102 protein-coding genes and 1 riboswitch (2 of these 103 cut by a window edge) are annotated in these 115,343 nt (G+C 42.1%); of the genes, 55 read left to right on the top strand and 47 right to left on the bottom strand.

What is annotated here, in order from left to right:
- A protein-coding gene (locus DMB45_RS01835) for a golvesin C-terminal-like domain-containing protein (RefSeq protein WP_041503757.1) crosses the window boundary here: on the bottom strand, nt 1-1,904 show its 5' portion. It extends 1,408 nt beyond the left edge of the window; only the first 1,904 of its 3,312 coding nucleotides appear in the window; its start codon is at nt 1,902-1,904; its stop codon lies beyond the left edge, outside the window.
- Nucleotides 1,905-2,152: 248 nt separating this feature from the next.
- Here DMB45_RS01835 and DMB45_RS01830 point away from each other — a divergent pair, with 248 nt between their 5' ends.
- The 3 genes from DMB45_RS01830 (at nt 2,153) to uvrB (ending at nt 6,463) form a co-directional block, all read left to right on the top strand.
- Nucleotides 2,153-3,730, top strand: a complete 1,578-nt coding sequence (locus DMB45_RS01830) for a peptide chain release factor 3 (RefSeq protein WP_041503758.1) — start codon at nt 2,153-2,155, stop codon at nt 3,728-3,730.
- A gap of 330 nt (nt 3,731-4,060) precedes the next feature.
- Nucleotides 4,061-4,438: a thioesterase family protein gene (locus DMB45_RS01820; protein WP_041504061.1), complete on the top strand. Its 378-nt coding sequence runs from the start codon at nt 4,061-4,063 to the stop codon at nt 4,436-4,438.
- An 18-nt stretch (nt 4,439-4,456) separates the two neighbouring features.
- Nucleotides 4,457-6,463 carry an excinuclease ABC subunit UvrB gene (gene uvrB / locus DMB45_RS01815; protein ID WP_041503760.1) on the top strand — a complete coding sequence of 669 codons (2,007 nt, stop codon included), beginning with the start codon at nt 4,457-4,459 and terminating at the stop codon, nt 6,461-6,463.
- A 109-nt stretch (nt 6,464-6,572) separates the two neighbouring features.
- Here the strand turns inward: uvrB and DMB45_RS01810 are convergent, their stop codons facing one another.
- From DMB45_RS01810 to DMB45_RS01795, 4 genes are all read right to left on the bottom strand, one after another.
- Nucleotides 6,573-7,031 (bottom strand): GNAT family N-acetyltransferase, encoded by a 459-nt coding sequence (locus DMB45_RS01810; RefSeq protein WP_041503761.1) that lies wholly within the window; start codon nt 7,029-7,031, stop codon nt 6,573-6,575.
- Nucleotides 7,032-7,045: 14 nt separating this feature from the next.
- Nucleotides 7,046-9,787 (bottom strand): DEAD/DEAH box helicase family protein, encoded by a 2,742-nt coding sequence (locus tag DMB45_RS01805; protein ID WP_052634680.1) that lies wholly within the window; start codon nt 9,785-9,787, stop codon nt 7,046-7,048.
- Between the two features lie 3 nt (nt 9,788-9,790).
- Complete coding sequence (locus DMB45_RS01800) at nt 9,791-11,566, bottom strand: DNA methyltransferase (protein ID WP_052634682.1); 1,776 nt, start codon at nt 11,564-11,566, stop codon at nt 9,791-9,793.
- Nucleotides 11,567-11,826: 260 nt separating this feature from the next.
- Nucleotides 11,827-13,413: an ABC-F family ATP-binding cassette domain-containing protein gene (locus tag DMB45_RS01795; RefSeq protein WP_110688386.1), complete on the bottom strand. Its 1,587-nt coding sequence runs from the start codon at nt 13,411-13,413 to the stop codon at nt 11,827-11,829.
- Nucleotides 13,414-13,869: 456 nt separating this feature from the next.
- Between DMB45_RS01795 and DMB45_RS01790 the strand changes: the two genes are divergently transcribed.
- A complete protein-coding gene (locus DMB45_RS01790; protein ID WP_110688385.1) occupies nt 13,870-16,551 on the top strand; it encodes a MutS-related protein in 2,682 nt (893 codons plus the stop codon).
- A gap of 1 nt (nt 16,552) precedes the next feature.
- On the opposite strand, the gene DMB45_RS01785 is transcribed toward DMB45_RS01790, so the two are convergent.
- The 5 genes from DMB45_RS01785 to DMB45_RS01765 are packed head-to-tail and all read right to left on the bottom strand — an operon-like array spanning nt 16,553 to nt 19,264.
- Nucleotides 16,553-16,861, bottom strand: coding sequence for a nitrous oxide-stimulated promoter family protein (locus tag DMB45_RS01785; protein WP_041503763.1), 309 nt, complete (start codon nt 16,859-16,861; stop codon nt 16,553-16,555).
- Nucleotides 16,862-16,867: 6 nt separating this feature from the next.
- A complete protein-coding gene (locus tag DMB45_RS01780) occupies nt 16,868-17,461 on the bottom strand; it encodes a hypothetical protein (protein WP_110688384.1) in 594 nt (197 codons plus the stop codon).
- A gap of 11 nt (nt 17,462-17,472) precedes the next feature.
- Entirely contained in the window at nt 17,473-18,522 is a 1,050-nt protein-coding gene (locus tag DMB45_RS01775; RefSeq protein WP_041503765.1) for a winged helix DNA-binding domain-containing protein, read from the bottom strand.
- Nucleotides 18,522-18,938, bottom strand: coding sequence for a PaaI family thioesterase (locus DMB45_RS01770; RefSeq protein ID WP_041503766.1), 417 nt, complete (start codon nt 18,936-18,938; stop codon nt 18,522-18,524). Before DMB45_RS01770 ends, DMB45_RS01775 begins: the two co-directional genes overlap by 1 nt.
- Nucleotides 18,939-18,952: 14 nt before the next feature.
- Nucleotides 18,953-19,264: a DUF4491 family protein gene (locus DMB45_RS01765; protein WP_041503767.1), complete on the bottom strand. Its 312-nt coding sequence runs from the start codon at nt 19,262-19,264 to the stop codon at nt 18,953-18,955.
- Nucleotides 19,265-19,525: 261 nt separating this feature from the next.
- Here DMB45_RS01765 and bcp point away from each other — a divergent pair, with 261 nt between their 5' ends.
- The 4 genes from bcp (at nt 19,526) to DMB45_RS01745 (ending at nt 23,858) form a co-directional block, all read left to right on the top strand.
- Nucleotides 19,526-19,996 (top strand): thioredoxin-dependent thiol peroxidase, encoded by a 471-nt coding sequence (gene bcp, locus DMB45_RS01760; RefSeq protein WP_041503768.1) that lies wholly within the window; start codon nt 19,526-19,528, stop codon nt 19,994-19,996.
- Nucleotides 19,997-20,038: 42 nt separating this feature from the next.
- Nucleotides 20,039-21,058: a recombinase RecA gene (recA, locus tag DMB45_RS01755; RefSeq protein ID WP_052634685.1), complete on the top strand. Its 1,020-nt coding sequence runs from the start codon at nt 20,039-20,041 to the stop codon at nt 21,056-21,058.
- 64 nt (nt 21,059-21,122) lie between these two features.
- The gene (locus DMB45_RS01750) at nt 21,123-23,201 is read left to right on the top strand and encodes a S9 family peptidase (protein ID WP_041503770.1); all 2,079 of its coding nucleotides are present in this window, start codon (nt 21,123-21,125) and stop codon (nt 23,199-23,201) included.
- A gap of 108 nt (nt 23,202-23,309) precedes the next feature.
- On the top strand, nt 23,310-23,858 hold the full coding sequence (locus DMB45_RS01745) for an HdeD family acid-resistance protein (RefSeq protein WP_041503771.1): 549 nt from the start codon (nt 23,310-23,312) through the stop codon (nt 23,856-23,858).
- Nucleotides 23,859-23,940: 82 nt separating this feature from the next.
- On the opposite strand, the gene ispE is transcribed toward DMB45_RS01745, so the two are convergent.
- Complete coding sequence (gene ispE, locus DMB45_RS01740; protein WP_110688383.1) at nt 23,941-24,756, bottom strand: 4-(cytidine 5'-diphospho)-2-C-methyl-D-erythritol kinase; 816 nt, start codon at nt 24,754-24,756, stop codon at nt 23,941-23,943.
- Between the two features lie 149 nt (nt 24,757-24,905).
- Between ispE and DMB45_RS01735 the strand changes: the two genes are divergently transcribed.
- A complete protein-coding gene (locus DMB45_RS01735; RefSeq protein ID WP_052634687.1) occupies nt 24,906-25,352 on the top strand; it encodes a thioredoxin family protein in 447 nt (148 codons plus the stop codon).
- 62 nt (nt 25,353-25,414) lie between these two features.
- On the top strand, nt 25,415-26,110 hold the full coding sequence (locus DMB45_RS01730) for a phosphatase PAP2 family protein (RefSeq protein WP_041504066.1): 696 nt from the start codon (nt 25,415-25,417) through the stop codon (nt 26,108-26,110).
- Here DMB45_RS01730 and cas6 read toward each other — a convergent pair whose 3' ends face one another.
- The gene (gene cas6 / locus DMB45_RS01725) at nt 26,111-26,890 is read right to left on the bottom strand and encodes a CRISPR-associated endoribonuclease Cas6 (RefSeq protein WP_041503773.1); all 780 of its coding nucleotides are present in this window, start codon (nt 26,888-26,890) and stop codon (nt 26,111-26,113) included.
- Nucleotides 26,891-27,040: 150 nt separating this feature from the next.
- Between cas6 and DMB45_RS01720 the strand changes: the two genes are divergently transcribed.
- Nucleotides 27,041-28,309, top strand: a complete 1,269-nt coding sequence (locus DMB45_RS01720) for a uracil-xanthine permease family protein (RefSeq protein ID WP_041503774.1) — start codon at nt 27,041-27,043, stop codon at nt 28,307-28,309.
- A 1-nt stretch (nt 28,310) separates the two neighbouring features.
- On the opposite strand, the gene DMB45_RS01715 is transcribed toward DMB45_RS01720, so the two are convergent.
- Entirely contained in the window at nt 28,311-28,883 is a 573-nt protein-coding gene (locus DMB45_RS01715) for a flavin reductase family protein (protein WP_041503775.1), read from the bottom strand.
- 171 nt (nt 28,884-29,054) lie between these two features.
- Complete coding sequence (locus tag DMB45_RS01710) at nt 29,055-30,122, bottom strand: NAD(P)H-dependent flavin oxidoreductase (protein WP_041503776.1); 1,068 nt, start codon at nt 30,120-30,122, stop codon at nt 29,055-29,057.
- Between the two features lie 364 nt (nt 30,123-30,486).
- Here DMB45_RS01710 and DMB45_RS01705 point away from each other — a divergent pair, with 364 nt between their 5' ends.
- Complete coding sequence (locus tag DMB45_RS01705; RefSeq protein WP_041503777.1) at nt 30,487-31,485, top strand: PCMD domain-containing protein; 999 nt, start codon at nt 30,487-30,489, stop codon at nt 31,483-31,485.
- On the opposite strand, the gene lgt is transcribed toward DMB45_RS01705, so the two are convergent.
- A complete protein-coding gene (gene lgt, locus DMB45_RS01700) occupies nt 31,482-32,315 on the bottom strand; it encodes a prolipoprotein diacylglyceryl transferase (RefSeq protein ID WP_041503778.1) in 834 nt (277 codons plus the stop codon). The genes DMB45_RS01705 and lgt overlap by 4 nt on opposite strands.
- Nucleotides 32,316-32,483: 168 nt before the next feature.
- Between lgt and DMB45_RS01695 the strand changes: the two genes are divergently transcribed.
- From DMB45_RS01695 to DMB45_RS01670, 6 genes are all read left to right on the top strand, one after another.
- Nucleotides 32,484-33,980 carry an IMP dehydrogenase gene (locus tag DMB45_RS01695; RefSeq protein WP_041503779.1) on the top strand — a complete coding sequence of 499 codons (1,497 nt, stop codon included), beginning with the start codon at nt 32,484-32,486 and terminating at the stop codon, nt 33,978-33,980.
- 148 nt (nt 33,981-34,128) lie between these two features.
- Entirely contained in the window at nt 34,129-34,617 is a 489-nt protein-coding gene (locus DMB45_RS01690; RefSeq protein ID WP_041503780.1) for a YbhB/YbcL family Raf kinase inhibitor-like protein, read from the top strand.
- Nucleotides 34,618-34,694: 77 nt separating this feature from the next.
- Nucleotides 34,695-35,066 (top strand): hypothetical protein, encoded by a 372-nt coding sequence (locus DMB45_RS01685; protein ID WP_110688382.1) that lies wholly within the window; start codon nt 34,695-34,697, stop codon nt 35,064-35,066.
- A gap of 85 nt (nt 35,067-35,151) precedes the next feature.
- Nucleotides 35,152-35,466: a hypothetical protein gene (locus DMB45_RS01680; RefSeq protein WP_052634689.1), complete on the top strand. Its 315-nt coding sequence runs from the start codon at nt 35,152-35,154 to the stop codon at nt 35,464-35,466.
- 189 nt (nt 35,467-35,655) lie between these two features.
- Nucleotides 35,656-36,363 carry a hemerythrin domain-containing protein gene (locus DMB45_RS01675; protein ID WP_041503782.1) on the top strand — a complete coding sequence of 236 codons (708 nt, stop codon included), beginning with the start codon at nt 35,656-35,658 and terminating at the stop codon, nt 36,361-36,363.
- A complete protein-coding gene (locus DMB45_RS01670; RefSeq protein ID WP_041503783.1) occupies nt 36,344-36,946 on the top strand; it encodes a response regulator transcription factor in 603 nt (200 codons plus the stop codon). Before DMB45_RS01675 ends, DMB45_RS01670 begins: the two co-directional genes overlap by 20 nt.
- A gap of 185 nt (nt 36,947-37,131) precedes the next feature.
- Here DMB45_RS01670 and DMB45_RS01665 read toward each other — a convergent pair whose 3' ends face one another.
- Nucleotides 37,132-38,487 (bottom strand): MATE family efflux transporter, encoded by a 1,356-nt coding sequence (locus DMB45_RS01665; RefSeq protein ID WP_041503784.1) that lies wholly within the window; start codon nt 38,485-38,487, stop codon nt 37,132-37,134.
- Nucleotides 38,488-38,641: 154 nt separating this feature from the next.
- On the opposite strand from DMB45_RS01665, the gene DMB45_RS01660 reads away from it, so the two are divergent.
- Nucleotides 38,642-41,839, top strand: a complete 3,198-nt coding sequence (locus DMB45_RS01660) for an ATP-binding protein (protein ID WP_041503785.1) — start codon at nt 38,642-38,644, stop codon at nt 41,837-41,839.
- A gap of 13 nt (nt 41,840-41,852) precedes the next feature.
- On the opposite strand, the gene DMB45_RS01655 is transcribed toward DMB45_RS01660, so the two are convergent.
- The 3 genes from DMB45_RS01655 to DMB45_RS01645 are packed head-to-tail and all read right to left on the bottom strand — an operon-like array spanning nt 41,853 to nt 42,807.
- On the bottom strand, nt 41,853-42,167 hold the full coding sequence (locus tag DMB45_RS01655; RefSeq protein WP_146216406.1) for a hypothetical protein: 315 nt from the start codon (nt 42,165-42,167) through the stop codon (nt 41,853-41,855).
- Entirely contained in the window at nt 42,124-42,519 is a 396-nt protein-coding gene (locus DMB45_RS01650) for a phage holin family protein (protein WP_041503787.1), read from the bottom strand. The genes DMB45_RS01655 and DMB45_RS01650 overlap by 44 nt, the downstream gene beginning before the upstream one ends.
- A gap of 6 nt (nt 42,520-42,525) precedes the next feature.
- Nucleotides 42,526-42,807: a YtxH domain-containing protein gene (locus tag DMB45_RS01645; RefSeq protein WP_041503788.1), complete on the bottom strand. Its 282-nt coding sequence runs from the start codon at nt 42,805-42,807 to the stop codon at nt 42,526-42,528.
- 181 nt (nt 42,808-42,988) lie between these two features.
- On the opposite strand from DMB45_RS01645, the gene DMB45_RS01640 reads away from it, so the two are divergent.
- The 8 genes from DMB45_RS01640 (at nt 42,989) to DMB45_RS01605 (ending at nt 50,469) form a co-directional block, all read left to right on the top strand.
- Nucleotides 42,989-43,675, top strand: a complete 687-nt coding sequence (locus DMB45_RS01640) for a superoxide dismutase (RefSeq protein ID WP_082027483.1) — start codon at nt 42,989-42,991, stop codon at nt 43,673-43,675.
- A gap of 53 nt (nt 43,676-43,728) precedes the next feature.
- Nucleotides 43,729-44,271, top strand: a complete 543-nt coding sequence (locus DMB45_RS01635; protein WP_041504950.1) for an HDIG domain-containing metalloprotein — start codon at nt 43,729-43,731, stop codon at nt 44,269-44,271.
- A 91-nt stretch (nt 44,272-44,362) separates the two neighbouring features.
- Nucleotides 44,363-45,763, top strand: a complete 1,401-nt coding sequence (locus DMB45_RS01630) for an alanine/glycine:cation symporter family protein (RefSeq protein WP_041504951.1) — start codon at nt 44,363-44,365, stop codon at nt 45,761-45,763.
- 148 nt (nt 45,764-45,911) lie between these two features.
- Complete coding sequence (locus DMB45_RS01625; RefSeq protein ID WP_041503791.1) at nt 45,912-47,183, top strand: DEAD/DEAH box helicase; 1,272 nt, start codon at nt 45,912-45,914, stop codon at nt 47,181-47,183.
- A 12-nt stretch (nt 47,184-47,195) separates the two neighbouring features.
- A complete protein-coding gene (locus DMB45_RS01620; RefSeq protein WP_110688381.1) occupies nt 47,196-48,698 on the top strand; it encodes a potassium/proton antiporter in 1,503 nt (500 codons plus the stop codon).
- A 193-nt stretch (nt 48,699-48,891) separates the two neighbouring features.
- A complete protein-coding gene (gene rbr / locus DMB45_RS01615; protein ID WP_041503793.1) occupies nt 48,892-49,464 on the top strand; it encodes a rubrerythrin in 573 nt (190 codons plus the stop codon).
- A gap of 121 nt (nt 49,465-49,585) precedes the next feature.
- Nucleotides 49,586-49,963, top strand: coding sequence for a RidA family protein (locus DMB45_RS01610; protein ID WP_041503794.1), 378 nt, complete (start codon nt 49,586-49,588; stop codon nt 49,961-49,963).
- Nucleotides 49,964-50,079: 116 nt separating this feature from the next.
- Entirely contained in the window at nt 50,080-50,469 is a 390-nt protein-coding gene (locus DMB45_RS01605) for a DUF6146 family protein (RefSeq protein WP_052649366.1), read from the top strand.
- Here the strand turns inward: DMB45_RS01605 and DMB45_RS01600 are convergent.
- From DMB45_RS01600 to tamL, 4 genes are read right to left on the bottom strand one after another with little or no spacing between them, the layout of a single operon-like run.
- Complete coding sequence (locus DMB45_RS01600) at nt 50,443-51,174, bottom strand: nucleotidyltransferase family protein (RefSeq protein WP_041503795.1); 732 nt, start codon at nt 51,172-51,174, stop codon at nt 50,443-50,445. The genes DMB45_RS01605 and DMB45_RS01600 overlap by 27 nt on opposite strands.
- Nucleotides 51,175-51,210: 36 nt before the next feature.
- Nucleotides 51,211-51,861 carry a response regulator transcription factor gene (locus tag DMB45_RS01595; RefSeq protein WP_041504070.1) on the bottom strand — a complete coding sequence of 217 codons (651 nt, stop codon included), beginning with the start codon at nt 51,859-51,861 and terminating at the stop codon, nt 51,211-51,213.
- 4 nt (nt 51,862-51,865) lie between these two features.
- Nucleotides 51,866-52,813 (bottom strand): sensor histidine kinase, encoded by a 948-nt coding sequence (locus tag DMB45_RS01590; protein WP_041503796.1) that lies wholly within the window; start codon nt 52,811-52,813, stop codon nt 51,866-51,868.
- Between the two features lie 37 nt (nt 52,814-52,850).
- Entirely contained in the window at nt 52,851-55,172 is a 2,322-nt protein-coding gene (gene tamL / locus DMB45_RS01585) for a translocation and assembly module lipoprotein TamL (protein ID WP_041503797.1), read from the bottom strand.
- Between the two features lie 56 nt (nt 55,173-55,228).
- On the opposite strand from tamL, the gene DMB45_RS01580 reads away from it, so the two are divergent.
- The 11 genes from DMB45_RS01580 (at nt 55,229) to DMB45_RS01535 (ending at nt 67,186) form a co-directional block, all read left to right on the top strand.
- Nucleotides 55,229-55,993, top strand: coding sequence for an RNA methyltransferase (locus tag DMB45_RS01580; RefSeq protein ID WP_041503798.1), 765 nt, complete (start codon nt 55,229-55,231; stop codon nt 55,991-55,993).
- 50 nt (nt 55,994-56,043) lie between these two features.
- Nucleotides 56,044-56,613 (top strand): porin family protein, encoded by a 570-nt coding sequence (locus DMB45_RS01575; protein ID WP_041504071.1) that lies wholly within the window; start codon nt 56,044-56,046, stop codon nt 56,611-56,613.
- Nucleotides 56,614-56,870: 257 nt separating this feature from the next.
- Nucleotides 56,871-56,973: riboswitch (SAM riboswitch) on the top strand.
- Nucleotides 56,974-57,291: 318 nt separating this feature from the next.
- On the top strand, nt 57,292-58,434 hold the full coding sequence (locus DMB45_RS01570; RefSeq protein ID WP_041503799.1) for a homocysteine biosynthesis protein: 1,143 nt from the start codon (nt 57,292-57,294) through the stop codon (nt 58,432-58,434).
- A 28-nt stretch (nt 58,435-58,462) separates the two neighbouring features.
- Nucleotides 58,463-58,879, top strand: a complete 417-nt coding sequence (locus DMB45_RS01565) for an NIL domain-containing protein (RefSeq protein ID WP_041503800.1) — start codon at nt 58,463-58,465, stop codon at nt 58,877-58,879.
- Between the two features lie 2 nt (nt 58,880-58,881).
- Entirely contained in the window at nt 58,882-59,640 is a 759-nt protein-coding gene (locus tag DMB45_RS01560) for a UPF0280 family protein (protein ID WP_041504072.1), read from the top strand.
- Between the two features lie 182 nt (nt 59,641-59,822).
- A complete protein-coding gene (metH, locus tag DMB45_RS01555; protein ID WP_041503801.1) occupies nt 59,823-63,344 on the top strand; it encodes a methionine synthase in 3,522 nt (1,173 codons plus the stop codon).
- A 120-nt stretch (nt 63,345-63,464) separates the two neighbouring features.
- Entirely contained in the window at nt 63,465-64,418 is a 954-nt protein-coding gene (metF, locus tag DMB45_RS01550) for a methylenetetrahydrofolate reductase [NAD(P)H] (RefSeq protein ID WP_041503802.1), read from the top strand.
- Between the two features lie 99 nt (nt 64,419-64,517).
- Entirely contained in the window at nt 64,518-65,285 is a 768-nt protein-coding gene (locus tag DMB45_RS01545; protein WP_235375080.1) for a sulfite exporter TauE/SafE family protein, read from the top strand.
- A 16-nt stretch (nt 65,286-65,301) separates the two neighbouring features.
- Nucleotides 65,302-65,946: a SagB/ThcOx family dehydrogenase gene (locus tag DMB45_RS01540; RefSeq protein WP_041503803.1), complete on the top strand. Its 645-nt coding sequence runs from the start codon at nt 65,302-65,304 to the stop codon at nt 65,944-65,946.
- A gap of 581 nt (nt 65,947-66,527) precedes the next feature.
- On the top strand, nt 66,528-66,653 hold the full coding sequence (locus tag DMB45_RS14980) for a hypothetical protein (RefSeq protein WP_262509235.1): 126 nt from the start codon (nt 66,528-66,530) through the stop codon (nt 66,651-66,653).
- Nucleotides 66,654-66,805: 152 nt separating this feature from the next.
- Complete coding sequence (locus tag DMB45_RS01535) at nt 66,806-67,186, top strand: fibronectin type III domain-containing protein (protein ID WP_041504952.1); 381 nt, start codon at nt 66,806-66,808, stop codon at nt 67,184-67,186.
- Between the two features lie 78 nt (nt 67,187-67,264).
- On the opposite strand, the gene DMB45_RS01530 is transcribed toward DMB45_RS01535, so the two are convergent.
- A complete protein-coding gene (locus DMB45_RS01530; protein WP_237143268.1) occupies nt 67,265-70,495 on the bottom strand; it encodes a golvesin C-terminal-like domain-containing protein in 3,231 nt (1,076 codons plus the stop codon).
- Nucleotides 70,496-71,226: 731 nt separating this feature from the next.
- Between DMB45_RS01530 and DMB45_RS01525 the strand changes: the two genes are divergently transcribed.
- Complete coding sequence (locus tag DMB45_RS01525) at nt 71,227-72,486, top strand: putative DNA modification/repair radical SAM protein (RefSeq protein ID WP_110688379.1); 1,260 nt, start codon at nt 71,227-71,229, stop codon at nt 72,484-72,486.
- 2 nt (nt 72,487-72,488) lie between these two features.
- Nucleotides 72,489-73,256: a TIGR03915 family putative DNA repair protein gene (locus tag DMB45_RS01520; protein ID WP_041503807.1), complete on the top strand. Its 768-nt coding sequence runs from the start codon at nt 72,489-72,491 to the stop codon at nt 73,254-73,256.
- Nucleotides 73,257-73,292: 36 nt separating this feature from the next.
- Here the strand turns inward: DMB45_RS01520 and DMB45_RS01515 are convergent, their stop codons facing one another.
- Together DMB45_RS01515 and DMB45_RS01510 are read right to left on the bottom strand one after the other, a co-directional pair.
- Nucleotides 73,293-73,805 carry a GNAT family N-acetyltransferase gene (locus DMB45_RS01515; protein ID WP_041503808.1) on the bottom strand — a complete coding sequence of 171 codons (513 nt, stop codon included), beginning with the start codon at nt 73,803-73,805 and terminating at the stop codon, nt 73,293-73,295.
- An 83-nt stretch (nt 73,806-73,888) separates the two neighbouring features.
- Entirely contained in the window at nt 73,889-74,113 is a 225-nt protein-coding gene (locus DMB45_RS01510) for a hypothetical protein (protein ID WP_041503809.1), read from the bottom strand.
- A 48-nt stretch (nt 74,114-74,161) separates the two neighbouring features.
- Here DMB45_RS01510 and DMB45_RS01505 point away from each other — a divergent pair, with 48 nt between their 5' ends.
- A complete protein-coding gene (locus DMB45_RS01505; RefSeq protein ID WP_041503810.1) occupies nt 74,162-74,422 on the top strand; it encodes a hypothetical protein in 261 nt (86 codons plus the stop codon).
- Nucleotides 74,423-74,533: 111 nt separating this feature from the next.
- On the opposite strand, the gene uvrA is transcribed toward DMB45_RS01505, so the two are convergent.
- The 5 genes from uvrA to DMB45_RS01480 all read right to left on the bottom strand — a co-directional run bounded on the left by uvrA (nt 74,534) and on the right by DMB45_RS01480 (nt 80,032).
- Nucleotides 74,534-77,374, bottom strand: a complete 2,841-nt coding sequence (gene uvrA / locus DMB45_RS01500; RefSeq protein ID WP_041505016.1) for an excinuclease ABC subunit UvrA — start codon at nt 77,372-77,374, stop codon at nt 74,534-74,536.
- Nucleotides 77,375-78,073: 699 nt separating this feature from the next.
- A complete protein-coding gene (locus DMB45_RS01495; RefSeq protein ID WP_082027486.1) occupies nt 78,074-78,226 on the bottom strand; it encodes a DUF4295 domain-containing protein in 153 nt (50 codons plus the stop codon).
- Between the two features lie 6 nt (nt 78,227-78,232).
- Nucleotides 78,233-78,421 carry a 50S ribosomal protein L33 gene (gene rpmG / locus DMB45_RS01490; protein ID WP_041503811.1) on the bottom strand — a complete coding sequence of 63 codons (189 nt, stop codon included), beginning with the start codon at nt 78,419-78,421 and terminating at the stop codon, nt 78,233-78,235.
- 11 nt (nt 78,422-78,432) lie between these two features.
- A complete protein-coding gene (rpmB, locus tag DMB45_RS01485) occupies nt 78,433-78,675 on the bottom strand; it encodes a 50S ribosomal protein L28 (RefSeq protein ID WP_041503812.1) in 243 nt (80 codons plus the stop codon).
- Nucleotides 78,676-78,775: 100 nt separating this feature from the next.
- On the bottom strand, nt 78,776-80,032 hold the full coding sequence (locus DMB45_RS01480) for a 4Fe-4S binding protein (RefSeq protein ID WP_110688378.1): 1,257 nt from the start codon (nt 80,030-80,032) through the stop codon (nt 78,776-78,778).
- A 167-nt stretch (nt 80,033-80,199) separates the two neighbouring features.
- Between DMB45_RS01480 and DMB45_RS01475 the strand changes: the two genes are divergently transcribed.
- A complete protein-coding gene (locus tag DMB45_RS01475; RefSeq protein ID WP_041503814.1) occupies nt 80,200-80,637 on the top strand; it encodes a peptidylprolyl isomerase in 438 nt (145 codons plus the stop codon).
- Nucleotides 80,638-80,716: 79 nt separating this feature from the next.
- Here the strand turns inward: DMB45_RS01475 and DMB45_RS01470 are convergent, their stop codons facing one another.
- Nucleotides 80,717-81,625: a phosphate acyltransferase gene (locus DMB45_RS01470; RefSeq protein WP_041503815.1), complete on the bottom strand. Its 909-nt coding sequence runs from the start codon at nt 81,623-81,625 to the stop codon at nt 80,717-80,719.
- 291 nt (nt 81,626-81,916) lie between these two features.
- Here DMB45_RS01470 and DMB45_RS01465 point away from each other — a divergent pair, with 291 nt between their 5' ends.
- Nucleotides 81,917-83,014 carry an MFS transporter gene (locus tag DMB45_RS01465; RefSeq protein WP_052634696.1) on the top strand — a complete coding sequence of 366 codons (1,098 nt, stop codon included), beginning with the start codon at nt 81,917-81,919 and terminating at the stop codon, nt 83,012-83,014.
- Nucleotides 83,015-83,071: 57 nt separating this feature from the next.
- Here DMB45_RS01465 and DMB45_RS01460 read toward each other — a convergent pair whose 3' ends face one another.
- Together DMB45_RS01460 and DMB45_RS01455 are read right to left on the bottom strand one after the other, a co-directional pair.
- Nucleotides 83,072-84,109: a hypothetical protein gene (locus tag DMB45_RS01460; protein ID WP_052634698.1), complete on the bottom strand. Its 1,038-nt coding sequence runs from the start codon at nt 84,107-84,109 to the stop codon at nt 83,072-83,074.
- A 269-nt stretch (nt 84,110-84,378) separates the two neighbouring features.
- Nucleotides 84,379-84,951, bottom strand: a complete 573-nt coding sequence (locus DMB45_RS01455; protein WP_041503818.1) for an adenylate kinase — start codon at nt 84,949-84,951, stop codon at nt 84,379-84,381.
- Between the two features lie 306 nt (nt 84,952-85,257).
- On the opposite strand from DMB45_RS01455, the gene DMB45_RS01450 reads away from it, so the two are divergent.
- The gene (locus DMB45_RS01450) at nt 85,258-87,501 is read left to right on the top strand and encodes a transglycosylase domain-containing protein (protein ID WP_235375081.1); all 2,244 of its coding nucleotides are present in this window, start codon (nt 85,258-85,260) and stop codon (nt 87,499-87,501) included.
- 11 nt (nt 87,502-87,512) lie between these two features.
- Nucleotides 87,513-87,782 (top strand): hypothetical protein, encoded by a 270-nt coding sequence (locus tag DMB45_RS01445; RefSeq protein WP_041503820.1) that lies wholly within the window; start codon nt 87,513-87,515, stop codon nt 87,780-87,782.
- On the opposite strand, the gene DMB45_RS01440 is transcribed toward DMB45_RS01445, so the two are convergent.
- Both DMB45_RS01440 and DMB45_RS01435 read right to left on the bottom strand, forming a co-directional pair.
- Nucleotides 87,776-88,471, bottom strand: coding sequence for a response regulator transcription factor (locus tag DMB45_RS01440; protein WP_041503821.1), 696 nt, complete (start codon nt 88,469-88,471; stop codon nt 87,776-87,778). The genes DMB45_RS01445 and DMB45_RS01440 overlap by 7 nt on opposite strands.
- 91 nt (nt 88,472-88,562) lie before the next feature.
- Nucleotides 88,563-89,801, bottom strand: a complete 1,239-nt coding sequence (locus DMB45_RS01435; RefSeq protein WP_052649367.1) for a sensor histidine kinase — start codon at nt 89,799-89,801, stop codon at nt 88,563-88,565.
- Nucleotides 89,802-89,945: 144 nt separating this feature from the next.
- Here DMB45_RS01435 and DMB45_RS01430 point away from each other — a divergent pair, with 144 nt between their 5' ends.
- The 5 genes from DMB45_RS01430 to DMB45_RS01410 are packed head-to-tail and all read left to right on the top strand — an operon-like array spanning nt 89,946 to nt 95,728.
- The gene (locus DMB45_RS01430; RefSeq protein WP_041504075.1) at nt 89,946-90,608 is read left to right on the top strand and encodes an ABC transporter ATP-binding protein; all 663 of its coding nucleotides are present in this window, start codon (nt 89,946-89,948) and stop codon (nt 90,606-90,608) included.
- Nucleotides 90,605-91,831, top strand: coding sequence for an ABC transporter permease (locus DMB45_RS01425; protein WP_041503823.1), 1,227 nt, complete (start codon nt 90,605-90,607; stop codon nt 91,829-91,831). The genes DMB45_RS01430 and DMB45_RS01425 overlap by 4 nt, the downstream gene beginning before the upstream one ends.
- Nucleotides 91,828-92,988, top strand: a complete 1,161-nt coding sequence (locus DMB45_RS01420) for an ABC transporter permease (RefSeq protein ID WP_041503824.1) — start codon at nt 91,828-91,830, stop codon at nt 92,986-92,988. Before DMB45_RS01425 ends, DMB45_RS01420 begins: the two co-directional genes overlap by 4 nt.
- Nucleotides 92,989-93,002: 14 nt before the next feature.
- Nucleotides 93,003-94,478, top strand: coding sequence for a TolC family protein (locus DMB45_RS01415; RefSeq protein ID WP_041503825.1), 1,476 nt, complete (start codon nt 93,003-93,005; stop codon nt 94,476-94,478).
- A 2-nt stretch (nt 94,479-94,480) separates the two neighbouring features.
- Nucleotides 94,481-95,728: an efflux RND transporter periplasmic adaptor subunit gene (locus DMB45_RS01410; RefSeq protein ID WP_041503826.1), complete on the top strand. Its 1,248-nt coding sequence runs from the start codon at nt 94,481-94,483 to the stop codon at nt 95,726-95,728.
- A gap of 297 nt (nt 95,729-96,025) precedes the next feature.
- On the opposite strand, the gene DMB45_RS01405 is transcribed toward DMB45_RS01410, so the two are convergent.
- The 4 genes from DMB45_RS01405 to DMB45_RS01390 all read right to left on the bottom strand — a co-directional run bounded on the left by DMB45_RS01405 (nt 96,026) and on the right by DMB45_RS01390 (nt 102,395).
- Entirely contained in the window at nt 96,026-97,159 is a 1,134-nt protein-coding gene (locus DMB45_RS01405) for a cation:proton antiporter domain-containing protein (protein WP_041503827.1), read from the bottom strand.
- Between the two features lie 130 nt (nt 97,160-97,289).
- Nucleotides 97,290-99,185 (bottom strand): BamA/TamA family outer membrane protein, encoded by a 1,896-nt coding sequence (locus tag DMB45_RS01400; protein ID WP_041503828.1) that lies wholly within the window; start codon nt 99,183-99,185, stop codon nt 97,290-97,292.
- 21 nt (nt 99,186-99,206) lie between these two features.
- On the bottom strand, nt 99,207-100,196 hold the full coding sequence (locus tag DMB45_RS01395) for an FAD:protein FMN transferase (protein WP_041503829.1): 990 nt from the start codon (nt 100,194-100,196) through the stop codon (nt 99,207-99,209).
- A 9-nt stretch (nt 100,197-100,205) separates the two neighbouring features.
- The gene (locus tag DMB45_RS01390) at nt 100,206-102,395 is read right to left on the bottom strand and encodes a patatin-like phospholipase family protein (RefSeq protein WP_041503830.1); all 2,190 of its coding nucleotides are present in this window, start codon (nt 102,393-102,395) and stop codon (nt 100,206-100,208) included.
- A 232-nt stretch (nt 102,396-102,627) separates the two neighbouring features.
- Here DMB45_RS01390 and DMB45_RS01385 point away from each other — a divergent pair, with 232 nt between their 5' ends.
- Nucleotides 102,628-103,779: a sigma-54-dependent transcriptional regulator gene (locus DMB45_RS01385; protein WP_041503831.1), complete on the top strand. Its 1,152-nt coding sequence runs from the start codon at nt 102,628-102,630 to the stop codon at nt 103,777-103,779.
- 6 nt (nt 103,780-103,785) lie between these two features.
- Nucleotides 103,786-104,991 (top strand): [FeFe] hydrogenase H-cluster maturation GTPase HydF, encoded by a 1,206-nt coding sequence (gene hydF, locus DMB45_RS01380; RefSeq protein WP_235375082.1) that lies wholly within the window; start codon nt 103,786-103,788, stop codon nt 104,989-104,991.
- Between the two features lie 38 nt (nt 104,992-105,029).
- On the opposite strand, the gene DMB45_RS01375 is transcribed toward hydF, so the two are convergent.
- From DMB45_RS01375 to DMB45_RS01355, 5 genes are all read right to left on the bottom strand, one after another.
- Nucleotides 105,030-105,920: an outer membrane beta-barrel protein gene (locus DMB45_RS01375; protein WP_041503833.1), complete on the bottom strand. Its 891-nt coding sequence runs from the start codon at nt 105,918-105,920 to the stop codon at nt 105,030-105,032.
- Nucleotides 105,921-105,955: 35 nt separating this feature from the next.
- Entirely contained in the window at nt 105,956-106,885 is a 930-nt protein-coding gene (locus tag DMB45_RS01370) for a hypothetical protein (RefSeq protein WP_041503834.1), read from the bottom strand.
- A gap of 10 nt (nt 106,886-106,895) precedes the next feature.
- Nucleotides 106,896-107,381 (bottom strand): RNA polymerase sigma factor, encoded by a 486-nt coding sequence (locus DMB45_RS01365; RefSeq protein ID WP_041503835.1) that lies wholly within the window; start codon nt 107,379-107,381, stop codon nt 106,896-106,898.
- Complete coding sequence (locus tag DMB45_RS01360) at nt 107,378-108,592, bottom strand: hypothetical protein (protein WP_041503836.1); 1,215 nt, start codon at nt 108,590-108,592, stop codon at nt 107,378-107,380. The genes DMB45_RS01365 and DMB45_RS01360 overlap by 4 nt, the downstream gene beginning before the upstream one ends.
- A gap of 234 nt (nt 108,593-108,826) precedes the next feature.
- Nucleotides 108,827-109,756: a YitT family protein gene (locus DMB45_RS01355; protein ID WP_041503837.1), complete on the bottom strand. Its 930-nt coding sequence runs from the start codon at nt 109,754-109,756 to the stop codon at nt 108,827-108,829.
- Between the two features lie 269 nt (nt 109,757-110,025).
- On the opposite strand from DMB45_RS01355, the gene DMB45_RS01350 reads away from it, so the two are divergent.
- Both DMB45_RS01350 and DMB45_RS01345 read left to right on the top strand, forming a co-directional pair.
- Nucleotides 110,026-110,568: a TetR/AcrR family transcriptional regulator gene (locus tag DMB45_RS01350; RefSeq protein WP_160289147.1), complete on the top strand. Its 543-nt coding sequence runs from the start codon at nt 110,026-110,028 to the stop codon at nt 110,566-110,568.
- A gap of 9 nt (nt 110,569-110,577) precedes the next feature.
- Nucleotides 110,578-111,528, top strand: coding sequence for a 3-oxoacyl-ACP synthase III family protein (locus DMB45_RS01345; protein ID WP_041503839.1), 951 nt, complete (start codon nt 110,578-110,580; stop codon nt 111,526-111,528).
- 346 nt (nt 111,529-111,874) lie between these two features.
- On the opposite strand, the gene DMB45_RS01340 is transcribed toward DMB45_RS01345, so the two are convergent.
- Both DMB45_RS01340 and DMB45_RS01335 read right to left on the bottom strand, forming a co-directional pair.
- Complete coding sequence (locus DMB45_RS01340) at nt 111,875-113,263, bottom strand: NfeD family protein (protein WP_236684954.1); 1,389 nt, start codon at nt 113,261-113,263, stop codon at nt 111,875-111,877.
- 25 nt (nt 113,264-113,288) lie between these two features.
- Entirely contained in the window at nt 113,289-114,083 is a 795-nt protein-coding gene (locus DMB45_RS01335) for an EI24 domain-containing protein (RefSeq protein ID WP_041503840.1), read from the bottom strand.
- 155 nt (nt 114,084-114,238) lie between these two features.
- Between DMB45_RS01335 and purB the strand changes: the two genes are divergently transcribed.
- A protein-coding gene (gene purB / locus DMB45_RS01330; RefSeq protein ID WP_041503841.1) for an adenylosuccinate lyase crosses the window boundary here: on the top strand, nt 114,239-115,343 show its 5' portion. It continues 233 nt past the right edge of the window; the window shows 1,105 of its 1,338 coding nt (coding positions 1-1,105); its start codon is at nt 114,239-114,241; its stop codon lies beyond the right edge, outside the window.

The raw sequence follows: 115,343 nt of genomic DNA, 5'->3' as shown, positions 1-115,343 counted from the left end.
TAATATATAAAAAAAGCTAAAAATTCCTCCTCGAAAGAACGATTACTCACTATACCCATAGTTAACTGTCTTTGGTAATTCTCTTCAAAACTCCGAAACGAATTCTTCACGTTCATCCATCTTACAGGATACCATCTCTCCGGAAATAAGACAAGCTCTGGCTGTACACATTCACCGACGGATTTCCATGACCTGGAATTTACCGCAAAAGATACCGGGGTCTCTAACATCACAAGCTTTCGAAACGGGTAGTCTTTCAATTTCAATCTACCCATGGATCTTTTTAACACGTTTTGGAACTCTTCCGTCGTCATGTTTTTAAACAAAGGCGACAGTTGGTCGTGTCCTTTAAAACTGTATAATTCAAACATGACGGAATCCACCCTGACGGAACGGCTCTCGAAATTTCCCATGCACAATGTCACCCCCTGTAAACGTTGCCAATTATAAAATCGTACCGAATCTCCCTCACGTATTCTTTCTCCCTGTGATACCACACTCCGTCGGCTCGGATCAAAAACCCGAAGTCGAAAATCCGTGAAATCTTTTCCCGTTGCATGAAGGAAAGAGAGATTCACCGGGGATACCGCCACCGGATACCAAAGACATTCCGGAGTTAACAACGTGTATTTATCCCCCACAAAGGCATAACGTTTTCCGAAGCGCATCGGACAATTATACCATTGCATATGCCAATAATCTGCCGAGGGAACCTCGAGATAACACACCCGTTCATCGATCTTCCCCTTGTAAGTCAGGCTAAAAGTACAGGTATCCCCACCTTTTAACGGTCGCTTTACCACAACGATTTGATTCTCCCGATCATACTCCACCGACTGTCCGGAAGACTCGTTAAAAGAAATAATTTGTAAACCGGGATTCAAATACAGAACCCATTGTTCCACGGGCGATTTATCCCGGTTAATAATTTCCAACCGACTCTTTCCCAAAATTTGATTTCCCTTTTGTTCTACCTCCAGATCATGACGATTGACCCGAATAAAGGGAGAGGGAGTATGTTGTAAAGCGAATTTCAAGTAAATTTTACGGGTAGTCTCATCCTGCCAGTAACGAACCGAATGGAAAATACCCGTGCCCGAACCCAGCATCACAAGAACCGCACCCATCAAATACCCGTACCGAATCTCCTTCCTTCCGTTCGGCAAACGACACTCTCCTCCTATCGACCATAACAACAAGCCTACGCCAAGTGTCAAATAAATGAAACGATATGAGATATAAGCTATTATCCCCATGCAGTCTGTCACGTCCGAGAATACATTGGGTATATCTGTCGATGTGAAGTCCCAAATACCATGTCCTAAATCGGTTAAATAATATAGCGTTCCCAAGAAAAAAGTAAATAAAACGACAAGACCAAGACCCGTATTCCGAATCCACCCCGTCACAAAAATCGATAATCCTGTCATAAAAATCAATGCCGGAAAAGAGAGTGTCGACCAATAGAAAGGATAATCCCAGAAACAAAAGGGAGACTCACTCGCGAACAGGTTTATTCCCATGGCCAACAGTAAAGAGAATAATTGAAATATAGAAAGCAACACAATAATTCCCAATCCTTTACCCCACAAGTATTCCGTATTACCGACTGACCTTACCCGCCCGGATTCCAACGTGTCCCTGCTCTTCTCCCTTCGACGCCATTCTACAACGGCCAAAATCACCAGTATCGATTGAAGTAGAGTGAAAAGATAGGTATTCACGTAAGGTATTGCGCCCGGTAGGGCAATCATAAACCGATTGACGTCCTGATCTCCTTGAAGCAAGTATTGTTCCCCGATAATGGCAATTATTCCCCATACCAGTAAAATTCGAACTATCCAATTACGTCCTAATAATCGTCTTTCGTAACGAGCTACAGTAATAACTCTTTTTAGTTGCATAATTTTCCTTTTTATATAGACACCACCAAATCAATCAAAGGATGAATGTGAATTGTAGTAAATATAAAAAATATTTTTATTCCGGTTATACTTTACGAAAAAAACAAGCGATAACGTTTTAAACGTAATGGAAAATAGACTCGATATTTTTACGTCCGCAATTTTTCTGCCTTAAACCTTAAATTAAATACTCAAATCATTATCTTTGCAGCCGCAAAAAATAGTCGTATATATTCACACGGAAATACATGGGTTTTACTGAAGAGATATTAAGAAGACGTACTTTTGGCATTGTCAGCCACCCGGATGCGGGTAAAACGACCTTAACGGAAAAATTACTCCTTTTCGGGGGAGCCATTCATATTGCCGGAGCGGTTAAATCGAACAAGATTAAAAAAACGGCTACCTCGGACTTTATGGAAATCGAAAGACAAAGAGGTATTTCAGTGGCCACCTCCGTGATGGGGTTCGAATACAAAGACGTCAAAATTAATATCTTGGATACCCCCGGTCACCAGGACTTCGCCGAAGACACTTTCCGGGTATTGACGGCCTGCGACAGCGTGATTATCGTGATCGACGCCGCCAAGGGTGTGGAAACCCAAACCCGCAAACTGATGCAGGTATGCCGGATGCGCAAAACTCCCGTTATTGTTTTTATCAATAAACTGGACCGGCCGGCAAACGATCCTTTCGATATACTGGACGACATCGAAAAGGAGTTGCAAATCAAGGTAAATCCTTTAAGTTGGCCTATCGGCAGCGGTGATACCTTTAAAGGTATTTACAACCTCCACAAACAGAATTTATGCCTCTATTCGGCCAGCGTACAAACCATACAGGACGGTATCGAACTGAACGATATCGATAGCCCGGAACTGGACGAGTACATCGGAGAACGGAGTGCCCAACAATTGCGGGACGATTTAGAGTTGGTTCGGGAAGTATATCCGGGTATAAACCGCAAGGAGTACTTGGATGCCACGGTGGCTCCCGTCTTTTTCGGTTCGGCTTTAAATAATTTCGGTATCCGGGAGATGCTGGATTGTTTTATCGAAATAGCCCCCTCGCCGCTTCCCCGGGAGACGGAAGAACGAATAGTCCGCCCGGAAGAGGATAAATTTACCGGATTTATCTTTAAGATCCACGCCAACATGGACCCAAACCACCGGGACCGCATTGCTTTCGTGAAGGTATGCTCCGGCATATTCAAGCGGAACACCAATTACCTGCACGTGGGATTGGGAAAAAATTTAAAATTCTCTACCCCTACCGCTTTTATGGCTTCTAAAAAATCCATCATCGACGAAGCCTATCCCGGTGATATCGTCGGCTTGCATGACACGGGTAATTTTAAGATCGGAGACACCCTGACGGAAGGAGAAAAACTGCATTTCAAAGGAATTCCCAGCTTCTCGCCCGAACTCTTCAAATACATCGAGAATGCCGATCCGATGAAATCCAAACAGTTAGCCAAAGGAATCGATCAATTAATGGACGAAGGTGTCGCCCAATTATTTGTCAACCAATTTAATAACCGAAAAATCATCGGGACGGTGGGAGCCTTACAATTCGAGGTAATAGAATACCGCTTACTCCACGAGTACGGTGCCGCCTGTCGCTGGGAAAACATCAACCTTTACAAAGCGTGCTGGATCGAAGCGTTAGATTACAAAGAGTTAGAAGACTTTAAGCTCCATAAAGCCCAGTATTTGGCTAAAGACAAGTGGGGACGGGACGTATTCTTAGCCGAATCGCAATACATGCTTCAAATGGCACAGAATAACTATAAAAAGTTGCTCTTCCACTTTACCTCGGAGTTTTAATCCGAGGTAAAAATTCTTTATAACCTCGTCAAAAGAGTCAGGAAATTTTCAAAGAAGAAAACGTGTTCGATTTTTCCGGCATAAACGAGCATACGGACGATATACGCAATTAATACGAACTTCTCATTCATCCCCAAGCAAGCCGAAAACCATTGGAAAAGATTTACAGCACGGATCAAATACCACACTGTAAAGAAGAAAAATAACCGGAATAGAAACAAAGGGTCCGTCTCCATTCGATAAAAGCAGAGATCAACCGTCAAAAATCCTCAAAAACATGGTATGGGCCAGATAATTCAGTAACTTTGTATGTCAAATACAAATAAAGTTATGGAAATAAAGATAGGATTCTCTTTTACTCAGGAGATTATCGTGAGACATGAAGATACCGCAGCCGTGTACGGATCGGGTAAATTAGAGGTGTTCGCAACCCCTGCCATGGTCGGTTTAATGGAAAATACCGCTATCAAATGTTTAGAAGGCATGTTGGAAGCCGAAAACGACACGGTCGGTATAGAAATCAACGTGAAGCACGTGAAAGCCACTCCCGTCGGTAAAAAAGTAGGATGTAAGGCAACCATTACGGAAACAGAAGGACGTCGCATTCGCTTTGAAATCGAGGCATGGGATGAAACCGCAACAATCGGTACGGCTGTTCATGATCGTTTTATCATCAATCCCGTGAAATTTTTGAGTAAACTCGGTTAACATCAATCGCACAGATCCATGTTCAAGTTAACGTCACAGTATACGCCGACCGGAGACCAACCGGAGGCCATAGAGCAACTCGTGAAAGGCATCGAGGGGAGTGATCCGTGTCAGGTCTTACTCGGGGTAACCGGATCGGGAAAAACATTTACCGTTGCCAATGTAATCCAAAAAATACAACGCCCGACCCTGATTCTAAGCCATAATAAGACGTTAGCGGCCCAGTTATACGGGGAATTCAAGGCATTTTTTCCGGAAAATGCCGTAGAATATTTCGTTTCCTACTACGATTACTATCAACCGGAGGCCTATTTACCCGTTACCAACACGTATATCGAGAAAGATCTTGCTATCAACGATGAAATAGATAAGCTCCGTCTACGGGCTACCGCTTCCCTGCTATCCGGACGTCGGGATGTCATTGTCGTATCTTCCGTCTCCTGTTTATATGGAATGGCAGATCCGACCGCTTTCGGGGCCAACACGATCAGGTTGCGAACCGGGATGAAGATTGCAAGAAACCAACTACTTCGCAGGTTGGTGGATGCTCTATATGCCAATAACGAATTGGAATTCAAAAGAGGCTCATTCCGTGCCAAAGGGGAAACGGTAGACATATTCCCTTCGATTGAAACTTTCGACGGCATAGCTTACCGACTCGAATTTTGGGGGGATGAGATCGACCGGATCTCCTCTTTCAGTCCCCAAACCGGAAAAATAATAGATACTTTAGAAACCTTAAACATCTATCCCGCCAATCTTTTCGTGACGGACAAGGCCACCGTTGCCAAAGCCATACACGATATAGAGCAAGATTTGATCGTACAGGTCGATTTTCTAAAATCCATCGGAAAACATTTTGAAGCCAAACGATTGGAAGAACGGGTAAAATACGATGTGGAGATGATACGCGAGTTAGGGTATTGTGCCGGAATAGAAAATTATTCCCGTTATTTCGACGGAAGAGCCGCAGGCATACGTCCGTTTTGCCTGCTGGATTACTTTCCCCGGGATTTTTTACTCGTGGTCGACGAATCCCATGTTACTCTTCCCCAGGTGAGGGCCATGTACGGGGGAGATCACTCCCGCAAGCAGACTCTGGTGGAATACGGATTCCGTCTCCCGGCCGCCTTCGACAACCGGCCGCTCACGTTCGAAGAGTTCGAGGCCAACACGGGACAAACCATATACGTCAGTGCCACACCCGCCGATTACGAACTGGAAAAATGCAACGGGGTCGTCGTGGAGCAAATCATCCGCCCGACGGGCATCCTGGATCCGGAAATAGAGGTTGTACCCAGTAAGAATCAAATAGATCATCTCATAAACGAAATACAGAAACGAATAGAGCTTAACGAGAAGGTATTGGTCACGACCCTCACCAAACGCATGGCGGAGGAGCTGAGCAAATACCTCGACCGTATCAGCATCAAATGTCAATACATTCATTCGGACGTAGATACGCTCGAACGGGTACAAATCATCGAAAACCTTCGGAAAGGAGTCATCGATGTCATCGTCGGCGTAAACCTGTTACGGGAAGGACTGGATATGCCGGAAGTCTCTTTAGTCGCCATTTTGGATGCCGATAAAGAGGGTTTCCTGCGGTCTACCCGTTCGCTGATCCAGACTTCAGGCAGGGCTGCCCGTAATCTGAACGGAAAGGTCATCATGTATGCCGATACCGTTACCCGCTCCATGCAAGAGACCATCGACGAAACAAGATACCGCCGGGAGAAGCAAACGGAATACAATCGCCAGCACGGTATTACGCCGACTCAAGTTCATAAAACCACCGAATCGGTCTTAAAAGAGACTTCTCGCGCCTATGTCGAAGAAGAGCACGTAAATACGGCTGCCGACCCAGTCGTCGCCTACATGAGCAAACCGGAAATAGAAAAAATGCTACAAAAAACCAAAGCCGCCATGCAAAAAGCGGCTAAAGAAACAGATTTTCTGGAAGCCGCTCGTCTACGGGACGAAATGTTTAAATTGGAGGAACATCTAAGGAAATTAACGAATTAACCATTGAGGGATTCTAAGATTGAGGGGTTGGCGATTTAAAGAGGGTAAGATCAGCACTCAATCGTAAATTAAAATATTCACCAATCTCTAAATATGGGCGAAATTACCCCTATTCTCTCGAAGAGCCTTCGCTTTTCAAGCTCATATGCAGAATAGGGAACGGTTTTCCAAAAGCATCCGTTGCATTCCTCCCGGTTACTTCAAAGCCCATCCGCTCGTAAAAACAGAGCGCATTTTCATTCTGTTCGTTTACGTCAACCTTAGAAATTCCTCTGCATTGCACGGCATAATGCAATAAACGTCGCCCCAATCCCGTTCTTTGTACTCCGGGATGGACAAACAACATTTCAAGCATATCTTCCCGAATTCCCATAAAAGCCAGAATTCGCCCCTCATTCCCCCGAATGACAAAGAGCGATACGGCATCAAGATATTGATTCCGCACCAAAGGCTTAAAAAAACGAATATCCTCCTCCGCAAGAAAATCATGAGTAGCCCGAACCGAGGCTTCCCAGAGGTCGGTCAATTCATCGTAATCACAAACTGAAGGTCGTACAATCTCACTCATTTTCAATTATTTATTTAAGACAAAAGATGGCGGACGAAACAAGTCTCCACCTCTTTCTTTGTATTAGTCGAATTATAAAGAGGTATACCTATCAACCGATAACTTTTATTCCCTTGCTGCATCAAAGATCGATCTATATAATTTTGATCCTCTGTCGTTATGGCTTGCAAAAAATCATTCTTCCATTGATCCGTTTTCAGGCGGTCACTCCCTTTGGGTTCCACAAATACCTGAAAATAGTCATCTCCCTTTCTCAGGAACAACAGAAAATCAGGCATAAACCCTCGTCCCTCGCGATCATATATTTTATATATCTCTTCGTTACGCAACAGGTATACCTCATCGTAACGACTTTTCAAATTACCGATGTATCCTTTTATGAATTCCAAAAGATCACGTTCTTCATCCGTCCCCACAAACGCATCCAACACATACCAATCGTTCGCAACCATACTCTTTTCGTACTCTTTATCATAATTCGCCTCAACCAGCTTTTCTTTAGATTTTTCAAATACATCCGCCAAAGCAACCGATTTAAAGCAGGTGGCGGTATAAGGTCGCGAATACTTTTTTATCTCCTGTTCCAGCTGTTCGAAGAAACGGATTGCAATCTTCAGATAGTCGTTATGGGTCAATGCCCGATTCGTCGTTACGGAGAGAGGAAGTCCCGCCAATAGGCCGCTATCATACAGTTCATCGATAGATTCGACCTTCAATTCCTTAGACAAATTTCCTATCCGATAGACAGAATCCACCTGCTTAGACAATCGATTGATCGCCTTCATAACGATATGACGTTCCATATCCCTAATCGTTATCAGTAGCGTCTTGGATTCAGCATGATCGACATATTTATCCTCATCGTCCCGGTTATCATCAAAAAGAATTTTAGCCTCTTTCTGTTCTTCTATAATTGTACAGGCAAAATACCACTCCTTTTCGATCTGATCCAGACTTTTCTTCTGCCTGAAAGGATTGACGATCCGTTCGTTCTTAAACAGCTTCGCCTTCCGGTAAAATTCGCAGGCACGGAACGCTTCTTTCAGTCCAAATACCTTACGTATCTTCCTGTCCTCTATCAAATTTTTCCGTTTCAACTCCTGAATCAGGTCCCCTATATAGCGCTCATCGTTATCGCTATGAAAATAAAATTCCTCCAATACCCTCAATTCATGGGTCAGATCATCGTCAAATTTCCGTCTTCCTCTCTCCTTATCTCCATAAGAAAACGGATAATACCTTATTCCTCTGCCTATCAACTGTACCTCCTGGGTCGTCGCCCGACTGGTTGCCGATTTCTTTACATTGCTGCCCCCCGTATTCTGTCCTTCATACAATCGTACGATATCATACAGGTTTAGAACATCCCATCCCTCCGTCAATCTTTGCACGGAAAATACAGCCCGGATGATATTATTTCTATCTTCCAGATTGTTCAATAAACGATCCTGGCTTTCCGTCGTTTTCTCTTCTCCTTTCCCTTTCCCCTTAGCCGTTCTATCGGAAGAATTGGTTATAATGCAATTTTGAACCTTAAAGTGGGTCTGCAAAAATTCGATTATACTTTGAACTTCAACACGGTTGTCCGCAATATAACGCCTGATATCCACAATCCGGCTTTGTCCTCTTCGGTAAACCTCCTTCATCCTATCCAGCTCCTCTTCCTTAACCGTCCCGATAAAATCGAAATCGGAAATACTCAAATTATCTATCAACTCTCTAAAAAAGGCAAAATCCGTCTGGGAAGCTTCAATAGTTTTACTCCGGAAAAGGATAACCGACTTAAAATCATATAAATGGAACTTAATAGCAATTTCCTGTCTATACCAGTTAAACAATAATGCTTGCAATATTCGCAACCGTTTATCGAAAGAAGAGCTGACTAAATGAATCTCTTTCGTGTATCCGGCCCGAAGGAAATCTTCAATCTGAAATTTATAAACCGTCTTATCCGCGTACTTTTGCAACACGCTCCTTACCTCCGGGATAGTAGCCGTAAATTCCAAAAGTATATTTTTGTTCGGCCTGTCACCCCTATAACCGTATTTATTCAACAGCAACTGTATGGCCGTATTTTCCCATCCCCTTTCGATATCTTCCTCTTTCGCGTTTGTTTCCGATATGCCCGTGTTAAAATCCGGACCATACAATACTCCCGTTTCGTTTTTCGTGTTGGCATTCAGATGATGCGCTTCATCCGCTATCATGATGATATCCCGCTCCTGCAACTCCTGCAAGGTCGTGGTATTCTCTTTTATATTATAGACGTCGTTATGCAATTTTTGTATGCTGCAAAACTTTATCTCCAATACATCATCCCGATCCGAAAACACCTCCACCTTCTTTATATTCACGGTCTCCTGATCAATCGTGATGATCGGCTGAAACAGGTATTTGTTATGTCCGGGATTGGAGAGATTATCTTCCGTTTTGCCTACAATGTTGTTCTGATTAACAAAAAAGATCACCTTACGATACCCCTGCTTATAGTAATAGAGTAATAAAGCCGCCATCAACAAGGTCTTACCCGTACCGGTAGCCATATTAAACATCAGGTGGTTCCCTCTCTCCTTATTCCTCTCGTTCAGTAAAAAATTTTCCAGGGCCTCCCGTTGCCAGTAAAACAGGTCGAATTTCAGATTCCGGGTGATGTATTCAGGTATAACAATAGGGTTCTCGACATATTTCTTACTCTTTTCCAACTCTTCATACAAATAATCGATCTTCGCCGGATTCCCTAAACTCGTATGGGTCATATCTTATTTTTTATAAAATTCATTAGCGGCAAAAACATCCTCCTCCTTCACGGTATACCGGATATCCCCCAACTCCGCGTAGTTGATATAAAGCTGATTCAAGTCGAGCATTTTACAGAAAATCTCTTTTTGCCTCCATAGAGGCAAAGCCATGAAAGTTTCTTCCCGGCTGACCTTTTCCCTAAACTCTCTTACCTTCAAGTTGTAATCCAAAAAATAGCGCTCGCACATCCGTTCAAAAAAAGCCAGCAACTCATCGTAATTTTTACATGTATTGATTTTCTCTATAGCTCTCTGGTTATTTCTGGCCAACTCGAAATAGACGTATTCCGTATGTTTCAGACGGGTCTTGATTTTCTCCTGCGTCTCTTCCAATTGTTCCACGGCAATATACCGACGGTTGAGATAGTCGGCGACATAAGCCGTTGTAGCACTTCCGGCAAAGAAATCAAGAACGATATCCCCCTCGTTCGTGGTCATTTTAATCAACCGTTCCATTAACTTATAGGGTTTTTCCGTGATATATCCAGTCCTCTTCTCTCCGTCCACCCTTATTCGGGCCGCTACCGCCGCCTTCAGCCAATCGGCATCGGAATTCAATTTATATTCGGCAAATATCCGTTTCATCTCCTCCACGAAATCCTCCTCCGTGTGGAACAATTCCCACCAATCTTCCGGAATTTTTCCCTTCTCCGTGTACCCCTCACTCACGTCACTGTTCATCTCCCCGTTAAAACCTCCCACGTGCACTTCGGATTTCATCCTAACATCGTCCCCGTTAAAAATCCAGTTGCCGGTTTTACTATACCACAATATATTATCATGTTTCCGGTTCAATTGTTTCATCTTAGGTGAACCCGGGCCATTGTAACACCAGATAATTTCATTCCGGAAATTCTCTCTTCCGAATACCTCATCCATCAGGATTTTCATATAATGTACCTCATTCCAATCCAATTGAACCAAAATGCTCCCGTCATCAGCCAACAACTCCTTGGCGACCTCCAATCGATTACGCATAAAAGCAAGCCAGGTCGAATGGTTGAAATTGTCATTATAACCAAAACTATCGTTTCCCGTGTTGTACGGGGGATCAATATAAATCAACCTGACCTTTCCCAAAAAACGTTCCTTCAAACTGTACAGAGCCAACAGGTTATTTCCCTTTATGACCAGATTATCCTTGATCACTCCTCGTTCATCGTATTGAAATCCTGCAAATCGCTTCTCTCCGTTTCCGGTATTACGCCTTACGTTTTCAAAAGCCTTAGGTTCCAACAACCGATCTATCTCCTCACTACCTATGACCGCATTGAAAAACACCTCTTTCCTCTTCGCCTTTTTCTCCACGTAATCGGATGTATCGGCATTCGCTTCAAAATAAATGTCCACTCCCTCTTCCGTGCTTTGTCCTCCTTCGAGTACACAATCTTTAAACGGAAAGTACAAAACCACCTCTCCGTAATCTTTCAATAGTTTACCTCTTCCGGTAGCCAATCCGATTTTATTCTCAAATTTCGTATAACTGTGATCCAGCATATCCTGCTCCAGAAAAAAAACGAAATCTCTCTGCTTAAATACATAAACCGCACCGCATCGAATAAAAAAACGTTTCCGGCATATCTCATTCTCCAACAAAGAAGAGATCAACCACTCCTCTTGTTCACCTACCGCTCTCTTAAGCGCATTCATATCCACTTCACCGCTATCCGTCAAACACTTGTTTTTTGTTCTCAATATATCAAAAACCACATCCGTGCAACCGATCAATTTCTTCATTCTATTATACGTATTATCCTCTGTTATTATTAGGAAGTGTTCCCCATCCTTTCTCTAACCTCTCCATTATCAATCGCATTCGATTGATTCAGGTTCAATATCATTCCTTTACAAATATAAATTAAGATACGACGACATCGAAGAAAACAAGAGAAATAATTTCTTCCGCTCTTTTCCGGTTACAAAATTAAACTTCGTATTTTAAATTCAAAATGATAATACACATGTTACCCGGAGTTAAAGAGCCATTATACTTTTCATTAAAGGTTTATCGTGTAGTCTACTCCGATTTGTTCAACAAAATAAGGATCGTGTGAAATCACCAACACGGTTCCCCGAAAATCCTTTACGGTAGCGGTCAGAATTTCAACATTCTGCATATCGATATTATTGGTCGGTTCGTCCAAAATAAAAACATCCGGGGTATCGGCACTGACCATCAGACAGCAAAGAGCCAACTTCATCTTCTCTCCCCCGCTCAACTTTCTGCAACTTTTCTCCCACACCGGCATGGGAAACAAAAAACGATTCAAAATCGTTTTGATTTCATGTTCCTGTCGCACGGCGGTAAACCGTCGTACCTGCTCAAACACGGACAAATCATTTTTAACGATCGAATACTCCTGATCCAAATAAACATACTTAAAATCCTCAAGGGTCAATGCCCCTCTGGAAGGATTCAACTCTCCGGTCATCAGCCGCAGTAAGGTTGTTTTCCCTGAACCGTTTTTTCCCCGGATAAGTACCCGATCGCCGCTCTTTATCAGGAAATCCAAATCCTTTTCCCATAAAGGGACAGACGAATAAGCGAAATTAATATGCCGAGCCGTGATTAAAATTTTTCCCGTATGTAACGACGAGGTTTTAAAATCTACTTTCATGGACTTTATATCCGGCAGGCAGGCCCGAACCTCCGTCAACTTCTCTGTAATACCCCTCTGCCTCTCCTCGTGAACTCCCTTCAAAGCTGAAGTACTCTTTTCTGCCCTGTCCTTTAAAGTGTTCATCGCCATACGGCTTACCCCTTTTTTAGCACTTCTTTTTTCTCCCCGGGCATCTAATTTCAGCTTGCGCTCGACAGTTTCCCGAGCGACCTTACGGGCCAGACGCAATTCTTTTTCTTTTTCGTCCAGTTGAGAATAAAGCGCATGAATAAGAGTCTCTTTCTGAGTCTTATAAAAATCATAATTCCCATTGTAGTAAGTTATTCCCCTTCTATCCAATTCGTAAATCGATGACATCAGATTCAATAATACCCTGTCATGGCTAATCACGACAATGGTCGCTTTAGCGTTTAGTATAAGCCCATACAACCGTTCACGGCACTCGCTATCCAAGTGATTGGTGGGCTCATCCAACAAAATTATCTCAGGCGAATGCAGATGAATACCCGCAAGCAACACCCGGGTCTTCTCTCCTCCGCTAAGACTTGCCAACGGCCGGAAGAGCGAAACATACTCCAAATCCCAAATTTCCAAAGCCGTCCGAGCCCTCTCTTCTATATCCCAATCCTCTCCGAGCACCGTAAAATGTTCTTCCGAAACATCGCCTCCCGTAATGGCCCGTAAGGCCGTCAGTTTTTTATCGATCCGCAAAACCTCCGCTATCGTCAGATGATCGTATTGACCGAAATGCTGCGGCACATGATACGTTGTTCCGTTACATATAATCTCCCCGGACACGGCGGAAAGCTCCCCGTTTATAACACGCATTAAAGTCGACTTTCCGGTTCCGTTATTCCCGACAAAAGCCACTTTTTGGCCTCGTTTTACAGCAAAAGAAAGATCCTGAAAAAGCATCTCTTTGTCGGCATGTCGATAAGTAAGTCGTCGTACAACTATGCTCATTCTATATAAATTACTCAATTAATACTCAAATAGTTGAAATCACGGGGCAAAAGTGATAATAAAGAATCAAATTCACGAATAGCAACTTTCTAAACGAAAAACCTGCCCGGTTTCTTATTTAAAACCGTTTACTGGCATAGGTATAACCCCGATTTTGAAAAGAAGTAATTAAATATTCATTCGAGTAAAGATATAATTTGGAACAAAAGTAATACATTTTACTGTATATCCAAAACGAAAACAGGTCATACCCTGTTTCAACAATATTTTTGTCACCATGAAGAATATAAACAAACAAAATTAGAAGCAAATCATGGTAAAACACTCGTGATTAAATATAATAGTTACAAATAATTAAAAATAACGAAATATATTCCTTTTATCCATTTAACATCATAACTTTAAAAAATCTTTAATATACGAACTAATACCAATCAATAACCATAAACACGACTTATGACTTTTTATACAGATAACCAAACCTTAAACGATCTGAGTATATTCGGAAAAAACAAAAATAGCAGCATATACGGTTTATTCAACAAAACCTGTACAAACGCGGGAGCCAGACTGCTGGAAAGCATGTTTAAACAACCGATATCCGATCTGGAGGAAATCCGAAAACGCTTAGCCGTAATACGTTATTTCCATGATAAAAAAAGCAGTTTCCCTTTTATGGGCAGCTTGATCAATAACGTGGAAAATTACCTGGGGGAACAAAGCGAAAAAAGCAGAATAGACCCGAATAGCACAAGCATACAAGGAAATTTAAAACGAAGATCCGGCATGGATTTGGATTACAAGAGAAATCAGGAAGGAATCATGCTGACAATCAGATTGATCAACTCCGTCCGTAACTTCGTATCGGAAGAAAGAGATTCGACAGAAGAAACTCCTTTGAAAACGATGATAGAGGAGATGAAAGAAATCGTCGACGACGAACGTTTGGCTTGGACTCTTAAAGAGAACGGGCAAAAGACATTCGATTATGAAAAAACAGCTGCTTGCGATACTATATTTCGTTTCAGGGCCCGGGATATACTGTCCCGATTAATGACTCATCTTTCTATTCTCGATGCCTACATCGCTGTCGCTCAAACCGCCATCGCACGCAACTTTACCTTTCCGATTCCCCTACCGGAGCAAGAGCAGCTGATAGATATAAAAGGACTTTACCACCCTTTCGTGGAAAATGCCGTGACGAACGACCTGACCATTGACCCCTCCCAGCAGATCATCTTTTTAACCGGGGCTAATATGGCCGGAAAATCTACTTTTATGAAAGCCTTCGGCGTTATTCTATACCTGGCACATATGGGATTTCCGGTTCCCGCCCGGTCTATGGAATTTTCTCTCCGAGGAGGATTATATACCACCATCAACCTTCCCGACCAATTAAAACGGGGTTACAGCCATTTTTACACGGAAGTTCAACGGGTAAAAAAAGTAGCAGAACTTTTAGACCGTCAACACGACTTGGTTATTATTTTCGATGAACTTTTCCGGGGAACGAACGTGAAAGACGCCTACGACGGGACTTATGCCGTAACGGAAGCATTTGCCAAGTACCAAAAAGCGATCTTCATGATATCCACTCATATTACGGAAGCCGGAGTCGCCCTAAAAGGACATTATGACAACATCTTGTTCACTTACTTCTCCACGTTAATGAAGGGAGAAAAACCCGTCTTTCCGCACACCTTGCAACCGGGTATAACGGAAGACCGTTTCGGAATGAGAATCATCAACAATGAACGGATCATCGAGATTATTCAAGGCAAGGTGAAGGTTCCTCCTTCTCCGAAAGAAGAAGGACGTTTTTTTGTCGATAAACAGACGATAAACGATTTAGAGTTATTCGGCAAGTTTAAAGACGAATCCGTTTTCAACACGTTTAACCGAACGGTAACTCAGGGAGGCAGCCAGACACTCGAACTTCTGTTTATGAATCCCACTACCGATGCAAAGGAGATCGAGAGGAGAAGGGAGATCATCCGTTATTTTCAACGTATCGACAAAAAACTCCCGGTAGGTAGTTTTATCATGAAGGAGGTCAATACCTATTTTAACGTCCCGATTCCCCGTTTCAAACTTCTCTCCTTTTACAGGATAATAAAATGGAGAATCTTAAAATTTTTCATGGACGATGCCCAATTCGATTTTGTCAAAGACGGTATTCTTTCCTCTGTAAAAATGTTAGACTCTCTGAATAGCTTCCTGCAAACGCTTGACGACAATACTCCCGTTTATCAAGAAGAGAGATCCGTATTCAGAACGATTCTGGAAAGTAAAAACATACGTTGGTGGAAAAAAGAAAAGGACAAAAAACGTCTCTCCTATTTTAAAATGGCCCATTTGGATTATCGGTTACGACGAACCGTCTTTATGGAAATGAAAACATTGGAGCGGATGATTTACGAAATGGATGCTTACCTGTCCGTGGCAAACGTGGCAAACGAAAAACATTTCACCCACGCGCTTCTCTGCGAGAAAAAAAAGAATTTCGTTCGAATGGAAGGGCTTTACCATCCCCACGTAGAGTCTCCGGTAGCCAATTCCATTCAAATAGATACGGAACAAAACGTTTTCTTCCTGACCGGAGCCAATATGGCCGGAAAATCCACCTTTATGAAAGCCTTCGGCATCGCTATATACCTGGCTCATTTAGGCTTTCCCGTACCCGCACGGGAGATGGAGTTTAGCCTCCAGGAAGGCATGTACACCTCCATTAACTTATCCGATAACCTGCTGGTAGGATACAGCCATTTCTACTCGGAAGTCTTACGGGTAAAGACTGTCGCCGAAGAGTTGAACCGGGGAAAAAGGCTGGTACTGATAATGGACGAACTGTTTAAAGGAACCAACGTGAAAGACGCTTTCGACGCAACCGTTGCCGTATCCATGGGCTTCGCGGAGAGTCGGGACAGTCTTTTCCTCCTATCTACCCATATCATAGAAGCAGCTAACGATTTAAAGGAGCATTACCGGAATGTCCAATTTTTCTATTTTCCCACGAGAATCGAGGAATCCCGTCCGGTCTATCCTTATCTGTTAGAAAAGGGGATAACTTCCGATCGTCACGGAATGCGTATTATCAACAATGAAGAGATTATAGAAACCATCAACAACAGCCGTTAGATTATTTCCGAAACAAATGTTCCAACGCCGCCCGAGGCGAGTACAACAACATGCGTGGTCCGGAGAAACGCATCACTCTCCGGATCCGTTCTCTCATTTTCGCAGAATAACAATGAACGGGACAATGTTTACAAGAAGTCTTATCCTCCCCGAAAGGACAATGTTCCAATCTCGCTCGGGCATATTCCAATAACTCCGCACAAGTCGGGCACAAGGTCTTATTTCCCTCCTTTTTCCTGCAATAGAGGCGAATCATCCTCTCTACAATTTTCTTTTCCCGTTCCACGCGGAAAACTTTACTTTTGTCCATTATCTGTTATCTCGTAATACGATAGCATCTGCTCCCCAGCACACTCGCCAACCGGTCCATATCGTTCAATGCTGCGATCGTCACGTCCCACTTCGCGTAATGAACCGGTTTGCCCCGTAATATCGTTCCGGGTGCTCTGAAAACGGCTTTTTGCAAAAAATCTTTTTTGAATATCCACCCTAACACCAACAACACCCGCTCGTGACCGCGAGTATATAATTTGGAAAACACATAGATATCCACCACTCTTTTGACCTGTTCGTCCGTAACCTCACACCTCCAGTCATCGTGAGGAAAATAAAATACCTCTTGTGTTTTAACGTCGATTATCTCGTTCCGAGCACCCAAAAAATCACCATGATCGGGCGTATCCCCAATCTTTTCTCCCAAATAAACAACCGGGAGTTTTTTCAACCGACACCACTCATCAAAAGCAAACTCCCCGATATATCCGATAGCGATCTTCTCTATCCGTTGCGGAACGTCCAGCCGGACATCCCGCCTATATTCGGACCTGATACGTATACCGGCCCTACGGTTCGCCTCCGCCCAACTTGCGGAAGAACAATGCCATTCAAACGCCTTTTTTACCGAAGCCATCTCTCTTTCGTTTATGTCATAATAAACTCCTTATACCTCTTCTCCGCCGCTTTTAACAGGCCACGATCCAACTCCATCCGTTCAAAAAAAGAGGTTTCAACGGAAACCTGTCCCCTTGAGGCCACCTTGTTCCAATTCCCGACAATTTTTCCATTATAGAGAATAACCGGATAAAAGGTTCCCCAACGATTAAAAGCCTTGAAATAATATTCCCGGTTCAAGATCGTCTCTCTCTCCTTGTAACTGATCAGGTATTCGTCGAAAGCAGGTAGAAAATGCAATATCCTATCGATATTCATGTTTTTATCACATGAACTGTGCACGAATAATCGGGACGAGGAAAAACGATCCGAAGTCAGTTCCGAGCGGATCAAATCCATGGCATGCCGGGCATCGCCGATCGATAACCCAGACCACCATACAAAATCCTGTAAACTGGCTGGCGAATGGCTTCTGAAATAGCTGACCGCCAACTTTGCCAAGGCCTCTTCCCTATGCAACTCTTTCACAGGCGGCACCCGTTCTTCCAACAAAGCATAAGTCGACTTTTTATCCTTATCGACACCACTGCATACGATTCCTTCCGCCTCCGCACGCGTCAGGTAATGGGTCAACCGAGCAAAATCGACTACCAATCCCGCCTTCATCAGTTCCGTCGCGATCTCCTCCTTAGTCAAACTTCTATTCCCTTCCAATATCCTTTCAAACAATCGGTTACAGCGAAAATACGACTTTTCCGTTATACCTAAATTTTTACTCTTCGCAAACGATTCATTGGCGGACTTTATCCGCGAAAAAGATAACTTCAACATCCAACGAATATCTTCGGCAGCCACGAAATGCCAGGTAGGACGCATCACATGGGTACGCAATATCTCACCTCTTCTCAATGCCTCTTCCACCGTTTGCAAAGTGGCGGACTTTAGGCGGAGACCAACAGCCCATTTGGCCATCTGATAATGTTGGGCTTGTACGGCCCCCATCCAATGAACAAGCTCCCCGGGCTTATCAAATACGGCTTCTGACAATTGTTGGCTATATACGCGAACCTCTTCTATCATCATGATTTGGGAAGAATGACATTTGTAATCCGACATACGGAAGCCAAGTTCCCAAATTCATCCGTCACGTTGATACTCACTACATGAGTACGTTTTCCTTTATGAATAAATTCGGCACGCCCCGTAACATAACTCCCTTGAGCCTTCCGGATATGGTTTCCGTTTATCTCGATACCGAACACGTGAAATCCCTCCCGAGGAACCGAAACGTACGTAATACCACTACCTACTGTCTCCGCCAAAGCCATAATGGCTCCACCATGCAGCAAATTTCCCGGACGCATCGTACGTTCATCTATCGGCATCCGGGCTTCCAGCCAATCTTCCCCGATTCCGGTAAACTCTATTCCCAAGTGTTCCACCAAGGTTCCCCGGCATTCCCGGTTCATTTGTATCAATACCTCTTCAATTTTCATCTCTGTTGTTTAATCTAAAAATTATATTTCCGCTTCGGATTCTTAGGAAACCATCCCTTTCTTACCCGCTCTTCCTGTTCAAAAACCTCTTTGATCGTCCAAAAAGAAGAGAATGCAAAGACTCCTAACAGGGAAGACCACATGACTTCCCTTACCAATAATGCCGCAACAACTCCCGCTATCCCCAAGAGCAAAAATATCCACCAACATCTCGTTCCCCAATAGTACTCCGCTTTTACGACAACCGGATGAAACAGGCCGATGATCAAAAACGTACATATCCCGATAATCAAACCCGTCAAATTATAGGTCTCTATAAATTCCATAGTAATTCATTTTTATTGACCGCAAAACTACGGATAAAAAGCGTTTTATCAAAGAATAAAAAAACGTCCGAGAATTCGGTCGGCTCCTTCTATCCGCCCCGACTTTTGTCATATCATCGTGCCGGATCAAAAAGAAATCTTTTCCGCCGTAACAACTCTGTTTCCGGAATCTTTAATTTCCTCAAACTTTCTCTTTCGACTTCCTCTGAAATCTCCAAAATATTCCTACTTTTGTAGAAATATCATAGTACTCGAAAAACGATGACACAGTTAAATGAAGGAGAAAAAGCCCCCTATTTCAAAGGGCAGAATCAGGACGGCAAGGAGATAACCCTTGATGATTTTAAAGGTAAAAGACTCATACTTTATTTTTACCCGAAAGATAACACGTCCGGTTGTACGGCGGAAGCATGCAGTTTAAACGAAGGATACGCATCACTTACTTCTCAAGGTTTTGAAGTGATCGGAGTAAGTCCGGACCCGGCATCCTCCCACCAGAAATTTATCGCAAAATACAATTTATCGTTCAACCTGATTGCCGATACGGACAAAACAATCATGGAAACATACGGCGTATGGGGCGAGAAAAAAATGTATGGGAGAAGTTATATGGGGGTTGTCCGTACCACCTTCGTTATCGGACAGAACGGCAGTATCGAGAAGATAATCACCAAGGTTAACACGAAGGACCATGCTAACCAGATATTGAAAGAGTTGGATATAAAAGGTTAACCAGAAATATTGTATTGAAAATTCAAATTTTAAATCAATCATATGGCAACAAATGAAACCAATCAAGACAAGTTAAAAGCACTACAACTTACCCTCGATAAGATCGAGAAGAATTTCGGCAAGGGAAGTGTCATGAAACTTGGCGAAAATGTCGTGGAAAATATCCCGGCAATTCCGACCGGCTCCATTGCCTTAGACAAGGCTTTAGGCGTCGGAGGATACCCCAGAGGAAGGGTTATTGAAATCTTCGGACCGGAATCCTCCGGTAAGACGACTTTAGCCATCCACGCTATTGCTGAAGCACAAAAATTAGGAGGTATTGCAGCTATCATCGATGCAGAACATGCCTTTGATCGCACCTATGCCGAAAAACTGGGTGTAGATGTAAATAATCTATTTATATCTCAACCGGATAACGGAGAACAGGCCCTGGAGATCGCCGAGCAATTGATCCGATCTGCAGCTATCGATATCATTGTTATCGACTCCGTCGCCGCCCTTACTCCCAAAGCCGAAATCGAGGGAGAGATGGGTGATAGCGTGATGGGATTGCAAGCCCGCCTCATGTCGCAAGCTTTACGGAAATTAACCGGAACAATAAGCAAGACAAACACTTGCTGTATTTTTATCAATCAGTTAAGGGACAAAATAGGTATCATGTTCGGTAACCCCGAAACGACAACCGGTGGTAACGCCTTAAAATTCTATGCCTCCGTACGTCTGGATATCCGTCGCATCGGGCAGATCAAAGACGGAGAAGAGGTGTTCGGAAATCATACCCGCGTGAAGGTAGTGAAGAACAAAGTCGCTCCTCCATTTAAAAAGGCTGAATTCGATATCATGTACGGCGAGGGAATTTCTCAATCGGGCGAAATCGTAGACTTGGGCGTGGAATACAACGTCATCAAGAAAAGCGGTAGCTGGTTCTCCTACGGAGAAAGCAAATTAGGCCAGGGACGCGAAACCGTGAAACAATTGGTGATGGACAATCCCGAGTTAGCCGAAGAGTTAAAGCAAAAGATCGTCGTAGCCATGGATGAAGTTCAAAACAAACAGGCATAAGAGCGAATGAAAGGGATGGTGTGCGTATCCCTTTCTTTTATTTAATAACATAACAGCTAAAAGAATGAAAAGATATTTTTATTCTATCTTAATTTTGTTGTCCGTTACCGCATGCGACAGCAAGAAAGAAATCGTAAAACCCAGTTATAAAACTCCGGATATGAAACTTACTTCCGATGTTATGACCCCGGAAATATTATGGTCCTTCGGAAGACTCGGAAGTTTCCAGGTCTCTCCGGATCAAAAATCCGTCGTGTACGACGTAACTTATTTCAATAAGGAAGAAGATCGTTCTTATTCCGATTTGTATCTACTGAATCTGGCGGATGGAAAAAGTAGGCAATTAACCGATACCGATTACAAAGAGTTCGGAGAAACATGGACCCCGGACGGAAAGATTGCTTTCATGTCGAGCAGATCGGGTTCCGTCCAATTATGGGAAATGGAAGCGGACGGTAGCAATCTAAAGCAGATTACCGACGTGGAAGGCGGTATAGGAGGTTATATCTATTCTCCGGATAAATCGAAATTACTCTTTTTAAAAGAGGTGAAATTAGAGCAAGACGTACACGACCTGCATCCGGATCTTCCCAAAGCCAATGCCCGGTTGATCAACGACCAGATGTATCGTCACTGGAACCAATGGGTGGAGACCTATACACACCCGTTCGTGACAGAGTATACCCCTGGCAAACCGATCACGACCGGAAAAGACATCATGGAAGGCGAAAAATGGGAGTCTCCCGTACGTCCTTGGGGCGGTACGGAACAAATCGCATGGACCAAAGACAACAAAGGCATCATCTACACGGCTCGTAAAAAAGAGGGAGTAGCTTACGCCTCGTCCACGAATACGGATCTATACCTTTATGATTTAAGCAGCGGTAAAACACGCAACTTAACCGAAGGCATGATGGGATATGACAATAACCCGGTACTCTCCCCCGACGGTAAGCTAATGGCTTGGGAAAGTATGGAGCGCGACGGCTATGAAGCCGACAAGATCCGGCTTTTCGTCATGAACCTGCAAACGGGAGAGAAAAAAGAGTATACGCGAAACTTCGACCAGAACGTGGGAGGATTGAATTGGGCCGACAACAATACCATCTATTTTATCTCCGATTATCATGCTACCGACGAAATCTACAAATTGACTCTCGACGACGGAGTCATCAAGAAATTGACGGAAGGAGTCCATAACTATACTTCCGTGACCCCGGTAGGCGACTTCTTGTTGGCCGGTAAGGTTTCCATGAGTAAGCCGGCAGAACTATACAAAGTAGATCCGGTAAGCGGCAAAGACCAAGAACTCACCTTTATCAATAAAAAAATATTGGATCAACTGACGATGGGTAAGGTAGAGGCGCGTTGGATCAAAACGACGGACAACAAGCAGATGCTAACCTGGATCATCTATCCGCCCCATTTCGATCCGAATAAAAAATACCCCGCTATCCTTTATTGCGAAGGAGGACCGCAAAGTACGGTCAGCCAATTTTGGAGCTACCGCTGGAATTTCCAGATGATGGCAGCCAACGATTACATCATCGTGGCACCGAACCGCCGGGGATTGCCCGGTTTCGGACAGGAGTGGCTGGAACAAATCAGCGGCGACTACACGGGACAAAACATGAAAGACTACCTGTCCGCCATCGACGAAATGAAGAAAGAGCCCTACATCGATGAAAACCGTCTGGGTTGTGTCGGAGCTTCCTACGGCGGTTTCTCGGTATATTACCTGGCGGGACACCACGACAAACGTTTTAAGGCATTTATTGCCCATTGCGGTATTTTCAATATGGAGATGCAGTACTACAACACCGAAGAGATGTGGTTTGCCAATTGGGATATGGGAGGAGCACCTTGGGAAAAAAACAACAAGATAGCTCAGCGTACATTCGACAACTCTCCGCATAAATTCGTCGGAGAGTGGGATACTCCCATTTTAGTCATCCACGGACAACAGGATTTCCGTATAGATGCCTCTCAAGGCATGGGAGCCTTCAATGCCGCCCGCATGCGGGGTATTCCGGCTCAATACCTCTATTTCCCGGAAGAGTGCCATTGGGTTTTAGGCTGCCAGAACGGCATCCTATGGCAACGCACGTTTGCCGCTTGGTTAGACCGATGGTTAAAACAATAAATAAAAAAGTCGTCCTACCGGACGACTTTTTTATTACATTTTTACTTAAAAGCCATAACTTTTTCGTTCCGTATCGTATATAAACAAAATATTAATACGAAAACAGTTATGACAACATCTACAATTTCAACTTCAACACGTTCCAAAGGATTCCGGTGGCTATACATTATTTTAGGAATCGTACTCTTTGTCTTTGGGATCGGTATTTTACGCCATCCGGTAATTTCCTATTTAGGACTTGCCCTTTATTTCAGTATCATTATCATGATTATCGGTATCGGAGAGATTCTGAACGCTTTTTCCGGCAAACATGCCAGACATTGGGGATGGGGTTTTACGCTCGGTATCATCGATTTAATCATCGGTTTCGTATTACTTACCAATCCCGGCATAACGGAAGATATCCTGCCATACATCGTGGGCTTCATCCTACTGTTTAAAAGCATTGATTTTATCAGTGATTCGCTACAAATGTCTTCGCTGAAAATCGGAGGATGGGGTTGGATACTGACCGGGGGAATACTCACGTTGATTTTCTCCTTTATGATTATTTTCTATCCGGTTTGGGGAGCATTGAATATCATTATCTGGACGGGACTTTGTTTTATTTTCGCGGGTATCTCGTCATTCATTTATGCTTTTATAGACAAACGGTAAGATTCATCTTCTATCGTATTTTAGTCATCAAAGATCGAACAGGCTGTCATGCCTCTTCGATCTTTTTGTCACTTATCCACGACTATTCGCTTTGCCAAGTAAAATAATCCGGAAAATACTCCTTTACCTCAACTTTACGGTCAAACAAGGCATATACGGCAGAACCGCTTCCCGTCATCGAAACGTACAAAGCCCCAGCCTCGTCCAGCCGTTCTTTGATCCTGTTTATCTCGGGCAGTTTCTTATTTACCGTGTTCTCAAAATCATTACGTACCCGTTCTTTCCAATCCGCTATCGGACAACAAGGTACTTCCCGCAAATCGAATGTCGCAGCACACGGGGTAATTCCGGCATACGCTTCCGGAGTCGCCACTCCGCCATCCGGCTTTACCAATACAAGGTAATAATCATTCAAATCCAGATCTATTGAGCTCATCATCTCTCCCTTTCCCCGGGCATAAACGGGTCTATTTCGAATAAAAAACGCACAATCGCTTCCTAAACGAACGGCGTAATCTTCCAAACGGGAGTCGGACAATCCCAAAACAAAAAGTTCGTTTAATCCTTTCAGCATATAAGCGGCATCGGCAGATCCCCCGCCCAAACCGGCACCGAAAGGAATAATTTTATGCAGATGTACTCGTACCGAAGGCAAATCGAACTCTTTAGCCAATAACCGGTAAGCCTTTATAACTAAATTTTTTTCCGGCTCGCAATCAATCGGTATCCCCGAGGTATGAAAAATACACTCCCCCGCCCCGCTCTCTTCTTTATGTAATTCCAATATATCGCATAAACCTATCGGATAAAAAATCGTCTCTATATTATGAAAACCATCCGGCCGCTTTTCCGTGATAAAAAGCCCTATATTTATTTTTGCATTTGGAAACAGTACCATAAATTACCTATTTAATGGCTCAAAATTAATTAATTTACGGGGAATCTCTTTATGTTTTCCAAACATCCATAAAATAAATTATTTTCATCCATAAGGTAATCAATCCCGTACAAAACACGTACATTTGCAATTACCTAACGACTAAAAACATGAGAGTACTATTTTTCTTCTCGATCATCCTGCTTTCAACAACAAGTTCAACGCCCAAAGAACCGAGGGTAAAATCCATTACCACGAAAGAGTTCAAGGAGTTGATATGGAACTACACGAAGGATAAAGAATGGCGTTACAAAGGAGATAAACCGGTCATCGTGGATTTTTATGCCGATTGGTGTCCCCCCTGTCACCGATTGTCACCGATCCTGACAAAGATTCAAAAAGAGTACGGCGATTCGCTACAAATTTATAAAGTGAACATCGAAAAAGAGAAAGACCTGGCAAAGTTACTGGAGATTAAAAATATTCCATTGATGCTTTTTATCCCTAAAAACGAAAACCCGGTAAAAGTATTAGGTGTGCATTCCAAAAATGACTTGGAAAAAATGATTTTGAAGGTTCTCAAAGTAAATAAAGTAAGCTTACATCGTAAAAAATGATTTGTAAATTATAAATTTGCTTGATTTATTACTTTAAAGTTTACGGAATTAAATTTGAAAACATGCTGGAAACGCTTCAAGAACTGGACAAAGAACTATTTTTAAACCTCAACTCCATACATTCTCCTTATTGGGACACTTTCATGTCTATATATACGGGGAAATTAATATGGATTCCCATGTATGCTTCCATTCTTTACGTTTTATGGAGGAATTTCAACTGGCGCACGGTCATTTTGACGACAATAGCCTTTGCTTTGGTCATTACCTTGGCGGATCAAACCTGTAGTTCCATCCTCCGTCCCCTATTCGAACGTCCCCGTCCCTCACATAATCAAGAGATAGCAGACATCGTACACCTGATAAACGGAAGAAGAGGAGGAATGTACGGATTTCCCTCCTGTCACGCTTCCAATACCTTTGCCTTGACTTTTTTTATCCTATGGTTTTTCAGGAATAAAGCCCTCTCCGTCTTTTTCATTTTATGGGCCGTTATTACCTGTTACTCGAGAATTTACGTGGGAGTACATTATCCCGGAGACCTTCTTTTCGGTACGGTTGTCGGTATAACGGCGGGTAGTATCGTTTACCTACTCTACCGATTCGCCTTGCATTGTACGCGTGTAAGAGAATTTGTCCGCAACGAACGCGATTGCTACCTAATAGAACATCCGGGCGGTATAAAATACACGCTTACCATCATTTACACGGGCCTTATTACGATTTTCGCTTTCGGAATATACGCTCTTTTCGTCTGATCATGTCCAGACCTCGATACACCCGAACCCCTGACTGCCCAACCTACCGGCTCCGCTGTCATACATCAATTTCAACAATTCCGGATTTCCCGTGATCTCGAACCCGAACAGGTAACTTTTTAATTGGGTTCTCTGAGAAGTCCCCTCCTTTATAGTAATCGTCTTTGCCTTAGGGGGCGACAATACCTGCAAACGATCCAAATGCCATTCTGGCAATGGTTCCTGACGATAGAACGCACGATACTTCTCGAGTAGGTTATACTCCAGCAACCTCAAAAAAACAGGTTCATCGGGAGATACATGACGGGTAGTACCTCCTCCTTCCCGCTTCTCATCTATAAAAACCGGCGAAATCGTCCGAAACCTCATCGTTTCGCTAAAAGAAGGCTCCGGCAGACGTTCGACAGAAACCACATCGAAAGAAACCCGGGTTCGCTTATCCCCGATAACGATATGACGATTATTAAACAACCCGACAACAAAAGCTTCGATGGCATCGATCGGATAAAAAGAGACAATCAGGCATACCTCTTCCGACAAGATATTCATTCGGTCTCCAAAAATCTGAAAACGGGGTATATATAAATTCGAAAAGGTAAAAAGCTTAAACTGTTTACGCTCCCCCGTTATATACCCGTGATCATGCAACCAAGCGGCAAATTCGGAATTACCTTCGTTCAATATTTTATAAATGGTGGAGCTCAGGGGATATAAATAATTGCAAGGCAATATCGTACCCCACACATTTTTATCGACTCTCAAAATCAACCTAAACCTCATATTTCTTATTTTAATCCGTTTTAAAGATAAAAATAATTTTACATATTACCAGTCATGCCCCTTTTTTACCAACATTTTAATAAACTTTCCGTACCATTTGTTTGACCCGCATTTATATCGTAAGTTTGTTTGTTCTTAAAACAAAAAGCCATGAAATACGCGTTGAATGACAAACCCTCTCTGCTACCTTTGCTTATGTATGGACTCCAATGGTTTGTCGTATCCATTCCTTCCATCGTCATTCTGGGAGTTATCGTATCGCAAATTCATTATAGCGATGCGATCGCCCAAACTCTTTATATGCAAAAAATTTTCGGAATAATGGGCATTGCCTTAATTATACAGGTATTATGGGGACACCGTTTACCTCTTATCATAGGACCTGCTTCCGTTCTGCTCATCGGTGTCCTGGCATCCGCATCGGCCTCCGTTTCCGCCGTGTACACGGCTATTCTGATCGGAGGAATCTTTCTATCCCTACTCGCTTATAGCGGATTACTCTCTAAGTTACAATTTATATTCACTCCCAGAATTATCACGGTTATTCTCATCCTGATAGCCATTACGCTCTCCCCAGTTATTCTGAAACTTCTGTTCGGCGAAGCGGAACATACCTTGTTTCATCTCTCGTTCGCCATCTTGCTTACCCTTGCCATGATCATTGGAAATCAAGTATTTCGAGGCATATGGAAATCCACCGTTGTCCTCTGGGCTCTTCTTATAGGCAGTTTACTGTATTACGGAGTACAAGGATTCCCGAAATCCTCATTTCCCTCCTCTGCCTTTTCAAAAGCAGGACTCTCTTTTTTCAATTTTCCTTTGGAATTCGATGCAGGTGTCATTCTCTCCTTTATTTTTTGTTTCATTGCACTTATCGTAAACGAATTAGGTTCTATTCAGGCCGTGGGGAAACTCATAGGTGCAAACAAAATGGAAAAACGAACGACCCAAGGAGTCGGCGTTGTAGGAATCACCAACATACTTTCCGGCTTGGTCGGTATTGTAGGCCCTATCGATTACTCCATGAGTCCGGGTATCATCTCTGCCACCGGATGTGCTTCCCGTTATACCCTGATCCCGGCAGGCATAGGCCTTGTAATAAGTGCTTTTTTCCCCGAATTGATAATCGTAATGGGACATATTCCCCATGTCGTAATGGGAGCGGTTCTACTCTACCTGATGGCAGCACAACTTTCTGCCGGTTTGCAAATGACGGTCCATGAAACCGCCGTGAAAAACTTTAATAACGGTATCGTAATCGGCTTTCCGCTCATGGTAGCATTGCTGCTCTCTTTTGCCCCGGATAGCGCACTAAACTCCATTCCTCCCCTTATCCGACCCATCATCGGTAACGGGTTTGTCATGGGGGGCATTTCGGTCTTAATATTGGAACACCTTATTTTCAGAAAAGAAAAATAGGTTATTTCTTCTTTTTTTTCCGAACCGACCAACCGAAATGACCGATCTTCTCACCGATACCAAAATACTCCCCGTGTACATAAACCAACGGGTTGGAATCTGACAATTCGAACTTACCGGTCTCTTTATCCAGGTAATTATCGTCGGCCAACACGTTCACCACCTCTGCTATAAACATATCATGGGATCCTAAAGGAATAATTTCTTTCACCCGGCATTCGATACAAACGGGAGACTCTTCCACCGTGGGAGCCTGAACGATTGTAGCCTGTCCGGGTGTCAACTTCATCTCTTCAAACTTATTATAGTCTTTGCCCGAACGTACCCCGCACCAATCGGTCGCGTAAGCCATATTCGCCGTAGTCAAATTAATGACAAACTCCCGGTTTTTCTTCAAAATCGGGTACGAATGGCGTTCCGGACGCACGGAAATATAACACATGGGCGGATTCGTACAAAGAGTTCCTGTCCAAGCAACCGTAAAAATGTTGTACTCTTCCGGCGCATTTCCGCAACTCACTAATACGGCCGGCAACGGGTATATCATCGTCCCCGGTTTCCAATTATGTTTCATATTTACAGACTTTACTATTTTCCGGCAAAGATAGAGAAAGTTTACATAGCATAAAACAGACATTATTACCGGCATTAAGACAAGAAAAACGTATCTTTCATATTAAAATTTTCCCCGAAAAAAAAGACAGGTATATGACATATACCTATCTCCCTTCTATTTCTCAAGCAGTTACTTAGTCTTATTAAACTCCTCTATCAAAGCTTTAAAAGTCTCTTTTACCGAAGTAATGCAAGTCGCCCGAAAAGCATTGGCTCCCGCGAAGGCGTAACCGTTATCCATATTTCCACGAAAAGCATTATACAAAGCCGAAATAATACAGTAAGGGCTCTTACTGATATCACAGGTCTTAATACACTTACACATGCAAGTTTTAGGTTGTTTTTGTCCCTCTTTCACCTTTTGAATAAACTTACTGAATATCGCTCTTCCCGGCATTCCTACAGGACTTTTTATAATCTGAATATCATCCTGTTTCGCATCAATATAAGTTTGTTTGAAAGCATCCGAAGCATCACACTCTTTCGTGGTCACAAAACGTGTCCCCATCTGAACCCCCGCGGCTCCCATATCCATAAAATGCCGGATATCCTCTCCGGTATATATTCCCCCGGCAACGATAACCGGAATCTCCTGATGATAACGCTTCTCTATCTCCTTTATTTCTCCGATCACTTCCGGAAGAATATGTTCCAAATCGTAATGCTCATCGTTAATCTGCTCGTCTTTGAATCCCAAATGCCCTCCCGCTTTCGGGCCTTCCACGACAAAGGCGTCCGGCAAATAATCATATAAACTTTTCCATTTTTCGGCAATTACCCGGGCTGCCCGAGCCGAAGAAACGATAGGAACCAATTTCGTGGTACTCCCCTTCGGTAAGAAACTCGGCAAATTCAAAGGCAAACCTGCCCCGGAGAAAATAATATCGGCTTTCTCGGCAACAGCCGTTTTCACCATATCCGCAAAATTAGACATGGCGACCATCACGTTTACCCCGATTACTCCTTTCGTTTTCTCCTTTGCCTTACGCAATTCTTCTTTTAATCCCAATATGCTTGCTTCAATATAATCCTTCGATAAATTCCGATACAACAACCCCAACCCGGCACTCGAAATAACCCCGACTCCTCCTTCATTTGCAACAGCAGACGCCAATCCAGAAAGCGAAATTCCAACGCCCATTCCACCTTGTATGATAGGTATTGAAATGGATAAATTTCCAATTTTTAATGTTCGCATTTTACTAAAAAATTAAATAATATTTGACGAATGTACAATAAAATCTCGCTTAATTGCATTTTCTCGCTCACTTATAACATATTATTAACTATGTTTATACTCTCTTGCATTTATTCTCCATCGAAACGTATATTCAAAGACTCTTTAATTCACCCCAAAATTATGATTCAACCTCTATAAACATTACTATTTATCCCCACGTTTCAATCGACCTGTCAGAAACAGATACGATAAAGGCAATCTATCCGGAAAAAATAAAATGGATATTATTGTTTACTTGTGTTAATACGGCACGAATATTGCTCAAGTAACAAGCAATTTCATTTTTTCGTAGACCAAAAGGAGACATTAATTAGGGACCATTATGAGAAGAATTAAAGGCTGTTTTACGAGCCGTGTACTAAAAGGTATTTTGTGTTTAAATTTCGTTCTTTGGGGAGTTGCCGTCGGGAAGGCCCAAGACAGTTCTCATATAAAATCAATTCCGTTCGGAGACATGGACAACTGGTTAGTAAGGGTTATCGAAGAATCATTCGTTATCGGAGGAAAAACCAAAACTCTTCACGAAATAGCCCCTGCCGATACGATCAGGGGAGCCATCGCCTACCGTCACTCTTCACAGTCACCGTGGAGGACCTCCAATGTTATGGCCCACGTGAGCGGAATCACGAAATGCAGCAATACGGTTTTTCCCGAAAAAAGAGGAGAAGGGCAATGTGCCCGATTAGAAACCCGTATGGAAAATTGCAAGGTATTCGGCATCGTGAACATTACGGTATTGGCTTCAGGAACCATATTTTTAGGAGAAATGCTGGAACCCATAAAAGATACGAAAAATCCCCAGGCTAAATTAAACATGGGTATTCCGTTCACCGAACGTCCTTTGACGATGGTATTCGATTACAAAATGAAAACCAACGGTGATCCGGACCGAATTAAAGCTCCCGGCTTCGGAAGAACGACAAAAGTTCCGGGAAAAGATTGCGCCGAAGTGTTTATTATCCTGCAAAAGCGATGGGAAGACGAAAAAGGAAACGTGCATGCCAAACGAATAGCCACGGGTGTAGAGCGTTTCTCCGAAACGACCCCGGATTGGGTTAATAATCACTCGATCAAACTGATTTACGGGGATGCTTCCAAGGATTCCGGATTCCAACCTTATATGGATCTGATTCCGGCAGACAATTACCAATACTGCCTAAACAGCAAAGGGAAATCGGTTCCCATCATAGAGGAAGGTTGGGGAGATCCCGACGACACCCCTACACACCTTATATTGAAAATCTCTTCCAGTCACGGAGAAGCCTACGTGGGATCCTTAGGAAACACGTTTTGGGTAGACAATGTCAGATTCGCTTATTAAGCGGTCCGACCGGAAAGCGGTCTTTTCTTAAAGGCATAAATTAAAAAAACGATTCCGATAAGAATAAAAGGAATACTCAGCACCTGTCCGAGATCCAAAATCATCCCCTCTTCGAGCGGTACCTGCTTCTCTTTGACGAACTCGATACCAAAACGGGCGATAAATACTAAGGACAGCATCATACCCCAGTATAATCCGGGATATTTTCCTATGCCTGTTTTCCGGTAAAGTCCTATATTCAGAAAAAAAACAACCAAGTAAGCCAGGGCCTCATAAAGTTGGGCCGGATGACGAGGTATGGCATCCACCCGTTCGAACACAAAAGCCCCCGCCATCCCCGTCGGGATTCCGATCATTTCGGAGTTCATTAAATTCCCGATCCGGATGAAAGCCGCAGCCAAAGGCAATACGATAGCGATATGATCCAAGGTGCGAATGACCGGTTGGTGCCGACACACGGAATAAAGAATTAAGGCCACGACCAATCCCAATGCACCCCCATGACTGGCCATCCCCTGATACCCGGTAAACAGGTATCCGCCATCCGCTTTCGCCGTTATCGGCAAAAAAATCTCTAAGGGATGGGATAAAAAATAATCCGGTTCGTAAAATAAACAATGTCCCAAACGAGCCCCGACAAATAAACTTACCGTACTCCATACGACCAACAATTGTAAATTTACCCACGAAATACCGTTCTCCTGAAAAAGCTTTTTTAAAATCCACACGGACAACACCGTTCCGGCAATAAACGACAAACTATAATAATAGATAGGAATAGCCCCTATACGGATAAAAACCGGGTCTGCATCCCAATGTATATAACTCATCCCTTTTAAAATTTCATTTCAAAAATCGAATATAAGAAATTTCCAATCTATTCCCCTATATCTAAAAAAAATCCTCACCACTTAAAAACATTTCATGCAAAATGCTGAAAAATCCCTTGTATTGACTATCTTTGCACAATTTTTAATCATTTCGTAAAAGAGAATCATATGGCAATCTATTTAGACGATGTATCAAGAACTTTTGGAGAGTATTTACTTATTCCCGGTTTAACTACGAAACAGTGTATTCCCACCAATGTTTCCTTGAAGACACCTTTGGTGAAATTCAAAAAAGGCGAAAAGTCTGCGATTGAACTAAACATACCTTTTGTATCGGCCATCATGCAGGCCGTTTCCGATTCGGGATTAGCCATCGCGTTAGCCCGCCACGGGGGATTATCGTTTATTTTCGGTTCTCAGACCATAGAGTCCCAGGCGGAAATGGTTAGAAAAGTAAAAAAATTCAAAGCCGGCTTCGTTACCAGCGATTCCAACCTGACCCCGGAAAACACGTTGGCTGATGTTATTGCACTAACGAAAAAAACCGGACACACGACCATGGGTGTTACCGACGACGGTACTCCTAACGGAAAATTATTAGGATTAATTACCAGCCGGGATTATAGGGCTGAAAAAGATCCTGCCGACAGAAAAGTAAAAGAGTTCATGACTCCTTTTTCTAAATTAACCGTAGGTGAAGTCGGCATGACGCTTTCCGAAGCCAATCAAATTATCTGGGAACATAAACTGAATACCTTGCCGATTATAGATAAAGATCAGCATCTGGCCTATTTTGTTTTCCGGAAAGACTACGACAGCCATAAGGATAATCCGAACGAACTTCTAAACACCCGGGATAAAAAATTACTGGTTGGCGCCGGAATAAACACCCGAGATTACATGGACCGGGTTCCTGCCCTGATTGAAGCCGGAGTGGATGTTTTATGTATCGACTCTTCAGACGGTTTTTCCGAATGGCAGTCGGATACCATCAGATGGATCAAGGAGAAATACAACGGAGAAGTATTGGTAGGTGCCGGAAATGTAGTCGATGAAGAGGGTTTCCGTTATTTGGTAGATGCCGGAGCCGATTTCGTAAAAGTAGGTATCGGGGGAGGTTCGATCTGTATCACCCGCGAACAAAAAGGTATCGGTCGCGGACAGGCCACGGCCATTATCGACGTAGCCGCGGCACGGGACCGTTATTTCCAAGAAACCGGTATATATGTTCCCATATGCAGCGACGGGGGATTGGTACACGATTATCACATGGTACTCGCGTTGGCCATGGGAGCCGATTTCCTTATGATGGGACGCTATTTTGCCCGTTTCGACGAATCCCCCACCAAAAAGCTGAAAATCGGTAATAACTACGTAAAAGAATATTGGGGAGAAGGTTCAAACCGCGCCCACAACTGGCAACGTTACGACATGGGAGGCAGCGAATCGTTGAAATTCGAAGAGGGAGTAGACAGCTACGTTCCATATGCCGGTAAAATGAAAGACAACTTAAACGTAACATTGGGAAAAATCAAAGCCACCATGTGCAGTTGCGGGTCCGTCACTATACCGGAACTACAACGGACAGCCAAAATAACCCTGGTCTCTTCCACCAGTATCGTGGAAGGCGGAGCCCACGACGTGATCTTAAAAGAACACAATTGATAAAATCAATTATACGATAAAAACAGCTTTGGAAACAGAGCTGTTTTTTTTTATATCATTTTATAACTATCTCTCGGCTTCTTCTTACCCATACGTAACATTTTCACTCCCGATAAGTATCTATATACGGAATCATAAAAAGAATCATATGAAAAATGGAACATTTACATTAAGAAGCAATGACTTGGGAGGTATAGGCGTACTGGAACAAGCCCATCCCCGATGCGGAGGAGAAAATAAATCCCCTCAACTGTATTGGACCAATCCACCGGAAGGAGTGAAAAGTTTTGCCGTTACCATGTACGACAAAGATGCTCCCAGCGGAAGCGGATTCTGGCACTGGCTCCTGTTCGATCTTCCCCCCACGACCCGGGAATTACCGACTGATGCGGGAAACACATCCAAGCATATAGCTCCCGGCGATGCCATACAAAGCCGGAATGACGGCGGAAGTTACGGTTATAGCGGACCATGCCCTCCTCCGGGAGATAATTGGCACGCCTACGTGATTACGGTGTACGCTCTCGACATCCAGAAACTCCAATCGGATAAAGAGGCCCTTCCGGCACAGGTCGGCTTAGAACTATGGAAACATACGTTAGAAAAAGCATCTGTTATTTTTTATTACAAGATTTAATATATAATAACACAAAACCGATCTAAATCATTGGTTTTGTGTTATTTATTTTTTATATTTGGAACAAATACAAAATTATGGTCAGATTTATACTACATACGATTCTGATCCTGGTGGTTTCCCAATTAACCAACGTAGTCATGGGATTGGTGATGACTGAATCCGAGCAAGAGCATTTTCAGCAAATACTCATTCAGGCTGAGAGATACGTTCATGACCAAGAACATTATCAAAACCATTATAGCGACTGTATTCTTCCGCAACAAAACGGGATGTCTTTACGCCGTTCACAATTACCATCTCAGATTCGTATTCTTTTGGAAGGAATTCCCTTGGAATACGCATGTATAAATAATAATGATCATAATTTCTCTTACAATTACATTAAAACATCACAAGTTCGTGATTACAAACACCATTTTCACGAATTATGCAAACTACTGATTTGAAGGTTTTTATTCTGTTCGTATTACCCTTTTTCTTTTAGGAGAAAAAGATTCATTTTTATTAACAACACACACTATAAAAGCCGACATGAAAACAAATCTATTTTCAAAAAGCCGGAAAGAACAAAATTATGCCTTGTTCTTCGAACCGGACGAATTACCTCGTTTGCAATACCTTCTGGAGACCAAACAATTCATTAATCTTTCCAGACTGAGCCAATACGCGGAAGACAACACGGGAATAAAACTTGAGATTTCCCTGACGAATAGAGGGAAACGCGCTACCGTACAACTCTTCGAATACATCGTACTCTCGTATGTAGCCGTATCACCCGTCATGACTTTCCGAAACAAGGAAGCTATCGCTCTCTCCGGTGCTGTCATTCCGGAAACCGATAAATAATAAAATAGGGAAAGGTCTGAAAAATTTCACCCATAACTTTGAACAGGGCCTAAACTGGACATGCTCATGAAACGTTTTCAGACCTTTCCCGTCCATAAAACAAAATCGCTCTCCATTTCGACTAAAATCGAATATTTTTCTTTTTATTTATTCTAAATAAATACTTATATTTGTCTCAAATTTTAACGTATGAAACATTTATTATTTTCTGAAAAGCAGAAACTGGCCGACTTGATCCATATCAATTTCAAATTGTTGTTAGTATTGCCCAGATTCGATATAAAATTAGGCTTCGGGGATAAAAATGTAGCGGAAGTATGCAAACAAGAGGGAACATCGACGGAACTATTCTTATTGGTATGCAATATCTATACTTTTGATGAATACTTTCCGAACCAAGGAGAGTTAAGTCAGATTCATATCGATGATCTGACCTGTTATCTACAAAAATCACACGATCATTACATAAAAGACCAAATCCCCGCTATTCAGGCTCAACTCGCAGAACTCGTTCGTTGTTACGATCCCAAGCAGGGAGCCCTGTTGACTCGCTTTTTCGAAGATTACCGGGCCGAAGTGGCCAATCACCTGAGTTACGAAGAAAATACGGTCTTTCCCTATATCTTGGATTTATTAAAAGGCAAATCCTCGGGCAATTATTCCATTGAACAATTTGAAGCAAATCACAGTAATATCGAAGATAAATTGAATGACCTAAAAAACATCATTATCAAATACTTACCGGGTAATTGTCAGCCCGATCTCCGAAATAAGATTCTTTTCAATCTTTTTTTATTGGAAGAAGATTTGAACAAACACTCGTTATTTGAAGATAAGATATTGGTCCCGTTTGTCCAACGATTAGAAAACCACAACAATGAACAGGAAAAAATATAAAATAACCCTTATAGAGCCCTCACCTATCGTCACGGAAGGTTTAAAAAAGATTTTTCAAACCCTTCCTGAATTTGAGATTCTCCATTGCTCTGAAGATTTATTTCATTTTTCCGAACATCCGACTGCTTCACTCCCGGATATCGTTATACTCAACCCGATCGTCATGGATTTTCATCGCCAACACGCCATAAAATCCATATTCTCTCAATATTCTCAAACTTTATTCATCGCCCTTTTGTATCATTATGTTTATGCTGACAATCTAAAACAATACGACGGAATGATCTCCATATATGATGACGGAACGAAGATCAATAAGAAATTACAACAAGCGATAGAGCATCAGGAAGCAACCCCCGGAAGTAGCAATAACTACGAACTATCCGACCGGGAAACGGAAATACTCATTTCAGTCGTTAAAGGTTTACAAAACAAAGAAATAGCCGACCAGCATCACATTTCAATACATACGGTTATTTCCCACCGAAAAAACATTTCCCGCAAAACGGGTATAAAATCAATCGCCGGTCTTACGGTCTATGCTCTCTTGCACAATCTCCTGGATCAAAACGAAATCGAATAACCCCCACAATCGGGGATAGTCCTAATAAATTTTCCCCACAAATAGGGATAGCATCGCAACGGGAATTCTCCCATCTTTGTCCGCAGAAAATAACACGATATCTCGGATTTTAGTAAGCCCTCTATATTTTGGAAGAGATAACACTCTCAAGCGAACCGGTTTAGCTCATTTCCGGTTCGTTCCTTTTATACCTCTTTCAGAAAAATCGCATGCCTCTTAAAATAAATCAACGTTCCTACAGCCGTCACGAAAGCGACAAAATCCGAGATGGGCATACTTCCCCAAACGCCGGTAATTCCCCAGTAACGGGGTAAGATCAACAAACAGGGTAATAGATACAATAATTGACGGGAAAGGGAAAGGAAAATAGAAACTTTAGCCTTTCCGATAGACTGGAAAAAATTCGTAATAACGATTTGAGCTCCCACGAAGGGAAACATAAGACAAGTAATTCTCAATCCCGCATTAGCCAGTTCGATCAACTGTTCATGACCGGTAAACATCCCCACGATCGCATGAGGAAAAATTTCGCTCATCAGGAATCCGAAGGTCATAATGGAAACTCCGGCATACAAAGCGATTCTCAACGTCTTTTTCACCCGATCGCCGTGCTTCGCTCCATAATTGTACCCCACGATAGGTTGCATTCCTTGTGTCAAGCCCAACTCGATCATCACGAAAAGAGTCAATACCCGATTTACAATACCGTAAGCCCCGATTGCTAAATCCCCCCCGTACGTCTTAAAACTATTATTCAAAATAATGACCACGGTACTCGCGCAAACATTCATCAGGAAAGGAGACATTCCGATAGAAAAAATACTCATGACAATCCGTTTCTGCAACTTAAAATAACCGGACTTAAAATGAATAAAACTCGATTTATTCAGGAAATGGCTTAAAATCCAGATTAATCCCAAACATTGCGAAAGGATCGTGGCTGTCGCCGCCCCACGAATTCCCCAATCGAAATGGAATATAAATACGGGTGCCAGAATGATATTGGCAAATACCGTCACCAGAGACGAGAGCATGGCTTTCTTTGGATATCCCGTCGCCCGCATGATATTATTCAAACCGATAAAAACGAAAGATATAGGATTTCCAAGCAAAATCACCTGCATGAAATCCCTGGCATAAGGAAGCGTATCCTGACTCGCCCCGAAAAAATGCAAAATAGGTTCTAAAAGCCACAAGGTAATTCCCCCGAAACAAAATCCGTTGATGGTACAAAGCAACAATACGTTAGTCAAGACACGAGTTGCTTTATCTACATCTTTTTGTCCCAAATAAATCGAGGTGATCGTAGCTCCCCCGACCCCGACCAAAGTAGAAAAAGCAATGACAAGATTCATCAACGGAAAGGTAATCGCCAATCCGGAAATAGCCAAAGGGCCTACCCCATGCCCGATAAATATACTGTCTATAATATTATATAAAGACGTGACCGTCATTCCGATAATTGCCGGAATTGAATATTGTAATAGTAGCTTACCAATCGGTTTGGTCTCCAATATGTGAGGAGTACTTGTCACTGACATATGTTCATTTTTATATTTCGAATCTGAAAAGTATTTGGATATTCAAGAAACGATCATCCAAAAGAGCATGTAAAGGTAATGAAAATAACAGGAAAACTGACTCATTATTTCCCGAATATTACCTATTTTAGTCGGGAAATTATATAAAGGTGATATGAAAGAAAACGAAATTGTACCGGATAAGCTGAAAGCTCTTTTAAATATGGCAAAATGGGGATGGTGGAAAGCCGATTTTCATGACAAAACATATACCTGTTCCAATTTCATCATAGATTTACTGGACCTAAAAGCCGATATCCTCCCTTTCTATGATTTCAAGGAGTTTATACGAGAAGATTATCAAGCACGTATCACCAATGAATTTGCTTTCATTTTGGCCCAAGACGTGTACGAACAAATATTTCCCATTCATACCAAATACGGTATACGATGGGTTCACTCCCAATTAGGTTTAAAAGAGAGAGACGAGAGAGGGCATCTCGTCGCATGGGGATTTCTGCAATGTATTGAAGACCAAGAAAAAGACACAGACAGAAAAGCATTAAACAAGGTCAATCACCTATTATACCAACAAAACAGTATTTCCCGTTCCTTACTCACATTTTTACAAACCGAAGAAATTTCAAGTGTCATTCTAAAAATACTATACGACATCCAGGAACAATTTAACGGGGATCGGGTATACATTATCGAATACGACCAGAAAGACATGACCCAACATTGTTTGTATGAAGTCTTAAACGATCGACTACCGCAAAATCAACAGGCCGACCTCTCTCTGCATATTGACGAAACTCCTTGGAAGAACCGGCAATTGATGAATTCCATTCCCATTATATTATCTAACCTGGATGAAATTCCACAACAAGGTTCAAAAGAGAAAATGCGCTGGGATGCCCAGCATATAAAATCCATGATGATGGTCCCCATGCTGTCCAAAGACCGGGTATGGGGCTATTTGGGCATCAATATAATGAAGGAGTACCGTTCCTGGAGCAATGAAGATTATCAATGGTTTGCTTCCATGGGGAATATCATCAGCATTTGTATACAATTATATCGTTCCGAGCAAATCGCACATAAGGAAAGAGAATATTTTGAAAATCTCTATCAATACATGCCCATAGGCTACATACGCATGAAATTGATATACGACGGCGAAGGAACTCCTATAGACTACATTTACCTTGATGCCAATCCGGCTTTTGAAGAAATCACGGGTAAAAATCGTCATCATATTATCGGTAAAAACGCCAGTTCTTTAAACTTTCCGATAAGTTCCCGCCCCTCTTTAAAAGAATTAACCGATATTCTTTCCGTAAAAAATTATTACGAGGCCAATTATTCTGTAAATAACGGTAATAAATATTGCCGCACCATCATCTATTCTCCCGGTAAAGAAGAGATCGTCGCTCTATTCTCCGATACCACAGAAACCGTAAATGCCCACGAAGCGCTGGATCGGAGCGAAAAAATGTTACGAAACATATATAAAAACATTCCCGTGGGCATAGAGATCTATGATAAAAACGGGATTGCCATCGATATCAACAACAAAGATCTGGAGATATTCGGATTAACCCGTAAAGAGGATGTTCTGGGGGTCAATTTCCTCGATAATCCGAACTTCACGGAAGAGGTCAAAGCCCAGGTTCTGGCCAGGCAAGAAGTGAATTATGTTGTCAGGTATGATTTCTCTAAAGTCAACCTTCACAAATATTACAAGACCAACTATCAAAACGCGATAAAGAATTTATTGATCAGAATAACTCCTCTATACGATAATAACGATCACTTTCAGAATTATCTCTTTATCGTTATCGATAACACGGAAATCTTGACAGCCCACAATAAAATTAAAGAGTTTGAAAATTTCTTTTCCATCATCGCCGACTATGCAAAAATCGGTTATTGCCGTTGGAATCAAGAAGAACAAAAAGGATTTGCCATCAGTCAATGGTTTAAGAACTGGGGGGCTTCCGAAGATTCTCAATTCGAAAATATCATCGGGGTATATCCGCACGTCCATCCCGAAGACAGACCGGAAATAAAAAAATTATACCGGGATCTCCTGAGCGGAAAGATAAACCGGATGCACAAAGAGGTACGGGTAAAAGACGATAACGGTAAATGGAAATGGATCAGAAGCGACATTGCTTCGAGAGCGTTGGAAAACAAACGTTATCTTGAATTGACCGGTATCAATTTCGACATCACCGAGATGAAAGAAATTGAAGCCAAATTAACGGAAGCCAAAATTAAGGCAGAAACATTAGACAAGTTAAAATCCGCTTTTTTGGCCAATATGAGCCACGAGATCCGGACACCTTTAAATGCCATCGTCGGCTTTTCCAATCTTCTTCTGGATACCTCCGAACAAGCCGAGAAACAACAATACATAAATATCATACAAGAAAATACGGATCTCTTATTACAACTTATTTCTGACATTCTCGACCTCTCTAAAATAGAAGCCGGCACATTTGAAGTCGTAAACGGTGATGTAGACGTGAATCTGTTGTGTCAGGAAATCATTCGTTCGTCACGACTGAAAACACCGGAAAACATCCAACTCGTTTTCGGGGATCATCAACCGGGATGCCATCTATTCAGTGACAGGAATCGTTTACATCAAGTCATATCCAATTTCATCAACAACGCTATAAAATTCACCTCTCGGGGAAGCATCACGTTAGGTTATCGTTTTACTCGCGACCAAATAGAATTTTATGTACAGGACACAGGTATCGGTATAGACCAAGAACACATCCACTCTATTTTCGACCGCTTCGTGCAATTAGACACGTTCATCCACGGGACCGGATTAGGATTAGCCATATGCAAAAGCATCGTGGAACAAATGGGAGGCACTATCGGCGTCGACTCCGAAAAAGGAGTCGGGTCGCGTTTCTGGTTTACCATACCTTACATTCCGTCACAAGCGACCGAAACGGAAGTCACGCTAACCAATACAATACAACCGGAAAAGAATTTGAATAAACCTACTATTTTAGTAGCAGAAGACACGGATAGCAATTATATATTGATCTCAACTATCCTCAAGAAAGAATACGCCGTACTCAGGGCATTGAACGGTCTGGAAGCAATAAAGATGGTGGAAGAGAGACATCCCGATCTGGTTCTTATGGACATAAAAATGCCGGATATGGACGGTCTGACGGCTACCAGACGGATACGGAAAAAACATATACACGTACCGATTATCGCCTTAACAGCTTTCGCTTACGACAAGGATCGGACAAAAGCTTTAGAAGCCGGATGTAACGAATACATCACCAAACCCATACAGGCTTCTCTTTTGAAAGGGATGATAAAAAGCTTTATTAATTAGAAGTAGCACCGGATCATTTTCGAAAGAGAGAAACTATTTTTTTTACAAACCAACGGATAAGTATCGGTAAGGTCACGTCCCAAATAAAAGGCATAACCGACTTTAAAGCCGAAAAATAACCATTGAAAGGAGAGTCGCTTTTCTTCGTATCATCGGATGAAGAAGGAAAAAACAGCAGGGAAAGCCCGGACAAGAACAAACTTCCAGCATGTCGTCGAACATAAGAAAAATCCTCACCCAATTTCTTTTCCTGAAGCCGAATCCGGGAACGCACGTCCTTTTTCTCAGCTATCAGTTCTTCCAGAGGTGTCAACTTCGTCATCTTCATCTTTATCGTCTTTAGCCATCATTGATATTAATATCTCATTCACCACCTTCATTCGAATCCTTTCTTTAAAAAAGGCGATGATCACAAAAAAAATCAGGTATATTCCTGCCACCACAATGAATCCAAGCGCCGTACTATTTAAAAGTTCTCCCAAATAAAAACCTAATCCCAAGAATAAAAACAATACGGTAAAAAAAGCGAGCAAAATCAATACGATACCGTACGAAAGAATCGCTATCACTTTAGAGACTCTCTCGTAGGTATGTAATTTCAAAAGTTCCAGCTTCAACTCCGCATAAGTTAAAAGATCTTCCTTCAACCTCGCGAATATCTTTTCAGCAGCTTTTTCCATGAATGACTATTGTTTTTTAGCCGTTCCCTCTTCCTTCACGTTTTCTACCTTGTCTGCTACCTTGCGGGAAACTTCATTAGCCTTGTCCGTCATCTCTTCCCGGATGTTTTCAGCTTTCGTTTTGACTTTTGAATAAGCGGATTTGACCCCCTCTTTCACTTCATCTACCGCATGACGAACATCTTCTTTTAATTTACCCTTATCCGATGCCATATAATATCCTATGGCAGCTCCTACCGCGGCTCCGATTCCCAGACCCAACAGTAATTTTACATTTGCGTGTTTCATTTCTTCTATTTTTAGTTTTGTTCATAAGAAACGAATCACCTCATTAAAAAGTTTAGTTCTTTAACAATATTTTATAAAATCGATTCAATCGATAGAGATATTCTTACTCCGGCAACCAATTCCGCGGCTCATCCGTAAACAAAAGAGAATAATATTTAATCCATAACCAAAAGTTTACAAAATGAAAGCTACACATTATTACCGCTTTGCTCTTTTTCTGATTTTCACCGTATTACTGAACGAAAATCCGTATATACAGGCACAAACACAGAAAAAAGAGACGTCAGAACGTTTTACACTACCTCCGCTTCCCTACAAAGCAAACGCTCTATCCCCCGTCATCAGTGAAGAGACCATGAACCTTCACCACGGAAAACATTTGAAGGGGTATATTACGAACCTGAATAAATTAATCATCGGAACCCCATTTGAAAACAGCGATCTGGAAACCATTGTCAAAAACTCAAACGGAGCTATTTTTAACAATGCGGCACAAACACTGAATCACATCATCTATTTCAATACCTTTTCGCCACATGCAACCCTATATCCTTCCGGAGCACTTTTAATTGCTATCGAAAAAGAGTGGGGATCTTTCGACAATTTTAAAAAGGCATTTTCAACGGCAGCAACATCCTTATTCGGTTCCGGCTGGGTTTGGTTAGCCAAAGACAAAAACGGGAAACTGCTCATTCTTCAGGAAAACAATGCCGGAAATCCGATTACCAAAGGGTATACGCCACTATTAGGCATCGACGTATGGGAACACGCCTACTATCTCGATTACCAAAACAAACGGGCAGACCATATCGAAAAAATCTGGACCATTATAGATTGGAATACCGTCAAAAGCAGATACGATAAATAATCTGTAATAATTATCGATGGATTTTATATTTTTGTCAAAACAAAAAGCAGATCATGAATCCCATCGAATTACTTCATAAATATTACGATCCGAATTCCAAGGCTTACTCTATTTTGTACTCTCACAGTAAAGCCGTTATGGAAAAAGCCTTGGAACTCGCCGGATTCCACCCAGAAATGGAGTTGGATACGTCATTTATTAAAGAGGCTTCCCTGCTGCATGATATCGGCATCTTTCTCACATATGCTCCGGAGATCGGTTGCCACGGTGATAAACCTTACATATGCCACGGTTATTTAGGAGCCGAATTGCTACGCCAGGAAGGATTTCCCCGGCACGCTTTAGTGTGCGAACGCCACACCGGATCCGGAATAAGCTCGAAAATGATTCGGGAACGACATCTTCCGCTTCCGGAAAGGGAGATGCTCCCTTTAAGTAAAGAAGAAAAATTAATATGTTTAGCGGACAAATTCTTTTCTAAAAGTAAAGACTTAACCCGGGAAAAATCCGTTCAACAAATCAGCAAGGAGATAGAGGCTTTCGGATCGGAAGCATCTTCCCGTTTGCAAGAGTTGTACGACCTCTTTTTGGAATGAACCCGTACGGGAATGGATAATCCATAAAAATAAGACTACTTTACAACCGATCTACACTTGTTTACGTATATCCGTAAGAAAAATAATGATTATGGATAAACTTAACAATTGGATTATCTTTTCGAACGATTTTATTTGGACCTATTTTTTGATCGTTCCCTTAATCGCCATCGGGCTTTATTTCACATTTCTCAGTCGGTTCGTGCAGTTCCGGAATTTCCGGGAGATGTTTCGACTCTTGGGAGAAGGCATAACAAGCGGAAAAAGTAAAAATTCGGTATCTTCATTTCAAGCATTCTGCATCGCCACCGCATCCCGGGTCGGAACCGGAAATTTAGCCGGCGTCGCAACGGCTTTAGCCTTAGGGGGTCCGGGAGCTGTCTTTTGGATGTGGCTGATAGCCCTTATCGGCTCTGCCTCGGCATTTATAGAATCGACATTAGCCCAGATATACAAAACCAAAGGAGAACGTACCTTCATCGGGGGACCCGCCTTCTACATGGAGAAAGGATTGAAAAAAAGGGGTATGGGTATTTTATTTGCCGTTATTATCTCCATCACATTCGGACTTGTATTTAATTCCGTACAAGCCAACACGGTTACACTTGCCTTTCACGAGGTTTTTGGTATAGACCGTACCTGGTTAGGCATTTTATTAACGATATTCACTCTATTAGTCATTTTCGGAGGAATCCACCGGATTGCCGTCATATCGGGTATACTTGTTCCCCTAATGGCCATTGCTTACATATTGGTTGCGCTTTTTATCCTATTCATGAACGCCGGGAGTATACCTCATCTTATTACCACCATATTCGCCGATGCTTTCGGTTTCGAACAATTCGCCGGAGGAGGTTTAGGAGTCGTGATCATGCAGGGAATCCGACGCGGTCTGTTTTCCAATGAGGCCGGTATGGGTTCCGCCCCGAACGCCGCAGCCACCGCCGATGTCTCCCATCCGGTCAAACAAGGATTAATTCAATCCTTAAGCGTATTCACGGATACCATCATTATCTGCAGTTGTACGGCTTTCATCATCCTCCTCTCGGACATTCCCTTGGACGGTACGACCAAGGGAATTCAATTGACACAAATGGCCCTCTCCCATCAAATAGGTCCCGCGGGGGGACAATTTATCGCCATCAGTATTCTACTATTCGCCTTCAGCTCCATTGTCGGTAATTACTCCTACTGTGAAACGAACATGATATTTATCTCTCCCAAACGGATCTACCTGCAATTGTACCGGGTAGCCGTCGGACTCATGATACTCTTCGGTTCTTGGGCCGCTTTGGATCTGGTCTGGAATTTGGCGGATTTGGCGATGGCTGTCATGACAATTATTAACCTGATTGCAATCGTGTTACTCGGCAAAATAGCCCTTAAAGCTTTAAAGGATTATCACCAGCAAAAGAAATCCGGCATACATAGCCCCGCGTTCAAATCAAAGAGTATTCCGGAATTAAAAGATTCTACGAGTGAATGGCAATGATATTACATTAATAAATAATCAAAAAAATAATTTTTTTATTAACTTTGCTTAGAAATTTAAGGTGTTTAATATTAACTATTAACCAATTATCGGTTAGCACTTAATTTAATGCAAGAAAGCATATAAAAACAAAAGAAACTATTGGAAGATGAGATTTGATGAGCTCGAACTGGCATCCCCTGTATTAGAGGGACTTGATGCAATGAATTTTCAAGAGACAACGCCTATACAAGAATTAACCATACCCGTCATACTGGAAGGGAAAGATCTGATTGCCTGTGCACAAACCGGAACCGGAAAAACAGCGGCTTATATTCTACCGATATTGAATCGGTTGGCCGAAAAAGACCACCCCGAAGATGTAGTGAAAGCACTCATTATGGCTCCGACGAGAGAGTTGGCACAACAAATCGACATTCAATTCGAAGGATTTTCCTATTTTCTACCCGTATCCACGGTGGTCGTCTACGGCGGAGGCGACGGAGCCTTGTGGGAACAACAAAAGAAAGGACTCCGGTTAGGAGCAGACATAGCCATTGCGACTCCCGGGCGCTTAATCTCACATATTCAACATAGTGATATCGACCTCTCCAAAGTGGAATATTTCGTGTTGGACGAGGCCGACCGGATGTTGGATATGGGATTTTTTGACGATATCATGCAAATCGTCGAAAAGCTTCCCAAAGAAAGGCAAACAGTCTTGTTTTCAGCGACCATGCCACCGAAGATCAGACAATTGGCACAAAAGGTATTACGGAATCCGGAAGAGATCAATGTTGCCATTTCAAAACCGAACGAAGCCATCATACAGGCTGCCTATATTTGTCACGAAGGACAAAAAATGGGGATTATCGAAGAGTTATTCAATAAACCCACGAAAAACAAAACAATCATCTTCGCCTCTTCCAAACAAAAAGTAAAAGACTTGGCATATACCCTTAAACGCAAACGATTTAACGTGGCGGCCATGCATTCGGATTTAGAACAGCCCGAAAGGGAATCGGTTATGTTGAACTTTAAAAACGGTAAAACAGACGTGCTGGTTGCCACCGATATCGTCGCCAGGGGTATCGATATCGATGAAATCGGTCTGGTCATCAATTTCGATGTACCCCACGATCCGGAGGATTATATTCATCGAATAGGCCGTACGGCAAGAGCCAGTGCAGATGGTGTGGCCATTACTTTTGTCTCCGATTCAGAGCAGGGCAAATTCCACCGAATCGAAGAATTCATAGAAGAAGAAGTATACAAGATTCCGCTCCCCTCCGAATTGGGTGAAGCACCTACCTACAACCCGCAGGCGTTTGAAGGCAAACCTAAAAAACAATTCAACCGTAAATCCCAGAAACCTTCTTTCGTAAAAAAGAAAAATTTCTCGAAACGCAAAGATAACCCGAACTCGATCACTAATCCTTAAAAATACTACCTTATGATTCTCAATGCAGGAAATATCTTACTTATCGGATCCATTTTATTATTTACAAGTATAATCGCCGGGAAAGCCGGATTCAAGTTCGGAGTACCTGCACTGTTACTTTTCTTAGGAGTCGGAATGTTATTCGGTAATGATGGACTCGGTATCCAGTTCAACAACCCGGAAATCGCTCAATTTATCGGAGTTATCGCCTTAAGTATCATTCTATTTTCGGGTGGTATGGACACCAAAATGTCCGAAATAAAACCCGTGGTAGGACAAGGCATAGTGTTGGCCACTTTTGGAGTGATGATAACTGCACTTATAACAGGTTATTTTATATACCAGATTACAGGACTTACGAACGACTTTATCTCTCTGACATTTACCGAATCTCTTTTATTGGCCGCAGTCATGTCCTCTACCGATTCGGCATCCGTTTTCTCGATTCTAAGATCCAAACGGCAAGGACTAAAAGAGAATCTTCGCCCCCTTTTAGAGTTGGAAAGTGGTAGTAACGACCCCATGGCCTACATGCTTACGATATTGTTGATACAGGTCATTCAATCCGGGGAATCCAGTATAAGCGGTACGGTCTTGCAATTTATTATGCAAATGAGCATCGGTGCCGTTTCCGGTTATCTATTAGGGCATTTAGCTCGTTTCACGATCAATAAGATCAATATCAACCAGTCGTTATATTCCGTATTGCTGTTAGCATTTGTATTTTTTATATTCTCATTTACAGATTTATTAAAGGGAAACGGTTATTTAGCCGTATACATTGCCGGATTAATGGTCGGAAATCACAAGATGGTACACAAAAAGAGTTTAATGACCTTTTTTGACGGTTTTACCTGGCTTTTCCAGATCGTAATGTTCCTCACGTTGGGTCTACTGGTAAATCCCGCCGATTTGATACCGATAGCCGGATTAGGTATATTGGTCGGTATTTTCATGATTATCATGGCTCGCCCTTTAACGGTATTCCTTTGCCTGCTTCCTTTCCGGAAGATGAGCACCAAGTCCAGGGTATACGTTTCATGGGTCGGTCTAAGAGGGGCCGTTCCCATCATTTTCGCGACCTATCCGCTAATCGCTAATATTCAACACGCCTCTTTAATATTCAATGTCGTGTTCTTTATCACCATCCTCTCTTTAGTTATTCAAGGAACTACCGTCAGCTATATGGCAAAATTCTTAGGATTATCGACTCCCGAGCCGGAGCAAGCGGCATTCAATCTGGAACTTCCCGAAGATATCAAAACGGCCATGTCTGAAATCGAAGTCACCCCTTCGATGCTTGCCAAAGGAGAACTCCTCATGGACCTTGTCTTACCTGATAATACGTTAATCGTGATGGTCAAACGGGTAGAGGGATCTTTCTGCGTTCCCAAAGGCAAAACAAAGCTCCACGAAGGAGATAAACTCCTCGTGATCACGGACAATGACGAGGAGCTCAAGAAAACCTATGAGAGTTTGGGTATAGAAAACTATTCCATGCAAAAAAACAGTTGACGAATATATCCGATATTATTCAGATACGCGGAGAGTGCGTACCTTTCGGGACATTGCTTTTGCCTCCGAAAAGAGTTTCATGTTTATAGATTTTATTTATTCATTTATAAAAAATAAAGATTTGTTTTTCATTGTATTTTATTGTACAATTGTATCATCAAAATAGAATCAAAAACACCAAAACAAAAAATTTATGAGTATTAAAGGAACTAAAACAGAACAAAACCTATTGAAATCATTTGCAGGAGAATCACAGGCGAGAAATCGCTATACCTTTTTCGCAAGTGTAGCTAAAAAAGAGGGTTTTGAACAGATTGCTGCCGTATTTACAGAGACAGCCGAGCAGGAAAAAGAACACGCGAAACGTTTCTTCAAATTTTTAGAGGGCGGAATGCTTGAAATCACAGCCTCCTATCCCGCCGGAAAAATCGGAACGACAGCAGAAAATCTGAAAGCTGCCGCAGAAGGGGAAAACGAAGAGTGGGCCGAGTTGTATCCTGAATTCGCAAAAGTAGCCGAAGAGGAAGGATTCAACGCTATCGCCGCTGTTTTCCGTAATATCGCTGCTGTAGAAGCCGAACACGAAACCCGTTACCGGAAACTATTGGAAAGGGTTGAAGCCGGAAAAGTATTTGAAAGAGAGGAAGAGATCTTATGGCAATGCCGGAACTGCGGTTATGTCCACAAAGGCAAAACAGCTCCCAAGGCTTGTCCCGCCTGTGCCCATCCACAAGCCTATTTTGAAGAGAAAAAGAATAACTATTGATATTCCTTTATCATTAAAAAACGAAGCTGTCGGAGGGTTTTCCGATAGCTTCGTTTTCTTTTAAACAAATTATGTATATTCGCGTATATTACAGTAATTTATAAACATGGATATAATCATTATGAAAAAAGTAATTAATTCGGCCCAGGCTCCCAAAGCCATCGGTCCATACAGTCAGGCTATTGAAGCAAACGGAACACTCTATATCAGCGGGCAACTTCCCATTGATGTAAACACGGGAAAGTTCGTGGAAGGAGGAGTTAAGGAACAAACAGAACAATGTTTAAAAAACATCGGCTATATTCTCGAAGAGGCTGGATATACTTTTGAAAACGTGGTCAAATCCACTTGTTTATTAGGAGATATGTCCTATTTTGCGGATATGAATGAAATATACGCTAAATATTACAAGACAGATTGTCCCGCACGAGCCGCATTTGCCGTAAAAGCCCTTCCGATGGGAGCCATGGTTGAAATTGAAACCATCGCGGTCAAATAATTCTATCGGAACAGGAAAAAAAGGGGAACAAAATATTTTGTTCCCCTTTTTTATGGTTATATTACATAAAATTCGTAACTTAGGAGATCATAATTTATAAATTAAATCTTTATCCGATGAAAACGTTAGGTATTCTTGTATTAACAGTACTCTTTTTCTCTTGTGCATCACGACAGCATATGACGAATAAAACGGGACGTCTCGGAATCAAAGATTCTACACGTTACGAACTTATTGTATTCGACCCCGGTTTCGATTATTGGATGGCCACCCATAAAAGCATCGTAAATCAGTACAGCAACGAATACTATCAATTCACCAATTATCGTTACGCCCAGGAATGGAATCGCAGGTACGCAAGCGGAGATCCTCGCGTGAATAGTTACATCGATTACAGTATGAGGATTGATTACGGCTTCGATTTCAATTACAAGCTTTACATGTATTTCAAATTCTTCGAAGATACCAATAAGATCAAGTTAATTCCGGGAAGCGGAAAGCTCTGACAAAGAAGCCTGCCGGATAGCCTCGGGCGTTCCCAGATCCAAACATCGCCCCTCGTATAAAAACATTTGGAGCGAATATGATCTCGCTTGTTCCAGATGTTCGTCTATAATAGAAAATACGCCCGTATGAATCATACGATCCAAATACTCCGGACTTAATATTTGTATACCGCAATAATTATACTCTTGGGAACAATAGAAATCATCGTCAACAATCTTTTGTTCTCCGGTTTTCTTGTTTTCCCATCCTTTGAGTATTCCTTCCCGATTGAATTTCAACACCCGGTCGGCTTCACTTTTTTGTACCACTAAAGACGCATACGCTTTCCGGTCTTCATGTTGAGCGATCAATTCCAAAAGATCCACATCCGTCTGGATATCCACATTATGAATCAATACCGCTTTTTCCGGAATAAACAGTTCACGGGCTTTCCTAACCCCTCCTCCCGTATCTAACAATAACTCCCGCTCGTCCGACAAGCGGATATCCATGTCAAAACAATTATGTATCCTCAGATAAGTTTCAATCTGATCCGCATAATGATGAATATTAATGACCAAACGCTCCACTCCTGCCGACCTCATTTTCCCGATAACCCGTTCCAATAGAGTCCTTCCGTTAATCTCCACCAACGCTTTAGGCCGATCATTAGTCAAAGGTCGCAAACGAGTTCCCAAGCCTGCCGCAAATATCATTCCATTCATTATAATCGCCATTTAAAGAACCGTTATCCTGTATATTCACACCTGAATCAATTTATTTTTAATCGCGTACATGACTAAAGCCGCGGTATTCCGACATCCCGTTTTACTCAATAAATTAGCCCGATGCTTATCCACCGTTCGTTTACTGATAAACAGCTTGTCTGCAATCTCCTGATTAGATAATCCTCGACATACCTGGTAAAGAATTTCCAATTCCCGTTCGGATATGTCATTATCAACCACGTCGTGACTGTCCGCTTTATTATCACGCATATTATTCAGAATATTCACAAGAAGTTCCTCGGAAAAGAAACTCTCCCCTTCGGAAACCTTTTGGATAGCGGTTACGACCTTATCGATACCGGAATTTTTAAGCATAAACCCCTTAGCTCCGGCATCAATCATTTTATAGTAATATTGCTCGTCTCCGTACATGGAAAGTACAATAATTTTCAGCTCCGGCTTCATTTTCATGGCTTGAATCGTAGCTTCGATCCCATTCATCTCCGGCATTTCAATATCCATCAATACCACGTCGCAATCCACAAACGACAAGTTTTCTATAAATTCCCTACCGTTAGAGGCTTCATAAATATGATGTACGAAATCCTGATTGGAAAGCAATAATTTCAACCCTTCCCGAAATAATTTATGATCGTCGACCAAATATATTCTTAATTTATCCATAGTCTTACACATTACATTTAATAAAAGCAGTAGCTTTCATCCCTTTTCCCTGACAGCTGAATATCTCTATATCTCCATTTCCCGAATTCAAGCGATAACGCATATTGCTTAACCCCATTCCTCCTTCATTCTCGATCTGTTGCATATCAAATCCCAAGCCATTATCCTCGTATTCCAAATAAAGCATATCATTTCTATATCGAAGATCGATTCGAACCTTAGTAGCTTCCGCATGACGTAACGTGTTATTTATCAATTCACAAATCACCCGATACATGATCACTTCCACGTTATAGGTAAATCGTCTTCCGGCAATATTGGTCTTAAATTGAATATCGATTCCTTCTGCAGGACGCAATTTACGAATAAAAGAGTCCGTTGCATCCTTCAATCCGAAATTATTCAATATGTGAGGACTGATATTGGCCGATATCTCCCGAACACTCACGATTGCCTCGTCAACTGCCTGCTTCAGGTTATTTTTTATCCGTTCGTTTACCTCTTCCTTATTCTGGGTATTAAACCCGGATAACAACATTTTAATGACACTCAATAAAGGTCCCAATCCATCATGCAACTCCTTGGCAAAGCGTTGTCTCTCCTGTTCTTCCGTACGAATGATCGCCGAAACCACCCGCTTTTCTGATTCGTCCCGGATCTCGTCCAAACGACGTAAAAACTGAAAAACCTTACGGATATAAAATACACCGATAGCAAAGGCTAAAGAGATTATAAACGACAACCATACTTTCGTCAAATAAAGCTCCTCGTATTCGCCTCGTCTCATGGAAGGGAACAATTCGATCACCCGATAAATCGTCATCAGAAAAAAACCGGTAGAAATAAGAATCCAGGCTGCATTGAATTTAGTCCGTTTGAACAAACTAATGGCAAAACCCATAGCCACGACCTGAAACAACAGAGAGAGATAAACCACAATTTGAGAAACCATTACCTTTTATATTTCAATTAATAATCTACACTTTCCATCAGAAAGGATAACCGATAGCGATATTAAACACGGAACGCCTGAACCCTCCTTTCGAATTAAACATCACAAAACGATTCCCGGCAGGCAACGCCGGGTCTTTCACTTTAATACCCAAATCAAAACGCAAGAGGAAAAAATTGGCATTGATCCTCAACCCCGCACCCGTGCCGATGGCAACCTGATTAAAAAATTCCGTGTTCAATTGCGCCCCTGGCCTGTCTTCTTTAGGATTTATATTCCAGATATTGCCCGCATCCACAAACAATGCCCCTTCCAACAACCAAATTAACTTAAAACGATACTCTATATTGGCCTCCAACTTAAAATCTCCCACGCTGTTGGGATATTTATTCCCTAAATCGTAAGAGCCCGGTCCTAACGTCCGGGTTTGCCACGCCCGGATATCACTTGCCCCCCCGCAATAATAGGACTCTTCGAAAGGCAATACCTTCATATTTCCGTACGGATAGCCACAACCTATAAACAACCGTGTAACGATCGAGTTGGCCCGATTAATATACCAGTGGTAACGGTATTCGGCATCCGCCTTTACAAATTGGGCATAACGTACACCCAGCCATTTGTAATATTTATCATCCAGATTCTCTCCCTTTCTCCTCTCCCCGAACAATCGGTCGATACCCCATAACAAATTACCCGAAGACTCTAAATTAGCCCGGAAATAATTGTAACTCATCTCCTTTGAATTAACGATCTGATCCGTGTAGGTCGCTGAAAAAACAGCTGAAAAAATCATATGGTCGGTATACGTATTTTTAATGTATTCGTTTTTCAAACTATCGACAAAACTCCGGTTTACATTCTTCATTAACACGTAATTCAAATCGATTAAATCGAAATTATACCTCCATCTTTTATTGGAAAGCCTCCAGAGATAACCAAAACGGGCATTCACGACGGAACGGGTATAATAAGGCGTATATTCATATCCGTATGAAAAAGAGATAGAAGTTTTCGGGGCAAAATTACGCCTGAAATCCTTCATTTTGAAAAAAGGCATCCAAAACTGGGGAGTAACGAACTTGATCTCCGCCCCGATCTCCTTCGTATTAAAAATCTTTCCTTTTTCGTCAATTTGTTCCTTTTTCAATGTTCCCCATACGCTTACGGAAAAATTTTCTCCTGCTTTGAAAAGATTACGATGATTATAGGTGAAATTTCCCCCGATACCCAAATTACCGGAACTATTGGTACCCTCCAAAAAAACATTATAGGATTGCCGTTTGACCGGTGACAATTGAATATAACAATCCAAGGTTTTTACCTCGTCGTCCGTCTCGACCTCCTTGAAATCTATATTAATAAATTTGAATAAGTTCAACGCTTGCAAGCGGGAATAAGTCTCCAACACCCGTTGCACATTATACAATTCCATGCGTTCCATCTGAATGGTCTCCGTAATGACCTTAGGTTTTATCTTCAGCCGATCCCGGTAGGTAATTTTGTATCCGTCGTATTCCATATGCCTGACAGAGGAGTCTCTCCCACCCACGTTCAACAAAGGATCGTAATCGAAATCCAAATGAATATCTCTCAGGAAATAACGTTGAAAGGCAGCACTATCCGCAACCGTTTGAATGATATGGACAAACAATTTTGCAGTCTCGGCCCGACTGACCGAAGAGGTATCGGCAAAAAACTGAATAAAATTTTTGGAGAAATTGAAATATCCCTTTTCCCGCAACATACGCGTTATTCGCTCCCTTTCATTATCCAGCACATCCATATCCAAAGGCATCTCTTTATGCAATAAGGTTTTCAGCGTATCCTGATAATACATTTCCACCAGATTGCTCTCCCCTGTCAGTTCCTTATTGTTCCTTTCCTCTTTTTGCAAAAAAGAGACATCGTCTATTTTCGTCTGCGGACCCGTGTTTATCCGATACTCTACAATGGCTTTTTTCTTTTTATAGTACACGGTATCTTTCACCTGATTTTTGTAAAAACCTTTATTACGGAGATATAAACTAATTTGTTCGTTACTTCTGGTCGTCAAAAAAGGATTATAAATTACGGGAGCTTCTCCTATACGACGCAATAACCTGTTAAGCCATCTCTTCTCGTTTCGTCCGCTTAAATTATATAACCCCAAATGGAAACGACTTGCCCCTAATATACGGGTGTTCGGTTTCTGACGTATATTCCGCTTAATATCACTCCTGTTCGCCCGGTGACCGCTCACTTTTACCCGTACCCGATCCAACAAATACTCATCTTTTCCCACATACTTGGTCGGAGAACAAGAATAGAAAAAACAAAATATAGACAAAATAATACCTATCTTACACACCGCACCCATGCTCAAATCTCAAAAAAATATTATGTTTGTATTTTATTAACCAGCAAGCCTAAAATATGCTTAGCAAACATCTAACAAATGTAATCCAAAACCTCGAAAAAAAGAAATTCAGGGATAAATATAATCTCTTTAAAATAGAAGGTGAAAAATTAGTAGGTGAATTACTTTTGTCCGATCTGAAAATCGATACCATTGTCGCTTATCCGGAATGGATAGATCGTCATCCCCGAATCCCAAGACAATGCCGGACTATAGAAGTAAACGAGATTGAAATGAAGCCTCTATCCAATTTCAAATCTTTACCGGAAGTGATTGCTTTGGCTGAAATTCCCGATAAAACGTATCAACCGGAAAAAATCAGCAACACACTTTCTCTGATATTAAACGGTATACAAGATCCGGGTAACATGGGAACCATCCTAAGGGTATGTGACTGGTTCGGCATCCATTCCGTATTTTGCGATTACGATTGTGCAAACATTTTTAATCCCAAATGCGTTCAAGCCAGTATGGGAGCTATTTTTCGCGTAAACGTTTATTACGTGGATTTGCTTTCCTTTATCCCTCAGTTCGTGAAAGATGATTTCAAATGTTACGGTACTTTCCTCAACGGTGAAAACATCTACCACTCCCATTTGGAAGAGCGAGGGTTTATCGTGATGGGAAACGAAGGTAAAGGCATATCCCCCGAAATAGAACAATTCGTAAGCCGGAAATTGACCATACCCAGTTTTGCTGATGGCACTTATTCGACAGAATCCCTAAACGTAGGTGTTGCCACCGGTATTATTCTATCTGAATTTAAACGTAAACAGATTTAAAAATTAAAAATTATTCATATTTTTACACCGGAACTAAAATGAAATGCAATATGAAAAAATTGGTAGTATTATCTTTATTTTGTCTCTTCAGTGTAGTGACAATGGCACAATCGCTTCCTATCAGTATCGGAATTCATGGAGGTTGGAACGACACGAAAATTAAAGTAAAAGACTTAAAAGTTGAATCTCATGGTGGCTATATGTTTGGAGCCTTTGTAAGAGTCAATTTCGGAAAAATCTACTTGGAACCGGCTTTAAATTTTGCACACAAGGAAACGCAGGCAAAGGACAAGGCAACGAATGAGAAACGGAATTTAAAATACTCATCCATAGATATTCCTGTCATGGTCGGTTATTATCTTCTAAAGTTGCCCGTCGTGAAGTTACGTGGATTTGTAGGTCCGGTCGCTTCATTCATAACCAAAGACGTGAAGATTAAAGGACTTTCTAAAGATTATTTCGATACCGATAAGATGATGTGGAACGGAAAGGTCGGAGCCGGAGTCGATGTATGGAAAGTGACCTTCGATGTGGATTACGAATTCGGTTTAAAAAAATTCGGTGACGGAGTAAAAGCTCCGAGTACGGTTAATCTGACTCTCGGTTTCAAAATCATATAATGAAAAAGAAAAAGAACACACTGCCTGAAATAATAACAGGCAGTGTGTTTTCTAATAAAAAAACATCATTAAAAATTCTACGTTCATTTTACTAATCACCCAATCACAGAATCTCTAAATCGCTGAATCTCTAAATCACAGAATCTCTAAATCACAGAATCATTTAATTCCTTCCATTAAAAACCACGAAAAGATTTGCTTTATTCTTTTTTTATCTTTTCCTTTGTCACATCAATTCAATCTTCAAAAGATTATTTGAATTATAAAGAGGAGTAGAGAGAACGGGCTCATAGAAACTCCGGCAACCTGCGAAAATTCGAAAGGTGCCAAAACCCGACCTGAAAGCAGGAGTTATAATTTAAAACCAAAAACATGAAAGCAGAAAAGAAAAATCAGTATCGAAACGGAATCGCTCCTAACAGTAAAAGTTCCTTCTCTCCTCTTTTCGTCATGTCTATGCGTATGCGCTGCATGCGCTAATATTCTTTTACCCCAGACTTTTTTTTGATTTTTGATTTCAAGGTAGTATTGAAAAGTTTTTCAACAGGAAGTTAAACGACAACTTCCCGTTAGGATTCCCTACCGCAAACTATTCGTTACCACCTGTAATCATGGTAATTGCAAGGCATTTACCCGGAAATCTTTGTTTCATTCTAACAATTCATAAAAGAATCCATCATGACAAAAACATATACGGAAATAAACGAAAAAATCAAAAACGGAACTGCCGTTGTACTGACTGCAAAAGAAGTTTCAGAATTGGCAAAAACCTGTTCGCCTAAAGAAATTGCGGAACGAGTAGATGTAGTAACCACGGCAACATTCGGTGCGATGTGTTCTTCCGGCGCATTCCTGAATTTCGGACACGCCGATCCTCCCATTCGTATGGAAAAAATAGAACTGAACGGCATACGGGTCTGCGGAGGACTGGCCGCGGTAGATACCTATATCGGGGCAACAGATTGCAATCCGGAGAATCCTACTTACGGAGGAGCACATCTGATAGAAGATCTTATTGCCGGAAAAGAAATTACATTGGAAGCGTGGGGAAAAGGTACGGATTGTTACCCTCGAAAACACATCAAAACCAAGGTAACAAAGGACACCGTTAACGAAGCATATCTCTATAACCCGAGAAATGCTTATCAAAATTATAATGTAGCCACAAACTCAACGGATCAAATCAAATATACCTATATGGGTACGTTACTACCCAAGTTACGTAATGCAGCCTATAGTACGGCCGGAGAGCTCTCTCCCCTGATAAACGATCCGGAATGTCGTACCATCGGCTTGGGAACCCGTATTTTTCTTTGCGGAACAGAAGGCTATGTTGCCTGGAATGGTACACAATTTCATTCCACGAAAGAAGTGAATGATTACGGAATACCGACAAGTAACGCTCGAACCTTAGCCGTTATCGGAGACCTGAAAAACATGAGTACCGAATTTCTACGAGGTGTTTATTACGAGAAATACGGGGTAAGCCTTTTCGTGGGAATCGGCATTCCCATACCGATTTTGGACGAAGATATGGCCCGGCGGGTTTCCATCCGAAACGAACAAATCGAAACCACTATCGTTGATTATGGAAACGGTAATAAAATACTGGGAAAAACGAATTATGCAGCCTTACAATCCGGAGAGATCGAAATCGATGGACAGAAAATTCGAACAGCCCCCGTCTCGAGTCTCTCCAAGGCTATTGAGATCGCTAACATACTAAAAGAATGGATTCGAAAAGGCGATTTTCTATTGACAGAACCGGTTCGTCCGATGCCTGTCGGCACTTCATTAAAAAGCCTGAAAGAACAAGAATAGCAAGTATGAACAGACAAAAAAACAAATTATGGCCCAAAAATTAATACTATCGTTTCCGGTTGATGCCACAGACAGACCGTTGGTATACGATCTTATTCGCATCTATGATATAAAAATCAACCTATTGAAAGCTGAAATCCACCCCGGGAAAACGGGAATCTTGTTGGCTGAATTCGATGCCGACACATTAAAAATCGATCAGGCCATCGCCTATTTGAACCAAAACGGGGTCACGGTAAACCCGGTTTCCAGCAAAGTTTCACACGACGAAAATCGTTGTTTGAACTGCGGAAATTGTGTTTCCGCCTGTTTCTCTCACGCGTTGACAATCGGAGCTCCGGACTGGAAACTCCGATTTAATCCTGAAAAGTGCATTGCCTGTAAACTATGTCTGAAGGCTTGTCCTTTGAAGCTCTTTAAAATTGAATTTTCCGAAATCCAATGACCATGAACAACAGGGAATACACGAATCGTACCTACCGACAACATCTGAGACAAGAGCGTTGGTGTACGTTCACGATCGTCCATAAGGAAACCGATTTATGGATCGGCATCGATAAGGCTTCCTACCGGGAGGAGATACGAGCCTACGCCCTCTCCCGTGTCATACGATTGCGACAAGAGATGGATACTTATCTAAACCAAGATCCCGAGTACCGAAAAGCTTTGATCCCTTACACGCCCAGAACCGAAGCTCCCGCCATTATCCGAAAGATGGCGGAGGTTTCCGACGTTTCAGGGATCGGCCCGATGAGTGCCGTTGCAGGAGCCGTTGCCGGACAAATTGCAGCAGAACTGAAGACGGCTTTTCCCATCCGGGAAATCATCATCGAAAACGGCGGCGATATCTATGCAGATATTCACGAGGATATCGATATCGCCGTATTCGCAGGATCTTCTCCGCTATCCGAGAAAGTAGGATTCACGATTCGTGCCGACCGTTCTCCCTTGGGAATTTGTACTTCATCGGGAACGGTAGGGCCTTCCCTAAGTTTTGGTCAAGCGGATGCCGTCATGATCGTTTGTCAGGATTGCGCTTTGGCTGACACCTATGCCACAGCGTTTGCCAATCAAATTCAAACGACAGCCGATATAGAACCTTGCATTGAAAAAATCGGAGATATACCGAAGATTTTGGCAGCAATCTGCATCAAGGATACACAGATCGGTATCTCGGGAAAATTCGATTTCAAAATTTGGAAATAAAACAAATGAGGTTCGCTAAGTCTATAAGTCTAAACAGAACAGCCTTATTGGCTTTACAGACATCATAAACCAATAAATTTATGTAAATTTGAAGACAGGAAGAACAAAATTTAAAAAGCTAAGGCCATGTTCGACCATACTGACCGTTTCTTTGGCTTCATGCAAATAAACCATTCTTTATCATGGATATAAGAACAGAACTACATAAAAGAATACTGATACTGGACGGAGCAACCGGAACTGCCCTACAGCAATACCGTTTGAGTGAAAAAGATTTTCGGGGAGAGCTATTCACCGATCATCCGCTTCCATTAAAAGGCAACAATGACATCCTAAACCTTACCCGCCCGGATATTATTCGAGAAATACACGAGAGTTACATAGAGGCTGGAGCCGATATTATTGAAACCAATACCTTTAATGCGAACGCCATATCGCAGGAAGATTACGGGTGCTCGGACCGGGTATATCAACTCAACGCGGAGGGAGCACGTATTGCGGTCGAGGTGGCAAGGAACCACACGGAACGGAAAATTTACGTTGCCGGAAGTATCGGTCCTACTTCAAAATCCTTAACGCTATCGCCTGATCCCGAACAACCCGAATTCCGGAGTATCGATTTTGATACCTTAGCAGCCGCTTATGAGATCCAGGTACGAGGACTCGTTGACGGTGGTGTGCATTTGTTATTGGTCGAAACCATATACGACGGATTAAATGCCAAAGCAGCACTTTATGCCATCAAGAAAGTACAAGAAGAAAAAGGGAGTAAACTTCCGGTCATGCTTTCAGCTACCGTAAACGATCGCAGTGGACGAACCTTAACCGGACAAACCATAGAAGCTCTCTTCATCGCCCTCTCCCACTACCCGATCCTAAGCTTCGGATTGAATTGCTCTTTCGGGGCAAAAGACCTGCATCTTTTTTTAAAGGAAATGGCCAACAAGATTCCCTGTTTCCTGAGTGTTTATCCGAATGCAGGCCTACCGAACGAAACGGGTGAGTATGACGAATCGCCGGACTATACAGCCAAGCAACTCCGAAAAATGGCAGAAGAAGGGCTAATCAATATTGCAGGTGGATGTTGCGGAACCACCCCGCAGCATATCCGGGCTATCGCCACTGCACTGAGAACAGTTCCTCCCAGAAAACCGCCATTAGTACATCCCCTCCTTAAGGTTAGCGGGTTGGATTCCGTCACGATCGATGTATCCAAAACTAATTTTACCAATATCGGCGAACGTACGAATGTGGCCGGATCGGCCCGGTTTGCCCGCCTTATCCGGGAGAAAAAATACCAGGAAGCCGCTTCTATCGCCCGTGAGCAAATCGCCGACGGAGCCTCCGTGATCGATATCAACATGGATGATGCTCTACTCGACAGTGTTACCGAGATGGAACGTTTCGTTCGAATCATCGGTAACGAACCGGATGTCGCCAAAGCTGCTTTTATGATTGACTCTTCGGATTGGTATACTCTTCTGGCCGGATTAAAGAATGCTCAAGGGAAATGCATTGTCAATTCCATCAGTCTGAAAGAGGGAGAAACCGAGTTTTTAACCAAAGCACGGGAAATACACCGCTTGGGTGCGGCAGTCGTTGTTATGGCTTTCGATGAGGCCGGACAGGCCACCACCTTCGAACGGAAAATTACTATCGCAGACCGAGCATTTCGTTTATTAACACGACAACTACAATTTCCTCCTGAAGATATTATCTTTGATGTCAATGTTTTAGCTATCGGAACCGGAGTAGAGGAACACAACAACTACGCGGTGGATTTCATCCGAGCGGTACGATGGATAAAAGATCATCTAAGAGGAGCTCATACTTCCGGAGGAATATCCAATCTCTCTTTCTCCTTTCGTGGAAACAATCCGATCCGGGAAGCCATGCATTCGGTCTTCCTTTACCATGCCGTTCAAGCAGGATTGGATATGGCGATTGTCAATCCCTCGTTGTTACGGGTATACGACGAGATCGAGCCGGAACTTTTAAACGCAGTAGAAGACGTGGTACTAAACCGGAAACCGGAAGCCACAGAAAACCTGATTTCCATTGCGGAGAAGTACAAAATGTCAGACACGACAATCAAACAGCACGAAGCAAAAGAGTGGCGTTCCCATTCATTAGAAGATCGCTTGGCCTATGCCTTAAGTAAAGGAATTACCGACTATTTACAAGAAGACCTTCAAGAGGCTATCGGTTGCTATACTTCTCCGATAGAAATTATAGAGAAACCCTTGATGAACGGAATGGAACGGGTAGGCCAATTATTCGGGGAAGGTAAAATGTTTTTACCCCAAGTCGTAAAATCCGCCAAAGTTATGAAAGAGGCCGTCGCCCGTTTGCAACCGGAAATCGAGCGTTACAACACGAATAATACCCGGGTATCCGCGAGGAAACCTAAGATTATACTCGCGACAGTGAAAGGAGACGTACACGATATCGGTAAAAATATTGTACATACCGTACTCTCCTGCAACAACATCGATGTGATCGATCTGGGAGTTATGATCGATCACCCTACCATCGTGGAAGCTGCCAAACGAGAAAAAGCCGACTTTATCGGGGTTAGCGGATTGATCACGCCTTCCCTTGGAGAGATGGAAGAGTTATGCAAGCTATTGCAAAAAGAGCAATTGGAAATACCGCTAATCGTCGGGGGAGCAACTACCTCATCGGTACACACGGCGGTGAAATTAGCACCTTTATACGATTATTGCGTTACGGAAGGCGGAGACGCCTCCCGCACGGTAACCATCCTAAAACAACTCCTAAAAGATAAGGAGAAAACAATAGCAAAAATTAAAGAAAAGCAGGAAGAGATACGACAGCACTATAATTCGAAATCCGCCCCGTTACTATCTTTGCAGGAGGCCAGAGGAAAAGCTCCGCTCTTTGACAGGAACTCTTATCCTCCACCGGAATTCGGAGAACACCATTTGACCGGAAAACACATAAACGTGGAAAATTTCGTCAACCGCATCGATTGGACCCCTTTCTTTCATTTCTGGGGGTTCAAAGGGAAATATCCCGAAATCCTATTTACCAATGAAGAGGCTGAAAAAACCTACGAGGCAGCCATGAAGATGTTGGAAGAAATTATCGTTAAAAAAGAGTTTGATGTCTCCCTAATCGCACGCTTTTACGATGCTTATTCGGAAAACGACGACATTGTTTTAGACGGTGGACATCGTCTCCCGATGCTACGCCAACAGGCCCCGCGAAGCGAATGCATCTCCCTTGCCGATTTTATTACGCCTAAAGCCGAGGGGAAAAACAGTATCGGACTCTTCTGTTTGAAGGTGGCCGATTTACATCCCTCCTGTTCGTGTCGCGAGTTCGAGCAATTGCTGCGGGAAAGTCTGGCCGCACGAATCGCGGAAGCCTGCGCGGAATGGATGCAGGAACAACTTAACGAAGGATTACATGTGATTCGCCCCGCGTTCGGTTACCCGGCTTGCCCCGACCACTCGCTAAAAAAAGATGTGTTCGAACTACTGAATGCAACCGAAGAGATCGGAGTTCACCTGACCTCTTCGTATGCCATAAACCCTACGACAAGTCTGTGCGGATTACTGATCGCCCATCCCGAAGCCCGTTATTTCAGTATCGGTAAAATCGGAGACGATCAGTTCGCGGACTATTGCCGACGTAGAGGGATCTCACTCGAAGAAGGCAAAAAATTACTGAACAGATAAACGTATAAAAAGAAAGAAACGTAACGTAATCTATTTTGAATTCTTTTGAGAAGCGATCTTACGAATGATAAATGTAAGATTACTTCCAAAGGGACATCTCAACCCTTAAATAATACGACCATGAAAGTCATTGATATACTCAGGAAATCGGACCGCCCGATATTTTCTTTTGAACTGGTACCTCCTCTCAGAGGCGGAGACATACACCGAATATACGAAGCCATTGAACCATTGATAAAATTCGCTCCACCTTTTATCAACATAACCTTTCACCGGGACGAGCAAGAATACCGGGAACGAGCCGACGGTTCCATCGTGAAGGTAACAGTCACCAAACGCCCGGGATCAGTTGCTTTATCCGCGGCCATTATGAAACGCTATCCCGTGGAAGTCGTCCCTCATATCGTATGCGGGGGAGCTACCCGTCATTCGATCGAGAACGATTTGATCGATTTAAATTTTCTCGATATTGAAAATGTTATGGCTCTACGGGGAGATCCTGTTTCCGGACAACGCTATTTTACTCCCGAAGAAGACGGACATAAATACAGTTGCGAACTGGTAGAACAAATCGCAAGGATGAATCAAGGGAAATACTTGGACGACACGCTTACCGATGCCGTCCCCACCAATTTTTGCATCGGTGTGGCAGGCTATCCTGAAAAACATTACGAAGCACCTAATCCGGTCAGTGATATCGAAAACCTCAAGCGAAAAGTAGACGCTGGAGCGGATTACATTGTTACGCAAATGTTTTTCGATAACGACAACTATTTCTCTTTTGTCGAAAAATGCCGGGCTATCGGCATCTCGGTGCCCATTATCCCGGGACTAAAGCCGATCTCCTCCTTTAAACACTTGGAAAACCTCCCCCGCTCTTTCAATCTCGATATTCCGGAAGAGTTAGAACGAGCCATCCGGCGATGTCGTTCGAATAAAGAGGTCTACCGGGTAGGTATCGAATGGTGTATTGCCCAAAGCCAGGAACTGATCCGACAAGGAGCACCGGCGGTACACTACTATACCATGGGAAAATCGGACAATATTCAAGAAATTGTCAAACGGGTCTTTTAATACCGTTCGAATAAAACTTTCGATTTCTCTTTAGATTCAAACCTATCTGATAATACCCTCGAATTATTAATTCTTTTCCCCGGAAAATCCTAACTTTGTATGGTAAATACTATGATCATGAGTCTGACGGAAGCTTTGATTACTATTTTACTCGGTACGGCAGCAGGATTTATCAACACCTTCGCCGGGGGAGGTTCCATGTTAGTGGTTCCCTTCTTAATTTTCATCGGACTGCCGGCCAATGTGGCCAACGCGACAAACCGTGTCGCTATTTTATTTCAAAACATAGTATCCGTGGGTAGCTTCAAACAAAAAAAAATTCTCGACTTTAAAACCGATTCCAAACTTTTATTGCCCGTGGCTCTCGGTAGCATTGTAGGAGCTTTCATTGCCGTGGATATCAACGAGGAGATATTCCGCAAAGTAATTGCCGGGCTATTGATCGTTATGTTTTTTATGCTATGGTTGGATCCCAACTCTTGGGTAAAAGCCAACGCGGAGCGGGCGAAAGTAAAAAATCCCTGGCTACGCCATATCGTGTTCTTCATCATTGGAATATACGGAGGCTTTATTCAAATAGGAATAGGCTTTTTTCTATTGGCAGGATTGGTATTAGGATGCGGTTATGATCTGTTAAAAGCCAACGCGATCAAATTATTCATCGTTCTTTTTTATACCATCATTGCTTTGGGTATTTTTTTCTATTACGGATTGGTCGATCTGAAAACAGGACTGATACTCGCTTGTGGAAATATGCTCGGAGCTTGGATCGGAATTCGTTTCAGCATAAAATGGGGAGCGAAATACATTCGATATTTTCTACTTGTGATTCTACTTATCGTAGCCGTCCGGCTTTATTTTACCTAACTAAAAACCCTAAAATATGAAACATTATCTTTTTTTTATCGGTATTTTATTCATGACTAACACGCTAAACGCCCAAAACATGAAAGAGATTAAACTAAATGCCCCGAATAAAACAAGGGGAGCAAGCCTAATGCAAGCTTTGAACGATCGGGAATCCGTCAGGGAATTTTCTAATAAGTCGTTAAGCACTCAGGATTTAAGCGATCTTTTATGGGCCGCTAACGGCATCAACAGACCGGATTCAAAAAAACGTACCGCCCCATCGGCTCTTAATAAACAAGATGTCGATATCTATGTTTGCCTTCCCGAGGGAATTTATCTATACGATGCGGAAAAAAACAGTTTAAAACCCGTAGCGGAAGGAGATCATCGGGCCGCAGTCGGAGGCCAGCAGGATTTCGTCCAAACAGCTCCCGTTTCCCTTATCTTGGTTTCGGATATCTCCCGCTTCGGAATGGGCGATAACGAACAAATCCGGTTAATGGCAGCTATGGATGCCGGAATCGTTTCACAAAATATCAATCTGTTCTGTGCAGCCAACAACTTGGTTACGGTTCCCCGGGCCTCTATGGACAAAGATAAATTGAAAAAAGTCCTCAACTTAAAGGAGCATCAACTGCTTCTGATGAATAACCCGGTAGGATATCCCCAAAAGAAATGACAATTGTAGATTAACGATTGCAGTTATAGCAATCGAATAATTAAACGCACCTTGATAGCACTTTTGCCCCGTCCCTAAGTGCTATCAAGGTGTTTTACAATCCCATTCACAAAATCGTTGAATTCTTTTAATCCACAATTTATAATTATCAGTTCGCTGTTCATTATTTATGCCTCTCCGTTTTTTTCCCTTTCCCCTTCCCTTTAGGTTTATGGTCACAATTTATGACTATCCAATCACAAAATCACTCAATCTCCTAATCTCAGAATTTTTTACTCTACAATTGTCAATCTAAAATTTACAATTAAATAGCACATTGTACCCGTCCCTGTGGGTTACTAAAAAAAGAAGATATACAAAAAGACAAATCTGTACTAAATTTTTTCTTCCGAACATGACTACCCCGGCCCCGTGTGCTTCCATAGAGAGAGAAAGCTCCTTTTACATGTGAAGTTGAAGTCTATGACGAATATGACATCAGTATCAGTAAGAATATAGATCTGTACACGGACAAGGATGAGTTTCACGTTGATTACAGCCTCAACACGTTTGAATCTTCTACTGCTATATCAGTCGGTCAAATGCAAAGAGTTGCTGAAACCATCTCGGGTTTCCTGAAAGTATTCGGAGGGAATGGAGATCGGAAAGTGTGCTGGCATTGTTTCAGTTTTGCACTTTCGAAATCCGTAACTACCCAAAAAGCGTGACCTGAAAAATAAAAAAATGAAGTATAATTAAAATAAACCATATTTATGGATATAAGTTTGTATTAATTGTAGTATTTTTTTAATTATATTGTTTGCAAATTTTCAATAAATTTTATATATTGTGCAATATAAACATATTAAATTAACAAGCTATGAAGAAAATTAATCGAAACTTTTTTAAGCCATCCATGCTTGTCTGTTTGTGCTTAATGACTGTAACACTTATAAGTGCAACAGTATGTAGGCCTCCCGGACCTCCCGGAACACCCGAGATCGTTGACTTTGGGAAAGATTGGTGCACAATTGAATTTACTGCACCGGATGATGACGGCGGTTGTGCGATAATGCGTTATCGCATTAGTTATAGATATAAAGGTGGATTATGGAATGTGTGGACTTCTAAGGCAAAATTGTTCAGAGTAAGGTTAGTGGGTCTTTTAGAAGGAAAAAATGTTCAATTTCGTGTTAGTGCCATAAACGCTGAAGGAGAAGGTGAGCCATCCAAACCGAGTGAAATGGTCTTACTCCAATAGGTAATACTATTTCAAAAAAGTATCATTTATAAAAAGCCAACTAATTCATGGTTGGCTTTTTATAATACTCTTTCCGACCTACTTTACTTTTACCCATTTTACCGCATCCGCCACGACCAACTGGGCATGCTTGTCACCACCAATTGAAACTACTTCCCGGGCATACTCTTCATCATCAACTGGAGGAACACCCCGGTCATCCAAAACAACGCGGGATTCCCCCGCCGGTAAAACAAACGTACCCAGAGACACCCAATCGGCATCTCCCTTTGCCACCTCCCGCGCGACTTTTTCACTTCCTCCGGCGGTATCGACGGTATAATAATTCTTCATTCCCGGGTACTTCGATTCATAGGTATAAAGAGCGTCTACATCTCTAACATCAGGCAGGTAAACAAAAATCTCGTACCTGCCCGCTTCCGGAAGATTCGCTATCCATTCCGCTTTAAAACTTCCGTTCCCGGCAACTTTGGTAAAGGCGCTATGGACCTCTTCCCCGTAAAATTCAACTTCTATGCATGGCTTTCCCCACGTGTGCTTCTTAGCATTAATGCCATAATTATAATCTTTCATATTGTCTTCTGCCAACTGTTCCGCCAGTCGTTTTAACCTGTTTCCCGAAGAATCGATCAAATGAAAACCCTCGTCCTCGTTATCGACGATAATTTCACCGGGAGGATAAAACTGGTTCTTGTCAAGCGGGACGACACGCTCAGCGGGAATGTCTCCCTTCCATAACGAGGTGCCATGGAACTCAATACGTTCGGGGACGCGTCTCGAAAAATTGGTGGACAAGAAAAAAGAGTATCCGTTAACCTCGTGGGCCACGATCCGCTTGTATTCCCCCGGTTTGACCGGGAAGCTCCGCCAATCGCCAATAATCCACCTCCCGTAATCATCAGAAAAAGCTTCAATTACCGAAACGCACCCGTCTACCTCTCCGGTATTGCCCACTTTAAAATCGACTGCCTGCACCTCCCCCGTTTGCCGGTATGTCAAGTCCTTTATCACCAGCCGCGGTATCTCTCGCGTCGTGTACCAGTCATCCACGAATGGCCTGATGTCCCGCCCGAAACGCTCGCGGAACCCCTCCATGAACAAATCAAAATCCACTTCCCGGAAACGGGCACTCTCATAGAACTCCCGGGTGTATGCCCTCAACGAATCCCAGCCGGTAATCGTCGTCAGATAAGCCAGCAACTGCGAAACTTTCATGCTAATCAATTTATCGTATCCCCGCGAATACCCTCTCCGGATTAGTCCCTCCAATCCTCCTTTCGTGATACTATCCAGCATCGACGGGAACAAAATCAACTTGTCAAGCGACGGATTTGCCATTTTACCGAACAACATGTCTATCCCCGCGTACCTGTCGGAAGCAACGCTCCAGTGGAAATCAGAGAAAAGCCGATCTGCGTGTATATCGTCAAGGAAAAAAGGAAAATCATTGAATAACAGGTATTCCTGTTTATTCATATCTCTTAATCTGTCAACGGAAGGGGCTCCCGGTTTATAAGATTCTTCCAACATCCGTTCCCCGAAAAACGCCATTTCCGGCTGGATGTTATTATGGAATGAATGCTGGTAAAGAAAAGAGGAAGGAGCCTCCACTAATTTAAGAAACCTGAACGGGTACGGGTTAGGCATGCTTCCCTCTATGCGATTGCGGCACTTGTTCACCAACTCCTTCCGGTACTCCTTTGCGTTCGGGTATTTTGCGATTTCATCCATCCAACCGTCAAACGGCTTCAAGTAAAAATCATTGCCCGGGTACGTGTAGAACTCTACCGTGATGGAGTCTGCCGTCACCGACCGCTTCACGTAATCTCCCATGCAAAGCGACAGACCGGTCAACGACTGCAAATTACGGAATCTCACCTCGTCCTCTACTTCCTCCGGGATGCCCTGCGACAAGACTACCTGCCTGCCGGGATTCTTCACGCACAGCGTGTAATCCGTGAAATTCGTTTCTCGTGACGGCTGCAACGCTACCGGGGCCACTGCCGCCGGGTACCACAACACCTCCGGGATGAGTAGCGTGTAATCCCCCGACACGAACGCGGAACGTTTCCCGTACCGATCCACCTTTGTCAATGGCCGCTCGGGAGCAAAATAATCCTCTTCATCGATGTCCACCTGGTAAATATCCTCGTCGATACATCCGCCGTACTCTATCTCCAGCACCACACTATCCCCGGGAGCCAGCGATCGTTCGACCACCACTGCCTGTCGGTCCCGCCGAAAGGGCACTTTCTCTTCCCCCGACTTCAGCTTGCTGATTTCCAACCCGGGGTTCAAGAACAAGATCAACTGCTCCATCCTCTCTGCTTTCCGGTTCACCACCGTCATCCGGCTCGTGGCAGAGAAATCCTCTTCTCCCGGCACATACGTAATCCCGTGTGTTGAGATTCGCACCTTGGGATAAGCCTCGTAACGGGAGAAAACCTCCCGGTACGCTTCCCGGTTCTCCCGGCGGGTCTGGAACTTATCGATATAAACGTATCCCGTCCCCACGGCTGACATCAGCAACAAACAACCTGCTGCGTGGTAAAACACTTTTCGTCCCGGCATTTCGGACAACCGCCTCGTGAAAGGAACTGCCACGCACAACAATCCCAGCCCCAGCAACAAGAACATTCCCCGTTGCAACAGGCACACGTCGGAATGCATAAACCCCACGATCGAGGAAAAAGATTCCGGCAACAGGCTTCCCCGGAAATCCAGTATCCCGTGAAGTGGTTTTGTCAGGTAAGCATACGACGTGCAAAGGAACACGGTCAGCACGAGCCAACTCACGAAAGGATGTCGCAGAATCCTATTCGCCAGCAACGACAGTCCCGTCACGAACACGAATGTCGGCAACACGTCTTTCAACAAGAAGGACAAGTACACCCACGGGTTCACCGGTGAATCTGGAATCATCAAATGAATGAACAGGCAAAACGCCATGAAAACGCCATCCGCGATCAAAAAAGGGAGTGCCATACCCGCTAATTCCGCCCAAAAAAATTGGCTGTTGCTTAACGGCTTCACTGAAAGTATTTCCCGGCTTTCCGCTTTATTCCTTTTCCTCTGCATATCACAAGTTAGGAGCACCACGACCAAAGACTGGAACAAGTTCAGGAAATAAACCCCTCTCGTCGGGAGAGAGGATGCGAACGCTATATTTCTCCATATTTCCCGCCGAATGTCCCACGGGACGAGAGACACCAAAATGTAGCCCAATACTCCCACGATAAAAAGGCGGAACAACCAGTTCCTCTTTACCAGCTTACTCTCGTAAGCCACAACGATTTGCCATGCTCTCATATTCATTATTTTTATATATTTACATTCTCCTCCGAAATCACTTCTTGCTATAAAGATAGAACTAAATTGGTGTATTTTCAATATTCTTCACACATTTTTATCAAAAGTACATTGGAACATTTATTGAATCAGTCTGTTACGATTTGAAAAGTATCGTCTGGATTGAACACTTTTGGGGACACTATCGGTAATTAATGAAAAGAATGAAGAAGAATAGCCTGTGTCACACCGAAAAAGATTTTGCATATTAACAAAGGAATTGTTCTCCATTCGGTTATTTTGGAACAATTGAAAAGTCTTCGTTTTTTCGTGATTGTGATTTCCTTAGTAGACATCCGGGGATTATGTATCATTTTGTTATTTAAAATTATTTTCACGAATATATCATATAGCTAAATATTCAAGAGATATGTATAGGCAGATACGTCACACGTGACAAACTATTATAGGATTAGATAGCGACAGATTATAACGTGTAAAGTCATTGTAGGACGATGAAAAATAAAAGAAAAATTTTAGATTAAAATGTAAACTTTTTTTAGGACAAGACAAATCTCCAATCACAAAATCACTCAATCTCCTAATCTCAGAATTTTTTAATTTACAATTAAATAGCACTTTGTACCCGTCCCTGTGGGTTATTTTAACGTTAATTCTTCCTTTTTATCTACCGAAATAACGGTAAGCATTTATCTTTGTAAAAGATCAACCGGAGATAGAAAACCGTTATTATGGAGGAAAGTGTTCTCGAAAAACTAAAAATACTGGCAGAATCTGCCAAATACGATGTATCCTGCGCATCCAGCGGTACCTCCCGCTCGCACAAAAAAGGAGAGATCGGAAGTGCCGAAGGTTGGGGGATATGTCATAGTTTTGCGGAAGACGGACGCTGTATCTCTCTATTGAAGATCATGCTGACGAATAATTGCATGTACGACTGTGCTTATTGCATCAATCGTCGCAGCAACGATCTGAAAAGGGCCACTTTTTCCGTCACGGAGCTTGTGAATCTAACGATAGAATTTTACCGGAGAAACTATATTGAAGGACTTTTTCTTAGTTCGGGAGTCGTCCGTAATCCCGATTACACGATGGAACGTCTGGTGAGAGTAGTCAAGGATCTGAGACAAAAATACCGATTCAACGGGTATATTCATCTGAAAAGTATCCCGGGTGCCAGTCGAGAACTGGTAAACGAAGCCGGTCTCTATGCCGATAGGTTAAGTGTAAATATCGAGATCCCGAAAGAAGAGAGTCTGAAGATTATAGCCCCGGAAAAAGATTTTCAAAGTGTCTTCACTCCCATGCGCTATATCCAGCAGGGAGTACTCCAGCACGCAGAAGAACGAAAAAAATTTCGCCACGCGCCGCATTTTGCCCCGGCCGGACAGAGTACGCAAATGATTATCGGGGCAACAGACGACAGCGACAAAGATATCCTCAATCTCTCTTCCGCCTTGTACAAACGTCCCACGATGAAAAGAGTGTATTATTCGGGATATGTCCCCGTAAACAGTTACGACAATCGGCTTCCCATGTTAAAACAGCCTCCATTGGTACGGGAGAATCGTCTGTATCAAGCCGACTGGCTGCTTCGTTTCTACCACTTCTCCGTTAACGAGATCGTCAACGATGCCTATCCTGACTTGGATCTGGAAGTTGATCCCAAACTATCGTGGGCTTTACGTCATCCGGAAGTATTCCCTATCGACATCAACCGGGCCGACTATGAAATGTTACTCCGGGTTCCCGGCTTAGGAGTCAAATCGGCTCAAATGATTGTTGCGGCACGACGCCACTCCCGGTTGGGAGCCACTCATCTGAAACAAATCGGAGTCGTGATGAAAAAAGCTCAATATTTCATTACCTGCCATGAGTTGCCGACACAAACCATCCATGAAATACAACCAGAAACCGTACGACGTATTTTAACCCGGCCGTCCAACCGTAAAATAGACGATCGCCAATTAGTGATCCCTTTTCAATATTAGAAATGGTTATTTATATATACGATAAAACATTCGAAGGCCTTCTTACCGCCGTATTCGACGCTTACAGCAGACGTTCGTTCCCCGACATGCTAAAAGGAGAAGGTGAGCCCCTACCCTTGTTTTACGACGAGACCTATGCCGTCGTTACCGATGAAAAAAGAAGCAATCGGGTATGGAATGCCCTTCAAAAGAAACTCTCCGCTCCCGCCCTATCGACATTAGTCATGAACTGGTTGTCCGAACTACCGGAAATCGACCTTTTACTATTCCGCTATATACACAAGGCTATCGATGCACCCACTTCCATCGAATTAAATTTCAGCGATCCGGATGTATTGGAAATAACCAAAAATGCCAAAAAAGTAAACAATGAACGCCTTCGAGTCGTTCAATTCTTACGATTTCAAAAAGCCGCAGACGGCACTTTCTTTGCGGCCTTAAAACCGCTCTATAACGTACTCTCATTAACCTTAAAACACCTTCAAGACCGTTTTTCCGATCAAAAATGGCTGATCTACGATCTGAAAAGAGAGTACGGCTACTACTACGACTTGACTACCGTTACCGAAGTGCGTTTCGATACCAAAGAAAACCATCTGCTTACCGGCATCCTGGATGAAAACCTAATGGACCGGGACGAAAAACTATTCCAACGCCTTTGGAAAGAGTACTTTAAATCGATTACAATTAAAGAACGATTGAATCCCAAGCTACATCGTAGGAATCTACCTGCCCGTTTCTGGAGATATCTTCCTGAAAAACAATCCTAAATCACTCGTTCCGTACCGGGAACCGTCCTTTCGGGCTTACTTTTCCGAAGACTTAAGCATCTCGTAACAACACATATCCGCCCATCGGTCATTTTTCCGAACCGCTTTACGCATAATTCCCACCAATCGAAAACCACACTTTTCCAATACCCTCCGGGAGGCCGTGTTATAATCGAAAACGGAAGCATATAGGCGCACCAACTCCGTTGTTGTGAAAATATACTCCACGAACCGGAATACGATCCCGCTCATTATTCCTTGCCCCCAGTAAGGCTCTCCCAACCAATATCCGATCTCCGCACTGTATCGCTCCACATCACTCTGCGGAATAAAACCGATACCGCCAATAGCCTTCCCGTCAATGACAATAGCAAAATCCTGCACGCACCCCTTCGATAAAGTACTTTCAATATACTCCCGGGCATCCTCCTCCGTGTAAGGGGATGGAAAACCATCCCGCAAATTATTCCATACACGTATGTTATCGGCATATTCGGCCAGCGACCGGCAATCGGATAATCTCCAAGGCCTTAATTCATAACTCTTCATGTCTGCATCCGACTGATTTTTCCATTTATATTCTTTACCGCCAAGGAATTAACCCGTAAGCCTACCTATTTTAGAACGACAACCTAATGACGGGTCAACAGATTCTGTTTATCTTCGTCGGACAAGCTTGCCGTTTTAAAAGCTCCTTCTACCAGATCGTCAATCCCCCATTGAAATACAAATATATATGACTTTTTAAATAATAAGCTTCGTATCGGAGAATAATTTTCATTCCGCTTGAAAATAAACAAACAAAACGAAACGTTTAAAAGTTCCAAAGCGTATATTTTATCAAAGCGATCATACATAAGACCGATAAATAAAAAATTACGGATCACCTAAATAAAACAAGAATTATGCTTAAGATAGAAAAAGCCGAGGTAATAAAGGAATTCGAATATACGGTGGAAGACCTTACCCATAAAATCAAAGCCAAGATTTTAAAACGAGACGAAAACCATTACGGTGTTATATTGAGTCACTGGTACAAAAAATACGGAGACCACGACTATACACAACCCGGATGGGGAGTTGATTCGCTTGAAAAAGCCGAAGATGAATTAAATCGTTATATGAAGGATTTTACCCTTGATTTAATCGTAAACCCCAAATATTGAATCCATAAAACAGGATAAGAATCTGTGATTCAATTACATAACTGTTAAGTTATTAGAAATAATCCTCCTATCAAGAAATCCGGAATCACAGAATCTTTTCATTTATAACAGTCATTCCTTACTATGTAGTTCTTTCCGCAAAAAAGGAGCTGTCACGGAGTCCGGGCTTAAAGCCACCTCTTCCGGGGTCCCCGTAACCACCACTTCCCCCCCGTTTTTTCCCCCGCCGGGCCCCATATCGATCAAATAATCGGCAACCTTTATTACATCGAGATTATGCTCGATCACAATCACGGTATTTCCTTTATCCACTAATTTCTGCAATACTCCCAACAAAATATTTACATCCTCAAAATGCAGGCCAGTCGTAGGCTCATCCAATATATACAACGTATTTCCCGTCTCTTTTTTAGACAGCTCCGCCGCTAATTTTATTCGTTGCGATTCACCACCGCTTAACGTAGTACAAGGTTGTCCGATCTGAACATATCCCAAACCGACATCCTGCAAAACCTTCAATTTGGCCTGTAAATGAGGCAAATTCTCAAAAAATTCCACCGCCATATTGATGGTCATATTCAATACATCCCCGATAGACTTCCCTTTATAACGAACCTCTAAAGTCTCCTTATTATACCGTTTTCCATCGCATTCATCACAATGCACGTAAACATCCGGTAAAAAATTCATCTCTATCGTTTTTACCCCGGCCCCCTTGCAAGCTTCACAACGCCCACCACTCACGTTAAACGAGAAGCGGCCCGCCGTATATCCCCGGATTTGAGATTCCGGTAATTTTTCGAATATCTTTCGGATATCGGTGAAAATACCCGTGTAGGTCGCCGGATTAGATCGGGGGCTTTTTCCTAACGGACTTTGGTCTACCACCACGACTTTATCTATATTCTCTATGCCATCAATAGCACGATAAGGCAAAGGCTCTGCTAACGAATGATAAAAATAAGCACTCAAAATGGGATGAAGCGTTCCGTTCACCAAAGAGGACTTTCCGCTACCGCTTACCCCGGTAACGCAGATCAGCTTCCCTAAAGGGAAATCGACATCCACATTCTTTAAATTATTTCCGGTACACCCTTTCAGACTGATCTTTTTCCCGTTTCCCTGCCGACGTTCAGACGGTACGGTAATCTCTCTAATACCCTTTAGATACTGAGCCGTGAGGCTACTGCTTCTCCTAATATCATCGAATGTACCTATCGCCATAATCTCCCCCCCTTTTCTACCGGCTTTAGGTCCCAAATCCACAATATAATCGGCATTTTCCATCATCTCTTTGTCATGTTCCACCACGATCACCGAATTCCCCGCATCCCGCAGCTCTTGCAAAGAACGAATCAATTTCCTGTTATCTTTCTGATGCAAGCCGATACTGGGCTCGTCCAAAATATAAAGTACATTTACCAGCTGAGATCCGATCTGTGTGGCCAATCGAATACGCTGGGACTCACCTCCGGAAAGAGTCATCGACTGACGGTTTAAAGAAAGATATTCCAACCCGACATCCAACATAAATTTCAAACGAGTCCGTATCTCCTTCAATATCTCTCCGGCAATCTGTTTTTGCTTTAATTCCAGATGTTGTTCAACATTACATACCCAAACGTACAAATCATCCAATTCCATATTGGCCAACTCCGATATATTCTTCCCACCTATATAAAAATGCAAAGCCTCCTGGTTTAAACGCTGACCGTTACAAACATCACAAGTCGTTACCGAAATAAACTGCTCTGCCCATTTATTTGCTTTTTTAGAGGTGGCATTCTCCTCCTGTATCGTGACGTATTTTAAAATACCCTCGTAGGTGGTTAAAAAATTGGAAGAGACTCCGATTTCCGTATTTTCCAAACGGAACTGTCCCGGATAACCGTACAATATATCAGTCAAAGCCTCCTCTGGAAGCTCGCGAATCGGTTGTTTTATATCCGCACCGTGTTTTTTTAAAATCGTATCGATTTGATAAAAAATCAAAGATCCTTTATATTTTCCTAAGGGCAATATTCCCCCGGCATAGATAGACAGCGAATCATCAGGAATAATCTTCTCTATCGCAACAGAATTAATGTACCCCAAGCCTTTGCACTTTTTACAAGCACCATGAGGAGAATTAAAAGAAAACGTGTGGGGAGCCGGATCTTTATAAGAAATTCCCGTGTCAGGACACATTAAATGACGACTATAATATTTTAATTCGTCACTTTCATTGTCCTTCACCGTCATGACTCCTTTTCCATTTTTCATTGCTGTCGCCACGGAAGCCTTCAGACGCTTCAAGTCGACATCCTGCATAACGATTTTATCGACAACGATCTCGATATCATGAATTTTATAACGGTCCACACTCATTCCAGGAAGAATCTCCATAATCTTCCCGTCCACTCGTGCAGAAATAAATCCCTTTTTCCTTAAATTCTCGAATAGTTCTTTGTAGTGTCCTTTACGCCCCTTTACCACCGGAGCCAATAAAAGAATTCTTTTTCCGGCAAAATCCTGCTGCAACAATTCCAAAATCCGCTCATCCGTATATTTTACCATCTTACTACCGGTGGCATAAGAATAAGCTACTCCCGCCCGGGCAAATAACAACCGGAAGAAGTCGTATATTTCAGTAGTCGTCCCCACAGTAGAGCGGGGATTCTTGTTGGTTGTCTTTTGTTCGATAGAGATAACCGGACTCAATCCCGTTATCTTATCCACATCGGGACGTTCCATCCCGCCCAAAAAACGACGGGCATAGGCAGAAAAAGTTTCCAGGTAACGTCGTTGTCCCTCCGCGTATATCGTATCAAAAGCCAAGGAAGACTTGCCACTCCCACTCAAGCCCGTCACTACCGTCAATTTATTACGGGGAATCACTACATCTATATTCTTCAAATTATGTTCCCGCGCTCCGTATATAACTATATTCTCGCCTTCTTCTTTATATCCCATACTTGCTCTCCAATATAAATAACTTACAAAAATACAGGAAACAATTGAAAAAGGAAAAGAATAAGTGATAATTGACAATTCTAAATGTAGATTGTAAATTTTAAATGAATCAGCCGATCGCAATGTTTTTTGACCGCTTAATCGTAAATAAATGGAAGATTTCTATATTTATGGGAAATAAAAAAATGGGAGGGATTTTCCGTTTCCTCTCGAAATGAAATATAATGGGACTGACGAAAAGATGTTGTATGTGTGTGTGCGTGCGTCTGTGTGTGTGTGTGGTGTGTGTGCGTGGTGTCCCGTGGTATATATTTCAGTATTTTCAAGAACTCAATCGGAAAATCAGCTTAAACCTCCGTCAAAGCTATCCCCTCTCTTATGCTAGATGATTCAATCTAATAACAGCTAAAAATAAATCATAAGTCTTATATCATCATCTAATATACCGTCTTTAACGGAATCGAAGCGTTAAAGGTTACAGCTTCAAGGGAAAAAAATGAAGAAAAACACTCTTTTTTTTCTTACCGACCAATAACTAACTGATTATAAACACCAAATATTTCTCTTTAAAAGTATTATGTTTATACCTCAAATTGATTTCACAATTTTTTCATAAAAAACACAGACAAGCCATTTCATTCCGTCAACAAAAAAGAGCATTCTTACGAATGCTCTTTTTTATATATTAATCACAAAGATTTATTTCTTTAAAAAATCTTTTACTTGTTCATTAGGAACCATTTGTTCTTTGAACGTGTACGCACCGGTTTTGGGAGACTTTACCATTTTGATAACTTTTGCAAATCCCCGACCATCTCCTGTCTTTAATGTTGCAACAACCTTCTTTGCCATAGTCTATTATTTTATTTCTCTGTGTAAAGTTACTCTTTTCAAATAGGGATTGTACTTACGTAATTCCAATCTCTCGGTGGTGTTTTTTCTATTCTTGGTAGTGATATAACGAGACATTCCCGGAACCCCGGATTCTTTCTGCTCGGTACACTCCAGAATCACCTGTATTCTGTTACCTTTGCTTTTCTTTGCCATTTCTTTTAATTTTATACGTTCTTAATTAAACCATTGGCAGTAGCCTCTCTCAAACAATGGCTCAAGCCTTTCTTGTTGATCAGGCGCAATCCGGCAGCAGATACATTTAAACGTATCCATCTATCCTCTTCCGGCCAATAAAAATTTCTCTGAAACAAGTTGATCGCGAATGTTCTCTTAACTCTTCTTTTAGAGTGAGATACATGGTTACCAACCATCGCCTTTTTTCCGGTTATTTGACAAATTCTTGACATCTCTCAATATTTTTATAAACGCTTTCCAAACAGGATGCAAATAACGCACTTTTTATTCAAACTATCAAATGTTTCGATAAAAAAGTTTCTATTTTTTTTCTTAGCTTAATACAAACCATAAAAGAAGCAAGAAAACAGTGACAGACAACCATTCCTGCCACGTCTCCCTTCGTTGTTTCCCCCCTTCTTTTCCCGGAGTTCGCCTTAAAATATCCAAAAATTCCCCCGTAGGACAAAAATAGTTACACCAAGGACGGCTAATGAAGACTGAAATTAACAGACAAGTCAGCGCGAAAGCGATCATTCCTCCTGATGCCACCGATACCAAAAAAGCAGAAAACGGTTCAAGAGAGGTTAAATCCAACGGAATACCCCACAACAATAAGCCCATAATTCCCAAAAAGAATGTGATCCGGGTATATTTTAAAACCATTTTCACTCTTCTCCCGAAGGTTATCTTTTTTCTCCGTACCTTCCCCATTAATTCCTGTGCAGACCCGAAAGGACATAGATAAGCACAATAATAAGAGCGGTTAAAAAATAGCGGGCATATCACCGCTAACAACGCAATTACCGGCAGCAACACGCGTACCCCCCACGGAATTCCATTCAACAACCAACCGTATAACAGTTCCAAAGATATAAAACTACCGCTCCAAAAACCAAGTATTAAAATAGACGCAACTTGTAAAGCCGATCTGTATTTTTTCATGCTTGCTCCCCGAAACAAACTGACGATAGCAAAGAGTACGACCACTCCTCCTAACACGTGACGCAATAAAGTCAACACGTTGTCATTTCCCCGATGATCCTGTTCATTCAAATATTCTCCCACGGCTCTCTTGACCCCCATTCGAACGGCCTCACTGGTTAAGGTCGCACCACTAACGGCTTCAACCTCCATTTTTCCTACCTCTTCTATCCGCTTCCCATTCCAACTATCAAAAAAACCTCTTTTCTCCAAACGTCTCACAAAACCTCGGGATTCATTATTCTCCAATAAAGTCAATCCCGATACGATACCTTCGTCGGATACCGCCAAAAATAGAGGTACCGGGCCGGCATAGCCGATCAGATCATCCGCAACGGGCGTGGTCAATATTAGTTTCCCCACTTCTTTCTCTCCCTCTTTTACATCGTATTCCACCGGAGAGATTCGTTCCAATCCCGTATAACGAGGAAAATATTTTCGTATGGAATCTTCCGGAATCCTAATCTCTTGTTTCTCTTCTCTCGAACCGTTATTTATTTTTTTTTCTTCTTTAAAATTGCGAGAAATTAAAAACAGTACCACACACAATAAAATAATCCGGGGTAATTTCGCCACAAAAACTTCAATATTTCTTCTCACTTCCATAATTCAACTTACTTTTCGTCGCAAAAATAACTAATTTTCTATTCCGTTTTTCCCGGTAAAAATGAAAATTCGATAAGATGCCATTCTAAGAGTTAAATACCGAAATAGATTTGCGAGCCTCTTTTTATTCCTCTACTTTTGTCATGAAAAATCAAACTTAATTACGTATGTACAGAGCAGAAATACACACAGAAAAAGGAGTTATGAAAGTTCGTTTTTATGAAAAAGATGCCCCGAATACAGTTGCCAATTTTGTGAAACTGGCCAAATCCGGGTTTTACGACGGACTGACATTCCATCGGGTAATTCCTAATTTTGTCATTCAAGGAGGGTGTCCAGACGGTACGGGTGCCGGAGGACCGGGGTACACGATTAAATGTGAACTTGATGGGGATAATCAATACCACGACCGGGGAGTTTTATCCATGGCCCATGCAGGACGGGACACCGGCGGATCTCAATTTTTTATCTGTTGCAACCGCCAAAATACCGCACACCTGGATAGAAAACATACCTGTTTCGGGAAAGTGTACGAGGGATTGGAGGTGATCGATGCCATTCGTCCCCGAGACGTGATCACTAAAATCGTAATCATCGAGGAATAGTTAGTTGTTTTTAAATAAATCAAATAGCCGAAGTTCGTAAGAGACTTCGGCTATTTACTTATATCGATCAGCACCTCACTTATTTTGCAAAAATAGCAGCCAAAGCGATGGAATTCAATTTAGCATCCACACTATCTCCCCGGGATGAAAGTACGCTCGGAGCGGTAGCACCTACCAAGATTGCTCCCTGACGGGCATTTGCCAATTTAGTGTTGGTTTTATAAAACACATTACCAGCCTCAATGTTCGGGAAAACCAAACAATCGGCCTCTCCGGCTACGGGAGAAGTAATCTTCTTTATTTGAGCAGCCTCTTTATCGATAGCGACATCCAATGCCAAAGGTCCGTCTATATCAATATTTCCTAATTGCCCCCTCTCTCCCATCTTTGCAATCACGGCAGCATCCATCGTCGATTCCACCTTAGGCAAAACCTGCTCGGTAGCGGAAATCAAGGCTACTTTCGGACGAGCTATTCCTAACGCATTGGCAATCTGACTTACATATTTCACGATAGCCAATTTTTGATTCATATCCGGAGCCGGTATAATAGCGGCATCACTTGCGATCAATAGCTTATGATAATTCGGACACTCCATAACTGCCACGTGAGACAACGTTGCCTTCGGAGGTAATAATCCACAATCTTTGTTAAGGATAGCACGCATATACTTATCCGTACTTACCAGCCCTTTCATGATAATATCAGCTTCCTTATCCCGCACCATCTTTACGGCCAAGGCTGCAGCCTTCGTATCTACCGGTTCGTGAACAATTTTAAATTGTGAAATATCATATCCGTGCTCTGTACATACCTTTTTAATTTCGTTTTCGTCACCACACAACGTAGCCTCAACAATTCCCATTTCAACTGCCTTATGAACGGCTTCGATAGAGTGGCTATCATTAGCAAAAGCTACAACCAACCGTTTTTTCCGGGTATTACCCTTCAATAATTCGTAAATGTCATCAATCTTAGTTATTGCCATAACTTATAAAATTTTAGTTCTGTGAATGTATTTTTCTAATTTGGAAGCAAAAGTAACTCTTTTTACGAGAAACAGAAACAAAAAGAAGCATTTTAATAAGAAATTGAAAATACGGAAATGCTTCCCGACAATCAGGAGTTTTCTTTTTAAATTCTGCGTCCCCCAAATTCAAATTTCACAATAAAAAAATACCTTTGTGATGAAATAAAAGAAGTGTATCGTAACGTGTCGTTCAAACGAAATATAATCGCTCTTTATCTCATTAAAATCTCCAAATGGTTTACCCTTGTCATGCCTGTCATCGTGCTGTTTTACAAGGATTGCGGTTTGGATATGACGGATATTTTTACTCTTAAAAGCATCTATTCAATCGCTATGGTCTCCTTGGAAATTCCGACAGGTTACCTTGCGGATGTTTGGGGAAGACGTAACTGTTTGATCGCAGGTACCATTTTAGGATTCGGCGGATTCAGTTGCTACTCTTTTTCCGATACGTTTTCAGCTTTTTTCATGGCTGAGGTCATGCTTGGGTTCGGCCAAAGTCTCGTATCGGGAGCGGACTCGGCCCTGCTATACGACACGATGATTCATTATAGAAAAGAAGAATCCTATTTGAAATACGAAGGACGAGTGACTATGATCGGCAATTTTTCGGAGGCCTTCGCGGGTGTATTCAGCGGTTTATTGGCAGCCTACTCCCTACGCTTTCCTTTTTACGCTCAATCTTTTGTCGCTTTTATCGGGATTCCGGCGGCATTCTCTCTTACCGAATACGCCGCTAAAACCAGAATCACGAACTCTCTTTCCAACATTTCAAAAATCATACGATACTCCCTATTCACGAATCGACAACTCTGTTACAACATCCTGTTCTCCGGAATCATCGGGGCGGCAACTTTAACCATGGCTTGGTTTGTTCAACCCCTATTGATCGAACTCGCAACCCCGACTTCTTGGTTCGGAATTATCTGGACGGTACTCAATCTCACGGTAGGTATAGCGGCCCTCTATTCAGATCAACTGGATAGGTGTATCGGAACACGTAAAATGTACGCTTTCATCCTCTTTTTCATCGTGGGAGGCTATGTAGCCGTTTCATCGCGTATCGATTATACCGCCCTCGTTTTTCTCTTCGCGTTTTACATCGTACGAGGATTTGCTACCCCTATACTGAAAGGGTATATCAATCAAATCACCTTCTCGGAAATGAGAGCAACGGTACTCTCTATCCGTAATTTTGTAATTCGTCTCCTATTTGCAGCCATAGCTCCACTTGTCGGATGGCTTAACGATGCTTACTCTCTCTCAGTGGCCCTACAAATCACCGCTGCCATTATCTTTATCCCAGGCCTCTCCTTTCTTATCCTTGAAGGGTATTATAAAAAATAAAAATCCCCCGGAATTTTTATTTTTCCAGGGGAGGTATTCTCTCTATCGTCTTCCTTTCTATTTTACTCTATACTTTTCATCTGTCATATCGAAACTTTTGGCTTCAAATAACCCCAGATCACTCGCGGGAAAAGCATTCCTCGGCGGATTGTGACCATCGTAAATACTGGCAAAATCATAAACACTATCGGTCGTCAACCACACCCATATCTCAGGATAAACGTCCTTAATATGTTTAGCTTCCTTCGGATAATTAAACCAATCGTAACCACATACATATCCTTCTTCCGCCGTATATTCGCTTCCGGTAGTTGTTATTACCAAACCGTAAGGTAATCCGTTTTTATCAAATGACTGACTCAAATAATCGGTCGAAATCGCATACAACTCCGTACCGCCATCCACCTCAATATACCACTCAACCCGCATAAGCCCACTGCCTTCAATTTTAGATATATCCCAGTTCCGTATGGTCGACCCCAGATATCCATTTTTTTCCCCTTTTTGGTTGCTCGTCGTTCCAACCGTATTGATGAACCCTTCTTGTGATTTGAAATACTGAGAACGACAATCCGCCCCCACGGGAGTAATTAACCCTTTAAACACCTGCTTCTCACCCTTATACACGACACATCCCAACTTTATCGGTTTCGTAGAACCGAGAGCTACCGGTTGCACACCGAAAGCAAAAATAGAACCTTTCGTTTGATAGCGGACATGAATCACCAGATCGTTATAATCATAATCCGCATTTTTGGAATCCTCGAAACAAATCACTTGAAACATTTGGGATTTATTCTCGGTAAAATTAGGATATTGGTTATCAGGTACAAAAGAAGTGGATATACTGCCCGTTTTAGCCCGAGACTGTTTAGGAACCCATATTGTCATCGGAGTATTGGCTTCCGCAATCGTCACACCAGAACACTTCACCACAGTAACATGTCCCTCTCGAACCGGAACCTCATAAGATTCGCTCGTAATAAAATGATTGACATCAATATCTTGGGGAGAAGTTTTAGACCCCATATTTTTTTCCTTAATACAGGATATCGATAGTATCATCAAGCATAGTAAGAATAAATTCTTCTTCATAGATTTAGCCGTTAAAACAATAAATTCTGATTTTGACAAAAAAATTTTCACACAAAGAAATCCTTTTATATCCTATATAGCATAAATTTATACAAATACAAAGGTAATTAAATTTATTTTCACAGAGGTACTTCTTACCATAAGAATTATCATTTTTTCATAAAAAATGATATAACTATTTATTTCCAACGACCTGATTTACCATAGGAACGAAAAAAAATCGACCGTAAAATGAATTTACGGTCGATTTACAAGAAAATCTTTTTTCTCTATTTTATTTTTTCAATGATTTCCGTCAATGATTTAAACACATCCTCGACGGTGCCGTGACCATCTACGGAATAACATTTTTTCAATGCTTTGTAATGATCCGCAACGGGTAACGTCTTTGCCTGATATTCTCTGAAACGATTTTCAATTACCGTCTCGTTATCATCGGCACGTCCCTCAATCTTCGCCCTTTCCAGCATACGACGCATTAACTCATCGTGAGGCACTTCTATGCTGATCAATGCATTCAAAGGGTGCCCCGTCTTAACCAACATTTCGTCCAAAATCTCAGCTTGCGCTACCGTACGAGGGAAACCATCGAACAAGAATCCGTTCACTCCATCAATATGAGCAATGCTATTCTCGATCAACGCTACCACAAACTCATCGGATAACAACTCTCCCTTATTAATAATTCCGGCAGCCATTTTACCGAATTCCGAGCCAGCGGCGATCTCTTTACGGATCATATCCCCCGTCGAAAGATGGGCCAAATTGTATTTCTCCACCATCTTTTTTGCCTGAGTTCCTTTACCTGCACCCGGAGGGCCAAACAAAGCAATATTTAACATGATATTAATATATTAATTGATTACAACATAATTTACCGTGTACAAAGGTATACTTTAATCTAAATTACCGAACACGATTTCGGAAATATTTTAGTATTAATTTCTAAACAAAACAGTAATGACAAAACAAAACATTTACCACTGCAAACTACCTTGCAGATAGCTTTTTTTTCGTAATTTTGTTCGCAAAAATAAAGAGATATGAGCCCCCAAAAAGTAAAGCGCAAAACAACGCCACCCAAAAGAAAGAAAAGCAATTCAGCTCGTTTTCTCAAAAATATTTTTCTTGCCTTTCTATTTTGCGGAATGTTATTAGCTTTATTTATCTGTTGCGTCTATTTCGGAACGTGGGGAAAAATTCCGGATTACCGGGACTTACGAGCAATCCGAAATTACGAAGCTTCGTCGTTATATAGCGACGACGGAGAGTTATTAGGCAAATACTACATCGAAAACCGAACGAATGTCATGTTTGACAGCATATCCCCGTACGCGATCAATGCATTGATTGCCACGGAAGATGTTCGTTTTTACGAACATCACGGTTTTGATAAAATCAGCATGTTAAGGGTCGTCGTCAAAACTCTGCTATTGGGAGACCGCAGCTCGGGCGGGGGCAGCACCCTCAGTCAACAATTAGCCAAAAACCTATTCCCGAGAGACTCCAAAAGCCGTTTTATGCTTCCCGTCATCAAAGTCAAAGAGATTATTACGGCTCATCGCCTGGAAAAATTGTATTCAAAAGACGAAATACTGACTCTTTATTTGAACACCGTCTCTTTCGGAGAGGATAGTTTCGGTATTGAAAGTGCCGCTCAAAAATACTTTTCAACAACAGCAATGCATCTAACGCTCCCGGAAGCCGCAACATTGATCGGGATGTTAAAGGGACCCTCTTACTACAATCCCCGTCTCCATCCCGAAAGAGCCTTACAACGTCGCAACACGGTGATCAACCAGATGGTTAAATACGATTATCTTACTGAAGAAGAAGGAAATAATCTTAAGAAAGAAAAATTGGAACTGGAATACAGACCCATTAACCATTATTCCGGACCTGCCCCCTATTTACGGGAGCGTATCAGACAAGATGCGGCTCAAATCATCAAAAAATACAACGAGACATACGGAACCTCTTACGATCTTTACAAGGACGGTTTAACAATCACAACCACGTTAGACGCGGAGATGCAACGTTACGCCGAAGAAGCCGTTCTGCAACATATGAAAAACCTTCAAAATGATTTTTATACCCATTGGGGAAAGCAAGAGCCTTGGTACAAAGATAAATCGGTGCTGGACAATGCCATCCGACAAAGCGAAATATATCAATCCCTCCAACAACAGGGATTATCTGAAAAGGAGATTTTAAAAGAGATGGGTAAAAAGAGACCCACGATTATTTACAGTACATACCAGGGTGAAACGAAGATGGAGATCTCGCCGATCGATTCCATAAAACATTATTTAAAATTTCTGCATCCGGGAGTCATCGCCGTAGAACCGCGAAGCGGCAAAATCAAAGTATGGATAGGAGGATTGAACTTTAAGTATTTCCAGTATGATCAGGTACTCGCCCCACGGCAGGTAGGTTCCGTTTTCAAACCGGTCGTATATAGCGCAGCCGTCCATCAGGGGGCACAAATAGACGCTTACTATAAAAACGAACAAAAAAGTTACCCGGCCTACGGCAATTGGACACCCCGTAACTCCAATAATGAATACGGAGGTTTCTACACGTTAAAAGGAGCACTGAGCCAATCCATCAATACCATTGCCGTTGAAGTTCTGCTACAAACAGGTATGGAGAATACCATCCGGCATGCCCGCCGGCTCGGTATAACAAGTGATCTTCCCGCCGTCCCATCCATTGCACTCGGAACAGCGAATATCCCGCTTAACGAAATGATTTTGCCTTATATATGTTACGCGAACAACGGGACACGAGTCACTCCCTATTATTTACAAGAGATCAAAGACCGCGAAGGACGTCTTATTTACAAAGCCCCCGAACCGGAAAAGGAAGAAGTCATATCGGCAGAGGAAGCCCGGTTGATGTCCTATATGCTTTCGGACGTCATACGGGAAGGAACGGGAAGAAGACTAATTACAAACTACGGATTAAACCTAGCGATCGCCGGAAAAACAGGTACGACTCAAAATCAAGCGGACGGATGGTTTATCGGTTACAATCCGCGGATTGTCGTGGGTATCCGGGTCGGGGCCAACAACGCCCAAATTCACTTCAATTCTATCGCGTTAGGCCAGGGAGCGAATATGGCTCTGCCCATTTTCGGCTTGTTCATGCAAAAATGTCTGAAGAGCAATACATATGCCTATTGGGAAAAAACGAGTTTTCCCATGCCCGTATTGTATAAAAAAGAAGAACTTGAAAAGCCTATATTCAAAGATCACATGAACATCTTGGAAAGGATTGCCAATCAAAAAATTGAAAAAATAAAAAGAAACGATACGGTTACGCCCCAAAAGGAGAAAAAAGGATTTTTCCGACGCATCGGCAATTTGTTTAAAAAGAAAAATAAGAATTAATCCCCCGTCCCATGAAGAACAAAAATAAAATAACCACTCTTATCGCTCTCCTGGTTTTGATTATCGCTTTTAGTATCATATCCATGATTACCTCTCCGGCCGACATACGTTTCAGCTGGACCGGAATCAATCCTTGGAATACGGTAAAAGGCGTATTCTACATGTTCAATCGCTATATACGCGTAAACGCGTGGGTTAATTACTCCCTCACGGTACTCCTTATCGCTTACCTATGGTGGAGAATCTACGCTTTAGTCGGTCGGTTCAGAAGACGTCAATGACGTTTTTCCTTAACTGTCAAACGGTAACCGTCAGCATAATCGTTCTCTATCGCAACAAAAGAATCGACAGAAAGAATTTTCCTTAACGTTGAAATATAGCGTGCCAACTCCCGCTCTTTGGTGTCGTTATGTACCCCCCAAATATTCTCACACATCTCCTGTTTAGGGCATAATTCGTTCAAACGCATAGAGAGTAAACGCAATACCCGACTCTCGGTGGCCTTTAATTTATACTCCTCTCCGGATATGGACAACAGACGAGTCATATGGTCAAAGGTCGTCCGGGACGAAATGGCACATATACTTAATTCTTTCGATGATTTTTTATGCCTGGCATGTTCGATAGTCTTATTCAACCTGGCCCAGATCTCTTCCACGCGCATTCCTTTCACCAAATATTCATCTGCCCCTTCGTACAACGCATTATAATGATTCAAGGAGCTCAAAATAACAATAGGTACGACATCACCCCTTTCTCGAATCAATTTAATCAACTCGTACCCGTCTTTGCCGGGTAAGTCCATATCCAACACCAAAATATCCCAACCCGCACTCAGATAAACCTCCCAAGCTTCATCCCCATCCCGAACCGTATGTATTTCAAATCCCGCTTTTTCAAAAACCTCGGTATAAGCAACGGCCGCTACCAAATCATCTTCCGCGTACAACATTCTCCATCTCTTCTCCATAATTTTCCATTTAAACAGAATATTCCTGACAAAAATAGAAATTCTTTTTTATAAGAAGTGAAATTACTACAATCTTACTACAATTGCTTATTTACCATTCATTCAAATAAATACTGAACACGGATCCCTCTCCCGGTATACTCTCCAACCCCACTTTTCCCCCATGTGCTTTCACGATTTTCTTCACATAAGCCAATCCTAAACCAAAACCCTTTACCCGTCTTTTGCGATCCTCCCCTCGGTAATACTTCATGAACACTTTTTTCTGCCATTTTTTAGGTATTCCCTTTCCCTTATCCGAAACGGCGATCACGATTCCATTGCCTTTCACATAACATTGTACAGTAACATCGACGATTCCATCCGAATATTTTACCGCATTATCCAAAAGATTCCGAATGACACAAAACAGATGAACGGGGGAAGCGTAAATCATAGGAACGGGTATACGATAATCCAACTCCATACGCACCTCCTTCTTATTCCTGTTCGCCCATTGTTGCTCCTCTATCAACAAAGAGATTCCCTCCCTCAAATCGAACATTTTCTTTTCGATATCGGTATCGCAAATCTGACTCAAAGAACTTAATAAAGAGGTACTGGCTCGTCGCATATTGTTCATTTCCGACTCCATAAGGTCGTATTTTTTCCGTTCCCCTTCCGAAACAATCCCTTTCGTATTTTCCCGAAGTAACTCAAGTAAGGTACTCACGCTATTCAAAGGAGTATTAAAGTCATGAACAATCTGTTGCATCATTCCCTCCTGCAAAGAAACCAATTTTCTTTGCCGTCGATTCAGATAAACAATTCCAGCCAAAAGAAACAACAATAATAAAAACGAAATAAAAATACTTCCCAATTGTTGCCAAGAGCGCTCCCAAAACAGAGCCAAAGGCAGATCGAAATAGATCGTAAATACCTCCCCCTTTTTTGATAAAAAAACAGGAGTAGCTACCTTATTCGCCGTATTCTTTTTCTCATCGGGAAAAAATGATGTCAGCTCTCCCGTTAATTTTTTAGCCACATAATAAAATTCCACTCCCTTCAAATTTTCCGGCAATTCTTCTCTTACCAAACTATCCAAAGAAGAGAAAAAAAACGTTGCCTCCGTCTGCTCCGAATAACGACAAGCTTCAGTAGAAAGTTGTTTATTAATAATACAAACGAGTGAATCTATATTTTGCGTCAAAATATCCGTTACTTCTCCCCCCCAATGCAGTCTTTCGGCCCGATACAAACGGTGACAAATAATAATTTGATTTACCATAAGCAGAAGCAACATAACGAGTACGATTCCACCTATCGTTCCGAACAATTTTTTAATAACCATCCTACCCTTTTTAAAAATTTACTACACTCTTACTATATTGTTTTACCGGACTATCCGAAAAAATACCGCACATTTGTACCGGAGATAATCAATATCTCTCCCGGGACAAAGATAAAGAATAATAAATACACAAAAAATGAGGTTATGATCACTCTCGTCGATATTAATAAAATTTACAGGACCAAAGAGGTCGAAACGCAAGCCCTCGAAAACGTGAATCTTTCCATTGAAAAAGGGGAGTTCGTTTCCATTATGGGACCTTCCGGTTGCGGTAAGAGTACGTTATTGAATATTATCGGTTTACTTGATAATCCTACCTGCGGTCAATTGCTGATTGAAAAGGTGGAAACGACAGGGCTATCCGATAAGGTGAAAGCGAAACTCAGAAACCGAAAGTTGGGATTTGTTTTTCAAAATTTCCATCTGATCCAAGCTCTGAATGTGTTGGATAACGTCGAACTTCCCTTGCTTTATCGAAACGGTACGACCTCTTCGGAAAGACGAAAAAAGGCCATGGAAGTATTGGAAAAAGTCGGGTTATCCCATCGGTTAAAACATTTCCCTACCCAACTATCCGGAGGACAATGTCAACGGGTTGCCATCGCAAGAGCACTGATCGGCGGACCGGAAATTTTACTTGCCGATGAACCCACGGGCAATCTCGACAGTCAAATGGGGGCTGAAATCATAGATATACTTACACAATTAAACAAGGACGGGATGACTATCGTTATGGTTACCCACGATGAAAAGATCGCTCAAAAAACCAATCGCATTGTTCAATTCTCCGACGGTAAAATCATATGAAAAAGAAAATAACCCTATACCTGAAGTCGGCACTCTATAATATAGGACAAAACAAGGTCTATGCCTTATTTTGCATATTAGGTACGGCACTAACTTTTATTTTTGTAACGATCATATTGCAATTCGGAAATACCTTTCTCAATAACACGCCTCCGGGTGTCAATGTCGATCGTACCGTCATGGTCTCCTGCTGGAAAAAAGATCATCAAGGTCGATACCTGGGATATTTCACGAAAGAAGAGATCCCGAATATCATGAAACACGTGAAGGGGTACGAGACGTATTCTTTTACTCAGGGACAGCCGTTGAATCTTCTGATCAACGACCAGTTAAAATCAAACTATATAAACTATGTGAATCATGATTTTTGGAACATTTATCAATTTCAATTCATAGAAGGACGTCCTTTCACGGAAAAAGAACTCCAGACTCCCGTGGCAGTCATTACCGAGAGTTGCGCCAAACTCTATTTCAAAAACGGTTCTGCCCTAAATCAAACGATGGAAGCACAAGGGATAACTTACAAAGTCATCGGAGTTGTGAAAGATTTCTCTTTCATCGTCGTGAACCCGGTCGCCACGATCTGGGCTCCTTATACATTCAACCATTTTTGGCCTAACAGAACCCGATCTTATGACCTTTACATCATGTTTCCGCGGGAGATGCCGGAATCCCAAATGCGTAAAAACGTGGCCAACGCTTTTATTGCCTATAATAAAGAACGAAACCGGGAAATCGAAATCTACCCCGAAGATTTTAACACGGTACTAAACGGTAGAACAAACAGTAAAGGCATAACAGGCATGGATTATGAGCTTTACCTCATGATTCTTCTTCTATTGGTTATTCCGGCCGTAAACATCGTTACCCTTAACATCGCCAATACGGCAAACCGCTCGGAAGAAATCGGTATCAGAAGAGCCATGGGAGCCGGAAAAATGTCTGCTTTCCTACAAATCATGACTGAAAATATTCTTCTCGTGTTAACGGGAACACTATGGGGAGTATTGATCGTATACCCTATTTTCAATGCTATCAACAGCACTTTGTTGACGGCTTTCGTCTGTGAAGGAAGCATTCTGTTTCCTGAATTGAACATAAGCATCGTTCTATTTCAAGTATTACCCTTGTCCATCGTCTTTAGTTTTCTTGCCGGAGGCTTGCCGGCTTATATGGTTGCACAACGTAATATAGCGGAAACGCTGAAAGGAGGTAAAAAATGATCGCACATATCCTTAAATTAATCTGGAATCAAAGAAAGCACTACACGGGAATTTTCATCGAACAGGTTTTAGTTTTTATCATCCTGACTATCTGTATTCTTTCTTTTAGCGAAAAAGTCCGTCTCTACTTATCTCCCGGAAACTTAAATACGGAAAATACCATTATTTTTTGGTTGAACAACACAAACGATCACTCTCCCGAGGAGGTGGGCGAAAAGATACAAAGTCTTGTTTCGAAGATGAGACAAAAATATCCCTCCAGTATCATATCATACGGAGATTTAACCCCCTATTTAAACGGAGGACAATTCACAAAGAGAGACTCTGTCGTCGTGGACAATCGCAAAATACTCACCAAAATCTATAGGTCCGACAAAAACGGCCTGGCCGTCTATCAGCCTCAAATAGAAGAAGGAGAATGGTTTTCCGGTAATTTTCCGGAAGACGGAAGCCTACCTTTGATCGTTAGCCGGCAATTCTTGGAAGAGTCAGGTTTAAAGCATCCTATCGGGAAAAAAATCCAGTACGGTAACTATACCTATACCGTCACAGGAGTCATTTCCGGGATTAAAAACAATCCATTTACCCCTTCGACCCCTACAATCGTTTTGCCGATAAACGATAAACAAGATGCAAGCTTTGGCGGATTCGATGTTAAAATCATAGATAGCGATATCGATACATACGTTCAGGATTTATATAAAGAGTTTCGGAAAGAGTTTCCAGATCCTCTTGACACCCCGACAATAGACCGGATCGAACAATGGAAAATAGGTGAAATATTAGAAACGATCATATCGGTCTCGTTACAGGCTATTCCGACCCTTTTTCTTTTGGTCTTTGCCTTTATCGGCACTTTCGGCCTGTTTTGGGTCCATTCCCGAAAACGAAAATCCGAATACGCACTACGCATGGCGATAGGATCCACTCGTTTCCGAATGATCTATCTCGTAATCATGGAAAGCTTGGTTATCACTTGTTTGGCTATGTTACCCGGTTTAATCCTCTTCTGTTATATCTCGGATTTTACCCCGGGCAATTTGTTCACCATGGGAATCACGGTATGCATCATGTTAACGTTTGCCCTATTCAGTGCTTGGTATCCGGCCTATACGGTGAGCCAAATAAATCCCGCGGAAACCTTACACTATGAATAACAACATCTGATACTATGAAAACAATATGGACCGTATTATTCGGTTTTCTTTGTCTCTCTTCCATGGGACAAAAGGAAACCAAGGTAATCTCTTTATCCGAAGCCATAGAGTTAGCCAAAAGCCAATCTACTGATGCTATGATTGTTAGAAACCGTTTTCAGGCTGCATACTGGCAATACCGGAATTTTAAAGCAGATCTATTACCTAATATCATGCTGAAAGGTACTTTTCCGAGTTTTAATCGTACTTTATCGAGTTACTTAAAAGAAGACGGCAGTCAGACCTTTATTTCCAACAATTCCCTGTCCGAGCAGCTCTCGTTGTCTATTTCTCAGAATATTCCATTGACCGGAGGGCGTATCTCCCTTCAATCCGAATTAGAGAGAGTAGATCAATTAGACGGAGAAAAAAAGACCACTTATATGAGTATTCCCATCAGCATCTCTTTAAATCAACCCCTGATCTCTTCTCATCCGTTAAAATGGGATAAACGCATTGAACCGGAAAGATTCAAACAGGCCAAACAACAATTCGCGGTAGAGATGGAAAAGGTAGCGATTCAAGCAATCAATCATTATTTCAATCTTTTGTTAGCCTTAATAAACGTGGATATTGCCCAACAAAATCAGGAACACTCCTCTAAATTAGTAAAGATTGCCTCAAGTAAAAAAAACATGGGGCTTATTTCGGATAACGAACTATTGCAATTAAAACTGAATCAGCTGAATGCTTCCTCCGCATTGATACAGACCCAGCAGGAGTATGAACAAAAAATGTTCGCTCTTCGCAACTACCTCGGCTATAACGAACAAATCGATATTAAACCGGAAATTCCTGCCGCATGTCCAGATATCGAGATTTCCATAGAACGAGTAATGGAAATAGCAAATAAAAATAATCCATTCCGTTATGATATTGTTTGCCGATTATTGGAGGCCAAGCAACAAATAGCCCAAGCAAAAGCCGAAAGCGGTTTTCAGGCAGACATATACGCGACAATCGGATATACTGGAAGCAATACGACTTTTAAAAGAACGTATCAAAATCTCCAAAACCGGGAAGCTGTCAGTTTAGGGATCAGCATCCCCATTCTAAACTGGGGAAAACGAAAAGGCAAAATCGAATTGGCTCGCTCCCGGGAAGAGATTACGAAAAACGAGGTACAGCAATCAAGACTGAATTTCGAACAAAACGTAATTACCATCGTCAGGCAATACCAGGAACAAAGACGACTAAATGAAATTGTCCAGTTGGCAGATACCATAGCCCAGCAACGCTATAAAACAGCATACGAAACCTTCGTGATGGGACAAATAAGCGTATTGGACATTAACGCAGCACAAGTAGAAAGGGATAATGCCAAACGCAATTACATCCATCAACTATCCTCTTCGTGGACTCAATTTTATACCCTCAGGCAATTGACCCTTTTTGATTTTGAATTAAATAAAGACATTATCTACGACGAATTTAAAACCTTAAATTTCTAATCATGGACAGAGCGATTTCACCCGAAATAAAAAAACAACGAAAACAGAAACTGATACTACAGATCGCCGTAATCTCCTTTTTTACCGGGATAGGCTTTTATTCTCTGATGTATTTGTTTCAACCCGGCATTGCAGCTAAAAATATACGGATATATGCCGTCGATAAAGGCCCCTTAGAGATATCGGTCTATGCCGTCGGAAAAATAGTCTCTCAAGAAGAACAGGTTATTACCTCCCCCGTGTCTTCCAAAATTCTGGAAGTATATAAAAAAGCGGGAGAAAAGGTAACAAAGGGTGAAGCCTTGCTAAAACTCGATCTGGAAACCATAAAAACAGAATACGAAACCAAACAGGAAGAGCTTCAAATGAAAAGAAACAAATTGGAACTCCAGAAAGCTACTCTTGAAAACCAACTCTCTGAAATGCAAATGCAGATTGCAATTGACGAGATGCAGCTCAAACGATCGGAGGTAATGTTGTACAACGAAAAATACTTGGACAGTATAGGGGCCAGCACCGCCGACAAAGTCCGACAGACGGAATTAGACTATAAAGTCAAGCAGATGCAGTTAGAACAATTCAAACGTAAATTCGCCAATCAACAACGGACTTCGGAAGCCGAGATCAAATCTTTGGAGTTAGACTATAAAATTGCCCGAAAAAACATCGATCTGATGTTTAAGACCTTGGGCGAAGCCCAAATACGAGCACCGCATTCCGCCACCTTAACCTGGATCAATGATCAGGTCGGTTCTTCCGTCAATCAAGGTTCGGACGTAGCCGTCATTTCCGATCTTACCCGCTTCAAAATAGAAGCCGAAATAGCCGACGGATATGCCGATAAAATCAATTCAGGAAATCGGGTCACCGTAAAAATAGGAAGCGATAAACTCTCCGGTACCGTAAGCAATGTTACTCCATCCGTAAAAAACGGCATGATCAAATTCTCCGTTTTACTCGCGGAAAACAATCATCCTAAACTACGTTCCGGCCTAAAGGTAGATACCTATGTTACCCATGCCCTCAAAGAAGAGGTTCTGCGGATCGGAAACGGGTCGTACTATACAGGTCCGGGAGAATACGATTTATGGATTGTTTCAGAGGGTAAAGCAATCAAAAAGAAAGTGATATTGGGAGAAGGCAGTTTCGAACAAATCGAAGTCATCAACGGTCTGGCAACCGGAGACCGAGTCATCGTATCGGATATGTCCCGTTACCAAAACGATAAAAAAATCCGCATCAAAAACTGACAATCCAATAATTCAGAGATTAAACGATTAGATGATTGAGTGATTGATTTTGAATCACAGAATCTGCAATTAATTTATGATTTACGATTTATGATTAAAACTCCAATATTGCCATCTTTAAATCGTAAATCACTAAATCACAAAATCCCTATATTGTTATTCTCTAACCTCATAAGCTCTTTTTTATAGCACACTGTACCCATCTATATCATCTGAAAGTAATTTATGATTTATAATTAACATTCAGATATTGCTATCTTTAAATCTAAAATCGTAAATCTACAATTTAAAATCAATTCATTCTCTAACCCCATACACTCTCTGGGATAGATATTTTACCGCCACGACAAAGAACCCCGTCAATACAAGATTCAATACCAAACTGAGAATAGAGATAATCAACGCCGGTCCGCCCAATTGATAGCCCATAGCAATAACGATGATCCCGGCACCGACCTCTCCCCGGGTAAACATTCCCACGGAAAGAGCCAAACGTTCCAGTATATTCCGGTCACGATAGAAAAACAAGGGAAACATCTTTCCCAGGTTGGAAAGGAAAGTAACAACGACTACATGAAAAATCAGCACTCCCCAACCCGGCATAGCCTCTCCGCCCGTATCCAATCCTATGAACAACGGCGTACTCAACCCCACCAAAAACATAAAAAGATAAGAGATAAAACTGGAAACTCGCACCTCGATAACAGAGGTGTGATGTACGGCCTTCATTACCATACCTAACACAAAAGCCGGTAATAGAACCTCGATATGAATGGCTCCATCCTGTCCCATCAAATACTTCGTCAGCAAATAGATACTCTCAAAAGCGGCCACAATACAAACGGAATAAATCACGATCGCCCTCCAGGATTGTGGAATATCCAAAGAACTCAACTTCTTCCAGCCGAAAATCAACAGAAGACAAACGACCAATATGATAACAAACAATTGCCATCTAAAACCGATCATCAATATCTGTAAAGGAATCATCAACAATATGGTATCCAAATCGTCGAAAATAGCCAATACCTGTGTCTTCTTGTAAATCCATTCTTGTTTTAGCCCGGCAGCCGCTAACATAGTAAACAAAATTCCGGCAGAAGTCGGAGCTGCAAATCGACTGATCAATAAATTTTTATCCCAGGACAAACCGGAATCAAGAAAAAAGATATAATAGATAGCAATAAAAATCCAGGGAACAGCAGCCGTAGCCATCGCAATAAAATAATCGGCAGTATAAGATTTCCATCTGGTTTTATCTAACTCGAACTCCCTTCCAACATTGATCATGATAAAAGCAAGGCATATAAACATGAGCCATTTGGAAACTCCTGATACTATCCCATATGTCGCCCCCATCGTCGGAGGTAACACCTGGGAAAGCAGTAAACCACACAACAAAAAAACAGAAAACAAAAAAACTTTCTTCATCCGGTCAATATATTACATAATTCCTCTTAACCCACGCGAAGATAATGAAATCCTCCACGTAAGCTGATAATTTAAAAACAGTAGAGCCTGAAAATATAAATAACAAATATTGATAAAACTTAAACATTAGCTATTCATACTTAATAGTCTCCGGTTTAGATATACGGTAATCGAAAAATCCGGTTCTACGTCGACTGGAAATATCTACATCAAAAGAGTGAAAACCGGGTGGAACTTTAGGATAATAGGTTAAACGAATACTCACATTTTTAAATATCAGATTATCGTTCCGCAAATTCACACTAACCCCGACTGCCCAATAAGTCTGAGCTTTCAAAATGGATTTATTTCCCTCTGCCAAAGCGCCGGCATCGACGAAACCGGTAAGCGAAGCACGGAATCCCCGCTTGATATAAGGCAAAAAAAGCGTTGCCGACAAAGAACCGGAAAGCCTTTGATTTCCTCTTAACGTATCGGTATCAAAACCTGTAATCTTACTATCCTCGAAATAGATGTAATCATCGTTGCTGCGCTTGATTCCTTTCACATACTCCATACTGCTGTAAAAACGCAGACGGTGTTTGGACAAATGATATAAACGACTGAAATAACTGGCTCCTAATTTAAAAACTCCACTTTCAAAATCGTACCCGTCCATAAAAGATCCCAAAGCCGCATGAAACGCGTAAAAACGATTCGTGTATTTATTAAACCAGGAATAATACCACTCCGTCCCTATATAACCGTTTTTTGTAAAATCGCCTCTCTCGTATCCGTAAAGCAATGCTCCATACAAACCGGAAGGAATATCCTCCGTCCGACCGAAATCATAAATCAGATTAGCTTTAAAATATTTCAATTTCATAAAAGCGATTGCCCCGATAAAAGTATTTCGGTTATAATAGTAAGAATTCGAATCGCTGGTCACAATCGGTCGATTGACAAATTGCGTCCCCATATATCGACCGGTCAAATAAAGATTACGAGTAAAACTGTATTTTTCTCCCAAATAAAAAGATCTCCCCACCCATGTATCGAATAAACGATAATTGAACAACTCCACAGGCTTCGTAATATCTCGGTCTACCAAAGTCGACGAAGAGTATACCCGACTATAACCGACACCTCCCGCCCACTTTGTGCGAGAGGTTTGAAAAGATCTATTCAAAGAGAGGGTCAACATATCCCGGACATAAGTATTCTCATAACTGCCATAAAAATCCACCCGGGTAGAAAACAAATTATCAACCTGATACTCGATAAGGTTACCCCAACGTTGTTCTTTCCGCCCCCGATAGCTGGCCCGATAATGTACCTGATGTCCCCTTCTAAATAAATTTTTACTCTCTATACCGATATCCGCCGCATTTAAAAAATTACTCCAAACCTCTCCCGTCCAAGAAAATTCATCTTTACAGATAACCAACAAATCCACCTCATCGGTATTTCCCGGTATCTCCTCTATCTCGATTAAAACGTCGTCGATATTAGAAAGACGTTTTAATAAAACTTCATTCTCTACTAACTCGAAAGGATCTACCGTCATGCCCGGTTTTACGGTCAACTGTTTCTTCACGATCCGTTCCGAAGTTTTCTGGTGTACATTATTACCCATCATACGCAACCAATCCAAACTATCCCGTTCATATATCGTGTCCCTGACACTCGTCCCGAATGGCGGAAGAATCTTAACATCAATCTCCCGAATTTTTTTTCCCCTGTACTTCTTATACCGATCCTCGCTATTTTCCGATTGTACAACATCGATATTATATTTTTTGGGATTAACAAAAATCATTTTATACAACTCTTTCGTCCATTTCCAACGATAAGCCGCATTCTTTATTTTCGTATATTCGTAGCGAAGCGTATCCCGGATCAGACTATCCGGTTGAAACACACCGCTCTCCGCGATTGTATCCCGCCAAATCTTATTCTCCACACGAACATTTTCCGACGAAGGTTGTGCATGACCTTGCCCCACGACCGCTACACACGCTAACACCAAAATCAGAATCTTAACCATTACTCCTTTTTCTCTGAAAATTTACTCCGAGACGATCAATTTTTTAAACCCATCGGACATCCACACTCCTTGTTTTCCCTTGTCGTCCAAATATACGAAACAAGCTTCCAATTCTGTGTCTTTTTCTATGATTTTTTGAGCTTTTTCTTTCCCTATAACCATAAAAGCCGTAGCATAAGCATCCGCCTCCATACAGGTGGGAGCATACACGGAAGAACTCAATATATCCCGTTGAACCGGATAACCCGTTTTCGGATTGATCGTGTGGGCGTATTTTTTCCCGTCTACCACATAAAAGTTTCTATAATTGCCAGAGGTTGCCAAAGCTCCCTTCTCTATGGCGACCACAGCCTGCAATTCCCTCGTGGAAGCACTCACATCATCCACGGGTTTGTCTATTCCTATCCTCCAGGCACGCTTCTTACTGCTTATTCCCCGTACCCGGATTTCACCTCCGATATCGACCATGTAATTCTTTACTCCTTTTTTATCTAAAAAATCGGCCACCAAATCGACCCCTAATCCTTTAGCGATAGAACTTGCATCAAGCTGTACCCCCTCTATGGCCTTGATAAGCCGCATACCATTCAAAGTCAATTTATCCATTCCGATATATTGCAATAAAGAATCCACTTTCTCTGCCGAAGGCAAACGCTCATTCTTAAATCCAAATCCCCAAGCATTGGATAACGGAGCCACGGTAATATCAAAGGCTCCTTCCGTCGCATCATACACTTTTTGAGCTTGAATAAACATCCTGACAAAGAGCGAATCGACCCGATCGCTTTCTTCGCGATTGATCTTCGCAATCACGGAACGAGGGTTAAACATAGAAAGAGAATAATTTACCCGTTCCATCTCTTTTATGATAACAGTATCGTAATTCAGCACACTCTCGTAAGAGATAGAATAATAAGTCCCGTATATTTTCCCCTCCATAAATTTGTATTCCTGATGACGACAACCGACGACAACCAACAGGAATCCGACAATCAATATCCAGTTCCTCATTTTATTCCATTAAAAATAATATCCTAAACTAAAGTAAAAACCTAATTTTTTCGTCCAGTTTGACAGACTAAAAGTGACATCTATAGGTCCCACGATGCTGTCATAAGAATAACCGGCCCCGCCACCCCATATATCATCACCACTCAAAATATCAAAGAAATTATCTTTTTGCTTGGCATAATTTCCAATCAAAGAAACATAATGATTCATTCCCAAACGATACCTGAAATGCAATTTAGCCACGACAAGCGAATTTTCGAATTGCTCCAAGTTTTGTATTCCATAAAAAGGCAATTGCTGTGCGACATATCTTCCGGCAACTTCTCCCCCCATGGCATTCATATAGGGATAAGCAACATTCTTTCCTATCAAAATCCGACCATAAATAGAAGGTAACATCTTTACCCGTCGAGTAATTGAAATAACCGAAGTAAAATCAAACCCCAAAGCGGAGAAAGGAGTCCCGCCATTATAATTCACAAAATTATCCGTGTAAAAAGAGTAATCCACCTTTAAAGAACTCCCTCTCGTGGGATAATAGCGCTTATCAAAAGTCTCGACGTGAGCCAGCCCGTAATAAATGAAAAATCCTTCCGGTTCCACGTTTATGTTATGCTCCCGATCCGCGTACAAAAAGGCGTCATAATCAAAATATTCATACCGCAAACCCAGTTGAAACTTTAAATTCTTAAAATAGATATCCGAAATGCTCAAATCTCCCCGATGAAACGTATAAGTTATATTATCTGCTTTCTTTCCTTTTACATATATGTTCAAATCATTGTATTTAAACATATAGGAAATATTAAAACGCCTTAAAAAAGTATTCCCTAAAGAGTAATCCAATTGTACGTACGGGTTTTTACTCAGCCGACCGGTTAAAGAGAGACGAGAGCCTCGCAAGGTCCGGTGGCTGATGGTCGTATTCAATAAAATAGCCGCCATCTCTTCCGTATCGAAACGGAATCCGAGATTCAACGAACTCATGGATTTTTCCTTTAGAATCAATTCCAAATTATAATTGGGAGCATCGGTTATACGGTAACTGACATGAGCGAACGCTCCCGTCCCGTATAACTCGGCAATAGCCTGATGTATATCACACGTAGTAATACGGGTATAATTTTTCAATCGTATTTTTCTCTTCAGCCATTTTTCATCCCGTTCATCAATACCTTTAATGACAATCCGATTCACCCAAATCGTATCGCTTTCAAGTAATTTATTCTCTATCTCTTTTTCCTCCTTTGCCTCTTCCCCTATTCCTATCTCTTTCTTCAAAGCAATCAACTCATCCCACTGACTTCTGGCAACCCGTTCCCCGCGCATGATCAACGTATCGATAGCCTCCCGGGAAAAACTCGCCGCCGAATAAGGAGCCACATCCGGTTTTATATACACGTTCAATAACTTCTTGTTCTCCTCGTACTTTTGAATCCCCAAAAAAGAGGTCATTTGATCGATAATACCCGTTACGGATTCCAACCCTTCAGCATCCCTCAACTCGGCTTGTACATCCACTCCTATCAAAATATCAGCCCCCATTTGCTTAGCCAAATCTGCCGGAAAATTATTGGAGATTCCACCGTCAACCAATACCATACCATTTTTAAGTACCGGGGCAAAAACACCGGGAATAGCCATACTTGCCCGCATAGATAAGGGCAAACTACCTCTATCCAGTACAACCTCCTTACCGTCCACCAAATTACTGGCTACACAGGCAAAAGGGATCGGCAACCGGTCAAAATTCAACGAATCATGGTAACCGATCGTCAAATCGGAAAAAAGATTATAAATATTTTGTCCGCTAATAAAACCAGAAGGCATTTTTATCTCCCGGTTATTGTTAATCGGGATCGAAATCAAATATTTTTCATTTACCTCCTTCTCAGAAAAAGGCAAATTATAACGATATACCTTATCACTCAATAAAAAAATCCAATCTTGCTTCCGTACCAAACTATCCATGATATGAGCATCATACCCGATGGCATACAAAGCTCCCACGATAGCCCCCATACTCGTTCCCGCAATATAATCTATCGGTATCCCGGCCTCTTCCAACACTTTCAGTACCCCAATATGAGCCACACCTTTAGCACCGCCTCCACTCAATACCAAACCCACCTTTTTACGTTGGGCATTCCCATCCATTACAACAAAAAAAACGATAAGCAACAATAACAATCGTCTCATACAAACATTTTTAATTCAGCCTTCCATTACCCCTCCGTTCAATCTTCCCAAATGTAGTTATTTCTCCTGAATTCACCATCGTACCCGGTTAAAAAACATTCCATCACTCATAAATTAAATCTACCTGTAAATATTTATCCTTACATTTTTACAATAAAATAAAAAGGCTTTTACCGGCGATTCGTTTTATTTCGTTATTTTTGCCAAGACTGTGGAAAAAATAAGGAAAAATATGACAAAAATATTGGTAATTGATGACGAACGTAGCATTCGGAATTCAATGAAAGACATATTACTGTATGAAGGACATGAAGTTCTTTTGGCAGAAAACGGCATGGAAGGACTGGTAACCGTGAAATCGGAAAAACCGGACATCGTTTTTTGTGATATTAAGATGCCGAAGATGGAAGGGATTGAGGTTTTGGAACGCATCAAGGAATTTTCCGTCGATACCCCCGTTATCATGATCTCCGGACACGGTACGATAGACACAGCCATCGAGGCGATTAAAAAAGGCGCTTATGATTTTATCGAGAAACCTTTGGATCTGAACCGTCTACTGATCACGATCAAAAACGCGACCGACAAGCATCAGCTTATACACGAAACCAAAACGCTGAAAAATAAAGTCAGTAAAAAATACGAGATGATCGGAAATTCCGAAGCTCTCAATCATGTTCGCTCGATGATCGAGAAAGTAGCCGTTTCGGATGCACGGATTTTAATTACCGGTCCGAACGGTTCCGGAAAAGAACTGGTCGCCCGTCAACTCCATGAACTCAGTAATCGCCGGAATAACGCCTTTGTCGAAGTCAACTGTGCCGCAATTCCCTCCGAACTGATCGAAAGCGAATTATTCGGACACGAAAAAGGAGCCTTCACTTCTGCCATAAAACAGAAAAAGGGAAAGTTTGAACTTGCTAACGAGGGAACCCTGTTCCTGGACGAAATAGGTGATATGGGCTTAAGTGCCCAGGCAAAAGTACTACGTGCCCTGCAAGAACAAAAGATCACACGGGTCGGAGGAGACACGGATATCAATGTGGATGTACGGGTGATTGCCGCTACCAATAAGAATCTGAAGCAGGAAATTGAAAAAGGAAATTTCCGGGAAGACCTGTACCACCGCCTCAGTGTCATTATCATAGACGTTCCGCCGTTGAACCAAAGAATCGAAGATATCGAGCCCTTAACCAATTATTTTATCAGTGAGATCTGTTCGGAAATGGGTATTGCCACCAAAACGCTTACCCCGGATGCCATAAAAGCCTTAAAAGGATGCGATTGGACGGGTAATATCCGGGAACTACGCAATGTCGTAGAACGTTTGATCATTTTATGCGGTCAGACCATTACCAAAGAAGATGTTGACATGTATAGGTAATAAAACATGATGGGAAAAGAAAATAAACTACATATCGTCCTGTTAGGACGCAGAAATAATGGGAAAAGTTCTCTCATTAACCTGTTAACGGGACAAGAGATAGCTATTGTTTCTGAAATTGCAGGAACCACAACCGATACGGTTAAAAGAAGTTATGAAATTCCGGATTTCGCCTCCGTTATTTTTATGGATACGGCAGGAATTGACGATTCCGGAGAACTCGGAAAAAAAAGAGTAGAAAAAACCCGAAACGCAATTACTCAAGCCGATATCGCCATAGTCGTAATCGCCCATAACCGATTCGGACAGGAAGAAGAGTCGTTAATCAACGATTTACAAAAGTTAGAAATACCTTTTATCGTTCTCCATAACAAAAGTGATGAAGAATCCCTGCTTCCCGCACTTGAAAACAAATTAGTAAAAGCATATCGCTGCCCTGTTATTGATTTTTCGACGCTTTCCCGGCAAAATCATCGCGTTATCGAAGCTTTGAAAGAGGTGTGGAAAAGTCAACAACAAGGACCGGAATCTTTAATCGGGGATTTACTCTCCCCCGGAGATGTCGTTTTATTGATAACACCTATCGACTCCGAAGCTCCGGCCGGGCGTTTAATCTTACCGCAAGTACAAATGATCCGGGATATCTTGGATAACCACTGTACAAGCATTGTTTTACAACCCGAGGAGATTGCCACTTTTCTACAAAAAACAGGGATACGTCCCAGATTAGCCATCGCAGACAGCCAGGTTTTTAAAAAAGTAGCAGCCATCGTACCCGAAGAGATACCCCTGACCAGTTTCAGTATAGTCTTGGCCCGGCATAAGGGGCAATTCGAAGCTTACTTGCAAGGAACGGGACAAATTGAGAATCTGAAAGAAGGAGACCGCATACTCATGCTGGAATCCTGTTCTCACCATGTCTCCTGCGAGGATATCGGACGCCATAAAATCCCGCACTGGCTACAAACCTATACCGGTAAAACATTTACCTTTGATTTTATCGCGGGATTGGATAACATCGCTCGGCCGGTCACGGACTACGCCATGGTCATCCAATGCGGAGGATGTATGATTACCGGTAAACAATTAAAAAACAGACTTCAACCCGCCATCGACGCTGGAATACCGGTCAGTAATTACGGCATGACCATCGCCTACCTGCACGGTATCTTTAACCGGGCCATAGAGGTATTTAAAAAATCGGGAAATTGAAAAACTTCCCGATTTTTAATATGAAAGAATCGCTACAATTATAATATAAAACCAAATCCGATGGAATACGGATGAACCCCGGGAGCCGTAGAGGTATTAAACAAATGAGTCAAAGTATAACCGCCCCAGAGACTGATCCCCCGGAAACCCATTCTCAACACATAGTCCACCTTAACCGGAGCCATTCCGTAACTTCCCGAATCTTTTCGTATCCGTTTATTTCCCTTATCGCTTTTATAAACGATTTTAGTCTTGGAGTGAAGCCGAAGTCCCCCCATAAATCCGGTAGACACGTAAAATATATTTTTATTTTTCAGACGATATTGATACTCCATCAGGATAGGCAAGGTCAAGTATAAAATTTTAAATGTACTTCTCTTGGGACGATCGATTCCTAACTCCGATAGAGGAAGGGGTTGTAACTGCCCCATTTCATCCTTATGCAGGGTAATGTTACGGTCAAAACGCAAGCGCTGGTACTCTAAACCCAAACCGGTAACAAAACCGAAATTCAAATTCACCGGCAATGAAAACTGAGAAAGATTAAATTGCATCGTAAATGAATTAGCCCAATCCAACGTCAGAAAACGATCCCCTCCGTATTCGGAATAATCGGTATTCCCAAAATTTACAAACCCGAAATAAAACCCTCTCCAATGCCCGGTAAAACGAGAATTGTCATTTTGATTATCATCAAACATCTCTATTTCATAGGTCGTTCCAAAGACCCGAACACTCTCTTTGGGACGCCTTACGAGTGTATCCCAAACGATCATCTCCTCCTCTTTCCCGATCGAATCTTTGGATTGACTTCTCTCTTTAACCGAATCTCTCTTATGCCAAGAATCACGTATCACAACGGAATCTTTTTGAGCAGAAGCCGTAATACACTCCAACAAAAACACACAGACAATAATTATCAGTTTCATAATTCAAATTTTTATCTTATTTATAATCGTGTTATCTACCACAAAACATACTCTTTCCGATCCTTATTCTTGAAACGTTCCTTCCAGTCTTTTCCCGCCCGAATCAAGTTAGACAGAAAATTATCCTCAATTTTCAAATCCGATGTCAACGCGTAGTCTTTTTTGTCCTGTTCTGCAATTTGATCGAAGGTAATCCCAGGTTTCATAGCCTGCAAATCCGCCTTAGGGATCAAAATGATCTCCCGGCCAATAGCTATATCTCCATCAGCCGGAATTGTCGACATGGCCACAATCCGCTGAACAGTTTGTATCGGTTTATCGACAGATGGAGGGGTCCGTTTCTGCAAATACCGGACGGGAACCGTCGCTTCGGGCTTTGCCAAGGAACTATCTTTAAGTATAGCCGGTATTGCGGGCGCTTTATGCGCAATTTCTCTACTCTCCAAACGAGCAACAATCGGAGAAGAGTGACTTTCTCCCGCTTTATCCTCTCCCATCCAATAAAATATAATCCCGAACAGAATCAATACAAGGGCAGCAACACCCCCGTAACGCACCACTCCGTACAGCCACCCGGACCACCGGTATAAATTTCTCTTTTCCGGATAACGAATAGAGAGATCCGGAATCATTTTTAATCGAGAATAAACAGCCGCTACCTCACGAAACTTCTCTTCACCCATCTCCTTCTCAACCCTTTTCCGTTCATCCTCAGTTAAAACATTCTCGGAAACAGCAATAGCATAATAATCCATCCTCCCGTTCCGATTCTCTTGTTTCAAGGCAGATTTTTTCTCCCATTTTAACAAAGGAGGTGTTAATCTTACCTGTTCTATTCCCTCCATCTGCTCGCGTAAGTCCGGGTGCCTGAACAAAAAATCGTCCAATTCTTCTTGTAATGCCTCCGGCAATAGGCCCTCCAGGTAGTCAATAAAGTAACTCTCGTAATTCTCTTTTGTTATCATATCTCCCTCCTTAAATTACCAAATCAGGTCTACGGATAAACTCTTTCATATAAGCTCTGGCTCGAAATATATATACTTTCACCTGCGTCTCGTTCAATCCCGTAATCTCCGCAATCTCTTGATAAGAATAGGATTCGTAATCCCGCAATAACACCACCGTCTTTTGTATGGTAGGTAGTTTCGCCAACGCCGAATCCAATACATCCTGTAAATCGGGCGGATTATTACTCTCTTCCGAAAACCGACTACCGATCTCTTCAATATCGCCATATTTATATTCTCGCCGAAGAAGGTCTATCATTCGGTGGTAAGCCGTAGTATAAAGAAACGATTTCGCCTTACTCTTTTCAATCACAGATAGCATTTCCCATAATTTCAGGAAACTGTCCTGCACGATATCCTGCGCCATCTCCTTCGAACGACATGCCTTATAAAGAAAACGGAACAAACCATCCGAAATATCATCTACCGATCGATTATACTCTACTCTTGTCATTTCATCTTCATTTCAGGTATACCGCTTCCCCACAAATCAATCTGCTTTATCATTCGCCAGCGAAAATATTCCGGTTTCTCTCCTTTTCTGAAAAGTAATACACCTTCATTATTAGCATTCACATCGCTATATTTTCCCAAGATCAATTTTATCCCGTTCTTTAACTCCACCCAAGTGTATTCATAATTTTTCGGCTCAATCTTTTTCACATAACGAAAAGGCAACGCGTAAACCGTATTCCCATTCCTTCCTTCCAATAATTCAAAATCCATCGCTTCGTCCAAATCATACACCAAAATCCCCTCTATTATCCTACCGTTACGATCTTTTACACTTCCTCTCAATCGAACAGGTTCCGAGAAATCCTCATATTCCATTTGTTTTATATCTTCCAAAGCAACCGTTTCGAAAGAGACAAAATCAGGCCACTCCACGCGTACTTGTCCTACAGATGCCATATTGATAAAAATTCCCCTATTTTCATCATTCACATCACTTTCCCCCCACATACTTATCTCCCTGCCGCTTTTTAAACTTACGACACTTACCGAACCCGTTTTTCGAACAGACACGACATTGGAAAAAGCGACTCTTGCGCCATACTCTCCAATCAACCCGCTAATAGTCTGTCTTAAAGAATTTTTATCTCTATTCCACCGGACGATTCCCTTAAATTTTCCGTATGGGGTCGTTACAATACCGGCAATAGGCACATCCCGGGGAGCCGAAAAATCTTCTGGAGCCGCATAGAATTTAATTTCACTTATCAATTCCCAAGAAAGAATCTCGAACTCTCCGTTCTTTTTCTCAATCCCGATATCCTCTCCTATATCGTGAAACGAACCTTTTCGTAACTCGATGATATTTCCATTTTTTATTTGCAATTCAATTCGATCGTTAGCTGTCGGACGAATACTTTTTATATTACCAAAACGGCAAGAGAAAATATGAATCCCCGGCTCTGCATGGACCTCGTTTTTTAATAAAACAGAATCTTTTCCTCTAAAATAAGAGGTATACGGATTATTTATTTTCATGGCCGTGAATAAATCCACCCAGTATAAGTTACTTTTCCCCCAAGAAATATATCCCACAACCTTTCTATTGGTTACCGTGGTAACCTCCCCGAATATTCTCACCTCATTCACTCCGGCCCGTATCCCTTGCCACATACAGACGAATAATACGATCAATACTCCTGATTTCATCATACGCTTTATTTTAATTCAATCCTATGACGAACAAATATCGTGAATAGTTACAAGCAAAAAATAATTTTAACTAAAACAAAATCCGTACAGGAGTGATCCGATCATTTATACCAGACACAACAAGCCTCCAAAACGGATTATCCGGAACGCACGAGATGGACCTAAATAAAAGAAACGTCGTTTTTCCATAAAAAACGACGTTTCTATACTGATTCGTACTTTTTTACAAAAACTTTACGACTCGGAATTCAATTTCTTAAATCCTTTTCCCAATATCTCTTTCGCATCCAGAATCGTCACAAAAGCATTCGGATCGATTTGGTAAATAGCCCGTTGCAGAGTCGCCATTTCACGACGGTTAACCATAGTCATGATCATCTCTTTTTCCGTCCGGTTATACATGCCCTGAATCGGAACGATCGATCCCCCGCGTTTGATATCCGTCAAAATAAAATGACGGATATCTTCTACTTTATCCGATATAATAAAAAAGGTCTTTTCATTCGCAAATCCTTGCAACACGACGTCTATCGTTTTACCCATCAGAAATATAGCTAACCAAGAATACATCGGTACCTTCCAATCCTGAAACATCAGGAAACCGAACACGACAATACAGGAGTCCACGGTCATCTGAAGTTGCCCTAACGGCTGATGCGTCCACTTGTGCAATATATTCGAAAGCACATCCGTACCCCCGCTCGAGGCCCTGGTTTTCAATATCATTCCCACTCCTACTCCCATAACGACACCGCCGAAAATACAAGCTAACAGAACCTCATCTCCCAATTTAAACGGATCCAACAATCCGTTAACCGGAATAGGCTCTCCCATCAACGTCAAAAGTATAGCCGGTATACTGTCGGCAAATACAGCCACCAAAATAAAACAGACAAACGTTTTAACACCAAATTGCGGTCCTAAAACTTTCATCCCCAACAGACTCAACGGCAGATTAAAACAGAGTGCCGCCATACCGATCGGGAATCCCCACATATGCTGCAATACGATGGTAATACCGTATATTCCCCCCGGGACAATCTTGTAAGGAGCCATAAAACAACTGTATCCCAATGCCAAAACAAATGCTCCGCCGACTAACAAAGCATACGTTTTAAACCATTCTTTCGTGAAAGGTTTTTCTTTCATCAACGAAAATGCCATTCGAATTTTTAATTTAATTATACTACTACAAACATCACGGCCTGTAAAAAACAGCGCCTTCTAAATCAGGCCGCGAATATAGGAGGCGAAATTCTACAAAAACATGACTTTTGTCATACCTTGTAAGGAAATTATCTCAAATAGAAAAATAATATTTCCCCATTTTTTTTATTTATATCTTCAAAAAAAGAGCTATAATTGCACACATTATCAAAAGTGTGTATTAATTGAGATCGAGATTAAAAATAACTCAAGCAAGAATCATCGACGTGGCACAGAAGTTGTTCGCAGAATTAAGTTTTTATCGAACAACAATGAAAGATATTGCAAGTGCCGCTAAGATCAGTCGCCGCACGCTATACACTTATTACAAGTGCAAAGAGGATATTTTCAATCAGATTGTCAATCAAAAAATAGAAATGATTCATCAAAAGTTGATAAAGGCAACAGCAACGGCCTTGCCAGCCGATAAAAGACTAAAGTTATATATTAAAGAAAGATTTCATTTGATCGCCGAATTAATGTGTAATAGTGAATACATCAAAAAAACATTTTTATATAACAACAGTCGAATTGAAATTTTAAGGAAAAATATAGATGCAAAGGAGCTGGAATTATTAGAAGATATTTTTAAGGAAGGGGTTCAAAGTGAAATTTTTAACGTTAGCGATTCGAAAACATTTGCCGCTTTTTTACAACCCGTTCTTAAAAGTCTCGAATTCGGTTTTATCCGAAGATATGAACATGAACCTATAGATCGGATTATTAATGAATATACTCGTATTCTATTTTACGGTATCATAAAGAAATAATTATTTTACATGGAATTATTTATCAACAATTTTGCACATTATATACCTACGGAAAGAGTTCCCAACTCTTATTTCAAGCCTGTAAACGGTTTGGATGACGAGTGGATTTATACTCGAACAGGGATAAAAAACCGAAGCAAGGCAAACGCGGCGGAGAACACGAATACCATGGCGATTGAAGCCGTCAGGAACCTACAACGAACCCTTCCTTACTCGATTGAAGAGGTCGATCTGATCGTTGCCGCCACGTATTCACCCTATGATACGGTAGCCACAGCAGCCCATATGGTACAGAGGGAATTTAAAATACACAATGCCAGATGTCTAAGCGTTACTGCAGCTTGTTCCTCTTTTATCAACGCTATGGAAATAGCAGAAGGCTACTTTGCCATGAAGAAAGCATCCAAGGCCCTGATTATCGCTTCCGAGCACAATACGGCATATAGTAACGAAAACTGTCCTCAAAGCGGTCATCTTTGGGGAGACGGAGCCGTTGCCATAGCCATCTCCCCCAATAATTACAACCGGAAAGATGCAAAGATATTGAATATATATACCTGCGGTATGGGAGATATAAGCAAAGCCGATACGGCCGTTTACCTCCGGCCCCGGCACGGAGGCATCGGCATGCCGGAAGGAAGAGACGTATTCATCAACGCCTGCCATTATATGATAGAGTCTCTCCAAGAGATCGTATCCAGTCAGGGAAAGAAGATAAGCGATCTGGCTTTTATCTCTCCCCATCAGGCCAATAAACGAATCATGAACAGCATCGCCCGTCAAATAGATTTTCCTGAAGAGCGTATCCTCTCCAATATAGAAGAGATCGGTAACACGGGATGTCCGAGCTGCGCCATCGCCCTGTCCCAAAACCTGCACCGGGTTCAAACCGGTGATCTCGTAGCCCTTACCGTTTTCGGCGGAGGATACTCCTGCGGTGCCGTTTTGCTGCAATTCTGATTTTAAATACCGTTAATCAAAAAAACGAGGTTTCCGCAGAACCTCGTTTTTGTATTTCAACTCAGAGCTTTTCTTAAAGGAGTAAAACTACGGATTGTCTCCCCCATTATCGAATTCCTCTTTTCAATAAAGTATCGACGATCGAAAATAAGCTGTCGCGGCAGACAAAAGCTTCCGCTTCATCATCCGATACAGCATCTGAAACGAATGTTCTTGCCGATTTGTTTTCATCGGTTATCCGTTTAATATATTTAAAAATTAATTTCCGGTATTATTTTCAATTATCTTCATGACTTGCGAAGGATTGAAACAGTATGATGTGAAAATAAAAAAAGACAAGGAAGATTTATTCTTTCACCGACTCCACATAAAGCTGTCCTGCCTGGTATTTCACGACCTTTACCCGGTTTCCCTTAGGGATATACATCCCCAAATTGGAAACCGCATCGTATTGCTCACCGTCGACAGACACCTTACCCGCCGGACGCAAATCGGTTTCGGCAATGCCCTCCTTACCCAACTCCTGTTTCGCCGTCATATCCACCCCGACAAAACCGGAATCCGTCGTCTCCTCGGCCTGCAAAGACCATCCCAACCTCCGGGAAGCAAATAATTTACGACTCAACCATATACTACCGAACAAGGAGATCAAAGAACAGCTTATGACAAAAAAGATGGAACGAATAATCGCACGAATGAAATCATGGAAAAAATCAAATGATACGTCATCGATCCCGGCCAATACCAAAGAGGCTATTATGCAGACGATCCCCGATATGCCGGCAACTCCGAACCCGGGAATGACAAAAATCTCAGTCAAAAGCAGGATCACCCCGACTACGAACATGATCAGTTCGATGTTATTGGCAAATCCCTCCAAATACAGAGGAGCAAAATAGAGTACACAGGCCGCCAAAGCCGCTACTAAAGGGAAACCGACTCCCGGAGTTTGCAATTCGAAATAAATTCCTCCGATAATGATCATAATCAGAATACCTTGTACGATCGGATGGATCAGAAAACCGATCAATTTGTCCATTCCCGTCGCATGATACTCCTTTATTTCGTAATCGGAAATTCCCTCGCTCCTAACGACCTCGCTTACGTTCTCCGCAATTCCGTCGCAAAAACCGAATTTTATCGCCTCGTGAGGAGTAAAAGTCACAATCTTACCGCTATCGGTTACCCCCTTTATCGCAATCCGTTCGTCCACCATAGCTTCCGCGATCCGGGGATCCCGTTTCCAACGCACGACCGTATCCCCTCCGTTCACAATCGTATCCATACCGTGTGCTTGAGCCGTAGAACGAATCATGGAACGCATATAAGACTGATATTTATCGGGCATAGCCTCCCCCGTTTGATTTACGACCGTAGCTGCCCCGATATTAGCACCTTCCCGCATGTATATCCGGTCGCAAGCCAACGAAATCAAAGCTCCTGCCGAAGCCGCATTATTATCTATAAAAACCCAGCTCGGACGCTTATCATTCAGTATCAGGCTCCGCAGCGAATCGGCATAAACAACCATTCCGCCATAGGTGTTCATGTGTATCAACATATAATCGGCATTCGCTTTGTCCGCCTCTTCGTAGGAACGCTTTACCAACCGCCATACCCCCGGCCCGATCTCATCCTTTATATCCACTTTAAAAATGATACTTTTCTTCTCTTCTGCCATACCGGAAAAGAACCAACACAACAAACCGATAATCAATACGAATTTTCTCATCATTCATTATTATAAATTTCAAAATAGGCTACCTGCCTTTTATTCGATTTCCAGTATTTATATACTCTTCAACCACAACGGTCCCCGCAACCACGGAAAACATAGAAACTATACTGCAAGCGATCACCCGTAAAAAAGGAATCGCCAACGATAATGCAAAAATAGCCCCGATCCCGATAACGACCCCGGCATTTTGTCTCATATAACACATACTCTCCCTTACCTTGAAACGCTTCCGCTCGATCGCGTAATCCATAAAGGCAAAACCGTAAAAATAAGCGGACACGATGAAGGTCAAAACGGGAGTAACCAAACCGATTACGGGAAGAAACGACGCGAAAAATAAAAAGAGCATCAACACGGTTTGAAACAACATGCACCTCACGGCAACCCATATTCCTCTCCCGATTTCCCACAGCAATTGTTTAAAGCTAAAAGAATAACGAACTCCGGAAAGGCGGGATTCGACGCGTTCCGATAACCAGGAATACACCGGAGACATCACAACCATGACGATATACCCTCCCCAGACAGCAAACAAAAAGAAATAGAACAACCGGATCGAAATGCGAATGATAAAACCGACCCCTTTGTTCAACCAGTCCAACCAGGAAATTCCGGCAATCCAAGCGGTAACTTGCCGTTGTACAATATCAGATAAACTCTCCCCCCAAGAGACCGCAAAATAGTTTCCGATAAGAAATAGAACAAAAGCTGCGGCCAAAGGAAAAACCATAAACCAACGGAACGGACGGCTAAATAATATACGTCCCGCTGCGCCGTAACTTTTTATACCGAACCATAACCCTTGAAAAAAAGCCATACGCTCAAAATCCTTAAAAAACTACCGTAAATCTATGCTATTTTTTTGATTATTCTCTATTTTCAAGCAACAATTCCCATTTTTTTATACTTTTGCATTCAAGAGTTTTTCCTCAATTCCATTATAGATGTGTTCATTTAAAAATAAATTATACTATGCAATCATTAACAGCGATTTCACCTATTGACGGAAGATATAGAGATAAAGTAGAAGGATTGGCAAACTATTTTTCTGAAAGCGCTTTAATTCGCTACAGAGTAATGGTCGAGATCGAATATTTCATCGCTTTATGCGAACTCCCTCTTCCCCAATTAAAAGACTTTGATCACACGTTATTCGATAATTTAAAAGAGATATACCTGAATTTTACCGTTAAAGACGCGGAACAAATCAAAGAGATCGAAAAAGTAACCAATCACGACGTGAAAGCCGTGGAGTATTTTATCAAATCCAAATTCGACGAACTCCATTTACAACATTACAAAGAATTCATTCACTTCGGATTGACCTCCCAGGACATTAACAATACCGCCGTCCCCTGTTCATTCAGGGACGCCGTACACGATATCTATTATCCTTTGATCGACGAACTGATCGCCAAATTGGAAGAGCTGTCCGAAGAGTGGAAAGAGATTCCCATGTTAGCCAAAACACACGGTCAACCGGCGTCTCCTACCCGTTTGGGAAAAGAGATTAAAGTATTTGTTTATCGTCTGACCAAACAACTGGATCTGCTGAAAAAAATCGCTTGTTCGGGAAAATTCGGAGGAGCTACCGGCAATTTCAATGCCCACCACATCGCCTACCCCGAAATCAATTGGACGGAGTTCGGCAATTCATTCCTGACCGGAAAATTGAAAATAGAAAGAGAACAATATACAACTCAAATTTCAAACTACGATAATTTCGCTGCCGTGTGCGATAATTTAAGACGCCTCAATAATATCGTCATCGATCTGGACCGGGATTTCTGGACCTATATCTCTATGGCTTATTTCAAACAACGCATAAAAGCAGGAGAAGTCGGATCGTCGGCTATGCCTCACAAGGTGAATCCTATCGATTTTGAAAACTCGGAAGGGAATCTGGGTATCTCCAACGCCATACTGGACCACCTGAGCAATAAATTACCGATTTCCCGTTTACAACGGGACCTGACCGACTCCACCGTCCTTCGGAATATCGGTGTTCCGTTAGCCCACACGGTTATCGCGTTCAAATCCACCCTTAAAGGATTGAACAAACTGATTATCAACCAGA

It is taken from the genome of Sanguibacteroides justesenii (assembly GCF_003204205.1).
GTDB classification, from domain to species: domain Bacteria; phylum Bacteroidota; class Bacteroidia; order Bacteroidales; family Marinifilaceae; genus Gabonibacter; species Gabonibacter massiliensis.
This window is presented reverse-complemented; position numbering and strand designations above follow the sequence as displayed.

Coding starts and splice junctions, on each gene's coding strand:
- DMB45_RS01830 (WP_041503758.1), top strand. CDS start 2,153: ATGGGTTTTACTGAAGAGATATTAAGAAGACGTACTTTTGGCATTGTC.
- DMB45_RS01820 (WP_041504061.1), top strand. CDS start 4,061: ATGGAAATAAAGATAGGATTCTCTTTTACTCAGGAGATTATCGTGAGA.
- uvrB (WP_041503760.1), top strand. CDS start 4,457: ATGTTCAAGTTAACGTCACAGTATACGCCGACCGGAGACCAACCGGAG.
- DMB45_RS01810 (WP_041503761.1), bottom strand. CDS start 7,031: ATGAGTGAGATTGTACGACCTTCAGTTTGTGATTACGATGAATTGACC.
- DMB45_RS01805 (WP_052634680.1), bottom strand. CDS start 9,787: ATGACCCATACGAGTTTAGGGAATCCGGCGAAGATCGATTATTTGTAT.
- DMB45_RS01800 (WP_052634682.1), bottom strand. CDS start 11,566: ATGAAGAAATTGATCGGTTGCACGGATGTGGTTTTTGATATATTGAGA.
- DMB45_RS01795 (WP_110688386.1), bottom strand. CDS start 13,413: ATGAGCATAGTTGTACGACGACTTACTTATCGACATGCCGACAAAGAG.
- DMB45_RS01790 (WP_110688385.1), top strand. CDS start 13,870: ATGACTTTTTATACAGATAACCAAACCTTAAACGATCTGAGTATATTC.
- DMB45_RS01785 (WP_041503763.1), bottom strand. CDS start 16,861: ATGGACAAAAGTAAAGTTTTCCGCGTGGAACGGGAAAAGAAAATTGTA.
- DMB45_RS01780 (WP_110688384.1), bottom strand. CDS start 17,461: ATGGCTTCGGTAAAAAAGGCGTTTGAATGGCATTGTTCTTCCGCAAGT.
- DMB45_RS01775 (WP_041503765.1), bottom strand. CDS start 18,522: ATGATAGAAGAGGTTCGCGTATATAGCCAACAATTGTCAGAAGCCGTA.
- DMB45_RS01770 (WP_041503766.1), bottom strand. CDS start 18,938: ATGAAAATTGAAGAGGTATTGATACAAATGAACCGGGAATGCCGGGGA.
- DMB45_RS01765 (WP_041503767.1), bottom strand. CDS start 19,264: ATGGAATTTATAGAGACCTATAATTTGACGGGTTTGATTATCGGGATA.
- bcp (WP_041503768.1), top strand. CDS start 19,526: ATGACACAGTTAAATGAAGGAGAAAAAGCCCCCTATTTCAAAGGGCAG.
- recA (WP_052634685.1), top strand. CDS start 20,039: ATGGCAACAAATGAAACCAATCAAGACAAGTTAAAAGCACTACAACTT.
- DMB45_RS01750 (WP_041503770.1), top strand. CDS start 21,123: ATGAAAAGATATTTTTATTCTATCTTAATTTTGTTGTCCGTTACCGCA.
- DMB45_RS01745 (WP_041503771.1), top strand. CDS start 23,310: ATGACAACATCTACAATTTCAACTTCAACACGTTCCAAAGGATTCCGG.
- ispE (WP_110688383.1), bottom strand. CDS start 24,756: ATGGTACTGTTTCCAAATGCAAAAATAAATATAGGGCTTTTTATCACG.
- DMB45_RS01735 (WP_052634687.1), top strand. CDS start 24,906: ATGAGAGTACTATTTTTCTTCTCGATCATCCTGCTTTCAACAACAAGT.
- DMB45_RS01730 (WP_041504066.1), top strand. CDS start 25,415: ATGCTGGAAACGCTTCAAGAACTGGACAAAGAACTATTTTTAAACCTC.
- cas6 (WP_041503773.1), bottom strand. CDS start 26,890: ATGAGGTTTAGGTTGATTTTGAGAGTCGATAAAAATGTGTGGGGTACG.
- DMB45_RS01720 (WP_041503774.1), top strand. CDS start 27,041: ATGAAATACGCGTTGAATGACAAACCCTCTCTGCTACCTTTGCTTATG.
- DMB45_RS01715 (WP_041503775.1), bottom strand. CDS start 28,883: ATGAAACATAATTGGAAACCGGGGACGATGATATACCCGTTGCCGGCC.
- DMB45_RS01710 (WP_041503776.1), bottom strand. CDS start 30,122: ATGCGAACATTAAAAATTGGAAATTTATCCATTTCAATACCTATCATA.
- DMB45_RS01705 (WP_041503777.1), top strand. CDS start 30,487: ATGAGAAGAATTAAAGGCTGTTTTACGAGCCGTGTACTAAAAGGTATT.
- lgt (WP_041503778.1), bottom strand. CDS start 32,315: ATGAGTTATATACATTGGGATGCAGACCCGGTTTTTATCCGTATAGGG.
- DMB45_RS01695 (WP_041503779.1), top strand. CDS start 32,484: ATGGCAATCTATTTAGACGATGTATCAAGAACTTTTGGAGAGTATTTA.
- DMB45_RS01690 (WP_041503780.1), top strand. CDS start 34,129: ATGAAAAATGGAACATTTACATTAAGAAGCAATGACTTGGGAGGTATA.
- DMB45_RS01685 (WP_110688382.1), top strand. CDS start 34,695: ATGGTCAGATTTATACTACATACGATTCTGATCCTGGTGGTTTCCCAA.
- DMB45_RS01680 (WP_052634689.1), top strand. CDS start 35,152: ATGAAAACAAATCTATTTTCAAAAAGCCGGAAAGAACAAAATTATGCC.
- DMB45_RS01675 (WP_041503782.1), top strand. CDS start 35,656: ATGAAACATTTATTATTTTCTGAAAAGCAGAAACTGGCCGACTTGATC.
- DMB45_RS01670 (WP_041503783.1), top strand. CDS start 36,344: ATGAACAGGAAAAAATATAAAATAACCCTTATAGAGCCCTCACCTATC.
- DMB45_RS01665 (WP_041503784.1), bottom strand. CDS start 38,487: ATGTCAGTGACAAGTACTCCTCACATATTGGAGACCAAACCGATTGGT.
- DMB45_RS01660 (WP_041503785.1), top strand. CDS start 38,642: ATGAAAGAAAACGAAATTGTACCGGATAAGCTGAAAGCTCTTTTAAAT.
- DMB45_RS01655 (WP_146216406.1), bottom strand. CDS start 42,167: ATGAAGATGACGAAGTTGACACCTCTGGAAGAACTGATAGCTGAGAAA.
- DMB45_RS01650 (WP_041503787.1), bottom strand. CDS start 42,519: ATGGAAAAAGCTGCTGAAAAGATATTCGCGAGGTTGAAGGAAGATCTT.
- DMB45_RS01645 (WP_041503788.1), bottom strand. CDS start 42,807: ATGAAACACGCAAATGTAAAATTACTGTTGGGTCTGGGAATCGGAGCC.
- DMB45_RS01640 (WP_082027483.1), top strand. CDS start 42,989: ATGAAAGCTACACATTATTACCGCTTTGCTCTTTTTCTGATTTTCACC.
- DMB45_RS01635 (WP_041504950.1), top strand. CDS start 43,729: ATGAATCCCATCGAATTACTTCATAAATATTACGATCCGAATTCCAAG.
- DMB45_RS01630 (WP_041504951.1), top strand. CDS start 44,363: ATGGATAAACTTAACAATTGGATTATCTTTTCGAACGATTTTATTTGG.
- DMB45_RS01625 (WP_041503791.1), top strand. CDS start 45,912: ATGAGATTTGATGAGCTCGAACTGGCATCCCCTGTATTAGAGGGACTT.
- DMB45_RS01620 (WP_110688381.1), top strand. CDS start 47,196: ATGATTCTCAATGCAGGAAATATCTTACTTATCGGATCCATTTTATTA.
- rbr (WP_041503793.1), top strand. CDS start 48,892: ATGAGTATTAAAGGAACTAAAACAGAACAAAACCTATTGAAATCATTT.
- DMB45_RS01610 (WP_041503794.1), top strand. CDS start 49,586: ATGAAAAAAGTAATTAATTCGGCCCAGGCTCCCAAAGCCATCGGTCCA.
- DMB45_RS01605 (WP_052649366.1), top strand. CDS start 50,080: ATGAAAACGTTAGGTATTCTTGTATTAACAGTACTCTTTTTCTCTTGT.
- DMB45_RS01600 (WP_041503795.1), bottom strand. CDS start 51,174: ATGAATGGAATGATATTTGCGGCAGGCTTGGGAACTCGTTTGCGACCT.
- DMB45_RS01595 (WP_041504070.1), bottom strand. CDS start 51,861: ATGGATAAATTAAGAATATATTTGGTCGACGATCATAAATTATTTCGG.
- DMB45_RS01590 (WP_041503796.1), bottom strand. CDS start 52,813: ATGGTTTCTCAAATTGTGGTTTATCTCTCTCTGTTGTTTCAGGTCGTG.
- tamL (WP_041503797.1), bottom strand. CDS start 55,172: ATGGGTGCGGTGTGTAAGATAGGTATTATTTTGTCTATATTTTGTTTT.
- DMB45_RS01580 (WP_041503798.1), top strand. CDS start 55,229: ATGCTTAGCAAACATCTAACAAATGTAATCCAAAACCTCGAAAAAAAG.
- DMB45_RS01575 (WP_041504071.1), top strand. CDS start 56,044: ATGAAAAAATTGGTAGTATTATCTTTATTTTGTCTCTTCAGTGTAGTG.
- DMB45_RS01570 (WP_041503799.1), top strand. CDS start 57,292: ATGACAAAAACATATACGGAAATAAACGAAAAAATCAAAAACGGAACT.
- DMB45_RS01565 (WP_041503800.1), top strand. CDS start 58,463: ATGGCCCAAAAATTAATACTATCGTTTCCGGTTGATGCCACAGACAGA.
- DMB45_RS01560 (WP_041504072.1), top strand. CDS start 58,882: ATGAACAACAGGGAATACACGAATCGTACCTACCGACAACATCTGAGA.
- metH (WP_041503801.1), top strand. CDS start 59,823: ATGGATATAAGAACAGAACTACATAAAAGAATACTGATACTGGACGGA.
- metF (WP_041503802.1), top strand. CDS start 63,465: ATGAAAGTCATTGATATACTCAGGAAATCGGACCGCCCGATATTTTCT.
- DMB45_RS01545 (WP_235375080.1), top strand. CDS start 64,518: ATGGTAAATACTATGATCATGAGTCTGACGGAAGCTTTGATTACTATT.
- DMB45_RS01540 (WP_041503803.1), top strand. CDS start 65,302: ATGAAACATTATCTTTTTTTTATCGGTATTTTATTCATGACTAACACG.
- DMB45_RS14980 (WP_262509235.1), top strand. CDS start 66,528: ATGCAAAGAGTTGCTGAAACCATCTCGGGTTTCCTGAAAGTATTCGGA.
- DMB45_RS01535 (WP_041504952.1), top strand. CDS start 66,806: ATGAAGAAAATTAATCGAAACTTTTTTAAGCCATCCATGCTTGTCTGT.
- DMB45_RS01530 (WP_237143268.1), bottom strand. CDS start 70,495: ATGAGAGCATGGCAAATCGTTGTGGCTTACGAGAGTAAGCTGGTAAAG.
- DMB45_RS01525 (WP_110688379.1), top strand. CDS start 71,227: ATGGAGGAAAGTGTTCTCGAAAAACTAAAAATACTGGCAGAATCTGCC.
- DMB45_RS01520 (WP_041503807.1), top strand. CDS start 72,489: ATGGTTATTTATATATACGATAAAACATTCGAAGGCCTTCTTACCGCC.
- DMB45_RS01515 (WP_041503808.1), bottom strand. CDS start 73,805: ATGAAGAGTTATGAATTAAGGCCTTGGAGATTATCCGATTGCCGGTCG.
- DMB45_RS01510 (WP_041503809.1), bottom strand. CDS start 74,113: ATGTATGATCGCTTTGATAAAATATACGCTTTGGAACTTTTAAACGTT.
- DMB45_RS01505 (WP_041503810.1), top strand. CDS start 74,162: ATGCTTAAGATAGAAAAAGCCGAGGTAATAAAGGAATTCGAATATACG.
- uvrA (WP_041505016.1), bottom strand. CDS start 77,374: ATGGGATATAAAGAAGAAGGCGAGAATATAGTTATATACGGAGCGCGG.
- DMB45_RS01495 (WP_082027486.1), bottom strand. CDS start 78,226: ATGGCAAAGAAGGTTGTTGCAACATTAAAGACAGGAGATGGTCGGGGA.
- rpmG (WP_041503811.1), bottom strand. CDS start 78,421: ATGGCAAAGAAAAGCAAAGGTAACAGAATACAGGTGATTCTGGAGTGT.
- rpmB (WP_041503812.1), bottom strand. CDS start 78,675: ATGTCAAGAATTTGTCAAATAACCGGAAAAAAGGCGATGGTTGGTAAC.
- DMB45_RS01480 (WP_110688378.1), bottom strand. CDS start 80,032: ATGGAAGTGAGAAGAAATATTGAAGTTTTTGTGGCGAAATTACCCCGG.
- DMB45_RS01475 (WP_041503814.1), top strand. CDS start 80,200: ATGTACAGAGCAGAAATACACACAGAAAAAGGAGTTATGAAAGTTCGT.
- DMB45_RS01470 (WP_041503815.1), bottom strand. CDS start 81,625: ATGGCAATAACTAAGATTGATGACATTTACGAATTATTGAAGGGTAAT.
- DMB45_RS01465 (WP_052634696.1), top strand. CDS start 81,917: ATGCCTGTCATCGTGCTGTTTTACAAGGATTGCGGTTTGGATATGACG.
- DMB45_RS01460 (WP_052634698.1), bottom strand. CDS start 84,109: ATGAAGAAGAATTTATTCTTACTATGCTTGATGATACTATCGATATCC.
- DMB45_RS01455 (WP_041503818.1), bottom strand. CDS start 84,951: ATGTTAAATATTGCTTTGTTTGGCCCTCCGGGTGCAGGTAAAGGAACT.
- DMB45_RS01450 (WP_235375081.1), top strand. CDS start 85,258: ATGTTATTAGCTTTATTTATCTGTTGCGTCTATTTCGGAACGTGGGGA.
- DMB45_RS01445 (WP_041503820.1), top strand. CDS start 87,513: ATGAAGAACAAAAATAAAATAACCACTCTTATCGCTCTCCTGGTTTTG.
- DMB45_RS01440 (WP_041503821.1), bottom strand. CDS start 88,471: ATGGAGAAGAGATGGAGAATGTTGTACGCGGAAGATGATTTGGTAGCG.
- DMB45_RS01435 (WP_052649367.1), bottom strand. CDS start 89,801: ATGGTTATTAAAAAATTGTTCGGAACGATAGGTGGAATCGTACTCGTT.
- DMB45_RS01430 (WP_041504075.1), top strand. CDS start 89,946: ATGATCACTCTCGTCGATATTAATAAAATTTACAGGACCAAAGAGGTC.
- DMB45_RS01425 (WP_041503823.1), top strand. CDS start 90,605: ATGAAAAAGAAAATAACCCTATACCTGAAGTCGGCACTCTATAATATA.
- DMB45_RS01420 (WP_041503824.1), top strand. CDS start 91,828: ATGATCGCACATATCCTTAAATTAATCTGGAATCAAAGAAAGCACTAC.
- DMB45_RS01415 (WP_041503825.1), top strand. CDS start 93,003: ATGAAAACAATATGGACCGTATTATTCGGTTTTCTTTGTCTCTCTTCC.
- DMB45_RS01410 (WP_041503826.1), top strand. CDS start 94,481: ATGGACAGAGCGATTTCACCCGAAATAAAAAAACAACGAAAACAGAAA.
- DMB45_RS01405 (WP_041503827.1), bottom strand. CDS start 97,159: ATGAAGAAAGTTTTTTTGTTTTCTGTTTTTTTGTTGTGTGGTTTACTG.
- DMB45_RS01400 (WP_041503828.1), bottom strand. CDS start 99,185: ATGGTTAAGATTCTGATTTTGGTGTTAGCGTGTGTAGCGGTCGTGGGG.
- DMB45_RS01395 (WP_041503829.1), bottom strand. CDS start 100,196: ATGAGGAACTGGATATTGATTGTCGGATTCCTGTTGGTTGTCGTCGGT.
- DMB45_RS01390 (WP_041503830.1), bottom strand. CDS start 102,395: ATGAGACGATTGTTATTGTTGCTTATCGTTTTTTTTGTTGTAATGGAT.
- DMB45_RS01385 (WP_041503831.1), top strand. CDS start 102,628: ATGACAAAAATATTGGTAATTGATGACGAACGTAGCATTCGGAATTCA.
- hydF (WP_235375082.1), top strand. CDS start 103,786: ATGATGGGAAAAGAAAATAAACTACATATCGTCCTGTTAGGACGCAGA.
- DMB45_RS01375 (WP_041503833.1), bottom strand. CDS start 105,920: ATGAAACTGATAATTATTGTCTGTGTGTTTTTGTTGGAGTGTATTACG.
- DMB45_RS01370 (WP_041503834.1), bottom strand. CDS start 106,885: ATGATAACAAAAGAGAATTACGAGAGTTACTTTATTGACTACCTGGAG.
- DMB45_RS01365 (WP_041503835.1), bottom strand. CDS start 107,381: ATGACAAGAGTAGAGTATAATCGATCGGTAGATGATATTTCGGATGGT.
- DMB45_RS01360 (WP_041503836.1), bottom strand. CDS start 108,592: ATGATGAAATCAGGAGTATTGATCGTATTATTCGTCTGTATGTGGCAA.
- DMB45_RS01355 (WP_041503837.1), bottom strand. CDS start 109,756: ATGGCATTTTCGTTGATGAAAGAAAAACCTTTCACGAAAGAATGGTTT.
- DMB45_RS01345 (WP_041503839.1), top strand. CDS start 110,578: ATGGAATTATTTATCAACAATTTTGCACATTATATACCTACGGAAAGA.
- DMB45_RS01340 (WP_236684954.1), bottom strand. CDS start 113,263: ATGATGAGAAAATTCGTATTGATTATCGGTTTGTTGTGTTGGTTCTTT.
- DMB45_RS01335 (WP_041503840.1), bottom strand. CDS start 114,083: ATGGCTTTTTTTCAAGGGTTATGGTTCGGTATAAAAAGTTACGGCGCA.